Source organism: Pantoea sp. GW821-FHT03E06 (assembly GCF_059420725.1).
The window spans coordinates 461,374-573,973 of the sequence record NZ_JBWKUG010000001.1; the positions used below are offsets into that span (position 1 = coordinate 461,374).

The 112,600-nt window shown below is 54.7% G+C and carries 106 protein-coding genes and 3 tRNA genes (2 of these 109 running past the window's edge); 57 read left to right on the forward strand and 52 right to left on the reverse strand.

Features of this window, described 5'->3' with window-relative positions; genetic code table 11:
- Both AC07WB_RS02070 and nac read right to left on the reverse strand, forming a co-directional pair.
- Nucleotides 1–107 carry the start of an acetyl-CoA carboxylase biotin carboxyl carrier protein gene (locus AC07WB_RS02070; protein WP_494939960.1) on the reverse strand. Its footprint begins 325 nt before the window's first position, so only the first 107 of its 432 coding nucleotides appear in the window; its start codon is at nucleotides 105–107; its stop codon lies beyond the left edge, outside the window.
- Between the two features lie 108 nt (nucleotides 108–215).
- A complete protein-coding gene (gene nac, locus AC07WB_RS02075; RefSeq protein ID WP_097095146.1) occupies nucleotides 216–1,139 on the reverse strand; it encodes a nitrogen assimilation transcriptional regulator NAC in 924 nt (307 codons plus the stop codon).
- A 486-nt stretch (nucleotides 1,140–1,625) separates the two neighbouring features.
- Between nac and AC07WB_RS02080 the strand changes: the two genes are divergently transcribed.
- A complete protein-coding gene (locus AC07WB_RS02080) occupies nucleotides 1,626–2,828 on the forward strand; it encodes a pyridoxal phosphate-dependent aminotransferase (protein ID WP_494939961.1) in 1,203 nt (400 codons plus the stop codon).
- A 113-nt stretch (nucleotides 2,829–2,941) separates the two neighbouring features.
- On the opposite strand, the gene AC07WB_RS02085 is transcribed toward AC07WB_RS02080, so the two are convergent.
- From AC07WB_RS02085 to AC07WB_RS02100, 4 genes are read right to left on the reverse strand one after another with little or no spacing between them, the layout of a single operon-like run.
- Complete coding sequence (locus AC07WB_RS02085; RefSeq protein ID WP_097095144.1) at nucleotides 2,942–3,712, reverse strand: 5-oxoprolinase subunit PxpA; 771 nt, start codon at nucleotides 3,710–3,712, stop codon at nucleotides 2,942–2,944.
- A gap of 21 nt (nucleotides 3,713–3,733) precedes the next feature.
- Nucleotides 3,734–4,720 carry a 5-oxoprolinase subunit C family protein gene (locus tag AC07WB_RS02090; protein ID WP_494939962.1) on the reverse strand — a complete coding sequence of 329 codons (987 nt, stop codon included), beginning with the start codon at nucleotides 4,718–4,720 and terminating at the stop codon, nucleotides 3,734–3,736.
- A complete protein-coding gene (gene pxpB, locus AC07WB_RS02095) occupies nucleotides 4,717–5,427 on the reverse strand; it encodes a 5-oxoprolinase subunit PxpB (RefSeq protein WP_494939963.1) in 711 nt (236 codons plus the stop codon). Before pxpB ends, AC07WB_RS02090 begins: the two co-directional genes overlap by 4 nt.
- Nucleotides 5,428–5,429: 2 nt before the next feature.
- Nucleotides 5,430–6,269 (reverse strand): transporter substrate-binding domain-containing protein, encoded by an 840-nt coding sequence (locus tag AC07WB_RS02100; RefSeq protein ID WP_097095141.1) that lies wholly within the window; start codon nucleotides 6,267–6,269, stop codon nucleotides 5,430–5,432.
- A 268-nt stretch (nucleotides 6,270–6,537) separates the two neighbouring features.
- Between AC07WB_RS02100 and AC07WB_RS02105 the strand changes: the two genes are divergently transcribed.
- Entirely contained in the window at nucleotides 6,538–7,458 is a 921-nt protein-coding gene (locus AC07WB_RS02105; RefSeq protein WP_494939964.1) for a DMT family transporter, read from the forward strand.
- 67 nt (nucleotides 7,459–7,525) lie between these two features.
- Here AC07WB_RS02105 and AC07WB_RS02110 read toward each other — a convergent pair whose 3' ends face one another.
- Nucleotides 7,526–8,221 (reverse strand): RraA family protein, encoded by a 696-nt coding sequence (locus AC07WB_RS02110; RefSeq protein WP_494939965.1) that lies wholly within the window; start codon nucleotides 8,219–8,221, stop codon nucleotides 7,526–7,528.
- A gap of 459 nt (nucleotides 8,222–8,680) precedes the next feature.
- Between AC07WB_RS02110 and AC07WB_RS02115 the strand changes: the two genes are divergently transcribed.
- Both AC07WB_RS02115 and AC07WB_RS02120 read left to right on the forward strand, forming a co-directional pair.
- Nucleotides 8,681–9,046 (forward strand): type II toxin-antitoxin system RelE/ParE family toxin, encoded by a 366-nt coding sequence (locus AC07WB_RS02115; RefSeq protein WP_097095138.1) that lies wholly within the window; start codon nucleotides 8,681–8,683, stop codon nucleotides 9,044–9,046.
- Nucleotides 9,033–9,332, forward strand: coding sequence for a helix-turn-helix domain-containing protein (locus AC07WB_RS02120; protein ID WP_097095137.1), 300 nt, complete (start codon nucleotides 9,033–9,035; stop codon nucleotides 9,330–9,332). Before AC07WB_RS02115 ends, AC07WB_RS02120 begins: the two co-directional genes overlap by 14 nt.
- Nucleotides 9,333–9,420: 88 nt before the next feature.
- Here the strand turns inward: AC07WB_RS02120 and AC07WB_RS02125 are convergent.
- The 5 genes from AC07WB_RS02125 to aspA form a co-directional block, all read right to left on the reverse strand.
- Nucleotides 9,421–9,496, reverse strand: a tRNA-Phe gene (locus AC07WB_RS02125).
- A gap of 108 nt (nucleotides 9,497–9,604) precedes the next feature.
- On the reverse strand, nucleotides 9,605–10,183 hold the full coding sequence (gene dicD, locus AC07WB_RS02130; RefSeq protein WP_097095136.1) for a division control transcriptional repressor DicD: 579 nt from the start codon (nucleotides 10,181–10,183) through the stop codon (nucleotides 9,605–9,607).
- Between the two features lie 66 nt (nucleotides 10,184–10,249).
- Nucleotides 10,250–11,950 (reverse strand): protein-disulfide reductase DsbD, encoded by a 1,701-nt coding sequence (locus AC07WB_RS02135; RefSeq protein ID WP_494939966.1) that lies wholly within the window; start codon nucleotides 11,948–11,950, stop codon nucleotides 10,250–10,252.
- A gap of 83 nt (nucleotides 11,951–12,033) precedes the next feature.
- On the reverse strand, nucleotides 12,034–13,335 hold the full coding sequence (locus AC07WB_RS02140) for an anaerobic C4-dicarboxylate transporter (RefSeq protein WP_345827380.1): 1,302 nt from the start codon (nucleotides 13,333–13,335) through the stop codon (nucleotides 12,034–12,036).
- A gap of 117 nt (nucleotides 13,336–13,452) precedes the next feature.
- On the reverse strand, nucleotides 13,453–14,889 hold the full coding sequence (gene aspA / locus AC07WB_RS02145) for an aspartate ammonia-lyase (protein WP_097095133.1): 1,437 nt from the start codon (nucleotides 14,887–14,889) through the stop codon (nucleotides 13,453–13,455).
- A 375-nt stretch (nucleotides 14,890–15,264) separates the two neighbouring features.
- On the opposite strand from aspA, the gene AC07WB_RS02150 reads away from it, so the two are divergent.
- The 4 genes from AC07WB_RS02150 to AC07WB_RS02165 all read left to right on the forward strand — a co-directional run bounded on the left by AC07WB_RS02150 (nucleotide 15,265) and on the right by AC07WB_RS02165 (nucleotide 18,448).
- The gene (locus tag AC07WB_RS02150) at nucleotides 15,265–15,717 is read left to right on the forward strand and encodes an FxsA family protein (protein ID WP_176519199.1); all 453 of its coding nucleotides are present in this window, start codon (nucleotides 15,265–15,267) and stop codon (nucleotides 15,715–15,717) included.
- Nucleotides 15,718–15,910: 193 nt separating this feature from the next.
- The gene (locus tag AC07WB_RS02155) at nucleotides 15,911–16,204 is read left to right on the forward strand and encodes a co-chaperone GroES (protein WP_008104420.1); all 294 of its coding nucleotides are present in this window, start codon (nucleotides 15,911–15,913) and stop codon (nucleotides 16,202–16,204) included.
- A gap of 46 nt (nucleotides 16,205–16,250) precedes the next feature.
- The gene (gene groL / locus AC07WB_RS02160) at nucleotides 16,251–17,903 is read left to right on the forward strand and encodes a chaperonin GroEL (protein ID WP_097095131.1); all 1,653 of its coding nucleotides are present in this window, start codon (nucleotides 16,251–16,253) and stop codon (nucleotides 17,901–17,903) included.
- Between the two features lie 197 nt (nucleotides 17,904–18,100).
- Complete coding sequence (locus AC07WB_RS02165) at nucleotides 18,101–18,448, forward strand: DUF4156 domain-containing protein (protein ID WP_008104416.1); 348 nt, start codon at nucleotides 18,101–18,103, stop codon at nucleotides 18,446–18,448.
- Between the two features lie 37 nt (nucleotides 18,449–18,485).
- On the opposite strand, the gene epmB is transcribed toward AC07WB_RS02165, so the two are convergent.
- On the reverse strand, nucleotides 18,486–19,514 hold the full coding sequence (gene epmB, locus AC07WB_RS02170) for an EF-P beta-lysylation protein EpmB (RefSeq protein WP_494939967.1): 1,029 nt from the start codon (nucleotides 19,512–19,514) through the stop codon (nucleotides 18,486–18,488).
- A 42-nt stretch (nucleotides 19,515–19,556) separates the two neighbouring features.
- Between epmB and efp the strand changes: the two genes are divergently transcribed.
- Nucleotides 19,557–20,123 carry an elongation factor P gene (gene efp / locus AC07WB_RS02175; protein WP_034826669.1) on the forward strand — a complete coding sequence of 189 codons (567 nt, stop codon included), beginning with the start codon at nucleotides 19,557–19,559 and terminating at the stop codon, nucleotides 20,121–20,123.
- A gap of 146 nt (nucleotides 20,124–20,269) precedes the next feature.
- On the forward strand, nucleotides 20,270–20,404 hold the full coding sequence (locus AC07WB_RS02180) for an entericidin A/B family lipoprotein (RefSeq protein WP_007886592.1): 135 nt from the start codon (nucleotides 20,270–20,272) through the stop codon (nucleotides 20,402–20,404).
- Between the two features lie 37 nt (nucleotides 20,405–20,441).
- Here AC07WB_RS02180 and AC07WB_RS02185 read toward each other — a convergent pair whose 3' ends face one another.
- Nucleotides 20,442–20,966 (reverse strand): lipocalin family protein, encoded by a 525-nt coding sequence (locus tag AC07WB_RS02185; protein ID WP_097095128.1) that lies wholly within the window; start codon nucleotides 20,964–20,966, stop codon nucleotides 20,442–20,444.
- A gap of 147 nt (nucleotides 20,967–21,113) precedes the next feature.
- Here AC07WB_RS02185 and epmA point away from each other — a divergent pair, with 147 nt between their 5' ends.
- Nucleotides 21,114–22,091: an elongation factor P--(R)-beta-lysine ligase gene (gene epmA, locus AC07WB_RS02190; protein WP_097095127.1), complete on the forward strand. Its 978-nt coding sequence runs from the start codon at nucleotides 21,114–21,116 to the stop codon at nucleotides 22,089–22,091.
- A 23-nt stretch (nucleotides 22,092–22,114) separates the two neighbouring features.
- Here the strand turns inward: epmA and degS are convergent, their stop codons facing one another.
- The 3 genes from degS to zapG all read right to left on the reverse strand — a co-directional run bounded on the left by degS (nucleotide 22,115) and on the right by zapG (nucleotide 25,164).
- Nucleotides 22,115–23,191 carry an outer membrane-stress sensor serine endopeptidase DegS gene (degS, locus tag AC07WB_RS02195; protein ID WP_097095126.1) on the reverse strand — a complete coding sequence of 359 codons (1,077 nt, stop codon included), beginning with the start codon at nucleotides 23,189–23,191 and terminating at the stop codon, nucleotides 22,115–22,117.
- A gap of 86 nt (nucleotides 23,192–23,277) precedes the next feature.
- The gene (gene degQ / locus AC07WB_RS02200; RefSeq protein ID WP_097095125.1) at nucleotides 23,278–24,648 is read right to left on the reverse strand and encodes a serine endoprotease DegQ; all 1,371 of its coding nucleotides are present in this window, start codon (nucleotides 24,646–24,648) and stop codon (nucleotides 23,278–23,280) included.
- Between the two features lie 111 nt (nucleotides 24,649–24,759).
- Nucleotides 24,760–25,164: a Z-ring associated protein ZapG gene (zapG, locus tag AC07WB_RS02205; RefSeq protein WP_097095124.1), complete on the reverse strand. Its 405-nt coding sequence runs from the start codon at nucleotides 25,162–25,164 to the stop codon at nucleotides 24,760–24,762.
- Nucleotides 25,165–25,354: 190 nt separating this feature from the next.
- Here zapG and zapE point away from each other — a divergent pair, with 190 nt between their 5' ends.
- The 5 genes from zapE (at nucleotide 25,355) to sspB (ending at nucleotide 29,023) form a co-directional block, all read left to right on the forward strand.
- Nucleotides 25,355–26,482, forward strand: coding sequence for a cell division protein ZapE (gene zapE / locus AC07WB_RS02210; protein ID WP_494939968.1), 1,128 nt, complete (start codon nucleotides 25,355–25,357; stop codon nucleotides 26,480–26,482).
- Nucleotides 26,483–26,720: 238 nt separating this feature from the next.
- Complete coding sequence (rplM, locus tag AC07WB_RS02215) at nucleotides 26,721–27,149, forward strand: 50S ribosomal protein L13 (protein WP_007886599.1); 429 nt, start codon at nucleotides 26,721–26,723, stop codon at nucleotides 27,147–27,149.
- Nucleotides 27,150–27,164: 15 nt separating this feature from the next.
- Nucleotides 27,165–27,557 carry a 30S ribosomal protein S9 gene (gene rpsI / locus AC07WB_RS02220; protein ID WP_007886600.1) on the forward strand — a complete coding sequence of 131 codons (393 nt, stop codon included), beginning with the start codon at nucleotides 27,165–27,167 and terminating at the stop codon, nucleotides 27,555–27,557.
- Nucleotides 27,558–27,885: 328 nt separating this feature from the next.
- Nucleotides 27,886–28,527, forward strand: a complete 642-nt coding sequence (gene sspA / locus AC07WB_RS02225) for a stringent starvation protein SspA (RefSeq protein WP_008104394.1) — start codon at nucleotides 27,886–27,888, stop codon at nucleotides 28,525–28,527.
- Between the two features lie 4 nt (nucleotides 28,528–28,531).
- The gene (gene sspB / locus AC07WB_RS02230) at nucleotides 28,532–29,023 is read left to right on the forward strand and encodes a ClpXP protease specificity-enhancing factor (protein WP_345827378.1); all 492 of its coding nucleotides are present in this window, start codon (nucleotides 28,532–28,534) and stop codon (nucleotides 29,021–29,023) included.
- Between the two features lie 64 nt (nucleotides 29,024–29,087).
- Here the strand turns inward: sspB and AC07WB_RS02235 are convergent, their stop codons facing one another.
- Nucleotides 29,088–30,836, reverse strand: coding sequence for a sulfite reductase subunit alpha (locus AC07WB_RS02235; protein WP_400458118.1), 1,749 nt, complete (start codon nucleotides 30,834–30,836; stop codon nucleotides 29,088–29,090).
- A gap of 69 nt (nucleotides 30,837–30,905) precedes the next feature.
- Nucleotides 30,906–36,437: a glutamate synthase-related protein gene (locus tag AC07WB_RS02240; protein ID WP_345827376.1), complete on the reverse strand. Its 5,532-nt coding sequence runs from the start codon at nucleotides 36,435–36,437 to the stop codon at nucleotides 30,906–30,908.
- A gap of 890 nt (nucleotides 36,438–37,327) precedes the next feature.
- Here AC07WB_RS02240 and arcB point away from each other — a divergent pair.
- Both arcB and mtgA read left to right on the forward strand, forming a co-directional pair.
- Nucleotides 37,328–39,682, forward strand: coding sequence for an aerobic respiration two-component sensor histidine kinase ArcB (arcB, locus tag AC07WB_RS02245; RefSeq protein WP_494939969.1), 2,355 nt, complete (start codon nucleotides 37,328–37,330; stop codon nucleotides 39,680–39,682).
- Nucleotides 39,683–40,560: 878 nt separating this feature from the next.
- Nucleotides 40,561–41,283, forward strand: a complete 723-nt coding sequence (gene mtgA / locus AC07WB_RS02250) for a monofunctional biosynthetic peptidoglycan transglycosylase (RefSeq protein WP_097095119.1) — start codon at nucleotides 40,561–40,563, stop codon at nucleotides 41,281–41,283.
- Between the two features lie 4 nt (nucleotides 41,284–41,287).
- Here the strand turns inward: mtgA and npr are convergent, their stop codons facing one another.
- From npr to AC07WB_RS02305, 11 genes are all read right to left on the reverse strand, one after another.
- A complete protein-coding gene (gene npr / locus AC07WB_RS02255; RefSeq protein WP_008104379.1) occupies nucleotides 41,288–41,560 on the reverse strand; it encodes a PTS phosphocarrier protein NPr in 273 nt (90 codons plus the stop codon).
- Complete coding sequence (gene rapZ, locus AC07WB_RS02260) at nucleotides 41,557–42,411, reverse strand: RNase adapter RapZ (RefSeq protein ID WP_097095118.1); 855 nt, start codon at nucleotides 42,409–42,411, stop codon at nucleotides 41,557–41,559. The genes npr and rapZ overlap by 4 nt, the downstream gene beginning before the upstream one ends.
- A gap of 52 nt (nucleotides 42,412–42,463) precedes the next feature.
- Nucleotides 42,464–42,946: a PTS IIA-like nitrogen regulatory protein PtsN gene (ptsN, locus tag AC07WB_RS02265; RefSeq protein WP_175501705.1), complete on the reverse strand. Its 483-nt coding sequence runs from the start codon at nucleotides 42,944–42,946 to the stop codon at nucleotides 42,464–42,466.
- A 159-nt stretch (nucleotides 42,947–43,105) separates the two neighbouring features.
- Nucleotides 43,106–43,393: a ribosome hibernation promoting factor gene (gene hpf, locus AC07WB_RS02270; RefSeq protein ID WP_097095117.1), complete on the reverse strand. Its 288-nt coding sequence runs from the start codon at nucleotides 43,391–43,393 to the stop codon at nucleotides 43,106–43,108.
- Nucleotides 43,394–43,414: 21 nt separating this feature from the next.
- Nucleotides 43,415–44,854 (reverse strand): RNA polymerase factor sigma-54, encoded by a 1,440-nt coding sequence (gene rpoN, locus AC07WB_RS02275; protein ID WP_494939970.1) that lies wholly within the window; start codon nucleotides 44,852–44,854, stop codon nucleotides 43,415–43,417.
- Between the two features lie 48 nt (nucleotides 44,855–44,902).
- On the reverse strand, nucleotides 44,903–45,628 hold the full coding sequence (lptB, locus tag AC07WB_RS02280; protein WP_007886624.1) for an LPS export ABC transporter ATP-binding protein: 726 nt from the start codon (nucleotides 45,626–45,628) through the stop codon (nucleotides 44,903–44,905).
- A 5-nt stretch (nucleotides 45,629–45,633) separates the two neighbouring features.
- On the reverse strand, nucleotides 45,634–46,188 hold the full coding sequence (gene lptA, locus AC07WB_RS02285; RefSeq protein ID WP_097095115.1) for a lipopolysaccharide ABC transporter substrate-binding protein LptA: 555 nt from the start codon (nucleotides 46,186–46,188) through the stop codon (nucleotides 45,634–45,636).
- Nucleotides 46,157–46,735 carry an LPS export ABC transporter periplasmic protein LptC gene (lptC, locus tag AC07WB_RS02290; RefSeq protein ID WP_097095114.1) on the reverse strand — a complete coding sequence of 193 codons (579 nt, stop codon included), beginning with the start codon at nucleotides 46,733–46,735 and terminating at the stop codon, nucleotides 46,157–46,159. Before lptC ends, lptA begins: the two co-directional genes overlap by 32 nt.
- Nucleotides 46,732–47,298 (reverse strand): 3-deoxy-manno-octulosonate-8-phosphatase KdsC, encoded by a 567-nt coding sequence (gene kdsC / locus AC07WB_RS02295; RefSeq protein ID WP_097095113.1) that lies wholly within the window; start codon nucleotides 47,296–47,298, stop codon nucleotides 46,732–46,734. Before kdsC ends, lptC begins: the two co-directional genes overlap by 4 nt.
- 13 nt (nucleotides 47,299–47,311) lie before the next feature.
- Nucleotides 47,312–48,292 (reverse strand): arabinose-5-phosphate isomerase KdsD, encoded by a 981-nt coding sequence (gene kdsD, locus AC07WB_RS02300; RefSeq protein WP_494939971.1) that lies wholly within the window; start codon nucleotides 48,290–48,292, stop codon nucleotides 47,312–47,314.
- 13 nt (nucleotides 48,293–48,305) lie between these two features.
- Complete coding sequence (locus AC07WB_RS02305) at nucleotides 48,306–49,289, reverse strand: calcium/sodium antiporter (protein WP_097095111.1); 984 nt, start codon at nucleotides 49,287–49,289, stop codon at nucleotides 48,306–48,308.
- A gap of 226 nt (nucleotides 49,290–49,515) precedes the next feature.
- On the opposite strand from AC07WB_RS02305, the gene mlaF reads away from it, so the two are divergent.
- The 7 genes from mlaF (at nucleotide 49,516) to murA (ending at nucleotide 54,292) form a co-directional block, all read left to right on the forward strand.
- Entirely contained in the window at nucleotides 49,516–50,331 is an 816-nt protein-coding gene (mlaF, locus tag AC07WB_RS02310) for a phospholipid ABC transporter ATP-binding protein MlaF (RefSeq protein WP_007886632.1), read from the forward strand.
- Between the two features lie 4 nt (nucleotides 50,332–50,335).
- Nucleotides 50,336–51,118: a lipid asymmetry maintenance ABC transporter permease subunit MlaE gene (gene mlaE / locus AC07WB_RS02315; RefSeq protein ID WP_007886633.1), complete on the forward strand. Its 783-nt coding sequence runs from the start codon at nucleotides 50,336–50,338 to the stop codon at nucleotides 51,116–51,118.
- A gap of 4 nt (nucleotides 51,119–51,122) precedes the next feature.
- Nucleotides 51,123–51,659 (forward strand): outer membrane lipid asymmetry maintenance protein MlaD, encoded by a 537-nt coding sequence (gene mlaD, locus AC07WB_RS02320; protein WP_097095110.1) that lies wholly within the window; start codon nucleotides 51,123–51,125, stop codon nucleotides 51,657–51,659.
- A 17-nt stretch (nucleotides 51,660–51,676) separates the two neighbouring features.
- Nucleotides 51,677–52,309, forward strand: a complete 633-nt coding sequence (gene mlaC, locus AC07WB_RS02325) for a phospholipid-binding protein MlaC (protein WP_494941047.1) — start codon at nucleotides 51,677–51,679, stop codon at nucleotides 52,307–52,309.
- Nucleotides 52,309–52,614: a lipid asymmetry maintenance protein MlaB gene (gene mlaB, locus AC07WB_RS02330; RefSeq protein WP_097095108.1), complete on the forward strand. Its 306-nt coding sequence runs from the start codon at nucleotides 52,309–52,311 to the stop codon at nucleotides 52,612–52,614. The genes mlaC and mlaB overlap by 1 nt, the downstream gene beginning before the upstream one ends.
- A gap of 114 nt (nucleotides 52,615–52,728) precedes the next feature.
- Nucleotides 52,729–52,986 (forward strand): BolA family iron metabolism protein IbaG, encoded by a 258-nt coding sequence (ibaG, locus tag AC07WB_RS02335; RefSeq protein ID WP_008104351.1) that lies wholly within the window; start codon nucleotides 52,729–52,731, stop codon nucleotides 52,984–52,986.
- Between the two features lie 46 nt (nucleotides 52,987–53,032).
- Entirely contained in the window at nucleotides 53,033–54,292 is a 1,260-nt protein-coding gene (gene murA / locus AC07WB_RS02340; RefSeq protein WP_494939972.1) for a UDP-N-acetylglucosamine 1-carboxyvinyltransferase, read from the forward strand.
- Nucleotides 54,293–54,360: 68 nt separating this feature from the next.
- On the opposite strand, the gene AC07WB_RS02345 is transcribed toward murA, so the two are convergent.
- Both AC07WB_RS02345 and ispB read right to left on the reverse strand, forming a co-directional pair.
- Nucleotides 54,361–54,642 (reverse strand): helix-turn-helix domain-containing protein, encoded by a 282-nt coding sequence (locus AC07WB_RS02345; protein WP_097095106.1) that lies wholly within the window; start codon nucleotides 54,640–54,642, stop codon nucleotides 54,361–54,363.
- A gap of 230 nt (nucleotides 54,643–54,872) precedes the next feature.
- Nucleotides 54,873–55,844, reverse strand: a complete 972-nt coding sequence (gene ispB / locus AC07WB_RS02350) for an octaprenyl diphosphate synthase (RefSeq protein ID WP_494939973.1) — start codon at nucleotides 55,842–55,844, stop codon at nucleotides 54,873–54,875.
- A 252-nt stretch (nucleotides 55,845–56,096) separates the two neighbouring features.
- Between ispB and rplU the strand changes: the two genes are divergently transcribed.
- The 3 genes from rplU to cgtA all read left to right on the forward strand — a co-directional run bounded on the left by rplU (nucleotide 56,097) and on the right by cgtA (nucleotide 58,104).
- A complete protein-coding gene (rplU, locus tag AC07WB_RS02355) occupies nucleotides 56,097–56,408 on the forward strand; it encodes a 50S ribosomal protein L21 (RefSeq protein ID WP_007886644.1) in 312 nt (103 codons plus the stop codon).
- A 15-nt stretch (nucleotides 56,409–56,423) separates the two neighbouring features.
- A complete protein-coding gene (rpmA, locus tag AC07WB_RS02360) occupies nucleotides 56,424–56,681 on the forward strand; it encodes a 50S ribosomal protein L27 (protein WP_007886647.1) in 258 nt (85 codons plus the stop codon).
- 247 nt (nucleotides 56,682–56,928) lie between these two features.
- A complete protein-coding gene (gene cgtA / locus AC07WB_RS02365; protein WP_007886648.1) occupies nucleotides 56,929–58,104 on the forward strand; it encodes an Obg family GTPase CgtA in 1,176 nt (391 codons plus the stop codon).
- Nucleotides 58,105–58,278: 174 nt separating this feature from the next.
- Here cgtA and AC07WB_RS02370 read toward each other — a convergent pair whose 3' ends face one another.
- Genes AC07WB_RS02370 through AC07WB_RS02390 form a run of 5 tightly spaced genes read right to left on the reverse strand, consistent with a single transcriptional unit; the run spans nucleotide 58,279 to nucleotide 63,132 of the window.
- The gene (locus AC07WB_RS02370; protein ID WP_345827372.1) at nucleotides 58,279–58,695 is read right to left on the reverse strand and encodes a hotdog fold thioesterase; all 417 of its coding nucleotides are present in this window, start codon (nucleotides 58,693–58,695) and stop codon (nucleotides 58,279–58,281) included.
- Nucleotides 58,696–58,698: 3 nt separating this feature from the next.
- Nucleotides 58,699–59,454, reverse strand: a complete 756-nt coding sequence (gene dhbA / locus AC07WB_RS02375; protein ID WP_494939974.1) for a 2,3-dihydro-2,3-dihydroxybenzoate dehydrogenase — start codon at nucleotides 59,452–59,454, stop codon at nucleotides 58,699–58,701.
- The gene (locus AC07WB_RS02380; RefSeq protein WP_097095102.1) at nucleotides 59,451–60,305 is read right to left on the reverse strand and encodes an isochorismatase family protein; all 855 of its coding nucleotides are present in this window, start codon (nucleotides 60,303–60,305) and stop codon (nucleotides 59,451–59,453) included. Before AC07WB_RS02380 ends, dhbA begins: the two co-directional genes overlap by 4 nt.
- 18 nt (nucleotides 60,306–60,323) lie before the next feature.
- Nucleotides 60,324–61,940 carry a (2,3-dihydroxybenzoyl)adenylate synthase gene (locus AC07WB_RS02385; RefSeq protein ID WP_400458110.1) on the reverse strand — a complete coding sequence of 539 codons (1,617 nt, stop codon included), beginning with the start codon at nucleotides 61,938–61,940 and terminating at the stop codon, nucleotides 60,324–60,326.
- Nucleotides 61,941–61,950: 10 nt separating this feature from the next.
- Nucleotides 61,951–63,132 carry an isochorismate synthase gene (locus tag AC07WB_RS02390; RefSeq protein ID WP_494939975.1) on the reverse strand — a complete coding sequence of 394 codons (1,182 nt, stop codon included), beginning with the start codon at nucleotides 63,130–63,132 and terminating at the stop codon, nucleotides 61,951–61,953.
- A 176-nt stretch (nucleotides 63,133–63,308) separates the two neighbouring features.
- On the opposite strand from AC07WB_RS02390, the gene fepB reads away from it, so the two are divergent.
- Nucleotides 63,309–64,274 carry a Fe2+-enterobactin ABC transporter substrate-binding protein gene (fepB, locus tag AC07WB_RS02395; protein ID WP_494939976.1) on the forward strand — a complete coding sequence of 322 codons (966 nt, stop codon included), beginning with the start codon at nucleotides 63,309–63,311 and terminating at the stop codon, nucleotides 64,272–64,274.
- On the opposite strand, the gene entS is transcribed toward fepB, so the two are convergent.
- Nucleotides 64,269–65,519, reverse strand: coding sequence for an enterobactin transporter EntS (gene entS / locus AC07WB_RS02400; RefSeq protein ID WP_494939977.1), 1,251 nt, complete (start codon nucleotides 65,517–65,519; stop codon nucleotides 64,269–64,271). The two genes, fepB and entS, sit on opposite strands and share 6 nt — an antisense overlap.
- 141 nt (nucleotides 65,520–65,660) lie before the next feature.
- Between entS and fepD the strand changes: the two genes are divergently transcribed.
- From fepD to AC07WB_RS02415, 3 genes are read left to right on the forward strand one after another with little or no spacing between them, the layout of a single operon-like run.
- Entirely contained in the window at nucleotides 65,661–66,650 is a 990-nt protein-coding gene (fepD, locus tag AC07WB_RS02405) for a Fe(3+)-siderophore ABC transporter permease (protein WP_097095097.1), read from the forward strand.
- Nucleotides 66,647–67,630 carry an iron-enterobactin ABC transporter permease gene (gene fepG, locus AC07WB_RS02410; protein ID WP_494939978.1) on the forward strand — a complete coding sequence of 328 codons (984 nt, stop codon included), beginning with the start codon at nucleotides 66,647–66,649 and terminating at the stop codon, nucleotides 67,628–67,630. Before fepD ends, fepG begins: the two co-directional genes overlap by 4 nt.
- Nucleotides 67,627–68,424, forward strand: a complete 798-nt coding sequence (locus AC07WB_RS02415; RefSeq protein WP_345827365.1) for an ATP-binding cassette domain-containing protein — start codon at nucleotides 67,627–67,629, stop codon at nucleotides 68,422–68,424. Before fepG ends, AC07WB_RS02415 begins: the two co-directional genes overlap by 4 nt.
- A gap of 84 nt (nucleotides 68,425–68,508) precedes the next feature.
- Here AC07WB_RS02415 and AC07WB_RS02420 read toward each other — a convergent pair whose 3' ends face one another.
- Together AC07WB_RS02420 and fes are read right to left on the reverse strand one after the other, a co-directional pair.
- Nucleotides 68,509–72,420 (reverse strand): enterobactin synthase subunit F, encoded by a 3,912-nt coding sequence (locus AC07WB_RS02420; RefSeq protein ID WP_494939979.1) that lies wholly within the window; start codon nucleotides 72,418–72,420, stop codon nucleotides 68,509–68,511.
- Nucleotides 72,405–73,634: an enterochelin esterase gene (gene fes, locus AC07WB_RS02425; protein ID WP_494939980.1), complete on the reverse strand. Its 1,230-nt coding sequence runs from the start codon at nucleotides 73,632–73,634 to the stop codon at nucleotides 72,405–72,407. The genes AC07WB_RS02420 and fes overlap by 16 nt, the downstream gene beginning before the upstream one ends.
- A 256-nt stretch (nucleotides 73,635–73,890) precedes the next feature.
- Between fes and AC07WB_RS02430 the strand changes: the two genes are divergently transcribed.
- The gene (locus AC07WB_RS02430) at nucleotides 73,891–76,161 is read left to right on the forward strand and encodes a TonB-dependent siderophore receptor (RefSeq protein WP_097095092.1); all 2,271 of its coding nucleotides are present in this window, start codon (nucleotides 73,891–73,893) and stop codon (nucleotides 76,159–76,161) included.
- 6 nt (nucleotides 76,162–76,167) lie between these two features.
- Here the strand turns inward: AC07WB_RS02430 and pmrB are convergent, their stop codons facing one another.
- Genes pmrB through dacB form a run of 3 tightly spaced genes read right to left on the reverse strand, consistent with a single transcriptional unit; the run spans nucleotide 76,168 to nucleotide 79,321 of the window.
- Nucleotides 76,168–77,229 carry a two-component system sensor histidine kinase PmrB gene (pmrB, locus tag AC07WB_RS02435; protein WP_494939981.1) on the reverse strand — a complete coding sequence of 354 codons (1,062 nt, stop codon included), beginning with the start codon at nucleotides 77,227–77,229 and terminating at the stop codon, nucleotides 76,168–76,170.
- Complete coding sequence (gene pmrA / locus AC07WB_RS02440; RefSeq protein ID WP_400458101.1) at nucleotides 77,226–77,888, reverse strand: two-component system response regulator PmrA; 663 nt, start codon at nucleotides 77,886–77,888, stop codon at nucleotides 77,226–77,228. Before pmrA ends, pmrB begins: the two co-directional genes overlap by 4 nt.
- Complete coding sequence (gene dacB, locus AC07WB_RS02445; protein WP_097097602.1) at nucleotides 77,888–79,321, reverse strand: serine-type D-Ala-D-Ala carboxypeptidase; 1,434 nt, start codon at nucleotides 79,319–79,321, stop codon at nucleotides 77,888–77,890. Before dacB ends, pmrA begins: the two co-directional genes overlap by 1 nt.
- 246 nt (nucleotides 79,322–79,567) lie before the next feature.
- On the opposite strand from dacB, the gene greA reads away from it, so the two are divergent.
- Nucleotides 79,568–80,044 (forward strand): transcription elongation factor GreA, encoded by a 477-nt coding sequence (greA, locus tag AC07WB_RS02450; RefSeq protein ID WP_008104312.1) that lies wholly within the window; start codon nucleotides 79,568–79,570, stop codon nucleotides 80,042–80,044.
- A gap of 126 nt (nucleotides 80,045–80,170) precedes the next feature.
- Here greA and yhbY read toward each other — a convergent pair whose 3' ends face one another.
- Nucleotides 80,171–80,464, reverse strand: a complete 294-nt coding sequence (yhbY, locus tag AC07WB_RS02455) for a ribosome assembly RNA-binding protein YhbY (RefSeq protein ID WP_007886683.1) — start codon at nucleotides 80,462–80,464, stop codon at nucleotides 80,171–80,173.
- Between the two features lie 125 nt (nucleotides 80,465–80,589).
- On the opposite strand from yhbY, the gene rlmE reads away from it, so the two are divergent.
- The 17 genes from rlmE (at nucleotide 80,590) to AC07WB_RS02540 (ending at nucleotide 98,686) form a co-directional block, all read left to right on the forward strand.
- Nucleotides 80,590–81,219: a 23S rRNA (uridine(2552)-2'-O)-methyltransferase RlmE gene (gene rlmE / locus AC07WB_RS02460; RefSeq protein ID WP_007886684.1), complete on the forward strand. Its 630-nt coding sequence runs from the start codon at nucleotides 80,590–80,592 to the stop codon at nucleotides 81,217–81,219.
- Between the two features lie 175 nt (nucleotides 81,220–81,394).
- Nucleotides 81,395–83,302, forward strand: a complete 1,908-nt coding sequence (gene ftsH, locus AC07WB_RS02465) for an ATP-dependent zinc metalloprotease FtsH (protein WP_097095089.1) — start codon at nucleotides 81,395–81,397, stop codon at nucleotides 83,300–83,302.
- Between the two features lie 130 nt (nucleotides 83,303–83,432).
- Nucleotides 83,433–84,266 carry a dihydropteroate synthase gene (folP, locus tag AC07WB_RS02470; RefSeq protein WP_494939982.1) on the forward strand — a complete coding sequence of 278 codons (834 nt, stop codon included), beginning with the start codon at nucleotides 83,433–83,435 and terminating at the stop codon, nucleotides 84,264–84,266.
- A gap of 4 nt (nucleotides 84,267–84,270) precedes the next feature.
- Nucleotides 84,271–85,605 (forward strand): phosphoglucosamine mutase, encoded by a 1,335-nt coding sequence (glmM, locus tag AC07WB_RS02475; protein WP_097095087.1) that lies wholly within the window; start codon nucleotides 84,271–84,273, stop codon nucleotides 85,603–85,605.
- Nucleotides 85,606–85,822: 217 nt separating this feature from the next.
- Entirely contained in the window at nucleotides 85,823–86,158 is a 336-nt protein-coding gene (gene secG, locus AC07WB_RS02480; protein WP_097095086.1) for a preprotein translocase subunit SecG, read from the forward strand.
- A gap of 49 nt (nucleotides 86,159–86,207) precedes the next feature.
- A tRNA-Leu gene (locus AC07WB_RS02485) sits at nucleotides 86,208–86,294 on the forward strand.
- Nucleotides 86,295–86,353: 59 nt separating this feature from the next.
- Nucleotides 86,354–86,430: transfer RNA gene (locus tag AC07WB_RS02490), tRNA-Met, on the forward strand.
- A 212-nt stretch (nucleotides 86,431–86,642) separates the two neighbouring features.
- Nucleotides 86,643–87,095 (forward strand): ribosome maturation factor RimP, encoded by a 453-nt coding sequence (gene rimP / locus AC07WB_RS02495; protein WP_036620302.1) that lies wholly within the window; start codon nucleotides 86,643–86,645, stop codon nucleotides 87,093–87,095.
- 24 nt (nucleotides 87,096–87,119) lie between these two features.
- Nucleotides 87,120–88,607 (forward strand): transcription termination factor NusA, encoded by a 1,488-nt coding sequence (nusA, locus tag AC07WB_RS02500; protein ID WP_345827359.1) that lies wholly within the window; start codon nucleotides 87,120–87,122, stop codon nucleotides 88,605–88,607.
- A 17-nt stretch (nucleotides 88,608–88,624) separates the two neighbouring features.
- A complete protein-coding gene (gene infB, locus AC07WB_RS02505; protein ID WP_097095084.1) occupies nucleotides 88,625–91,315 on the forward strand; it encodes a translation initiation factor IF-2 in 2,691 nt (896 codons plus the stop codon).
- 65 nt (nucleotides 91,316–91,380) lie between these two features.
- Nucleotides 91,381–91,788, forward strand: a complete 408-nt coding sequence (gene rbfA, locus AC07WB_RS02510; protein WP_007886693.1) for a 30S ribosome-binding factor RbfA — start codon at nucleotides 91,381–91,383, stop codon at nucleotides 91,786–91,788.
- The gene (gene truB / locus AC07WB_RS02515; protein ID WP_494939983.1) at nucleotides 91,788–92,732 is read left to right on the forward strand and encodes a tRNA pseudouridine(55) synthase TruB; all 945 of its coding nucleotides are present in this window, start codon (nucleotides 91,788–91,790) and stop codon (nucleotides 92,730–92,732) included. Before rbfA ends, truB begins: the two co-directional genes overlap by 1 nt.
- A 133-nt stretch (nucleotides 92,733–92,865) precedes the next feature.
- A complete protein-coding gene (rpsO, locus tag AC07WB_RS02520; protein ID WP_036620269.1) occupies nucleotides 92,866–93,135 on the forward strand; it encodes a 30S ribosomal protein S15 in 270 nt (89 codons plus the stop codon).
- A gap of 310 nt (nucleotides 93,136–93,445) precedes the next feature.
- Nucleotides 93,446–95,584, forward strand: coding sequence for a polyribonucleotide nucleotidyltransferase (pnp, locus tag AC07WB_RS02525; protein WP_097095082.1), 2,139 nt, complete (start codon nucleotides 93,446–93,448; stop codon nucleotides 95,582–95,584).
- A gap of 129 nt (nucleotides 95,585–95,713) precedes the next feature.
- Nucleotides 95,714–96,598, forward strand: a complete 885-nt coding sequence (nlpI, locus tag AC07WB_RS02530; RefSeq protein ID WP_008104288.1) for a lipoprotein NlpI — start codon at nucleotides 95,714–95,716, stop codon at nucleotides 96,596–96,598.
- Between the two features lie 104 nt (nucleotides 96,599–96,702).
- Nucleotides 96,703–96,759, forward strand: coding sequence for a protein YrbN (yrbN, locus tag AC07WB_RS02535; protein WP_098053093.1), 57 nt, complete (start codon nucleotides 96,703–96,705; stop codon nucleotides 96,757–96,759).
- Between the two features lie 16 nt (nucleotides 96,760–96,775).
- Nucleotides 96,776–98,686 carry a DEAD/DEAH family ATP-dependent RNA helicase gene (locus tag AC07WB_RS02540; protein ID WP_097095081.1) on the forward strand — a complete coding sequence of 637 codons (1,911 nt, stop codon included), beginning with the start codon at nucleotides 96,776–96,778 and terminating at the stop codon, nucleotides 98,684–98,686.
- 68 nt (nucleotides 98,687–98,754) lie between these two features.
- Here the strand turns inward: AC07WB_RS02540 and AC07WB_RS02545 are convergent, their stop codons facing one another.
- Nucleotides 98,755–99,501 carry an SDR family NAD(P)-dependent oxidoreductase gene (locus AC07WB_RS02545; RefSeq protein WP_097095080.1) on the reverse strand — a complete coding sequence of 249 codons (747 nt, stop codon included), beginning with the start codon at nucleotides 99,499–99,501 and terminating at the stop codon, nucleotides 98,755–98,757.
- A 183-nt stretch (nucleotides 99,502–99,684) separates the two neighbouring features.
- On the opposite strand from AC07WB_RS02545, the gene AC07WB_RS02550 reads away from it, so the two are divergent.
- On the forward strand, nucleotides 99,685–100,602 hold the full coding sequence (locus tag AC07WB_RS02550) for an AraC family transcriptional regulator (RefSeq protein WP_097095079.1): 918 nt from the start codon (nucleotides 99,685–99,687) through the stop codon (nucleotides 100,600–100,602).
- Between the two features lie 3 nt (nucleotides 100,603–100,605).
- Here the strand turns inward: AC07WB_RS02550 and AC07WB_RS02555 are convergent, their stop codons facing one another.
- The 3 genes from AC07WB_RS02555 to ubiU all read right to left on the reverse strand — a co-directional run bounded on the left by AC07WB_RS02555 (nucleotide 100,606) and on the right by ubiU (nucleotide 103,623).
- Entirely contained in the window at nucleotides 100,606–101,616 is a 1,011-nt protein-coding gene (locus AC07WB_RS02555) for a luciferase-like monooxygenase (RefSeq protein ID WP_097095078.1), read from the reverse strand.
- A gap of 117 nt (nucleotides 101,617–101,733) precedes the next feature.
- On the reverse strand, nucleotides 101,734–102,618 hold the full coding sequence (locus AC07WB_RS02560) for a U32 family peptidase (RefSeq protein WP_494939984.1): 885 nt from the start codon (nucleotides 102,616–102,618) through the stop codon (nucleotides 101,734–101,736).
- A 9-nt stretch (nucleotides 102,619–102,627) separates the two neighbouring features.
- Complete coding sequence (ubiU, locus tag AC07WB_RS02565; RefSeq protein WP_097095076.1) at nucleotides 102,628–103,623, reverse strand: ubiquinone anaerobic biosynthesis protein UbiU; 996 nt, start codon at nucleotides 103,621–103,623, stop codon at nucleotides 102,628–102,630.
- 203 nt (nucleotides 103,624–103,826) lie between these two features.
- On the opposite strand from ubiU, the gene ubiT reads away from it, so the two are divergent.
- Nucleotides 103,827–104,351, forward strand: a complete 525-nt coding sequence (ubiT, locus tag AC07WB_RS02570; protein WP_097097601.1) for a ubiquinone anaerobic biosynthesis accessory factor UbiT — start codon at nucleotides 103,827–103,829, stop codon at nucleotides 104,349–104,351.
- Nucleotides 104,345–104,851: a GNAT family N-acetyltransferase gene (locus tag AC07WB_RS02575; protein WP_097095075.1), complete on the forward strand. Its 507-nt coding sequence runs from the start codon at nucleotides 104,345–104,347 to the stop codon at nucleotides 104,849–104,851. Before ubiT ends, AC07WB_RS02575 begins: the two co-directional genes overlap by 7 nt.
- Here AC07WB_RS02575 and AC07WB_RS02580 read toward each other — a convergent pair.
- Nucleotides 104,835–105,122: a GIY-YIG nuclease family protein gene (locus AC07WB_RS02580; protein ID WP_097095074.1), complete on the reverse strand. Its 288-nt coding sequence runs from the start codon at nucleotides 105,120–105,122 to the stop codon at nucleotides 104,835–104,837. The two genes, AC07WB_RS02575 and AC07WB_RS02580, sit on opposite strands and share 17 nt — an antisense overlap.
- An 80-nt stretch (nucleotides 105,123–105,202) precedes the next feature.
- Here AC07WB_RS02580 and AC07WB_RS02585 point away from each other — a divergent pair, with 80 nt between their 5' ends.
- Nucleotides 105,203–105,628, forward strand: a complete 426-nt coding sequence (locus AC07WB_RS02585; protein WP_494939985.1) for a YhbP family protein — start codon at nucleotides 105,203–105,205, stop codon at nucleotides 105,626–105,628.
- Between the two features lie 38 nt (nucleotides 105,629–105,666).
- Here AC07WB_RS02585 and AC07WB_RS02590 read toward each other — a convergent pair whose 3' ends face one another.
- The gene (locus tag AC07WB_RS02590; protein WP_345827355.1) at nucleotides 105,667–106,188 is read right to left on the reverse strand and encodes a type 1 glutamine amidotransferase domain-containing protein; all 522 of its coding nucleotides are present in this window, start codon (nucleotides 106,186–106,188) and stop codon (nucleotides 105,667–105,669) included.
- A gap of 236 nt (nucleotides 106,189–106,424) precedes the next feature.
- Between AC07WB_RS02590 and AC07WB_RS02595 the strand changes: the two genes are divergently transcribed.
- Nucleotides 106,425–107,459, forward strand: a complete 1,035-nt coding sequence (locus AC07WB_RS02595; RefSeq protein WP_345827354.1) for a permease — start codon at nucleotides 106,425–106,427, stop codon at nucleotides 107,457–107,459.
- On the opposite strand, the gene nrdG is transcribed toward AC07WB_RS02595, so the two are convergent.
- Both nrdG and nrdD read right to left on the reverse strand, forming a co-directional pair.
- Entirely contained in the window at nucleotides 107,400–107,918 is a 519-nt protein-coding gene (gene nrdG, locus AC07WB_RS02600; RefSeq protein ID WP_494939986.1) for an anaerobic ribonucleoside-triphosphate reductase-activating protein, read from the reverse strand. The genes AC07WB_RS02595 and nrdG overlap by 60 nt on opposite strands.
- On the reverse strand, nucleotides 107,915–110,053 hold the full coding sequence (gene nrdD / locus AC07WB_RS02605) for an anaerobic ribonucleoside-triphosphate reductase (RefSeq protein WP_097095069.1): 2,139 nt from the start codon (nucleotides 110,051–110,053) through the stop codon (nucleotides 107,915–107,917). Before nrdD ends, nrdG begins: the two co-directional genes overlap by 4 nt.
- 267 nt (nucleotides 110,054–110,320) lie before the next feature.
- Between nrdD and AC07WB_RS02610 the strand changes: the two genes are divergently transcribed.
- Nucleotides 110,321–112,600, forward strand: the 5' portion of a protein-coding gene (locus AC07WB_RS02610) for a beta-N-acetylhexosaminidase (protein WP_494939987.1). It continues 105 nt past the right edge of the window; the window shows 2,280 of its 2,385 coding nt (coding positions 1–2,280); its start codon is at nucleotides 110,321–110,323; the stop codon falls past the right edge of the window.

Here is a 112,600-nt window from a genome sequence, read left to right on the forward strand (position 1 = left end):
CGCACCGACCAGTGCTTACCATCGAGCGCCAGGCTGTTCAACCCGGCGGTTTGCATCTTGCGCGCCAGGGCGCGCAGCGTTGGCAGCGGTATTGCGGTTTTATCCATAAACGTCCCGTCAAAGCGAACATGCCCGCCGCTGCGGGCAAAATCGTAATCTAGCGCGTTCGTTCAACGGGCAGTAAGAGGGTTTCGCTTTACGGCAATAAGCGGGTCTTATCCCACCAGCGTCAGCGGATAATTCTCGACGTTGCGGCGTGACATCAGCGACAGCAGGATTGATTTCACCGCTTCAGCCGGCTGCGACAGCGGCAGGTGATCCGACATGCAGAACGACAGCGAAACCTGCACATCCGGATCGACGATCTTCGCCATCCACGCATCGCCGCTTTTCAGCATCGCCCGGGCGGCGGATTCCGGCATGATGGTGGTGCCGAGACCGGCGCTGAGCGCGGCATTCAGCGTCGTTTGTGATTCGATCTCGCATTTCACGCGATACTGCAGATTGTTATGCACAAAGGCATCGTCGAGCACTTTGCGCATGATGTTGTAGACGCGCGGCAGGAACAGATCGTACTGCGCTACCTGCGCCAGCGGGATCTCTTTTACCGGCTGCGCGAGGCTGAACGGACAGACGAAGTAGAGATCCTCTTTCATCAGCGGCATAAAGCGCAGCCCGTGGATGGTGCGATGATCGTAAATCACCGCCATGTCCATGCGGCCGTTCATGATCAGCTCGCTCAGCGTGGTGCCGAAGTTCTCATTGAAATAGAGCACAATGCCGGGATGCTGCTGCTGCACTTCCATCATCAGCGGCAGGGCAAGATTTTGCGCAGCGGTGCCCGGCGCTAAGCCGACCGAAACGCTGCCGCTCAGCGACGCGCCCACCAGCTCAATGGCGCTTTGTGCCTGCTCGCACTGGCGCAAAATGGCCTGCGCGTGGGAATAGAGCGTTTTACCCGCTTCGGTCGGCGTCACGCCGCGCTTGGTACGAATGAGCAGTTGCTGATTCACTTCCCCTTCCAGCGTAGCCAGCTGCTGGCTGAGCGCAGGTTGGGCAATATGCAAAATATCGGCGGCCTGAGTCAGGCTGCCTACATCAACAATTTTAACAAAGTACTTGAGGCGACGAAGATTCATGGACACTTCCTCCAACAGAACGCATATCGGTTATTAAGCAAAGTTGATGCCAAAATAAGCTTTCGCGATAGAACTCAGACAGGAGGGTAGAGCCACAGTGCCTCCTAAGGCTGGTGCTGAGTTGACGAGTCGCCGTGACGGCGCGTGCTGAACAGCCACTTGTGCACTGGTATGGTGCGAGTTACCCATTAGATTTGTCGATGATGGGCGGTATCAACATGCCGGTGCGCACGGTAATCAGCCCCTAAAAGTAACACTCTATTAACATTGCGTCAGGCGCTGGCGCGTGACCTGCCGCCCATTTTCCTATCAGGCGCGCGACCTTTATGGCAAAAGTGTGCGGTCGGTTCAGTCATCGCTTTGTGTTATATCACCACAACAAAGCACTATTAACCGCCGCTTCGGGCAAAAACCTATTCTCTGTTAAACGTCGTGTCTGCGGCTTGCTGCGGACCGTTCATGCTGACACTGAGCCAGGATTAACTCATGCCCGAGATAGCCGATAGATTAAAGAATGTCACCGTTTCTGCCTCCGTTGCCATGACCCAAAAAGCGCGCGATCTCGCCGCGCAGGGGATTGATGTGGTGGCGCTTTCCACTGGCGAACCCGATTTCCCCACGCCGCCGCATGCGATTGAAGCGGCTTACGCCGCTGCGCGCGGCGGCGATACGCGCTATCCGCCCACGGATGGCACTCCTGCGCTGCGCAAGGCGATCCAGCTGAAATTCAAACGTGATAATCAGCTGGATTATGACGTCAGCCAGATCCTCACCGCCGGTGGCGCCAAGCAGATCATCTTTAACGCCATCATGGCGACCATCAATCCGGGCGACGAAGTGGTGATCCCCACGCCGTCATGGATCAGCTATGCCGATATCGTCAAATTCGCTGGTGGCATTCCGGTGGCGCTGCCGTGTGCGCAGGAGAACGGCTTTAAACCGCTGCCTGCCGATCTCGATGCCGCCATCACCGACAAGACCAAATGGCTGCTGCTCAACTATCCGAGTAACCCAACCGGTTCGGTGGCGACCAAAGCGGAGCTGCAAGCGCTGGGCGAGGTGCTGCTGCGCCATCCGCAGGTGTTGATCATGACCGACGATATCTATGAGCACCTGATTTATGACGAGGTGCGCTTCTACACGCTGGCGCAGGTTGAGCCGCGCCTGTTTGACCGCGTGCTGACGGTGAATGGCGTGTCGAAAGCCTATTCGATGACCGGCTGGCGCCTGGGCTTCTGTGGCGGTCCGGCGCCGTTGATTAACGCGATGAGCAACGTTAATACGCAGAACAGCGGCGGCGTCTGTACCTTAACGCAGGCGGCAGCGGTGGCGGTGCTGGCAGGTCCACAGGATCTGTTGCAGGAGCGTGCACATATCTATCGTGAGCGCCGTGACTACGTGCTGGAGCGTCTGACCTCAATTGATGGTCTGCGCTGCCACAAGCCGCAGGGGGCGTTTTATCTGTTCGTCAATATCGCCGGATACCTTGGCAAAACCAGCGCCGGTGGTCGGCTGATCGCGAATGACGCGGATTTTGTGCTGGCGTTAATTGAGGAGCAGCACGTGGTGACAGTGCAGGGCGCGGCGTACGGTATGAGTCCGTTTATTCGGTTGTCGTATGCAACGAGCATGGAACGATTAGAGACGGGATGCGATCGCATAGCGGCGTTTTGCGAAGGTTGCGTTTAATGTCCTGGTCGTCATGTATGACGACACTACCTATCACCTCGTAGGGTCGCCATTCATGGCGACCAGGTGCGCATAAATGCGCACCCTACGAAATACCATGTACAAATTTCGGGTTATTGCGCTAACACTTGCGCGGCCGGGGCGACCTGATGGCCGCTGGCTTCAATTTCGCTGCGCACAATGGTGGCGAGCGTCAGTGAACCGGGCGTGTCGCTGTGAACCAGAATCGAACGCGCGCGTATGGCAATCTCCTCGTTTTCTATCGTCGTGACCGTGCCGTGCTGCAAAAACTGACGCACGCGGGCGCGCAGCGCGGCTTCCTCTTTGATCACCGCACCGGCAATGCCGCGTGGCACCAGAAGACCTTGCGCGTCATAAGCGCGGTCCGCCAGAAATAGTGTGAGCGTTTTCAGGCCTGCGGCCTGCGCGGCGGCTTCGATGAGCGTATCAGGTTGAGCAAAGACGATCAGATCGCTATTGATGCGCGCCACTAATTCCATCACCTGTTGCGCCAGCGCGGCGTCGCGGTTGACGAGGTTGCCCATCGCGGCGTGGAAGCTTAGGTGCGACACGTGCGTGCCTTCCGCGCGGGCAATCGCCGTAAGTGCACCGAGCTGATACGCCACCTGCTGGCAAATCTCTTCGCTGCTAAATGGCAGCTCGCGGCGGCCAAAACCCTGACGATCGGGCAGCCCTGGATGTGCGCCAATGCCGACGCCATGCTGTTTCGCCAGCCGCACCATGTTGGTCATGATCGCCGGATCGCCTGCGTGGAAGCCGCAGGCAATATTGGCCGATGACACCACTTGCATCAGCGCGGCGTCATCGCACAGCTGATAAACGCCGAAGCCTTCACCCATATCGGAATTGACATCAATCTTCATGCTTAGGGTTCCTTGTGCGGATTAAACGGTTAGCGCTCTACGCAGTGGCTGGCAGCTGAGGCGCAGCCGATTCAGCCAGCGTGCCACTTCCTGTTCGATGGCGATCGCTTCGCGCGCATCGCTCTGGATCAGCTGGATCGATTGACCCGGCAGCACCTGGCCCAGTCGCCACAGATCCTGCTCGATCACTCCGGCGATCTTCGGATAACCGCCAGCGGTGTTGGCATCGCTCAGCTGGATAATCGGTTCTCCCCCCGGCGGCACCTGCACAATGCCGGGGATCAGCCCATAGGATCGCATCTCAATGGTTTCAGAGGGGAAAATGGGCGCGCCCGCCAGCCGATAGCCGGTGCGATTGCTTTGATTGGAGACTTGCCACGACTGTTGCCAGAAACGTGCGGCGTCGGCGGCAAACAGCGCATATTCGCCGGACGGAATGGCGCGCAGCTGAATGTCACCGGCGCTGTTACGCGGAAAATGCGCATGCAGCGCGCTGTCCGGCGGCTCAATACCGATGCCGCTTACCGGCAGCGGCGGGACGCGGCTTTCGCCCAGCGCCAGCCGATCGCCACGCTGCAGCGGGCGTCCATCAACACCCCCGAAACCGCCGCGCAGCGCGGTACTGCGCGAGCCGAGCACCAGCGGCACATCAATCCCGCCGGCGACGCACACATAGCCACGCGCGCCGCTGCGTGGATAGCGCAGCTCCAGTATCTGTCCGGCGCGCACGCCACAGCCCCACCATGGCGGTAGCGGCGTACCATCCAGCGTGGCGCGGCAATCGGCACCGGTCACCGCGATGCTGCTGTCCTGCAGAAAACGCATGCGAAAAGGGAACAGCTGCACCTCAAGCGCCGCTGCGTTCTCATCGTTGCCCAGTAACAGATTGCCAGCGCGCAGCGCCAGCGCATCCATGGCGCCGCTCACCGATACGCCCATGTGGCGGAAGTTGAAACGTCCAAGATCCTGGACTGTATTGAGCGCACCGCTCTGTTCGATCTCAATCACAGCTCAATCCTCTGCGGCAGAAAACGGATACGATCGCCCGGCGCCATCAGCGCAGGGGAATCCGCCAGCGGATCAAATACCGTTAACTCGGCAAACCCAATGGCGTTCCAGCCGTTGGGGCCGGTCAACGCCGAGACGCCCGCCTGCGCGCCGCCGATGGTGACGGTGCCTTTTAACATGCTCAGCGACGGTACTTTCTTGCGCGGCGTCGCCAGCTGCGGATCTAAGCCATGCAGATAGCCAAAGCCCGGTGCGCTGCCCAGTGCAAACACCGTATATTCGCTCTGGTGATGCAGGCGCACCACCTCACGGGGGGATAATCCGGTGTGATGACACACGGCTTCGAGATCGGTGGCGTGTTCGCCGCCGTAATGCACGGGAATTTCAATCAGTTTGCCCTGCGGGCTGATCGCCTGCGCCTGATCCCAGGCGGCGTGCAACTGCATGCGCACGGCGGTTTCATCAAGGGGAATATGGCGGAACAGCACCAGCAGATTGGTGACGCCGGGAATCAGCGCTTCAATCGCTTCATCGGCGTGCAGCAGACGCGCCAGTGACCAGATGCGGCGCTGTGCCGGAAGATCGAATCCACCCGGCGCTTCCACCAGCCAGGCGCGTGCGCCAATGGTCGAGAGCTTAATGTCAGAGGAGCAAGCCAACGCAGGGGCGCTGGCGGACGGGACCGCAGAGTGCGACATCACGGGCATGGTTATTCCAGCGGTTCAAATTTCAGACTGGCGAGCGGCTGCACGCGCTCTTCGCGCACCATTTTGTACTCCGTATTCGGACCGATCCAGGTGTCCCAAATCTTGTCGATGGTGCCATCATCGTCCATCGCCTTCAGGCTGCTGTTGACGCTGGCCAGCAACGCCGGTTCGTCACGCTTCATGCCGATACCAATCGGCTCCAGCGCCATCGGTTCCTTGATCATCGCCAGATTGATACCGTCCTTTTTCGCCTGCGCAATGGTTTTGATACCGGTCATGGTGTTGGTGACGAAGCCCACTGATTTATTCTGCTCGAGCGCGAGGAAGGCAGACGCCGAATCCTGGAAGGTGACGGCTTTGCCGCCTTTGATATGGATCGACTGCTCAGAGGTGGTGCCTTTGGTGGCGCTGATACGTTTGCCCTGGAAGTAGCTCAGCGGCTTATCGGCCAAAGGCGCTTTGACCAGCAGCATCTCTTTGGCGACGTAATAGGGATCGCTGAACTGAATCTGGTTGCCGCGCGTTTTGGTGTAGGCAAGGTTGGCGATCAGCACATCGGCGCGGCCAGTGGCGATTACCGCAATGCGCGCTTCAACTGAGGTGGGCACCAGCGTCAGCTTGACGTTCATCTGCTTCGCCAGCGCGTTACACAGATCGATATCCATCCCCGCCAGCTGACGCGTTTTCGGATCCGGAGAAGAGAAGGGCGGGACGTCTGAATAGACGGCGCACTTCAGCTCGCCGCTGGATTTGATGTTCGCCATCATGTCTGCATGCGCAGCCGAAATAGCCAGTAGCGGCAGCAGTGCCAGCCCGATGGTGGTAGGTCTTTTCATGGTCATGTGAACTTCCTCAATGATGAATACCACGGCGTCACCGGGACGGAGCGCCTGCGTTCTCGCTGTTCTGGACTATATCGGCTTTGTTTTCAGACGAAAAAGAGGGAAACCCTGTTATGCGATAGCGAAAAAATATGACCACGGGGACATAAGTTCTTTCTATTCAGGCAGAGCGAAAAAGTGTTATCCAGCGCACACTTTTCTCGCCACGCTGCACACATGTCCTCTCGGCAGTCCCGCCGATTGCACGTGGTAGAGAGAATAGAGAAGCATGAATGCCCGATTAGGCGTGTTACTGAAGATTTTGGCCGCGCTGTGCGCCACATTGATGCTGGCGTGTGTAAAAGGATTGAACGGCGCGATCCCTACCGGTGAAGTAATTTTTTTCCGCAGTTTTATCGCCCTGTTTCCGCTGTTGATATGGCTAAAAGCGCAGGGTAAGGTGCTGGAAAATCTCAAAACGCGTAACCTGTTTGGCCACTTTATTCGCGGTTTCTCCGGCACCGGCGGCATGTATTTTAACTATCTGGCACTGGTGTATATCTCGCTGGCCGATGCGACGGCGCTGAGCTACGCAGCACCGCTGTTTACGGTCATTTTGGCGGCGATGCTGCTTAAAGAGCGGGTGCGGCTTTCACGCTGGGTAGCGGTGGTGGTGGGATTATCAGGCATTGTGATCATGCTCTCATCAAGTTTGAGTGCCAGCGGGGCACTCTTCTCTGGCGGCACCCGCGACGCAACAGCCAGCCTCGGCGTGGCGTTTGCATTGCTTGCGGCCCTCTGTTCGGCCACCTCTAACGTGCAGATCCGTTTTCTCAACGGCATTGAGAAGCCCGGTGCGATTGTGTTCTATTTCTCGCTGATGACCACCCTTATCGGCCTGGCAACGGCGCTGTTCGGCTGGACCACACCCAATGCGTTGCAGCTGTTATTGCTGGTGGGCTGCGGCTTGTTTGGTGGCCTGGCGCAGATCCTGGTCACGCTGAGCCTGCGCTACGCTGATGCCTCGCTGCTGGCGCCGTTCGATTACACCACGCTGGTGTGGTCGATGCTGATTGGCTATCTTTTTCTGCATAGTTTACCGGGCAGCACGACCTTGTTGGGGGCGTCAGTGGTGGCGCTGGCCGGCATTTTCGCGGTGTGGCGTGAGAATCGCCAGCGTAAATTGGCGATGGTGAGCAGTACGCCTTAGCAAGGTGCGTATTGCGGCAGGGTGCGCAGGAATGCGCACCCTACAAGGGGGAAACATTGGCATTGCGTTAACGAAATACATCATCAATGATTTCAACCTGCTTGCTGCGCAGCGTTTCCGCCAGCCAGCTGCGCTCCAGCGCGCCGGTTTTCGCCAGTTCAAAGTTCTGTTCATCAACAATGAGATAAGCCTGCGCGGCTTCGAGAATGCGCGCCGCATCCTGGCGTGGAATGACAATCACGCCGTCTGCGTCGCCCAGCACAATATCGCCTGGGGAGACGTGGATTTTGCCGCAGGCAATTGGCACGTTGATTTCCCCCGGGCCATCCTTGAACGGACCGCCCGGCGTGTGGCCTGCGGCGTAGATCGGGAAATCCATGCGGGATAACCCTTCGATATCGCGTACCGGACCATCCAAGACAATGCCTTCCATGCCGCGCTGTTTGGCGTAGGTCGCCATTACTTCACCCATCAATGACTGGCTGCGATCGCCTTCATTCGACAGGATGATCACATCGTTACGGCCCGCCATGTCTAACGCTTTGTGCAGCATCAGGTTGTCGCCAGAGCGGGCTTTGACCGTAACGGCCAGGCCGCACATCACTGGCTGGCGCGGCGCGGTTTTCAGACTGATCTCGGCCGAGAGTGCGGGTAAGCGGCTCATGCAATCGGCTACCACCGCAGCCGGTAAACAACGGAATGCTTCCAGCAGCGGTTCGGCATCAGCGGGACGACGTAAATAGATTCGGTTTCCTGCGCTCATATTTATTCTCCTGTAGGGGCTAATTTAATTAATAGAATTTTTTAACGGGTAAATAATTAAATGGAAATGTAAGATGCTTAATTATTTAGGCATGGCTTTTCGGCACTTCAATAATGATGAGTGTCGTATAAGGATCTGAATCAACAGGTACTTGCTAGCATGGGATAAGCTTACGGGATGGCGCGGATGTTACCTATGGGATGTTACGGCTAACGGAAACAGGATCACGAATTAATATTTAGAGGGTTTTTAACTCTCTGATAATTAATTTTATTGGATTTTATTATGGAGGGATAAATTAAAAGTATTATCTGCATATTTAATTCTTTTCAGAGGCAGCTCTCAAATCTAAAACGTTCACTGCAACATCAGACAGAAATCTTGATGCAAATCATCTCTTAAAATATAACTTCCAGTTTATATGGCATGAATATAAACTACAGTTTATGAGAGTGCATTTTGAACAGTTGGGAAGTTGAAACGACTTTGCTCTTCGCAGCATGGCTGCAAGAACAAGATGATGAAATGATTGAGGATGTGTTATCGAGCCTTGAAGTGCTGAAGGTGTTCGGCCCAATGTTGGGGAGACCGGATGTCGATACTGTTACCGGCTCTCGTTTTGCCAACATGAAGGAGCTTCGTATTCAAAGCAATGGTAGGCCGATACGCGCATTTTTCGCGTTCGATCCAGTGAGGAAGGCTATCGTGCTTTGTGCGGGTGATAAAACCGGTGTGAATCAGAAGCGCTTCTACCAATCGATGATCAAACTGGCCGATAAAGAGTATCAGCAGCATCTGGAGGAATTAACCCATGCCAAAACTTGAAGAATTGATTGTCCAGCGCTCCCCAGAGTCTCAGGAGCGTATTAAGAATAAGACCGACCAAAAAATCATTGAGATTCGCCTGCGCCAATTGCGTGAGGAACTGGAACTTTCCCAGTTTCAGTTGGCTGAAAAAATGGGTATATCGCAACCTGCTATTGCCGCAATTGAGGCTCGAGGTGATGAGATAAAACTTTCAAGTCTGAAAAAATATGTCGAGGCTTTGGGCGGTAAACTGAGCTTGAACGTAGAACTTCCTACCGGGGATGGCCGGGTATTTCAGATCTGATGTGGATGAAGATGTCAGTGTAAAATCGGCATCATTTTTAGTTCGCAGAAAAGCAAAAACCCAGCCATAAGCTGGGTTTTCTAAATGTTGGTGCCCGGACGCGGAATCGAACCACGGACACGGGGATTTTCAATCCCCTGCTCTACCGACTGAGCTATCCGGGCAACGGGGCGCATTAAACCCTAATGGCTCACAGCCGTCAACGGCTTTCGTCAAAAAAACGTAGCAATCGTGATTGATTGCTGGCTTTTCAGACAAGATGGATAAAAAGGCTACGCCAGTGCGCCATTCTGACGACACAGCGCAATGCCGAGCACATCTTCCGCTAAGCGGCGCGCCGTTTCCACATCCTGTACGTTGCGTTTCACCAGCAGTTTGCTCAGGCAACCTTCCAGAATCAACTCCATCTGATCGGCCACCATGGTGGGATTATCCAGCGCTAAATCGACGAGAATTTCATGGGTAAACTGCCAGGAGCTGCGTTTTTGCTGTTCGGCTAACTGATGGACGGGCTGATCGGGCTGCGGGTAGAAACTACAGGCGGCGATAAACAAACAGCCCGGAAAGCGGCCTTTGCTAACGTATTCGCTTAGCACTTCGTAGCGCGCCAGCAGCTTTTGTTCGGCGCTGAGATGGTCATTGAGTTGAACCTGGCGGCGCCAGCTATCAATTTGCTGGCCGTGATAGCGCAATGCGTCGTAGAGCAGGGCGTCACGATCGGGCCAGAAGCGCGTGAGCTGCTCCGCTTCAAGGCCGCTTTCGCCCGCCAGCTGCGCTAAAGACGTGGTGGCGGCCAGGCCGCTCTGTTCGAGCACATTCAGCGCATGCTCGAGTATTTGTTCACGTTGCAAGTGACTCTCCTCTGGAATGCGGGCCCGCTCGCGGACGAACGGGCAGTGTCCTGCAGACAGTGTCGTTTAACGCGACACATTGTGCAAATGCGCACGGAAATCGGCGGCGTTAAGGAAGCCGGTAACACGCGAATCGGGAATCTCGTTGCCTTGCGCATCGAAGAACAGAATGGTCGGCAAGCCTAACACCTGCAGATGCTGCAGCAGCGCATTATCCTGCGCGTTGTTGGCGGTGACGTTGGCCTGCAGCAGCTGCACCTGGCTCAGCGCGCTGCGCACGCCATCGTCGCTAAAGGTGTATTTCTCGAACTCCTTGCAGGCGACGCACCAGTCGGCATAAAAATCGACCATGGTGATGCGGCCCTGCGCCTGCTGCAGCGCGCTCTCGAGCTGATCGCTGCTGCTGATGGTGTGGAACGGCAGATGCGCCACGGCTTGCGCGCTACTGCTGCTGCCAAATGCCCAATCCTGTAAGGGGCGAGCGCTGACGAGCGCAGCGGCCAGCATGAGGATCTGCAGCACCCGCCATTTGCCGGTCGCCCGCAGGCTGAGGCTGAATGCCCAGGCGAAAAACGCCACGCCGAGCAGGCTCCACAGACGTAAGCCCCACATATCGCCAATGACTCGTTCCAGCAGAAAAACCGGCAGCGCCAGAATCACAAAGCCAAAGCCCTCTTTAACCGTTTGCATCCACGGCCCGCTTTTCGGCAGCAGCTTGTTGCCAAACATCGTCACGGCAATCAGCGGCAGGCCCATGCCGAAGGCGTACAGCCACAGCGTGCCGGCACCGGCCCACAGATTTCCGCTCTGTGCGATATACAGCAGAATGGCGCTAAGCGGCGCGGTGGTGCAGGGCGAACAGATCAAACCTGCCAAAGCACCCATCATAAACACGCCCGGCAGCGACCCGCCTTGCTGACGATTGCTCCACAGGGTGAGGCGGGTTTGCAGGCTGGAAGGCAACTGCAGCGAGAACAAGCCAAACATCGACAGCGCCAGCACGATGAACAGCGCCGATAAGCCAATCAAGACGTAAGGATGCTGTAGCGCCGCCTGGAAGCGTAATCCCGCTGCCGCGACCACCATGCCGAGCACGGTGTACGTCAGCGCCATGCCCTGCACGTAGACCATCGCCAGCGCAAACAGACGTCCCATGGAATAACGGCCCGGGCCACCCAAAATGATGCTGGAGATCAATGGGTACATCGGCAGCACGCACGGCGTGAAGGCCACGCCAATACCAATCAACAGCGCCCACAGCGGGGAGAACGGCAGCGGCGTGCTGTGATTCGTTGGCTGCGCGCGGGCAGCGGGCGCATCCTGATTGGCGGCCACTGCACTGAGCGGCACACTGCGGGTTTCGGGGGGATAACAAAATCCAGCGGCAGCGCAGCCTTGATACGTCACGGTGACGGTCGCACCTGCATCGGCCTGGCGCAGGGTGATCGGCAGCTGCAGATCCTGCGGATAGATTTCACTTTTGCCGTAGAACTCATCTTCGTGCGGCTGGCCCGGCGGCAAGCTAAGGGGAGAAATCTGCGCCTTGTGCGGCGTGACGTGGATTTGCTGGCGATAAAGATAGTAGCCATCCTTCACCTTCCAGCTTAGCGTCAGCTGATTTCCCTGCTGGCTGAAATCAAAGGCAAAGGCCTGATCGACCGGTACAAAGCGGCTGTTGTTGTTGGATGAGAAGAGTGAGGCTTGTGCCGGAAGGCAGAAGACCAGCGCCAGGCAAAAGCCGGCAAGGCGAAAGAGTCGTGCAGCCATAACGAATGAATCAGCTCCGGTGGCGAATAAGCCGCGATGATAGCACGGCCGCCTCGCCACGAGGTTTTCAGGATGTAACGGCGCTACAGGATCAGGCTGCCGAACAGGAAGCCAAACGCCACCGAGAAGGCAATCGCCAACACGCCGGGGATAATAAAGGAGTGATTGAACACAAACTTGCCGATACGGGTTGAGCCGGTGTCATCCATTTCCACCGCCGCCAGCAGCGTCGGGTAGGTTGGCAGCACGAACAGCGCGGATACCGCAGCAAACGAAGCCACCGCCGCCAGCGGCGACACCCCAAGCATCAGCGCGGCGGGCATTAAGGCTTTGGTGGTCGCGGCCTGCGAATAGAGCAGCGTGGCGGCAAAGAACAGCACCAGCGCCAGCATCCACGGATAACTTTGCAACATATCGCCGGCCAGGGTTTGGATATCGGCCAAATGCGCTTTAACAAAGGTATCGCCCAGCCAGGCCACACCCATTACGCAGATACAGGCGCTCATGCCGGATTTAAAGGTGCTGGCGCTGAGAATTTCACCGGTATCGACTTTGCAGGTCAGGCAAATCAGCGTGGCTACGGTGAGCATAAATACCACGATAGCTTCGTTGCGCGGCAGCACGGGATTGCTGATCAGCCCAACGCTGTCGCTGATCGCCGTGGCATACAGTACCACCGCGGCGATACCGATCAGGAACAATAGCACCGCGCGTTTCGCCCCGGGTTTGAGGTGGTAAACCTGCTCACCGCGTAGCTTTACCTCGCCTTTTGCTAAACGCGCCTGATACACCTCATCCTCTTTGAGCTCTTTGCCAAGGAAGCTGGTGATGACGGCAGCACAGAAGATTGCCGCCATGGTTGACGGCAGCGCTACGCCGAGCAGCGCCAGATAACTCACGCCGTGTGGCTCGAGGACGGAAGCGAAAAACACCACCGCAGCCGAAAGCGGCGAGGCGGTGATGGCGATTTGCGAAGCAACGACGGCAATCGATAACGGACGAGAAGGGCGCACGCCTTGCTCTTTTGCTACTTCGGCAATCACCGGCAAGGTGGAGAAAGCGGTGTGGCCGGTGCCAGCCAGCAGCGTCATGACATAGGTCACCAGCGGCGCAAGGAAGGTAACGTAGCGGGGATGGCGACGCAGCAGGCGTTCTGCTAATCCCACCAAATAATCCAGGCCGCCGGCGATCTGCATCGCCGCGATCGCCGCAATGACTGCCATGATTATTTCGATCACATCAAATGGGATGGCACCGGGTTTAAGGCCGCAAAACAGCGTCAGCGCCAGCACACCCAAGCCGCCCGCGAAACCAATGCCGATGCCGCCCAGTCGCGCACCGAGCCAGATCGCCAGCAGCACAATCATCAACTCTACTATTACCATTCGTTCCACTCCCTGAGCCGCGGACACACCGAAGCTCTTAATATTGTTGCCGCCAAAATGAAAAAAGCACGCCGCATTGTATACGGGCGTGCTTTTGGCAACGTGATCTGGAGCGGATTACTGTTCGTTTTCGTCGGTGTAACGTTTCGCTTTATAAACCGGATACATCAGGTTCTGGATAGAGAAAATATCGTCCAGCTCCGCTTCGGTCAGCAGGCCGCGCTCCAGCACCACTTCCCGCACGCTTTTACCGGTTTCGGCACAAATCTTACCCACGATATCGCCGTTATGGTGGCCAATATACGGGTTGAGGTAAGTAACAATACCGATTGAGTTAAACACGTAGGCTTCACATACCGCTTTGTTCGCGGTGATGCCGTTAACGCATTTTTCCAGCAGGTTGAAGCAGGCGTTGGTCAGAATGCTGATCGATTCGAACAAGGCCTGGCCAATGACCGGCTCCATCACGTTCAGCTGCAGCTGACCGGCTTCAGATGCCATGGTGACGGTGATGTCGTTACCAATCACTTTAAAGCACACCTGATTCACTACTTCTGGTACGACCGGGTTCACTTTGGCGGGCATGATGGAAGAACCGGCCTGCAATTCTGGCAGGTTGATTTCATTCAGGCCAGCGCGTGGACCGGAGGAGAGCAGGCGCAGGTCGTTACAGATTTTCGACAGTTTCACCGCCAGACGTTTCAGCGCAGAGTGGACCATCACATAGGCACCGCAGTCGGAGGTGGCTTCAATCAGATCTTCTGCCGGCACCACCGGCAGATTGCTCACTTCCGCCAGACGCTGTACCGCCAGCTGCTGATAGCCATCCGGTGTGTTCAGGCGAGTACCGATTGCCGTTGCGCCAAGGTTCACTTCCAGCAACAGTTCGGCGGTACGCAGAATACTGCGCGTCTCTTCATTCAGCAGCACGTTAAACGCGTGGAACTCCTGGCCCAGCGTCATCGGCACCGCATCCTGCAACTGGGTGCGGCCCATTTTCAGGATATTTTCGAATTCGACGGCCTTCCGCTGGAAGCCTTCGCTCAGCTGGTTGATGCCATCGAGCAGTTTCAGGATCGAAGCATAAACCGCGATGCGGAAACCGGTTGGATAAGCATCATTGGTCGATTGACACTTATTCACGTGATCGTTGGGATTAAGATACTGATATTCGCCCTTCTGGTGGCCCATCAGCTCCAGACCGATGTTGGCCAGCACTTCATTGGTGTTCATGTTAACCGAGGTGCCCGCGCCGCCCTGATAGACGTCAACCGGGAACTGATCCATGCATTTGCCGTTATTCAGCACCTCATCACACGCCTGGATAATGGTGTTTGCGATGTTGCGGGGAATGGTTTGCAGCTCTTTGTTGGCGAGCGCGGCTGCTTTCTTCACCATGACCATACCGCGAACAAATTCCGGTATGTCACTGATTTTATTATTACTAATATAGAAGTTTTCAATCGCACGCAGAGTATGAACACCGTAGTAAGCATCTGCTGGAACTTCGCGCATGCCTAACAGGTCTTCTTCGATACGAATGTTGTTCGCCATGATTACCTTCTTATTATTGCTGCCTTGTTACTACCGGGCGTCCGGTTGGACGGGCGGCAAATAACGTGCAGGTGAAGCGATTATATTGTCGTGGAATGTCAGCGCCGACATATTATCCATCTTCGCGCTGACGGGCACGATCATATTCTGATGTTACAGAATTGTTTGTGCACAGATCACTTTACGGGCATTTGCAGGCCCAGCGGTAATAACGATATGTGATGTACTTCGCAATTTTAAGTCAGTGGGAAAAAAATGGCAGGTTCGGTTGAAATTGCCCGTTCAGATGCCCATCTCTATCCATACGGTCTTGCAGACCAACCCTTTCTGCTGCCTGGCGATTTGCGGGGCAGCTCCAACTCACAGGAGAATTCGGTGCGCTGGTTACCGTTACTAATTTTTTTCGTATTAGCCTGGATTGAAATCTCAATCTTCATTCAGGTCGCGCATGCGCTGGGCGTGCTGCTCACCATGCTGCTGGTGATTTTTACCTCGGCGATTGGCGTTTCGCTGGTGAAGAATCAGGGCATGAAGAACTTCCGGCTGATGCAGGAGAAGCTGGCGCGCAATGAAAGCCCGGCGGCAGAGATGACGAAAAGCGTTTCGTTAATCATCTCCGGCTTCCTGCTGCTGTTGCCTGGTTTCTTCACCGACTTCCTCGGATTATTGCTGCTGCTACCACCGGTGCAGAAGCATCTGACGCTGAAGCTGATGCCGCATCTGCGCGTATGGCGCGGCCCGGGCGCCGGTCCCGATGCGGGATTCACTGTGGACGGTGAATACGAGCGTAAGGATCAAGATCGGATTGGTCACGATAAAGACCAATAAGCAAAAGAAGGCGGCGCAAGCCGCCTTTTTGCTGCATTTTTCGCCATCTGTTGCAGAAACGAAAATATTTATATTTTTTGCCCTTGAAAGCCCACTTATTGCCCCTATCTCTTCCAGCACGAGGCCGGAAGCCAAGCAGTCCGGTTCTAACCCAAAAAATGAATGATTGGACTTCTCAAAGGAGAGCTATCAAATGAAAATTCGTCCATTGCACGATCGCGTCATCGTCAAGCGTAAAGAAGTTGAAGCTAAATCAGCGGGCGGCATCGTGCTGACCGGTTCAGCTGCCGGTAAATCTACCCGCGGTGAAGTCCTGGCTGTTGGCAAAGGCCGCATCCTGGAAAACGGTGAAGTTAAGCCTTTGGACGTGAAAGTGGGTGATCTGGTGATTTTCAGCGAAGGCTACGGTGCTAAGACCGAGAAAATCGACAACGAAGAAGTTCTGATCATCTCCGAAAGCGACATCCTTGCGGTTGTTGAAGCGTAATTTACGCGTAATTCACTGAACGAAACGAATTTAAGGGATATTTGAAATGGCAGCTAAAGACGTAAAATTCGGTAATGACGCACGCGTAAAAATGCTGCGTGGCGTAAACGTACTGGCAGATGCAGTAAAAGTTACCCTGGGCCCGAAAGGCCGTAACGTGGTTCTGGATAAATCTTTTGGTGCACCGACCATCACTAAAGATGGTGTTTCTGTGGCGCGTGAAATCGAGCTGGAAGACAAGTTCGAGAACATGGGCGCGCAGATGGTGAAAGAAGTGGCCTCTAAAGCGAACGACGCAGCAGGCGACGGCACCACCACCGCAACCGTACTGGCTCAGGCGATCATCACTGAAGGCCTGAAAGCCGTGGCTGCGGGCATGAACCCGATGGATCTGAAGCGCGGTATCGATAAAGCGGTTATCGCTGCGGTTGAAGAACTGAAAACCCTGTCTGTGCCTTGCCAGGATTCACGCGCCATTGCTCAGGTAGGTACCATCTCTGCTAACTCCGATGAAACCGTGGGCACGCTGATTGCTGACGCAATGGATAAAGTGGGCAAAGAAGGCGTTATCACCGTTGAAGAAGGTACCGGCCTGCAAGACGAGCTGGACGTGGTTGAAGGTATGCAGTTTGACCGTGGCTACCTGTCGCCGTACTTCATCAACAAGCCAGAAACGGGTGCCGTTGAGCTGGAAAGCCCGTTCATCCTGCTGGCTGATAAGAAAATTTCTAACATCCGCGAAATGCTGCCAGTGCTGGAAGCCGTTGCGAAAGCCGGTAAGCCACTGCTGATCATTGCAGAAGACGTGGAAGGTGAAGCACTGGCAACGCTGGTGGTTAACACCATGCGCGGTATCGTTAAAGTGGCTGCGGTTAAAGCACCTGGCTTCGGCGACCGTCGTAAAGCGATGCTGCAGGATATCGCTATCCTGACCGGCGGTACTGTTATCTCTGAAGAGATCGGTATGGAGCTGGAGAAAGCGACCCTGGAAGATCTGGGTCAGGCAAAACGTGTTGTTATCAACAAAGACACCACCACCATCATCGATGGCGTGGGCGATCAAGGCGCGATCTCTGGCCGCGTAACGCAGATTCGTCAGCAGATCGAAGAAGCGACTTCTGATTACGACAAAGAAAAACTGCAGGAGCGCGTAGCGAAACTGGCAGGCGGCGTTGCCGTGCTGAAAGTGGGCGCAGCGACTGAAGTTGAAATGAAAGAGAAGAAAGCGCGCGTTGAAGATGCCCTGCACGCGACCCGTGCTGCGGTTGAAGAAGGTGTGGTTGCGGGTGGTGGTGTGGCGCTGGTTCGCGTTGCTGCGAAAATCGCCGCATCTGGCCTGAAAGGTGATAACGAAGATCAGAACGTAGGTATTAAAGTTGCGCTGCGCGCAATGGAAGCACCTCTGCGTCAGATCGTCTCTAACGCCGGTGAAGAGCCTTCAGTTGTGGCTAACAACGTGAAAGCAGGCGACGGTAACTACGGTTACAACGCGCAGACTGAAGAGTACGGCAACATGATCGACTTCGGTATCCTGGACCCAACTAAAGTGACCCGTTCTGCGCTGCAGTACGCTTCATCGGTTGCGGGCCTGATGATCACCACCGAAGCGATGGTGACTGACCTGCCGAAAAGCGACGCACCTGATTTAGGTGGCGCTGGCGGTATGGGTGGCATGGGCGGAATGGGCGGCATGATGTAATTGCCCCTGACGGCTTAAGCCATCTGAAAAACCCTCGATCGGAAACGGTCGGGGGTTTTTCTTTTGCGGGCGAACAAGGTATAAGTAAGGGCGCAATACTTCGGCTTTACGGGTTTAGGGCAATGAATGTTCAGAAAAAAAGTGCGCTTTTCTGCTACGCTGCCGCCCGACACTGATGATAATAAATGGGGATTACAATGCGGATTAACCTCTTGCTCGGACTGGCAGTGGGAACTTTACTGCTGGCGGGTTGCAGCAGCTCCAATCAACTGAGTGCCGGCGGCGAACGCGTGACCTTCGTCGACCAACAGCCAGCCAGCCAATGTCAGCTGCTGGGAACGCTCACTGGCTCACAGAGCAACTGGCTGAGCGGTTCTGGCGGGGAAGGCAGTTCACTGCGCGGCGCGGCAAACGACCTGCGCAATCGCGCGGCGGAAATGGGCGGCAACGTGATTTATGGCGCCACCAGCCCGACGCAAAATCTGCTGTCAGCTTTCGCTCCCCTCGACAGCAAAATGACCGGCCAGGTGTATAAGTGTCCGTAATGTGCCGTCGTAAAAAAAGCCGCGAATGCGGCTTTTTTTATTCCTGACGCAGCTGTAAATCCAGCGGCGTTTTGCTTGGCTCGCCACCAATTTCTCGTGCCAGTTTCGGCACCATATAGCCAGAGACTTTCGCCAGCAGCTGGCGTACCAGGATGCGTGCTTCCTCATCAGAAACAAAGAAATGTGCCGCGCCCTGTACCTTATCCAGCACGTGCAGGTAGTAGGGCAGAATGCCGGCGTCAAACAGTGCGTTGCTGAGATTTGCCAGAATCTGGGCGTTGTCATTCACTCCGCGCAGTAGCACGCTCTGATTGAGCAACATAACGCCCGCCCGCTTCAGCATCTGCATGCCGTGACGTAGCTCATCGTCAATCTCCTGCGCATGATTGATATGGCTTACCATCAATACTTGCAGACGCGTTTCCGCCAGAATCTGACACAAACCTTCGGTAATACGTGCGGGGATCACCACCGGCAGGCGGCTGTGAATGCGCAGGCGCTTCAGGTGGGGAATTTTTTCCAGCGCCGTAACCAGCCATGCCAGCTCGTGATCTTTGGCCATCAGCGGATCGCCGCCCGAAAAAATGATCTCGTCCAGCTCGGGATGCGCGGCGATGTAATCAATGGCCGCTTGCCAGTTGCGCTTGTTGCCCTGGTTATCCTGATAGGGGAAATGACGGCGGAAACAGTAGCGACAATTGACCGCACAACCGCCTTTTACCAGCAGTAGCGCACGATTTCGGTATTTATGCAGCAAACCGGGCACAACACTGCTTTGTTCGTCCAGTGGATCGGTGCTATAACCCGGCGCATCAATAAATTCCTGACGGCTGGTCAATACTTGCAGCAGCAGCGGGTCGGTGGCATCGCCTGGTTTCATGCGTGCGATGAAGGCCCGAGGTACGCGTAAGGCGAAAAGCTTGCGCGCATCAGCGCCTGCGGCCAGATTTGCATGCTGATCCAGAGATAAAAGTTGCAGTAATTCAGCAGGTTCGGTGACAACATCAGCGAGTTGCTGTAACCAATCTTCTCTGACAGGGGGATTTAGGGTTACAATGTGTGCCATTTTTTTGGCTATTTACCAGTTCAATATTTACAGAGGGCCTTTATGGCGACTTATCTTAGCAACGATTTCCGTCCCGGTCTTAAAATCATGTTCGAAGGCGAGCCATATGCCATCGAAGCCAGTGAGTTTGTTAAGCCGGGTAAAGGCCAGGCATTCGCACGCGTTAAAATGCGTCGTCTGCTGACCGGTTCTCGCGTTGAGAAGACCTTCAAATCCACTGACTCTGCCGAAGGCGCAGATGTTCGTGATATGACGCTGCAATATTCTTACAACGACGGCGACTTCTACTACTTCATGCACCCGGAATCTTTCGAGCAGTATCAGATCGAATCTAAAGTGCTGGATGACGTGACCAAGTGGTTGCAGGACAATGCGGATTGTATCGTTACCCTGTGGAACGATAAAGCGATCGCTGTTCAGCCACCGAACTTCATCGAAGCGGAAGTGATCGAAACCGATCCAGGCTTGAAAGGTGATACCGCAGGTACCGGCGGCAAGCCAGCAACCCTTTCAACGGGCGCAGTGATCAAAGTGCCACTGTTCGTGCAGATTGGCGAAGTGGTAAAAGTTGATACCCGCTCTGGCGAATACGTTTCTCGCGTAAAATAATCGTCAAATCAGGCGCATCGGTGATGCGCCTTTTTTCTTCGCTGTGCCTCTGCTTCACTCTTTTCCTGCCGTTGAATCCGCATTTTTCCAAATCAAGACTATGCTTTAAGAGCTGTACTTTTACTGCAACCAAAAAGGATATGGCTATGTTAAAGAAAAGTATTGTCGCGATTTTTTCCGTGCTGGTGCTCTCTTCCGTTCTGACCGCCTGTAACACCACGCGTGGTGTCGGCGAAGATGTTTCGGCGGGCGGTAAGGCAATTCAGCGCAGCGCACAGTAAGATACCCCGGTGTGAAAGCTGCTTTCACACCGGATCTCTATTTCTGTTCAACCCAAATCAGCTCATCTACCGGGAATCCGGCACTTCTGGCCTGTTCGACCAGGCGCTTTTTAACACCTTCATCTAATTGTGGCGTGCGTGAGAGAATCCATAAGTAGCTACGATTCGGGCCGCATACCAGCGCATAGCGATAGTCCGGATCCAGCGCTATCACGTTGTAGCCACCATAGAACGGACCAAAGAACGAGACTTTCAGCGCAGCGCGCTGTTTATCGCCGGTGAAATAGGCTTTGCCAACGCTCTCTTGCCAGCGTTGCTTCTGCTGGTTGAAACCACGATTAACCACTTTCAGGCCACCATCATCGCGCGGGCTATAATTGGCCGTGACCTGCTGTAAACCACGTTCAAAGCGGTGATTAAGACGAGCGATTTCATACCATTGGCCGAGATAGCGCTGGCTGTCGAATCCCTCGACCACCGTAACGCCTTTTGGCGGCGTGGTTGAGCATGCAACTGAGAGGAACGCGCTGAGGCTGGCGACGAGAGTTTTCCATGGAGACATTAGGGGATTCCTTCACAATTTTAATGAGTTAAGTATAGCTGCCCGTTACTAAATTGCTGCTGGCATCCGCTGGCGCTGCGGCGTCGTTGTTTGCCATCGCCAATGCGGGTAGACTTCCACCCCATATTTGTATGAGGAGTCATCAACATGAGCGAAACGGCAAGCTGGCAGCCAAGCGCACCCATTGCCAATTTGTTGAAACGCGCCGCCATTATGGCGGAAATTCGTCGTTTCTTTGCCGATCGCGGCGTGCTGGAGGTGGATACTCCGGCGATGAGCCAGGCGACTATCACGGACATTCATTTGGTCCCGTTCCAGACGCGTTTTGTTGGGCCGGGCGCCGCTGAAGGACGCGATCTGTGGCTGATGACCAGTCCGGAATATCATATGAAGCGCCTGCTGGCAGCGGGTAGCGGACCGATTTATCAAATGGGCCGCAGCTTCCGTAACGAGGAAGCGGGACGTCACCATAATCCTGAATTTACCATGCTGGAGTGGTATCGCCCGCACTACGATATGTACCGCCTGATGAATGAGGTGGACGATCTGATGCAGCAGGTGCTGGAGTGCGATAGCGCCGAGTCATTGTCATATCAGCAGGCGTTTATTCGTCATCTGGAGATCGACCCGCTGTCAGCCGATAAAGCGCAGCTGCGCGAAGTGGCGCAGAAGCTGGGCGAGGGCGAACTGGCTAATCGCGAGGAAGACCGCGATACGCTGCTGCAGCTGCTGTTTATGCTGGGCGTTGAGCCGAAGATTGGTAATGATAAGCCCTGCTTTGTTTATCACTTTCCGGCAACGCAGGCGGCATTAGCGGAAATCAGCACCGAAGATCATCGCGTCGCCGAACGCTTTGAGGTCTATTACAAAGGTATTGAGCTGGCGAATGGTTTCCGTGAGCTGACCGATAGCCGTGAACAGCGTCAACGCTTTGAGCAGGACAATCGTCGCCGTGCCGCGCGTGGCCTGCCGCAGCATCCTATCGATACCAACCTGCTGGACGCGTTGGCACACGGCATGCCTGCCTGCTCTGGCGTGGCGCTAGGTGTTGATCGTTTGATTATGCTGGCGCTGAAAGCCAGCGCGTTGAGCGAAGTGATCGCCTTCCCGGTTGACCGCAGCTAATCCATGGGGGCGCGAAAGCGCCCTTATTGGGTGGTGACTGGGGCGGTGACTTCCGGGAATTCCTGAATGGTAACCGGCAGCGTCATCTTCTTTTCATTGCGTAAGATCTGCACGTCAATGACTGAACCCGGGCGAATTTCAGCCACCTGATCCATCGTTTCCTGCGCTGAAATCGCGGTTCTGCCATTCACCTGCAGCAATACATCATTAGCCTGAATACCGGCGCTATCGGCCGGCCCGCCAGGCGTGACGTTACTGACAATAATGCCTTGTACGCGGTCAAGGTTACTGCCCTGACCGTGCAGCGGCGGCAATTCACGCCCGGTAATGCCGATATACCCGCGAATCACCCGGCCATCACGAATCAGCTTATCCATGATTTTGCTCGCCAGCGCAGTTGGAATGGCGAAACCAATCCCTTCCGGCGTTTCGCCATCGCTGCTTTTATCAAAGGTTAGGGTGTTGATGCCCATCAACTCGCCGAGGGAGTTAATCAGCGCGCCGCCTGAATTGCCCTGATTGATCGAAGCATCGGTTTGCAGGAAGTTTTGCCGTCCGGAAGAGCTCAGGCCAACGCGCCCGGTGGCGCTTATAATGCCCTGCGTAACGGTTTGGCCCAGGTTGTAGGGATTACCGATGGCCATCACTACGTCGCCAATGTGCGCTATGCGTCTGGCATTGATGGGAATGACGGGCAGGTTCGCGGCGCTGATTTTCAGTACCGCCAAATCGGTCATCGCATCGGAACCCACCAGGTTAGCTTCGAAGAAGCGTCCATCCTGCAGCGCCACGATGATTTGGTCGGCATTATTGATAACGTGTTTGTTAGTAAGAATGTAACCTTTGCCGTTCATGATGACGCCGGAACCGAGCGTGGTGATGCCGCGATTGTTGTTGCCGTGAGCACTGCGGTTATAGACATTCACGACCGCGGGCACAGCACGGCGCACACCCTGATTGAAACTGACGGGTGCTTCATCATTGCTATTGTCATGATCAAAGGTGATATCGCTGCCGATACGTAGCGCAGGGATCGCGACAAGCAGTAAGCCAGCCACGATCAGGCCCATCACCACAGAACGCAAAAGTTTAAGAAACATGGTGTTATTTCAGGCAAGGGTTAATCGCAGGGCAGAATAGCATGAGAAAGGCGGACAAACACCTGCTTGTCCGCCTGATGCGAGGATTATCGCAGAAGCAGGTAAATACTCTCGTCGCCGCGCACTATGTTCAGTGCCAGCACCGGCGGTTTCCCTTCCAGCACTTTGCGCATTTCGGCCAGCGAGGTGACGTGATTGCGGTTTACGCCGACAATCACATCGTCCTTCTGCAAACCAACCTGCTCGGCCGGCGTTCCTTTTTCAATCGCATCGACTTTCACGCCCTTATCACCGGCTTTGGTCGCACCGTCGCTCAGTGTGGCGCCCTGCAGCGCAGGCGACATGAGCTGTGCGCTGGCGGTGGTTTGCGCGCTCTGCTCCAGCGTGACGTTAACGGTAATCGGTTTGCCTTCACGTAACAGGCCGATTTTCACACTCTGTCCCGGCGGTGTGGTACCCACTTTCACGCGCAGTTCGGCAAAGCTGGTAATGGCTTTGTCATTGATGGAGGTGATGATATCGCCGGCTTTGATGCCCGCTTTCTCGGCGGCCGATTTCGGCAGCACTTCAGAGACAAAGGCTCCACGCTGCGCGTCGACATTAAAAGCTTTAGCAATATCGGCGGTCATCTCAGTGCCTTTAATGCCCAACTGACCGCGCTTCACTTCACCAAACTGAATCAACTGCTGCGCGAGATTCATTGCCATATTGGCGGGGATCGCGAAGCCAATACCGATATTGCCGCCGCTGGATGCCAGAATCGCCGTGTTGATACCGATCAGCTCACCATTCAGATTGACCAGCGCACCGCCGGAGTTGCCGCGGTTAATCGCCGCATCGGTCTGAATAAAGTTTTCCAACCCTTCCAGGTTCAGGCCGCTACGTCCCAGCGCAGAGATGATGCCGGAAGTGGCCGTTTGGCCGAGGCCGAAGGGATTACCGATAGCAACCGCGAAATCACCCACTTTTAGCGAATCGGAATCGGCAATTTTTACCTGGGTGAGGTTTTTCGCGCCCTCAATTTGAATCAACGCGATGTCGGTTTGCTCATCGTGACCAATAAGCTTAGCGTCGTATTCGTTGCCATCACTCAACTGCACGCTGATTTTATCTGCACCGTTCACCACGTGATTGTTGGTCAGGACGTAGCCTTTCGCGGCATCGATGATCACGCCAGAACCCAACCCTTCAAAAGGCTGAGGCTGAGATTGTCCGGGTGCCTGGCCGAAGAAGCGTTTCAGCGGCTCCGGAATATCCTGCGCCTGCTGGCCGGAATCTGTGCCTTCTACATGCACGCTGACTACCGCAGGCAGAACTTTCTCCAGCATCGGTGCCAGGCTTGGCAATGCTTGTCCTTGAATCTGGGCCGGCAGGGTTGCCAACGCGCCAGGGGCGGCGGCCAGACCCATTCCAATGCTCAAGGCTAATGCGCTCAACAGTCGTGCTTGTTTTTTCATTGCTACAACGCTCTCGCTGCGAAAAGAAAAGGGGATGAAAAAGTGTGACAGTTGTTTGGGGCAAGGGTTCGACAAACAAAAAGGGCACAGCCAAGCTGTGCCCCAAAAGGATTATTTACGCGGTGTGCGATCGCTACCCCGTAACAGGCCGGAAGCACCTTCAGAGTAATCGCGCGGCATTTGTACCGGCGCCTGATCGTTATCCGCTTCGGCTTCCGTTAGCTGGTAGGCAAACGGGTTTTTCTCGCCCGGCAGATTTGGCAGCAGATCGTTAGATCCCTTCGCCATGTGCTGATACAGCTGGCGGTAATCATGCGCCATGTTGTCCAGCAGCTCGGCGCTGCGTGCAAAGTGGTTGGTGAGCTCCTCGCGGTAATCCGCCAGCTCAGCCTTCGATTTTTCCAGCTCATACTGCATGCTACGCTGCTCACGCAGCTTCTTGTTGCCAAAACGCATCACTACCGCGCCGACAATAATGCCAATCACTAAACCAATCAGCCCGTATTCCCAGGTCATAATGACTCCCGTGTAATTTCCGTTGTTTCGTAGGGCATTGCTTCTGTTTCAACATCAACTTCAATAGCAGTCACTATACCCAATAATCTCATGGAAGTGGAACTATCGGGCTGCATCGCTTAGTGTAGAGCGGCCTATTTTTCGTCAACCGACCCGTGAATCGGACTTTTTCAGGGATTCTGAGAGAACCATGCAAACCTCATCTCCGCTTGCACGCTATGAGCAAGCGCTGTCGCAGGGCGAGTTTCGCCCGGATGACGTACAACGAGAAGCGATTACCCGCTTAGATGCCATCCAGCAAGGATTGATTGCTCGCCAGCAACATGTTGAACCGGCAGCAAAAGGCCTGTTTGGACGTCTGTCTAAGATGATGAATAAAGAGAAAAGTGCGAGCGATGCTCCGGTGCGCGGCCTCTATATGTGGGGTGGTGTAGGACGCGGTAAAACCTGGGTGATGGATCTGTTTTTTCAGTCAATTCCTGGCGACCGCAAACTGCGTCTGCATTTTCACCGCTTTATGCTGCGCGTCCATCAGGAACTGACGCAGCTGCAGGGCCACAGCGATCCGCTGCTGATTGTCGCTGACCGCTTTAAAGCTGAAACCGACATTCTCTGTTTTGATGAGTTTTTTGTTTCTGATATCACCGATGCCATGCTGCTCGGCACGCTGATGGAGGCACTGTTTGCCCGCGGCATCTCGCTGGTGGCAACCTCAAATATTCCGCCGGATGAACTCTATCGCAATGGCTTGCAGCGGGCGCGCTTCCTGCCCGCCATTGAACAAATCAAGCGTCATTGCGAAGTGATGAACGTTGATGCCGGTATCGATTACCGTTTGCGTACTCTGACTTCAGCGCACTTGTGGAATTTCCCGCTGAGCGATGCCACCCATGCTGAAATGGAGCGCATGTTCCGTGCGCTGTCCGGTAAAACGCGTGAGGATGCGCCGGTGCTGGAGATTAATCATCGTCAGATGCCAACGCTCGGCGTGCATGACGGCGTGCTGGCGATTAATTTCCTGACTCTCTGCGGCGAAGGGCGCAGCCAGCACGACTATATTGAGCTCTCGCGCCGATTTCACAGCGTCTTGCTGTATGATGTGCCGGTGATGATTTATAAGACCGAAGATCAGGCGCGTCGCTTCCTCGCGCTGGTTGATGAATTCTATGAACGCCACGTGAAACTGGTCGTGGCGGCGGAAACGTCACTGTTTGAAATTTATCAGGGCACACGCTTGAAGTTCGAGTATCAACGCTGCTTGTCGCGTTTGCAGGAGATGCAGAGCGAAGAGTATTTGCGTCTGCCGCATCTGCCCTGATGACGTGGCAGAAATCGCAGGATTTAGATGCAAAAAGGTTCGATCTTTGAGTTCGACTTCTCTATAATCTTGCGACCCCACGTTACAGCATCGGTTTTCTTTCCCAAGAACTCGATGTGATCCGGTAACTCACTTGAAGGGGTGGCTTGCTGGGCAAAATGGTCGTGTGAGCCTCAATCGTTTACTTAGCGTTTGGGATTTCACCAACGTGTAACTTTTTATTTGGGTAAGCTTTTCAATGAAAACTTTTACAGCTAAACCAGAAACCGTACAGCGTGACTGGTATGTTGTTGACGCAACGGGCAAAACCTTGGGTCGCCTGGCGACTGAACTGGCGCGCCGTCTGCGTGGTAAGCACAAAGCGGAATACACTCCGCACGTTGATACCGGTGATTACATCATCGTTCTGAACGCAGAAAAAGTTGCTGTAACCGGCAACAAGCGTACTGACAAGATTTACTATCACCACACTGGCCACATCGGTGGTATCAAGCAAGCGACCTTTGCAGAGATGATCGAGCGCCGTCCTGAGCGTGTGATTGAAATCGCGGTTAAAGGCATGCTGCCGAAAGGCCCACTGGGTCGTGCTATGTACCGTAAACTGAAAGTTTACGCAGGCAACGAGCACAACCACGCGGCGCAGCAACCGCAAGTTCTTGACATTTAATCGGGATTATAGGCAATGGCTGAAACTCAAAACTACGGCACTGGTCGCCGCAAAAGCTCTGCCGCTCGCGTCTTCATCAAGCCGGGTAGCGGTAACATCGTAATTAACCAGCGCTCTTTGGAGCAGTATTTCGGTCGCGAGACTGCACGCATGGTCGTGCGTCAGCCGCTGGAACTGGTTGATATGGTTGGTAAATTTGACCTGTACATCACCGTTAAAGGTGGTGGTATTTCTGGTCAGGCTGGTGCGATCCGTCACGGTATCACACGCGCTCTGATGGAGTACGACGAGTCTCTGCGTTCTGAACTGCGTAAAGCGGGCTTCGTTACCCGTGATGCACGTGAAGTTGAACGTAAGAAAGTCGGCCTGCGTAAAGCACGTCGTCGTCCACAGTTCTCCAAGCGTTAATTGTTTGCTGCTTTGGCAGCGACAATTGGCTCAAAAAACCCGCTTCGGCGGGTTTTTTATTGCCCTTTTTACCAATTATTACCACCAAAAACGCGAGCTTTACCCGCATTTTGCCCGCAAATCATTACGCCTGCCCCACAAGCTGCTTAAAATCTGGTAAACTCACTGTCACTTTGCGCCTGCGAGAAGCAGCGTTGTGCTTGTCGTTCCTGTCGGGAAGGCTGGGCGATGCTTCTAACGCTGACGGTAGGCGAATCTGATGAGCCGGTGAGTCGCCGTGTGGTTGGCTATTCGCAGTATCTTTTTGTGAACAAACTTGGAGGTTTTCATGGCTGTCGCTGCCAACAAACGTTCGGTAATGACGCTGTTTTCTGGTCCGACTGACATTTTCAGCCATCAAGTACGCATTGTACTGGCTGAGAAGGGCGTCAGCGTGGAGATCGAGCAGGTTGAAACGGATAACCTGCCGCAGGATCTGATTGACCTCAACCCGTATCGCACAGTACCTACGCTGGTCGACCGTGAACTAACGCTGTACGAATCACGCATCATCATGGAATACCTCGATGAGCGTTTCCCGCATCCACCGCTGATGCCGGTTTATCCGGTTGCGCGTGGTGAAAGTCGTCTGATGATGCACCGCATTGAGCAGGATTGGTATAGCCTGATGCGCACCATCGAAACTGCCAATGGTGCAGAAGCCGATGCAGCGCGTAAGCAACTGCGTGAAGAGCTGCTGGCAATTGCGCCACTGTTTGCACGTACGCCTTTCTTCATGAGTGAAGAGTTCAGCCTGGTGGATTGCTATCTGGCGCCGCTGCTGTGGCGTCTGCCGCAAATGGGTGTGGATCTGTCTGGCGCAGGTTCTAAAGAGCTGAAAGGCTACATGACGCGCGTATTTGAACGTGACTCTTTCCTTGCGTCACTGACAGAAGCAGAACGTGAAATGCGCCTGCAAGCTCGGGGCTAATAGTATGGAAATGTCGCAACTAACGGCGCGTCGTCCCTATCTGCTGCGTGCATTCTATGACTGGTTGCTGGATAACCAGCTGACGCCGCATTTGGTGGTCGACATTAATCTGCCTGGTGTGCAGGTGCCGCTGGAATATGCGCGCGATGGGCAGATTGTTCTGAACATCGCGCCACGTGCGGTAGGCAATCTTGACCTCGCCAATGATGAAGTGCGTTTCAATGCGCGCTTTGGTGGCGTACCGCGTCAGGTCTCTGTGCCGATGGCTGCGGTTCTGGCAATTTACGCCCGTGAAAACGGTGCTGGCACCATGTTCGAACCGGAACCGGCTTATGAGCTGGCGACGGAAGATCAGGATGGTAGTGGTCAGGAAGAGACGATGATGTCTGTGATTGATGGCGATCGTCCCGATGATGCGACTGACGACGATCACTCGCCAGATGATGAGCCGCCGCCGCCGCGTGGCGGACGACCTTCACTCCGCGTAGTGAAATAAAGCGTCTGAGAGTGTGAAATAAAAACGGGCCGATGATTGGCCCGTTTTTTTATGTCTGCGCGTCTTAGTAGACGTCACGCAGGTAGCGTTTATCTTTCTTCAGCTGATCAATGTAGGCTGCCGCACGCTCGCTGGACAAGCCGCCGAACTGACGAACCACTTCATACAGCGCGGCATCCACATCTTTCGCCATACGTGAGGCATCGCCACACACGTAGAAGTAGGCGCCATCCTGCAGCCAGGCGTATAGCTCCGCGCCTTTCTCCAGCATGCGATTCTGCACGTAAATCTTCTCTTCCTGATCGCGTGAGAAGGCGAGATCGAGGTTTGTTAGCAGGCCATTCTCCTGCCACGCACTCAGCTCTTCTTCATAGATGTAATCATGTGCCTGATGCTGGTCGCCGAAGAACAACCAGTTTTTACCTTGCGCGCCGGTTGCCTGACGTTCCTGCAGGAACGCGCGGAACGGGGCGATGCCGGTGCCTGGACCCACCATGATCAGCGGAGCATTGCCATTTGCCGGCACGCGGAACGCTTTGTTGGGCGAAATGAAGATCGCCGGCTTTTCGCCACGACGAACACGTTCAGCCAGGTAGGTTGAGCACACGCCTTTACGCTCACGGCCGCCGCTGTGATAGCGCACGGAAGCGATGGTCAGATGCACCTGATTTGGATGCGCTTTCGAGCTCGACGAGATGGAGTACGCACGGTGCTGCAGTGGGCGCAGCATGGCAACGAATTCCGGCACTGAGAGGCTGCGCGTCAGCTCAAGCTGCAGCAGATCCAGCGTATCTTTGCCCCACAGCCAAACGGCGAGAGTATCTTTGTCGTCGTGCTGCAAAACGTGACGCAATTCCTGGTTGGTGGTGTGCTGTCCAACCCACTCAATCAGTTTGCGTGATGGCTCAGAGATTTCGAACTGGTGCGTCAGCAGATCGCCAAGGTTGCGATCAAAGCCTGGCACCGGCGTTTCGTAATCCGCTTTCAGTTCGGCCAGCAGCAGTGAAACCAACGCCGCGTCGTTCACCGGGATCACGCCCAGCGCATCGCCGGCTTCATATTTCAAACCACTGTCGGTGAGATCGAATTCAAAGTGACGAATATCTTTAGCCGACTCCTCAGCCGACAGGCGCTTATTGGTCGCCAATGCGGCAGCATAAGGGTTCTGCTTATTGCTGCCCGGAATGACCGGTGCTTCAGGTGCGCTCTCAAGTGCAGTTCCGCTGCTGCCTGCGCTGGCGGCAAACTGCGGCATTGCCGTGCCAATCCACTCGCTGGACGGCTCTTCGAAATCAATATCGCAGTCGATACGATCGGCCACGCGTTTCGCACCGAGCTGTTCCAGACGCATATCGATGAATTTACCCGCCTGGCAGAAACCGTCGTAGCCGGTGTCCCCAATCGCCAGTACTGCAAAGTGCATCTGCTCCAGACGCGGTGCGGTGCTGGCTGAAATCGCCTGCCAAAACAGCTGGGCGTTGTCCGGCATTTCGCCTTCGCCATAAGTCGAGGTGACGATCAGCACGTGACGCATAGTGGCGAACACATCCAGATCCACTTCGCCCAGAGCCTGAACCACCGGCACCAAACCTTTGGCACGCGCGGCTTTAGCGGCAGTTTGCGACAGCGCTTCGGCATTACCGGTTTGTGAACCGAACAGGATATGCAGCTGCGTGTTGGCACCGGCAGCCGGTGCGCTCTGCTTGTCTTCTAATACCAGCAGGCGCGAGTGGAGACCGGCGAGAAAACCCGCCAGCCAATATTTCTGCTCACCGTTAAACGGTGCATCTTCAGGAATGTAAGGAATTTTCATCGGTAAGGCGCTCAATCCTGTTCAATCAAAATATAAAGTCTAAATTACACATGTTCCGTAAAGCTATAATCAGGAAAGTTTCCCGACCGCAGCAGCGATTTCTGGCAGTGCAGCACGTGCAAACAGCTCTTCGAAATCAGGCAGATGGCCAAGAACCTCACGGTTGCAGGCATCCTGATAAATGATCCAGCCATACGTCGCCAGGCTGTCCATGGAGCGAATGTTACGTTGCGTCAATGCCGCTTTATAATCCGCCATACGTTTAGCGGCGATCAGGCTTGCCAGCTCGTCATCGCTATAGCTTTCAATCGCAGAGCGCGCATGACGTTGTAGCTTGCTTATCAGCGCGAAATCTTCGGTCATCAGCAGATTACGCACGGCTTTCTCAACGGCCGGATCTTCCACCGCCGTACCTTTTGGCAGTTTGCCCAACGCCAGCTGCTGCGCGAGGCTCAGCACGGTGTAGTTATTCAGCAGCACAAACATCTCAAGCGTATCGGTCGCGCCGTAGGCCGGTACGGCACCGTTGGCGATGGTTTTACCGTCACGCCACGCCGATTTGAATTTAGCGACCTGATGCGCAGCCAGCGACGTCGACAGCTCTTCGAGCAGATCTTTACGCGATTTTGCTTTCAGGATTTCGGTGCCATCCTGATACAGCAGCAGCGAACGTGGCATCACGTAAACAAAGTGGTGGCACTCGGTTTCCCAGTTCTCCAGCAGCCAGGCAGCGCGCGGTGACTGGGTCGCTTCCAGATGCCAGTTCAGCATGGTTAGCACCGCTTGCTTATGCACCTGCGCCATTTCATCTTCATCGGCGATGGAGCCAAACAGGACTGAATCACCGGCTGCATGTGCCGCCAGCGATCCATAAGGATCGTACTGGTAGGCGAAACCGCCGCTCATGCCGTTGCCAAAGCCTTTACCGAAGGTGCCAAGGTTAAGGATGGCGCCGTTGGTCATGTATTCACAGCAGAAGTCGCCGACGCCTTCAACCACGGCGGTGGCACCAGAGTTACGCACCGCGAAGCGGTCACCCGCCTGGCCCTGTACGAACAGACGACCACCGGTGGCACCAAACAGGGCGAAGTTACCGATCAAGACGTTGCCATCGCTATCCTGTGCGCCGCCGCCCGGTGACATCACCACCAGCTCGCCGCCACACTGACCTTTGCCCACGCCATCGTTACAGGTGCCGTAATGTTTCAGCTGCATGCCGTCGTTGCAGAATGCGCCGAACGACTGGCCGGCAGAACCACTGGTGTTAATCAGCACGGTGGCTGGCGCCAGATAGTGACGACCGCGGTCATCTTTCAGCACCGCAGGCAGCGCTGCCAGCTGCTCTTTAGTGAGCTCGTGGTTCAGCATGCGCTCGATATCAATTGCCAGCTGTCCACCCACGCTCTTGTTACGGTTGTTCAGCGTGATGCCCGCGCCCAGCGCGATTTCACGGCTTGCCTCGCCAACCAGCTGGGTTTTCAGCTCATTGACCCAGCCATCATCCAGCTCAAAATCTTTTTCCAGATAGACCGGCTTAGCAATTTTTTGCTCTGGCACCACGGTTAACATGGCGCGCAGATCCAGTTTGCCGACTTCAAGCGGGTGATCCATCAAATGCAGCAGATCAGAACGGCCACGTGCTTCGCGCAGTGAACGCAGACCGAGGCGAGCAAGGAACTCACGCACTTCCTGCGCCACGTTGATGAAGTACTGCGCCAGCTGACGCGGATCGCCATCAAAAGCTTCGGCGTTGGTGGTTAAACCGGCCGGGCATTTAACGTTACAGTTTTTCGCCATCACGCATTTCAGCATCATCAGCGCGGTGGTACCGAACTCGAAGCTGTCGCCGCCGAGCAGGGCAGATTTGATCACATCACTGCCGGTCTGCTGTGCGCCGGAGCAGCGCAGCTGCACTTTGTCGCGCAGGCCATTGGCGCACAGCGCCTGGTGTACTTCAGCGATGCCGATTTCCGCTACGCGACCGGTATATTTCAGGCTGGTGACCGATGCTGCACCGGTACCGCCGGTGTTACCCGCCACGTTAATCACGTCCGCGCCGGCTTTCGCCACGCCCACGGCGATGGTGCCGATGCCTTCGGATGACACCAGTTTCACAATGACGCGCACGCGTGCGGCTTTGCAGTCGTGGATCAGCTGAGCCAAATCCTCGATCGAGTAAGTATCATGGTGCGGCGGTGGTGAAACCAGCTCAACGCCTGGTGTACCGCCACGTGCTGCCGCGATCTCAACGGTCACTTTCGGTGCCGGCAGCTGGCCGCCTTCACCTGGCTTCGCGCCCTGACCGATTTTGATCTCCAGCTCTTCCAGCATTGGGTCGGCCAGATAAGCTGCCCACACGCCGAAACGTCCAGACGCCAGCTGTTTAATGCGTGAGGCGCGGATGGTACCGTGGCGTGAATAGTGTTCGCCACCTTCGCCGCAGTTGCTCATGCCGCCCACCATGTTGGTACCGTGCGCCACCGCTTCGTGCGCAGGCGCTACCAACGCACCGTGGCTCATGGCACCGGAAGCAAAGGTACGGGTAATTTCGTGTGCCGGTTGAATCTCTTCCAGCGGCAGCGAGGGCAGCGCAGTGAAGATCAGCGACAGATAATCCGCTGCTTTGCCGTAAGCGGTGATGTGCAGAACGCCATCCGCCACATTGCTGCTTTCGATATCGTCGCTGAAGCGCGTTTTCAACGCACGCGACAGTGCTTCGAGGCGCTCATTCTCTGGCTTCAGGCCAGCAATCGCATCGATCAGGCGCAGCTCGAACTGATTCAGGCTGCCATTTACCGCTTCACACTTCAGGCCGCGCGTCGCGAAGCCGTTGTTAACCAGCGAGTAGCGGCCCAGCTTGCGGCCGAATTCCGCTTCGCTATCCACGTGCGTCAAATCGCAAGGCAGCGCGAGGATGTCCCGCAGCGCCGCAGGACGACGTTTACGCTCGGCATGCATCAGGCTGGAGAACTGACGGTAATCGGGCGTGATGGCAAAGCTATCGATAACATCATTCGGGATGCGCTCGAAGCTGCTGTCTTTAAAGGCTTCCGCTTTGATATTGAAAGCATTATCCAGTTTAGCCAGCGTCATCAGGCGAATAAAGTTGTCCTCTTCGCGCTCTTTGTTAGCAAAGCGAATCGGCTGCTCCGTCATATCAATGAAGGTACGTACCGCAATGGTGCCGTACGAATGGCCAGCACCTTCAGCACGCTCTTTGAACAGGCCGAGCAAGGGGACTTCCGCTTCGCCCTGAATTTTCAGCGCACTTTGATGCCAGTCGACCGCCATTTGGGCGATAGCCGGGAAGCCGGCGCCGCCAACTGGGGTTTTGATATTCGGGAAATACTTTTTCAATACCGGATCGTCGGTATTCAGGAAGTTAGGCTCGAAGAACTCGCCGCAGCTGTAGCTCTCAACGGTACACAGGCCCACTTTGCCCATGGTTTTCATTAACGCTTTTTCTGCTGCTTTGGCATAGCGTTTAAAGGCTTTGTTACCTTCTTCGCCTTCACCGAATTTCTCTTCCGCACGCATCTGCACGCCGAGTGGGTAAACGGCAGAAGCGCCGAAGCCCAGCGTTGCCGCGATATGGTGCGAAGAGATGCTCTGGCCGCTTTCTACTACCAGCGATACATCCAGACGCAGACCTTCCTGCACCAAACGTTGGTTAATCGCCGATACCATCAGCAGCATCGGGATCGCCGCGTGGGTTGAGGAGATGTGGCGGTCGGTAATTACCGCGATGCCACCTTGCTGGCGTGCGAAATCAACAACCTGCTGCGCTAAGTCATCAATGGCTTTTTCCAACGCGTTGGCATTAGCTGCGCGGCTGACGATATCTTTGCCGACGACTGGCTCGTACAGCATCTCGAAGCGCGCATAAGGCGCGACGGTTTGTTCGCGCAGGCGCAGCATGTCGAGGTGCGTCAAAATTGGTGTTGGTACGATGATTTGCTGGCCCTTGCTGCGACCCAGGTGCGGTTTCGCACCCAGCGCAACGCGCAGCGTCATGCCGTCCGCTTCACGGATGGAGTCAAGCGGCGGGTTAGTGACCTGGGCAAAGCGTTGCGAGAAGTAGTGCGCCATGCCGCCTTCGTGGTCGGACAGGCCGTTGATGGCGTTGCCGTAACCCATCGCTGAGATCTTCTCAGCGCCGGTTTGCAGCATCGGGTCCATCATGAATTTGAAGCTTTCCTGGTTGTAGTAGTAGGCCACAAAACGCTGATAGGTTTGCAGGTCACCACGATAACGCAGCGGAGAGCCGAGCTGCTCAGCCTGAATTTCTGGCAGATCGGCGAGGTCGACACGCGCTTTACTCAGCAGCGACAGGTAATCCTTCTCCGCCGCCAGTTTTTCCAGCGCTTCCACGGTGGTGTAAGAGCGTTTCTCTTTGTGATCGTAATAGAGCATACCGCCCGCTTCGATACGGCCGCGACGCAGCACGCTTTCCGGAGGGAAGGCGATCTGGCCCGCTTCCGACATGGCTCCGATATATTCCGCCGTTTCAACAGAACGCAGCGGACGTAGACCGAGACGGTCAAGACGGGCACCAATCACTTCGCCATTACCAAAGATCAGCGCGGCCGGGCCATCGTTTTTCTCTTCATATAATGAGAAGTACTCAAGCATGGCGCGCACTTCATTTGAGAGCGACGTATCGTTCTCCCAGGCCGGTGGCATCATGGAAACAACAGCGTTGATCAGGTCGAGATTATCTTCCATCAAACGGCTGTGAATGCTCTGGTCCAGACGTGAGCTGTCGGACTGACCTTTAGGGCGCACAATTTTCTTTCCACGCGCCAACATCAGTGCCGCTTCGGCAATACGGTTTTTGCGATCGGTATTCAGTTCGCCGTTGTGCGCCATCAAGCGGAACGGTTGCGCCATGGTGGTATGCGGATCGGTGTTGGTGGAGAAGCGGGTATGGAAGAACAGCCCGCGCACCTGGTGGTCGGCATCGGTTAAATCTTTGAAGTAAGGAATTACTTCGTTGGAGTTCAGGCGGGCTTTAAATACCTGAGTGCGCGAGGAGAGCGACAGCGGATAAAGGCCGCCGAATTCGCTTTCGGTAAAGGCGCGCGCTTCGATATCCAGCAGCGCGCGATAAATCTGGCGCTCGAATTCCAGTTGGTCAGCCACTTCCTGCGGCGCAGCAAAAACCCATTGTACAATCGGCAGCTGGAATTGCAGGGCAGCCGGGCGCGTCACACTGCCGTCCAGCGGCATATCGCGTTTCACTAATACCGGGAAGTTGTGTGCCGCCAGCGTTTCTTCTACCAGACGTTCAGCGTTAGCGCGCAGTTCCGCGTCTTTGGGCACAAAGAAGTTACCCACGCCAAAACGGCCAGCTTCCAGCGCCAGACCTGTGACCTTGCGGAAGAAGTTCAGGGAGAGATCGACGTTAACGCCAGCGCCATCGCCCACGCCTTCGGCGGACATGCCGCCACGGTGCGGTACCGTGCACAGCGCGCTATGGGCCATCTGCAGGATCTCATGGGTCTGCTCGCCGTCCTTACGGGTAATGAAACCTACACCACAGCTATCACTTCCGGCTGATGGATCATACAAACCATAGGGATTCGGTTTTTGCGTGGACATTGAGAGTCTCCTTAAACTTCTTTTGACATTACCTGCATTTTTTCGCGTACCGCAGCGTGACTGAAGCTGCAAAGGCTGCGGTATCAATTCTTGTGCCGCTCCGTAAAGAGCGGGCGTCGCAACACCGAGCAAAGGCTCTTAAGACACTGTTGTCACGTCCTTAATGAGCTGCTCTTTAATCCGGTCTCTTTCGGGAGATAGCTTGCATCTAGAGGGAGTCTTCTTGCTGCATAGATATGCCGAGACACAGCCCCACCAGGAAAGCTCCCAGTGGAATTCCAACTTATCGGGAAAGCGAACTCAGGTCAAATAGCCAGCTTTGTTGAGGGTAATCTGCTTTTTTAACGATTAACGTGATGATTTATAAGTTTTTTACTCGTAAATTTATGTCAATCTTCCCCTTCCCATTCCCCCAGTAACTTTGAGCCGTCTCACTGTGACCTGTGCCTCTAATATCTAAACAATGCTGGCATCGATGCTTATGGCAGCATTAAATTCTGTTGGGTGCGGCTGATGCACAGCATGTATCTGTTTTTCTTATGGCGTCATATTTGAATCAAAATCACGCTGGCATTAGTAAAATTAATCACGCTACACGTGATTAAAAAATCGTTTAAGTTGAATGGGTATGCAATAAAGGCATGCAGCCATGAGACGACATGACTGCCAGGGTGCTGATTAGCACAGGATGTAGAGAAAAGCGCGACAAAAGTGCGGCCTTTCAGATTATTCAGTTGGCAGAATTAGTCAAGCGCTTTACGCATATAGACGGGAACGTCGGCGAAATCCTGCGGTGGTGCACCATTACAGAGCAAAACTCCTGCGGTGAAGCGGCGCGACGTAGCGATATTTACGCTATCATGGGCCAGATTTCGTTCAGGGAGCTTGTAATGAAACAGATTCGCCTTTTAGCGCAGTACTACGTTGATTTGATGGTCAAACTGGGGCTGGTTCGCTTTTCACTGCTATTAGCGTCGGCGCTGGTGGTGCTGGCGATGGTGGTGCAGATGGCGGTCACTATGGTGCTGCGTGGCCACGTTGAGAGCATTGACGTAGTGCGATCGATATTCTTCGGCCTGTTAATTACGCCCTGGGCGGTTTATTTCCTCTCGGTGGTGGTCGATCAACTGGAAGAGTCGCGCCAGCGCCTGACGAAACTAGTGGATAAGCTGGAAGAGATGCGCACACGCGACCTTGAGCTTAACCAGCAGATGAAAGAAACCATCACGCAGCTGAATCAGGAAATTAACGACCGCATCAAAGCCGAACAGGCGCGTGAGCAGGTGATGGACAAGCTGCGCGAAGAGATGGCGCGGCGCGAGCAGGCGCAAATTGAGCTGGAACAGCAATCCTCCTTCCTGCGCTCTTTCCTTGATGCGTCGCCCGATCTGGTGTTCTACCGCAACATTGATAAGCAGTTCTCCGGCTGCAATCGCGCCATGGAACTGTTGACCGGCATGAGCGAAAAACAGCTGATTGGTATGACGCCACGCGATATTTATGATGATGAAGCGGCAACTAAAGTGCTTGAAACCGATGAGAAGGTGTTCCGTCATAATGTATCGCTGACTTACGAGCAGTGGCTGCAATATCCCGATGGCCGCAAAGCCTGCTTTGAGATCCGCAAAGTGCCATATTACGACCGCGTGGGGAAACGCAGTGGTTTGATGGGCTTTGGCCGCGATATTACCGAACGTAAGCGCTACCAGGACGCGTTGGAGAACGCCAGCCGTGAGAAGACGACCTTTATCTCAACTATCAGCCACGAGCTGCGTACGCCGCTTAACGGCATAGTCGGGCTGAGTCGCATTCTGCTTGATACCGATCTGAATCAGGAACAGCTGAAGTACCTTAAAACTATCCACGTTTCCGCCATCACGCTCGGCAACATCTTTAACGATGTTATTGAAGTGGACAAAATCGAACGCCGAAAAGTGCAGCTGGATAATCAGCCGCTGGATTTCACCGGCTTCCTCGCCGATCTGGAAAACCTCTCTGGACTGTTGGCGCAGCCGAAAGGGCTGAAGTTTGTTATGGCGCCAGAGCTGCCGCTGCCGCATAAAATCTCAGCAGATGGTACACGTCTACGTCAGATTCTGTGGAACCTGATTGGTAACGCGGTGAAATTTACTCAGCAGGGCGAAATCGTGGTGCGCGTTGCCTATCTTCAGGATGAAACACTGCGCTTTGAAGTGCAGGATTCAGGTATGGGCATTCCCCAGGAGGAGCAGGACAAGATTTTCGCTATGTATTATCAGGTGAAAGATCAGCATGGCGGAAAGCCAGCAACGGGCACCGGTATTGGCCTGGCAGTATCACGGCGTCTGGCACAAGCGATGGGTGGCGATATCCGCGTCAGCAGCGTCGCGGGGCAGGGTTCTTGCTTTACCGTTGAGATCAACGCGCCACGTGTTGCTGAAGAGGTTGAGGACGACAATCTGGATGACAGCATGCCGTTACCGGCGCTGCACGTCCTGCTGGTGGAAGATATCGAGCTAAACGTGATTGTCGCGCGTTCAGTGCTGGAGAAATTGGGCTGCAGCGTGGAAGTTGCCATGACTGGCACGGACGCGCTGGCGATGTTCGATCCGCAGGAGTTCGATCTGGTGCTGCTTGATATTCAGCTGCCCGATATGACGGGCCTTGATGTATCGCGCGCCATCCATCAGCGCCATGCTGGCACAACGTTGCCGCCGCTGGTGGCCCTGACAGCAAACGTGTTGAAGGACAAAAAAGAGTATCTCGATGCGGGCATGGATGATGTGCTGAGCAAACCGCTGGCCGTACCGGCGCTGACCGCCATGATCAAAAAGTTTTGGGATTACCAGCCGGAGCAGGAAGAGATCGTCAGCGAGTCGTCGGCCGAGCAATCACGCATGTTGTTGGATGTCCCAATGCTGGAACAATACATTGAATTGGTGGGGCCAGGATTGATTACGCAGAGCTTAACGATGTTTGAGCAGATGATGCCCGGATACCTTGATGTGCTGGATTCGAACATGATGGCGCGCGATCAGAAGGGCATCGCCGAAGAAGGCCACAAGATTAAAGGCGCGGCGGGTTCGGTTGGCTTACTGCACTTGCAACAGCTGGCGAAGCAGATTCAATCGCCGGAATTGCCAGCGTGGTGGGACAATGTCCAGGAGTGGATCGACGAATTAAAACAGGAATGGTTGCAGGACGTGAACGTGTTACGTGAATGGGTTGCTGAGCGAGAGAAATTACAGGAAGTCAGAAAAAAATGACCCCAGTCGAAACTGGGGTGCGCGAATACTGCGCCAACACCAGGGAAATGGGTACTGCTGCTATTATGAGAGATCGAATAAAAAAGCAACAGTTTGGTATTGGTTAACGCTTCCAAATCACCTTAACAAATTCGCTAACGCTTGCGATAAGATTCATTAAATTGTGTGATGTTGAGCAGCGATTAAATACAGAAAACATTAATTTGCTGACACAGTCAAGCAAGGAATTAATTTCTTTGCCAAATTGCACTCTTTTTGACCAATTGTTCTGCTTTTTGCCTGGTTTTGCTTCAGCGTTTCGTTAGAAAGCCCTGTAAGGAGCATGGAAAAACTCAAACTGACGATAAATTGCAGTTGAGTAAGGTTAACGCTCTGAAAATTATCAAAAAAAGCTTTTTTTCGGTCAGGTTATCCAAAACGTTTTGGAAACCCTCTGTTGAAAGTTCCAGTTTAAGGTTTAGCGTGCAATGTAAACCATTTGTGCGGTAAATCGCTTTACCTCTTCCACGTGCTAATCGATGGATGACAGGGCGAATTCCGCCATGATTTTAAGAATGGTCTTGGATATCAATGAGCATCTTCGAAGACTACTAAAAGTTATAGTTAAGCATTACGAAAGGTTTTGCGTGATCGACATCACATTCAGTTAAGTATCCAGTGAGACTGCATTGGATCGATTTCTGTTTATGGAACCGATTCCTTTTTTACTGGAAGTGCTTGATGTATTTGGCTCTAATACAGAAGCATTGTGCATGCTGAACGTTAATTAACCTCGTTACTCAACGGGTATAGGGTTAAAATTTAGCGTTGAGACATTGCTGTTTGATATCGTGACTTGAGTGATTAATTAATACAGGGAACAGGTAAGAGAAAATTGCATGAGCAAGAGTAAAGGGAAGCTGGGAAAACGTATTAAGGTACTGATTGCTAAAGTTCTGCTGGCCTGGTTGGGTATGTGGTTAGCGGGCATTCTGCTGTTTGCGTTCTTACCTGTGCCGTTTTCTGCAGTGATGGTAGAGCGACAAATCGGCGCCTGGTTTACCGGGCATTTTGATTATGTGGCGCACTCAGACTGGGTCAGCATGGACGAGATTTCTCCCTGGATGGCCCTGGCGGTGATCGCATCAGAAGATCAAAAATTTCCTGAGCATTGGGGTTTTGATGTGGATGCCATTCAATCAGTACTGGATAACGAGGGTAATGAGCGCATGCGCGGTGCCTCAACCTTATCCCAGCAAACGGCAAAAAATCTCTTCTTATGGGATGGGCGGAGTTGGATGCGCAAAGGGCTGGAAGCAGGGTTGACGGTGGGAATTGAAACCGTGTGGACGAAGCGCCGCATCCTGACGGTATATCTGAATATTGCAGAATTTGGTAACGGGGTATTCGGGGTGGAGGAAGCGTCGCAGCGCTACTTTAATAAGCCCGCTAGTCGCCTCACAATGTCAGAGGCGGCGCTGCTGGCGGCAGTGCTACCTAATCCGATTCGCTTCCGTGCCGATGCGCCTTCTGGCTACACGCGTCAGCGTCAGCAGTGGATTATGCGCCAGATGCGGCAGCTGGGCGGCGAGGGTTTTCTCAATCGCTACAAACTGCACTAAAAGCTTAGTCTTCGTCAAAGCCCGCTTCAAACAGTTCGATAACCGCCGCCAGCGCCTGTTCTTCCTGCGGGCCGCTGGCTTCAATTTCGATATGACCGCCTTTCGCCGAGTCGAGCATGAGCAGCGCAATGACGCTGCTAGCTTCGGCTTCGGTACCTGATTCATTGCGCAACAGCACTTCAGCATCAAAGCTTTGTACCAGCTCAAACAGCTTCATCGCTGGACGCGCATGCATGCCCAGCTTATTTCGAATCTCAACGGTTTGTTTCACGGTCATGATTTGCGTTTTTCCAAAGTGCGATGGCGAGACTGCACATTTTTACCGCGCGATCGGAAATAATCCGCCAGTTGTTCAGCAATATACACTGAACGGTGCTTGCCGCCGGTGCAGCCGATGGCAACAGTAAGATAGCTGCGGTTATTGGTTTCCAGCATCGGCAGCCACAATTCCAGATAGCTACGCGTTTGATAGATAAAGTTATGCACTTCAGTATGACGATCGAGGAATGCCGCTACTGGCCGATCGAGGCCCGTCATCGGACGCAACTTAGGATCCCAATGCGGGTTCGGCAGAAAACGCACATCGAACACATAATCTGCATCGATCGGAATACCGTGTTTGAAGCCAAATGACTCAAACACCATGGTTAATTCACGCTCGCGTTTACCCAGCAGACGGGTACGCAGCATCTCCGCCAGCTCATGAACCGACATCTCAGACGTATCGATAATCAGATCGGCACGTGAACGCAAGGGTTCCAGCAGATCGTTCTCTTCATCGATGGCGCTCTCCAGCGACAAATTTTTGCTGGAAAGCGGATGCAGGCGACGCGTATCGCTATAACGACGGATCAATGTGTTGCGATCGGCATCGAGAAACAGCAACTGCGGCGAGAAAGAGTCGGGCAGATTGTTGAGCGCGGCTTCAAACACTTCCGGCGATTCAGGCATATTACGCACGTCAATGCTGACCGCAGCAGAGATGTTGCGTTCGGTTAAGGTATTCGCCAGCTCCGGCAATAGCACAACCGGAAGGTTATCGACACAGTAAAAGCCCATGTCTTCAAGAGCACGGAGCGCAACCGATTTTCCTGAGCCTGACCGACCGCTAACGATCATCAGCACCATCACATTTCTCCCGTTTTAAACCGGCGAACTGGCCGGTAAAAGTGTTTTACGCTTAAGAGTGTGCTTCCTGAGCTTCTGTGATAATGGCGTAGAGCTCTTCATCGCTCTGTGCTGCACGTAAACGGCGGCAGACCGTTTTGTCCGCCAGGCGTTTAGCAACAAGCGAAAGCGTGTGCAAGTGGGTTTTACACTGGTCCGCGGGTACCAGAAGGGCAAACAGCAGGTCAACCGGCTGGTTATCAACCGCATCGAAAGCGATGGGCTGATCAAGGCTGATAAACACCCCTACGGCGCGCAATGTATCTTCTTCCAACTTGCCGTGTGGGATAGCAATGCCGTTGCCAATGCCGGTACTGCCCATGCGTTCGCGGGTCAGGATTGCTTCGAAAAGCGTCTGGTGCGGCAGATTGAGCTGCTTCGCTGCTAGCTCGCTGATAATTTCCAGCGCGCGTTTTTTACTCTGGCAGTGTACGCCGCTACGGGTACAGTCCAGTGAAAGGACCGAGCTCAATTCCAGTGTCAGATCGTTGTTCATCATCGTTTCACTTGCGAGTTCACATAGCCGCGGGGATCAGGCAATTAACTGCATTGCGGTTCGCCCGTTGGCGCTTGCGCAGATGACAAAACGGGGCGGTTAAACCCGCCCCATTTTGCTCTAAGTGCCGAATCAGTCAGCACTCTGCAAGCGTGAAGGTTAGTGTTTTTTCAGTTTGTCTTTATGTTTGGTCAGCTGACGGGAAAGCTTATCGATTAACCCGTCGATGGCCGCGTACATGTCTTCCGCTTCCGATGTGGCGTGCAGCTCTCCGCCGTTGACGTGCAGTGTTGCGTCCGCAACCTGCGTCACCTTCTCTACTTTTAGAACAATATAAACCTGATTGATATGATCAAAATAGTGTTCCAGTTTGGCAAATTTGGTATTTACAAATTCACGCAGAGGTTCGGTAATCTCAACGTTAAGTCCGGTCAGGTTTAGCTGCATAGGTCTTCCTTCTTCGTTCGGTCAAACCAATTGTTTGCGCTGGTTTGATGGCGGTATAGATAAAGACTCGCGATATTTAGCAACCGTACGTCGCGCTACCATGATGCCCTGTTCAGATAACATGGAGGTCAGTTTGCTGTCGCTCAAGGGTTTTGCGGGATTTTCCGCGGAGATCAATTTTTTCACCAGTGCGCGAATCGCCGTGGAGGAGGCTTCGCCGCCGCCCTCGGTGTTGACGTGGCTGGAGAAAAAATATTTCAACTCAAAGATGCCGCGCGGACTGTGCAAGTATTTCTGCGTGGTCACGCGTGAAATGGTGGACTCGTGCATATCAACGGCCTGGGCGATATCTGCCAGCACCATCGGGCGCATATACTCCTCGCCCTGCTCAAAAAATGCCTGCTGTTGCTCAACGATACAGCGTGTCACTTTGAGCAGCGTATCGTTACGGCTCTCGAGGCTCTTAATCAGCCATTTGGCTTCCTGCAAATTACTGCGGATAAACTGATTATCGCTTTCGTTACGTCCGGCACCGCCCATCGCAGCATACTGCTGGTTGATTTTCAGGCGCGGCATGCTGTCTGAGTTGAGTTCAACTGTCCAGCGCTTGCTGATTTTGCGCACCAGAACATCAGGAATAACATATTCTGGTTCGCTGGTGTTGATCGATTGACCCGGACGCGGATCGAGCGACTGAATCAGCAGCATCGCGTCTTTCAGTATCTCTTCTTTGAGACGCGTCACGCGCATCAGACTGCGGAAATCATGGTTAGCCAACAGATCGAGATGCTCGCTGACAATCAAACGGGCTTCCGCCAGCATAGGTGTTGCGGACGAATATTGAGAGAGCTGTACTAACAGACAATCACGTAAGTCGCGCGCACCTACGCCAACGGGATCGAAACGTTGCACGCGCTTAAGCACGGCTTCGACTTCTTCCAGCGTCAACTCTTCATCACCAATACTGTCATAAATGTCTTGTATAGTGACGGTGAGATAACCGGTATCGTCAATGGCATCGACAATCGAGGTGGCAATCGCGCGGTCCGTATCGCTAAAAGGCGTTAACTCAACCTGCCACATCAGATAATCCTGCAGCGATTGGGTGGTTTCGCCCTGATAGATCGGCAGCTCATCGTCCTGGTAGTCGGTACCTGTGCCTGAAGGGGTTCCCGCGGTGTAGATTTCGTCCCAGGTGGCATCGAGCGGCAACTCTTCGGGCATATCTTTCTGTTCAAGTGCTTCACGCGTATCTAGTGAATCACTTTCCTGATCCTGAAATTCGCGCGCATCGACTTCTTCATGCAGATCGGTTTGTTCAAGCAGCGGATTGCTTTCCAGCGCCAGTTGGAGTTCTTGCTGGAGTTCAAGCGTAGAGAGTTGCAGCAAGCGGATAGCTTGCTGCAACTGTGGTGTCATCGCCAGCTGTTGGCTGAGCCTGAGTTGCAAACCTTGCTTCATAATTCGGTTAGAATTTCCTAAGCAAACGTAGGGTGTTACGACACCTTATCAGAGTCTGAACTCTTCGCCCAAATAAACACGCTTAACCTGCTCATCTACAAGAATTTCATCAGGTGTGCCATGGGCAATCAAATGCCCCTGGCTAACAATATAAGCGCGTTCACACACCGCGAGGGTTTCACGCACGTTGTGGTCGGTAATCAGCACGCCAAGGCCGCTGTCACGCAAATGCTCAATGATTTTCTTGATATCGATAACGGAGATGGGGTCAACGCCGGCAAAAGGCTCATCCAGCAGGATAAACTTCGGATTAGCCGCCAGCGCGCGCGCAATCTCCACACGACGGCGCTCACCGCCCGATAACGCCTGGCCCATGCTGTCACGCAGATGCGCGATGTGGAACTCTTCCATCAGTTCGTTAGCACGATCCTGGCGCTGCTCTTCGGTCAGATCATCGCGAATCTGCAGCACCGCCATCAGATTGTCGTACACGCTCAAGCGGCGGAAAATCGAGGCTTCCTGAGGTAAATAGCCGATGCCGCGGCGTGCGCGTGCATGCAGCGGCAAAATGCTGATGTCTTCATCATCAATCACGATGCGGCCGGCATCGCGCGGCACAATGCCAACCACCATGTAAAACGTGGTGGTTTTACCGGCACCATTTGGGCCCAGCAGGCCGACAATCTCGCCGGATTTTACCTGCAGACTAACATCTTCCACCACGCGGCGGCCTTTGTAGGCTTTCGCCAGGTTTTCAGCGATCAGTGTGGCCATAGCAATCAGTTACTCTTTTTAGGGCTCGCGGACGAGCCGTTTTTATCCTGCAGCTGCGACGGTACCAGAACGGTGGTCACACGCTTACTTTCACCCTGGCTAAATGCCTGCATTTTCTGCTCTTTCACCAGGTAAGTGATACGATCGCCTTTAATATTGCTGTCCTGCTGCTGAATAAAGGCATTGCCCGTCAGCTCAACAAAGTCGTTCGCCAATTCGTAGTGCAGTTTACTGGCATGGCCCTGAACCGGCTTGCCGCTGTCCTGCATTTGGTAAAAGGTGGCAGGATTACCATAGGCATCAACGATGGTTTTCTTGCTGTCGCCGCCAGGACGTGTGACCACGACTTTATCGGCGGTAATCTTGATCGAACCCTGGGTAACAATCACGTTGCCGGTAAAGGTCGCGACGTTGCCTTGCAGGTCCAGCGCCTGATTAACGGAGTCAATATTAACGGGCTTGTCTGAGTCGCCGGTCAGCGCCAGGGCGGGCAAACTCGTTGCCAGCAGGGCACTCACCAGCAATAACTTAAGGCTGTTTTGGTTCATTTTGGATTTCATAGGAAGTTTTGACCTTTTCAAGCAGCTCAGCATTTTTCGTCCGTAAATTGCCGCGCATTTTCATGCCAGTGGAATTAAAACTGCGGCCAAAAAGGGTGACTTTATCGTCAGACGTCACGTCCTGGGTGACCAAATTTACCTGAGCGTTATCGGTAAGAATGCGCTCAAGCTGTGAATCCTGGGTCAACGTATTGACGACGACATTGCCGTAAAGGTAAAGCATACGATCTTTAGTCAGCTTTGCCTTGTCAGCACGCGCTGACCACGTCGGCACTTTGTTTTCGTCATAGGTGGTCATCACCGGATTATCGAACCAACTTACCTCATCGGCTGAAAAGTAGGTCACTTTATCTGACACCAGCTTATAACCCAGTGCGCCTGTGGGGTTATACACCACAGTATTGGATTTTTCGCTGGTATACGTTGGCTCTTGATTGTTCGTCGCCACCGGCGTTTTGTTGTCATCCTGGTTGGTGAGATTCCAGCCGATCAGCACCAACGCGATCAGGGCCAGAATCAGCGTCATCCAACGCCTGCTCTTACTCATATTGATTGCCCTATGGCATCCTCAAATTTGTTCTGCGCAATCAAAATCAGATCGCACAACTCACGTACTGCGCCGCGGCCACCGGCAATGCGGGTAACATAATGCGCGCGCGGCAGCAAAATCGGGTGGGCATCCGCCACGGCAACGCTCAAACCCGCCTGCGCCATTACCGGCCAGTCGATCAGATCGTCACCGATGTACGCCACCTGTTCGGCAGATAACGACAGTTTATCCAGGAGTTCACGCCAGGCCAAAAGCTTATCCGATTGTCCCTGGTAAAGATGCGTAATGCCGAGCGTTTTACAGCGATCTTCCAGCAGTTTTGCTTTGCGGCCGGTAATAATAGCCACTTCGACGCCGGAGGTCAGCAGGCAACGCACGCCATAGCCATCGCGTACGTTAAAAGCTTTTAGCTCTTCACCGCTGTTCCCCATATAAATCACGCCATCGGACATCACGCCGTCGACATCACAAATTAGCAGGCGAATCTGCGCGGCACGTGCCATCACCGCTGCGCTCACTGGACCGTAGCAAGTCTCGACCATCGCCGTTTCAGTACTCATGAGTATTTCCTGTTCAGACTACGCCAGCGCGCAGCATGTCATGCATATGTACCACACCGAGCAGGCGATCGTCATCGGCGACCAGCAGGGCGGTAATGTTTTTGTTTTGCATCAGATTAAGTGCGTCAACCGCCAGCATATTTGGACGCACGCGAATGCCGCCGCTGGTCATCACATCCTGGATGCGGGCCGTCTGGAAATTGATGCCCATATCAAACACGCGACGTAAGTCCCCATCGGTGAAGATGCCTTCAATTTTCATCAGATCATCGACGATGACCGTCAAGCCGAGATTTTTACGCGTAATTTCCAGTAATGCATCACGCATTGACGCGTCACGACTGACGTGCGGGATTTCATCGCCGCTGTGCATGATATCGCTGACGTGCAACAGCAGTTTACGCCCCAACGCGCCGCCGGGATGCGACAGCGCAAAATCTTCCTGCGTAAATCCACGCGCTTCCAGCAGAGCGACGGCAAGCGCATCGCCCATGACTAAGGTGGCGGTGGTGCTGGTGGTCGGTGCTAAGCCCAGCGGACAGGCTTCCTGCGGCACGTTCACACACAGGTGCACATCAGCTGCGCGGCTCATTGCGCTTTCCGGGCGGCCCGTGATACAAATCAGCTGGACTTTTTGGCGCTTTAGCACCGGAATCAGCGCAAGGATTTCACCTGACTCGCCGCTATTGGAAATGGCGATGACCACGTCATTGGTGCTTACCATACCGAGATCACCGTGGCTGGCTTCTCCGGGGTGCACAAAGAATGATGGCGTACCGGTACTGGCAAAGGTCGCGGCCATTTTTTTACCAATGTGTCCCGATTTGCCCATGCCCATCACGACCACTTTGCCGCGACAGGCAAATATCATTGCGCAGGCGCGACTGAAATCGTCATTGATGTATTGATCAAGCTGCTCCAGCCCTTCACGTTCGATGCGCAGCACCGCTTTACCTGCCTGCTGAAAATCGAAATCCGGTTGCTGTTTTGACATGGTCAGTCCGTCCTTAATAGCTTGTGATAACCATGGGGCTGAGCCATAGCCACAGAACCCACGCGATAAATCCACCTAATAATAGAGTGCCTGCAATACGGCCAATCCGCCGCTTACGCAGCAGACAGAGCAGGGCGAACAGCACGCTAACGGCCAGCATTACCCAATAATCACGCGCAAAGGCGTGTGTATCTATACTTCCGGGATGAATCAGTGCGGGCAGGCCGAGCACAATCGCCAGGTTAAAAATATTGGCTCCGATAAGATTGCCAATGGCAATATCATCTTCACCTTTTAGTGCGCCTGCTACCACCGTTGCCAGTTCAGGTAAGCTGGTGCCGACGGCAATCAGCGTCAAACCCATCACCAGTTCGCTCACACCGAAGTAGTCGGCAAAAACCGTCGCGTTGTCGATCACCATACGCGTCGACATCGGTAAAATAATCAGCGCGACGGCCAGCCACAGAAAAGCCACGGTATTACCCGCTTCATCGCGCGGCAGCTCGGCCAGCTGTTCGCGGGTTAGGGTGTCATTATTGTCACGTTCGGCACGGCGGGCAATGCGGATCACCACCAGCAGATAACCCAGCGCGATGAGCAGCAACGCCACACCATCAAGCCTGCTCAAGTAATTATCAAACAGCATGATGCCGCTGAGCAGTGAGACAAGCAGCAGTAATGGCAGTTCGCGCCGAATGAGATTGGAGTGTACTGTCAGGGGGTGGAGTAGCGCTGCGCCGCCAAGAATTAATAGAATATTAGTAATGTTAGAACCGAGAGCGGTTCCCACGGCTAAATCCATCTGTCCATGCTGTGCTGCTGAGAACGAGACAATTAATTCCGGTAAGGATGTACCAATGCTCACCACCGTCATGCCAATGATTAGCGGTGGGATGCCAAAGGATCGACACAGGATCGCGGCGCTAAACACCAGACGGTCGGCACCGTAAACCAGTAAAATCAATCCGATAAACAGCAAGGCAGAGGCTACGAACATTAAAAATCCTTGATGGATGGGGGGCCGGCAAACCTTGTCCGACAGGTAAAAGCATGCTGCACGCGTAAGCAGGCGCTGATTTTGACTGTCTGAGAGGCAAAAGTAAATTTTAAGGCCGTTTTCGCCACACCAAGTGGGTAAGTTTCTGTAAAACTATCGTGCATTAGAGGCTACCAGGCTACCATCGACAGCTTTGATAACGCCCGATCCGCATAAAGAGGTAAAGATGATCCAGCAGCAAACGAATCTGGTTGAGGTTCGTGGCGTCAGTTTCACGCGCGGAGATCGTACGATCTTCGACGATATCTCGTTAACGGTGCCCGCCGGAAAAGTTACCGCAATCATGGGGCCGTCCGGTATTGGTAAAACCACGCTGTTGCGTCTGATTGGCGGGCAGTTACAGCCTGATAAAGGGGAGATTTGGTTCCGCGATCAGAACATCCCGACGCTCTCGCGCACGAAATTATACGAAGCGCGTAAAAAAATGAGCATGCTGTTTCAATCGGGGGCGCTTTTTACCGATCTTAACGTTTATGAAAACGTCGCATGGCCCCTGCGTGAACATACGCGATTACCTCCTGAATTACTGCACAGTACGGTTTTAATGAAGCTGGAAGCCGTTGGCTTACGTGGGGCAGCTAAACTGATGCCAGCCGAGTTGTCTGGTGGCATGGCGCGCCGCGCCGCCCTGGCTCGCGCCATCGCGCTGGAGCCGGAGCTAATCATGTTTGATGAGCCCTTCGTCGGGCAGGACCCCATTACCATGGGTGTGTTAGTGAAATTGATTGATGAGCTTAATCATGCGTTGGGTCTGACCTGCATTGTGGTTTCACACGACGTGCCAGAGGTCTTGAGCATTGCCGATCATGCCTATATTGTTGCCGGACAAAAAATTATTGCTCAGGGTAGTGCGCCGGAGCTGCGGGAAAATCCCGATCCGCGTGTGCGCCAGTTTATTGAGGGTCATGCGGATGGCCCAGTGCCTTTCCGCTTTGCCGCTGGAGATTACCTCAGCGACTTGACTCGCTCAGGGAGAACATAAACTGATGTTGTTACAGGCGCTGGCGTCATTTGGACGTCAGGGAATTAATACCTGTGCCGCTTTTGGCCGTGCAGGCTTAATGTTATTTCATGCGCTGGTGGGTAAACCCGCGTTTCGTCGACACGCGCCGCTGCTGGTTAAGCAGCTGTACAGCGTGGGCGTGTTATCTTTGCTGATCATCGTCGTATCAGGCCTGTTTATTGGCATGGTGTTGGGCCTGCAGGGTTATCTGGTGCTCACCACGTACAATGCAGAAACCAGCCTCGGTATGCTGGTGGCGCTTTCGTTACTGCGCGAGCTGGGGCCGGTGGTGACGGCGTTGCTGTTTGCCGGACGTGCCGGCTCGGCATTGACAGCAGAAATCGGATTGATGAAAGCGACGGAACAGCTCTCCAGTATGGAGATGATGGCCGTCGATCCGCTGCGTCGCGTGGTTTCCCCGCGTTTCTGGGCCGGTTTTATCAGTATGCCGCTGCTGGCGCTGATCTTCACTGCGGTGGGGATTGCTGGTGGTGCGTTGGTTGGCGTGAGCTGGAAAGGTATCGACCCTGGTTTCTTCTGGTCAGCGATGCAAAATGCGGTTGATTTTCGTACGGATGTCGTCAACTGCATGATTAAAAGCGCGGTCTTTGCCGTTACGGTAACCTGGATTGCGTTATTTAATGGCTATGATGCCATTCCGACTTCGGAAGGGATTAGTCGGGCGACGACGCGTACCGTGGTGCATGCTTCACTGGCGGTACTCGGTTTGGATTTTGTGCTGACAGCACTGATGTTTGGGAATTGATGCAATGCAAAGCAAGAAAAACGAAATCTGGGTAGGCGTCTTCATGCTGGCTGCGCTGCTAGCGCTATTATTTCTTGGCCTGCGCGTTGCCGATCTCAAAACAATCGGCTCGGAGCCCACGTGGAAGATGTACGCCACCTTCGATAATATCGGCGGACTAAAAGTCAGTTCACCGGTGAAAATTGGCGGCGTGCTAATAGGCCGCGTGGCCGACATCTCGCTGGATGAGAAAACGCTTTCGCCGCGCATCACCATGGATATCAGCGACAAATATGCGAATAAAATTCCGGATACCAGCTCATTAGCGATTCGCACCCAAGGCCTGCTCGGCGAGCAGTTCCTGGCACTCAATTTAGGCTTTGACGATCCTGAACTGGGCTCGTCAATGCTGAAAGATGGCGGCACCATCCGCGATACCAAGTCGGCACTGGTACTGGAAGATCTTATCGGGCAATTCCTCTATAAGAGTGGCGATAACAAACCTGACGATAAATCCCAGGGTGCCGAGAGCGCACCGGCAGCGCCGGCAACAACGGAATAACCAAGAGGTAAAACATGATGTTTAAACGTTTACTGATGATTGCCATGTTGGCAATCGTACCGCTGGCTGCTACTGCAGCGGACCAAAGCAATCCCTATAAGTTGATGAACGAAGCGGCAGCTAAGACCTTTACGCGCCTGAAGAACGAGCAGCCAAAGATTAAGCAAGATCCGAATTATCTGCGTGAAGTGGTTCGCCAGGAACTGATGCCATACGTTCAGGTGAAATATGCCGGTGCGTTAGTACTGGGACGCTACTACCGCGACGCGACACCTGCACAGCGCGAAGCTTACTTCGCTGCTTTTAGTGATTATCTGGCGCAGGCTTATGGCCAGGCGCTGGCGCTGTATAACGGTCAAACTTACCAAATCCAACCAGAGCAGCCGATTGGCGATGCGAATATCGTCGCGATACGCGTCACGATTATCGATCCGAACGGCCGTCCGCCGGTACGCCTTGATTTCCAATGGCGCAAGAATAGCCAAACCGGTAACTGGCAGGCTTACGACATGATCGCTGAAGGTATCAGCATGATTACCACTAAACAGAATGAGTGGGGCGATCTGCTGCGTACCAAAGGTATTGATGGCCTGACTGCTCAGCTGAAAACCTATGCAGCACAGCCTATCACCCTGGATAAAAAGCAATAATGAGTGAACCGTTACGCTGGCAGCGCACTGCCAGCACCTTGGCCTTAAGCGGCAAATTAGATCGTGATACGTTGCTGACGTTGTGGCAGGAACGTGACACTGCGGTCGCGGATATCACCACCATTGATGTCGCTGGGCTGGAAAGGGTTGACTCAGCTGGCTTGGCGCTGCTGGTGCATCTGCGTGAAATTGTGCGGGCACAGGGCAACGTACCGCTTTTTACCGGGATCTCCGATAAACTCCATTCATTAATTACGCTGTATAACCTGCAGCAGATTATTGTTTCTGCGGAAAAAATCGCCTGATTGCCGGATGTCGATGCTAAGCCCCTGATTTTTTCAGGGGCTTTTGCGTATTTAAGAGTCAGGCGCTTTCCTCTAAGATGTCTGCCTTATTATTATTAAGTGAAGTAACGAGCGATGGAAAATAGTGAAGTTCAGGCCGTGCTGATGCAGGCGCTGGCATTAGAAGAAGTACACGTACTTAGCAACGATGGCAGTCACTTTCAGGTCATCGCGGTGGGCGAAATGTTCGGCGAACTGAGTCGCGTGAAGAAGCAGCAGGCTGTGTACGCGCCGCTGATGGAATATATTGCGGATAACCGCATTCATGCGGTTTCCATCAAAACTTATACCCCCGCCGAGTGGGCTCGCGACCGTAAACTCAACGGTTTTTAAGCATCCCGCCGGTTGTTTTATTGATAGATAATTGAGAGCCGTGTTAATGGACAAATTTCGTGTGCAAGGCCCCACCCGTTTAAGTGGTGAAGTGACCATTTCCGGGGCGAAGAATGCTGCGTTGCCAATTCTGTTTGCTGCTCTGCTGGCGGAAGAGCCGGTAGAGATTCAGAACGTGCCGAAGCTGCGTGATATCGATACCACCATGAAGCTGCTGAATCTGCTGGGAGCGCGCGTTGAGCGTAATGGTTCGGTCCACGTTGATGCTCGCGAAGTTAATGTTTTCAGTGCGCCATACGATTTGGTGAAAACCATGCGTGCCTCTATCTGGGCGCTCGGTCCGCTGGTAGCGCGCTTTGGTCAGGGCCAGGTGTCCCTGCCAGGCGGTTGCGCTATCGGTGCGCGCCCAGTTGATTTGCACATTACTGGTCTTGAACAGCTGGGTGCGGAGATTAAGCTGGAAGAGGGCTACGTTAAAGCTTCTGTTAACGGTCGTCTGAAAGGCGCACACATCGTGATGGATAAAGTGAGCGTAGGCGCAACCGTCACCATTATGAGCGCTGCGACGCTGGCGACCGGCACCACCATCATTGAAAACGCAGCCCGTGAGCCGGAGATTGTCGATACGGCAAACTTCCTCAACACCTTGGGCGCGAAAATTAGCGGTGCGGGCTCCGATAAAATCACCATTGAAGGCGTTGAACGCCTGGGTGGCGGCGTTTATCGTGTGCTTCCCGACCGCATCGAAACCGGCACCTTCCTGGTGGCGGCTGCGATTTCACGCGGTAAGGTGATGTGCCACAATACCAAACCGGACACGCTGGATGCCGTCCTGGCCAAGCTGCGTGATGCCGGTGCCGATATTGAAGTGGGCGAAGATTGGATTAGCCTTGATATGCATGGCAAGCGCCCTAAAGCGGTTAACATCCGCACGGCGCCGCACCCAGGTTTCCCAACCGATATGCAGGCGCAGTTCACGCTGCTCAACCTGGTGGCGGAAGGAACCGGTGTGATTACCGAAACGATCTTCGAAAATCGCTTTATGCATATCCCTGAGCTGATTCGTATGGGTGCGCACGCGGAAATCGAGAGCAATACGGCGATTTGTCACGGTGTTGAAACGCTGTCGGGTGCACAGGTAATGGCCACCGATTTACGAGCCTCGGCCAGTTTAGTGCTGGCGGGTTGTATTGCTGAAGGCACCACTTTCGTTGATCGCATTTATCACATCGATCGTGGTTATGAGCATATCGAAGATAAACTGAAAGCAATGGGTGCCAATATCGAGCGCGTAAGCGGCGAATAATTTTTGCTCATGGCGTTTAAAAAACCAGTCACGATCGCGCGACTGGTTTTTTTTCATCTGCGCCACGGTCAGATCTTTTTACGATCCTTTGGCGATCGGATGCGTTTCTTGCGATCAAGCAGCCGGCAGGTGACAGGATCAAAATAGCGGCTCGGCCAGATCTCTGAGGGATGAACTTTGATCGCGTTGGCAATTAGCCACTCTCCTTTGGGCCAGGGACGCGACAGTGCATTAGCCAGGGTTGATGAGCTTAAACCTGATTCACGTGATAATGCCGCCAGTGAAGTGCCTTTCTTACGCAGTGCAGCGATGATGTCTGCCGGATGCCAATCCTCTTTCCTTGCATACATAACTTTTCTCTCCTTGTCCGTGTTGTGACTTCATCTCTCTGCTGTCCAATGATTCCCCTCATCGCAGAGTTATCTGGAAAAACCAGCGTTTTATAGCAAATGTTTCCTATAAATTTCCAGTAATTGTTTGTCCGACGCGCAGAAACTGCGTTGCTTTACGCAAAAGCAATGCAAAGGATGTAAAAGAGGGGGAAGAAAAGAAGCAGGGCCAGAGCTGGCCCTGTTGAAAATCAGAAGTCGCGCTGCACTGACATGTGCGCCAACGCTTCAAGCGCACTGCGCCACGGGCTTTCTGGTAACACCTGTAGCGCGGCGATAGCTTTATCCGCCTCGTCCTCGGCACGTTTACGCGTCCATTCCAGCGAACCGGTTTGTTGCATTGCCGCCAGTACAGGCTCCAGCAGGTGACGACCGTTGCCCTCTTCAATGGCTTTACGAATCATCTGAGCCTGCTCAGGCGTGCCGTTGTGCATCGCGTGCAGCAGTGGCAGCGTTGGCTTACCTTCGCTGAGATCGTCACCGGTATTTTTACCTAGCGTTTCGCCATCTGCGCTGTAATCCAGCAAATCATCAATTAACTGGAAAGCGGTTCCCAGATAGCGGCCATAATCCTGCAACGCTTTTTCCTGCGCCGGCATGGCGTCGGCCAAAATGGCAGAGGCCTGCGAAGCCGCTTCAAACAGACGTGCGGTTTTACTGTAAATCACCCGCATGTAGCTCTCTTCTGTGATATCCGGGTCGTTGCAGTTCATGAGCTGCAGCACTTCACCTTCGGCGATCACATTCACCGCTTCTGACATCAGCGCGAGGATCTTTAACGATCCCATGCTGGTCATCATCTGGAATGAGCGCGTATAGATAAAATCACCCACTAACACGCTGGCCGCATTACCAAACGCAGCGTTGGCGGTGGCTTTGCCACGGCGCATATCGGATTCATCCACCACATCATCGTGCAGCAGCGTCGCCGTATGGATAAATTCGATCAGCGCCGCATTGGTGATGTGCAACGATCCTTGATAATTCAGCGCGCGTGCTGAAAGCACGGCGATCATCGGACGGATGCGTTTTCCCCCGCCGCTGATGATGTAATAGCCTAACTGGTTAATCAGTGAGACTTCTGAATTCAGCTGCTCGAGGATGGTCTGGTTGACGGCCGCCATGTCCTGCGCGGTTAATTCATTAATCTGTTCTAAGTTCATTCGTCTTTTCAGCTTTACTCGTTTTTTGCATGGTAAGCGCTTTACACAGCGTGAGTTCAGGTAATCTGTTACTGATTGTACTTGAAAAATCGGGTTGCGAAACGTTTGCATTCGCCTTGCGCTTTTTTTCTGCAAGAGAGTGCAAAGTGCTCTTGTCTTCTGCTGGAGTATTGCGTAGAATTCGCGCCCTATTGTGAATATTTATCGCGCCGCCTGATGAATAGAAAGGCACGCGCAGAAGCGGAGTTTTATATGTACGCGGTTTTCCAAAGTGGTGGTAAACAACACCGAGTAAGCGAAGGTCAGACCGTTCGCCTGGAAAAGCTGGACATCGCAACCGGTGAAACCATTGAGTTTGACCAGGTTCTGATGATCGCAAATGGCGAAGACGTGAAAATCGGCGCGCCACTGGTTTCAGGCGGTGTGATCAAGGCAGAAGTTGTTGCTCACGGTCGTGGCGAGAAAATTAAAATCGTTAAGTTTCGTCGTCGTAAACACTACCGTAAGCAGGCTGGTCACCGTCAGTGGTTCACAGATGTGAAAATCACTGTGATCGGCGCGTAAGAGGAGATCTGACAAATGGCACATAAGAAGGCTGGTGGCTCGACCCGTAACGGTCGCGACTCCAACGCAAAACGTCTGGGTGTTAAGCGTTTCGGTGGTGAATCTGTTCTGGCAGGTAGCATCATCGTTCGTCAGCGTGGCACCAAATTCCACGCAGGTAGCAACGTAGGTTGTGGTCGTGACCACACCCTGTTTGCCACCGCAGACGGCAAAGTTAAATTCGAGATTAAAGGCCCGAACAACCGTAAATATATCAGCATCGTTGCTGAGTAAGGTTGTCGTGCTGCAGACGTCTACCGTCTGAATACACGAATGAAAGGCCCCGCAGCTTTGCGGGGCTTTTTACATTCTGCTGAAGCTTGCTGGATAACAGTTACGCTTTAGCACAGTTGTTGTACAATTTATGTACTCTTGGCTTTGCCAATCTTGTATTATCCGCCGTCGGTCAGCGCAGAAGACCCTGGCGGACCCGTTTGCGGCCTGCAAGCTGCCGTAAACGACAGCGTGACGGAGAAATAAAATGAAGTTTGTAGATGAAGCGACGATCCTTGCGGTCGCGGGTGATGGCGGCAACGGTTGCGTAAGCTTCCGCCGTGAAAAATATATTCCAAGAGGCGGCCCGGATGGCGGCGACGGCGGCGACGGCGGCGACGTGTATCTGTTGGCGGATGAAAACCTCAACACCCTGATTGATTATCGCTTTGAAAAGTCTTTCCGTGCCGAACGTGGCCAGAATGGCCAGAGCCGTGATTGCACCGGTAAGCGTGGTAAAGACATCATCGTCAAAGTGCCCGTTGGGACTCGCGTGATTGACCAGGGTACGGGCGAAACGCTGGGCGACATGACGCGCCATGAGCAGAAGCTGATGGTCGCGAAGGGCGGCTGGCATGGTTTGGGCAATACCCGCTTTAAATCATCGGTTAACCGTTCTCCACGTCAGAAAACGATGGGTACGCCGGGCGAGAAGCGTGACCTGCAGCTGGAGCTGATGCTGCTGGCTGATGTCGGTATGCTGGGTCTGCCAAATGCCGGTAAATCGACCTTTATTCGCTCTGTCTCCGCAGCAAAACCCAAAGTGGCGGATTATCCGTTTACCACTCTGGTACCAAGCCTTGGCGTGGTCCGTATGGACAGCGAAAAGAGCTTTGTCGTGGCAGATATTCCTGGCCTGATTGAAGGGGCAGCGGATGGCGCGGGTCTGGGTATTCGCTTCCTGAAACACCTTGAGCGCTGTCGCGTTCTGTTACACCTCATCGACATTGCACCAATCGACGAATCTGATCCGGTCGAAAACGCCCGTATCATTCTTGGCGAACTGGAAAAATACAGCGATAAGCTGTTCCAGAAGCCGCGTTGGTTAGTGTTCAACAAAACTGACCTGCTGAGCCGCGAAGAAGCGGAAAGCCGTGCTAAGGCGATTGCAGAAGCGTTAGGCTGGGAAGATAAGTATTACCTGATCTCTGCCGCAAGCCGCGATGGCGTAACTGATCTGTGCTGGGATGTGATGAGCTTTATCATCGACAATCCTAAAGAAGCCGAGCTGGAAGAGAAGCAGCCGGAGAAAGTGGCCTTCATGTGGGATGATTATCACCGCGAAGCCATGGAGACCGCGCAGGAAGTTGAAGAAGATGATGATTGGGATGACGACTGGGACGAAGAGGACGACGAAGGCGTCGAAATCATTTACCAGCGTTAATCGCACAAGAGAAAGCGGCCAGATGGCCGCTTTTTTTTTGCCCTCACCCTAACCCTCTCCCGCAAGCGGGCGAGGGAATCGATAGAGCAAACTTTGAATCATTACTTACATGACGCAGCGTCTCCCTCTCCCAGTGGGAGAGGGCCGGGGTGAGGGCATCGGGCCGCAGAGGACCTAACCCAGCACCGCTACCGTTAAACGCGACGTGCAGCACAGCTGATCGCGAGCATTGCGGATCTCAATCTGCCAGCTCTGATTGCGCGCACCAAGGTGCAGCGGGCGGCAGATCCCGCGCACTTCACCGCTGCTCACCGCGCGATGGTGGCTGGCACTCACCTCAATCCCCACCACGCTTTTACCTTCTTCGATGCTGAGATAACCGGCGATCGATCCCATCGACTCCGCCAGCACCACCGAGGCGCCGCCGTGCAGCAGGCCAAATGGCTGCTGCGTGCGGACATCCACCGGCATGATGGCTTCCAGATAATCTTCACCAATGACGGTAAACACAATACCGACATGTGCCACCAGCGAGTTTTCACCCAGCTTATTCAGCGTCTCAAGATCAATCGATCGTTTCCACATTGCCATCTGTTAGGATCCCAGCGTTGCGCCACCGTCGACCACAATATCCTGCAGTACCACGTGGCTGGCAAGATCCGAAGCGAGGAACATCACGTTTGCCACGATCTCCTGCGGCTTGGCGATCTTACGCAGCGGGATCCCCAGCTTATACTGATCCGGGAAACCATTGATCATCTCCTGTTCTGCTTCAGGCGTATGCCACAGGCTGCGTTGCATATCGGTATCGGTCGATCCCGGCGAGACGATATTACAGCGCACGCCGAACGGCGCCATCTCTAAACCAACGGTCAGGCACAGGCTGCGTAGCGCCGCCTTGGATGCACCATAAGCGGACATGCCGAGGCGCGGGGCATGTGCGGCATTGGACGCGATGGTGACAATCGCGCCCGTGCGCTGCTGGCGAAACACCGGCAGGGTTTGCTGGAACATATTGAAAGCGCCACCGGCGTTAACCGCCAAACAAGCCTGCCAGTCCTCGAACGACAGTTCATCGGTTGCGCCAATGCGCAAAATTCCGGCACCGTTAACCAACACATCTAAGCGCGGCTGATCCGCCAGTAAACGCTGACAAACCGTTTTCACCTCGGCGGCGCTGGCCACGTCCAATACTTGGGTTGCAAACGGATAGTCGGCCTGATCGAAACGCAGATCGAAGCCGATCACCTGCGCGCCTGCCTGATGGAAGCTGAGCGCCGTGTGATAACCAATCCCTTTTCCCGCGCCGGTGACCCAGACGATTTTTCCACTGAAATCAAAAGCATTCATTTGGCTGGCACCCGTGATAACAGTGCCCACCAGCCATCAATGGTCGGATTTTTTGCCAGGCTGACAAAATCAATATCGCTATGCACCTGACGCCAGCGCGCCGCCAGCGCCATCACGCGCACCGAATCCAGACCGTAATCGATCAGGCTCTCGTCATCTGCTGGCACATCGTCATCTTCCAGCAGCGGCAAAATCAGCGCCCGCAGATCGTCTTTACTCAGCGGTAGCGGCATCAGATCGGCGGTCATCACCACTTTCCCGCTGCGACCAGCGGTGTAAGTCAGCGCCATCATGTGCTCTTCACGTGTGAAGTCAGCCAGCGCATCGGCCACCATAAACGGCTGGATGTTGCGCATAAAGGCGTCTGTCGCGGTTGTCAGGCAGCCAATATGTGCGTAAACGCCGGTGATGATCAGCTGATCGCGGCCCATTTCCTGCAAGGTTGATTCGAGCGGTGAGCGCACAAACGCGCTATAGCGCCATTTGGTCAAAACCTGATCGTCCTGATCCGGCGCCAGTGCAGCAACGATCTTCTGCTGATCCGGATGCTTGTTCAGGCCCGGTCCCCACATGTCGTTAAGCAGCGCGCGATCGGCGTCGCTCTGCGCATTCGGCTGCGCGGTATAGAACACCGGAATGCCCTGCGCCTTGCAGTAGGCGCGCAGGCGCGCGATGTTTTCCACCACCTGATTCACCAGCGGGCTGTCTTCACCCCAGAAATTGAGGAAATACGCCTGCATATCATGAATCAGCAGCGCGGCACGCTGCGGTTCCACGGCCCATTTCACCTTGTTAGTTGGCAGCTCAGTTGCCGCTGGTAATGCGTAAGAATTCAGTTTTGGAATAGCCATTACAATCTCCGGAACAGGTCAGGCTTGCGCTTGTTGATCGGCAAGCTGTTGGCGTAAACGTTTTTTATCTACCTTGCCAACAGGCGTTAGCGGCAGGGCATCTACGCAGGTAATACGGTCAGGTAATTTGAACTCGGCCACGCCCAGCTCACGCAGATGACGGCGCAGCGCCACCGCTTTAATCGGCTGGCTGGCGACGATAAAGGCGCAACTCTTTTCACCCATCAATTCATCGTTCATCGACACCAGCGCGGCGTGGATCACGTCTGGATGGCGCTGCAGCAGATTTTCGATCTCCTCCGCTGCGATCTTCTCGCCACCGCGGTTAATCTGATCTTTTTCACGTCCTTGTACAGTGATGTAACCCTGCGCGTTAATCTCAATCAGATCGCCAGAGCAGTAAAACCCATGGGCGTCGAAGCTGGCGGCGTTATGCTCTGGGCTCTTGTAGTAGCCGCGAAAGGTGTAAGGACCGCGCGTCATCAGGCGACCAATGGTGCCAGTTGGCAGCGCATTGCCGTGCTCATCTGCAACCCACACTTCGTCGTCCTCAGAGATTGGGCGGCCTTGCGTGGTGAGAATGGTGTTCTCATCGTCGCCAAAGCGGGTGTAGTTCACCAAACCTTCGGCCATACCGAACACCTGCTGCAGCTGACAGCCCATTTCGTTCTGAATGCGTGCGGCCAGGGTTTCACCCAATTTGGCGCCGCCCACCTGAATGCGCTTCAGCGAGGCCAGCTGCTTGTTGCTGCCCCATTCCTGAATCGCCTGTAGCCACAAACTCACCGCCGGTGGCACCAAACCAGTATCCGTAACCTGATGCTTTTCAATCAGCGGGAAACACAGCGTCGCGCTGGGATCGGCGGCCAATATCACCTGTCCACCCGCGTAAAATACGCCGAGTGAACCGGGTGAACTCATGGCGAAGTTATGCGGGGCGGGCAGGGCGATGAGATAGCGCGTATCGGCGGTTACCTCACAGATCTCATCACTGGCGCGAATGCTGTAGTAGTAATCGTTGTGGGTGCGCGGAATCAGCTTTGGCGTGCCGGTGCTGCCGCCTGAGAGTTGGAAAAATGCCACTTCATCGGCGGCAGTTGGCGTGGCGACGAAATTACCCGCCGCTTCCGCCATCAGCGCTTCCAGCGTGTTTTCCGGCTGATTGTCATTGCGTAAAATCACCTGCTGCAGCGAAGGCTGCGCGTCGCACAGTGCGCTGATAAAGGTGTCGTCAGCAAACAGCGCATGGGTGCGATCGGCAATCAGCAGCTTGGGCTCAATCTGCGCCGCATAGGCGCTGAGTTCGGTACGCTGATGGCTGAATAGGGCGAAAACTGACGCCACGCCGAGCTTAAACAGTGCGAATACCGTGACATAAAAATCAGCCACGTTGCCGAGCTGCACCAGCGCGGTATCGCCACTCTGCAGGCCGCGACGCTGCAGCGCAGCGGCCAGATTGCTGCTTAGCACATCCATTTCGCGATAGCTGATGTGACGATCGCCATCAATCACCGCAATGGCATCGTTGTGCTGATGACGCGCCAAAATATCGGTCATCGGTACATCCAGCCAGTAGCCTTTTTCGCGGTAGCGCGCGGCCAGATCGTCCGGCCAGCGAGTATAGGGAATGCTCATGCTCTTTCCTTTATTGCAGTCCAAAGGCGCGCAACATGGTATCCAGCTTCACGCCGGTTTCGCGCCATTCTGATTCAGGTTGGGAGTCGGCGACGATGCCCGCGCCGGCAAACAGCCGCACACGCGTGCCGTGCACGGTGCCGCAGCGGATAGTCACTACCCATTCGCCATTGCCTTCGCTATCGCACCAGCCGACGATGCCGCCAAACAGCTGGCGATCAAAGGGTTCCAGCTGCTGGATGAGCTTCTGCGCGCGCTGATGCGGGAAGCCGCTCAGCGCCGGCGTTGGATGCAGCAGGCAGGCCAGCGACAGGGCATTTTCCTGCTCATTCTGGACTTCGCCGTCAATTTGCGTCGCCAGATGCCACAGCGTAGCGGTGGTGATCAGCGAAGGCGTGCTCGGTACTGACAGCAAACGGCTGCGCGGCTGCAGCGTATCGCGCATCGCGTCGGTCACCAGTTTGTGTTCATGGCGATCTTTGCTGGAATTCATCAGCGTGTTACCTGCCGCGCGATCCTGCTGCGCATCGCCATGATTGCGCCGTGCAGATCCGGCGAGCGGACAAGAACTGAAATCGCGACCTTGTTTACGCAGCATCAGTTCCGGGCTGGCACCGATCAGCGCACCGCCTTGCGGCAGCGGCAGATGGAAATGGTAGCTATTCGGATTCTGCGCAATCACGCGCTGCATCAACGTTGCCGTATCCACCGGCTGCTCCGTGACGATATCCATCAGGCGCGACAGCACCACTTTATCCAGCTCGCCGCGCTGCGTGGCTGCTACCGCATCTGCCACCATATTGAGGAAGACATCGTGGTCTGGTACCGGCGTGCGACGGCGCACCTCTGGCAGATCGCTGATGCCTTGCGGCAGTGCGTTTTGCAGGTCGTCTCGATTGAAGGTCTGATGGGCTTCGGGAATAAACAACGCCGCAGGCTGGCTGACATCGAATGGGATCGCCCCGACCAGAATCGGATTGGCGATGCCCTGTTTTTTCGCGGCAGCAAAGTGCTGACGCAGCTGTTGTTGGAAATCACCCTGCAGCGACGCGGCATCATGTACCGGCGCGCTAATGGTGGTATAGCATCCTTGCGTTGCCAAACTGCGCCACGGCGAGGTAAAGAGAAAACCACGGCAAAGCGCGGAATAATCCTTCAGCCAGGCATTTTCAAACGTGGTCGTTTCCACCATAATTTTCACCTATAAATGATAAGATTATTAAGAATGATTATCATTTTTATTATGGGCCTGTAACCTACGTCGATTGGGCAAAAGTGTCAATCCATTCGCGGGATTTCAGCGACCTTTTGACGTAATCAGGCGCTGACGCTGAACAGGGCAATATGCTAAAAAGTGGGCTAAAACTTATGAATAAATGCGGTTTTTGGGCTATTGCAGCCCTATTGAGTGTTTTCCAGATTTTCACCAGCGTCGCGCATGCCGAACAAGGTTGGCCGCGCACCCTTCAAGGGGCTAACGGATCGCTCACCTTAAACAAAGCGCCACAGCGTATTGTTTCCACCAGCGTCACGCTGACCGGTTCGCTGCTGGCGATTGATGCGCCGGTCATCGCCTCGGGTGCGACTGCACCCAATAGCCGTCTGGCCGACGAGCAGGGTTTCTTCCGCCAATGGAGCGAGGTCGCCAAACAGCACCAACTCAAACGTCTGTACATTGGTGAACCGAGTGCCGAAGCGGTAGCAGCCGAAGCGCCGGACCTGATCATCGTCAGCGCCACCGGCAATGACTCCGCCATCAAACTCGTCGATCAGTTCTCTGCCATCGCACCGACGTTAGTGGTCAACTACGACGACAAAAGCTGGCAGGATGTGGTCACACTATTAGGCCAGGCCACCGGCCAGGAGGCTCAGGCGGCACAGCGTGTTAACGCCTTCAACGATCGCGAAGCCGCGCTGAAGAAAGCCATCACGCTGCCGCCGCAGCCGGTTTCCGCCATGGTGTGGAACGGCGGTGGGCGCGCGGTCAACCTGTGGACCGCCGCCTCGGCGCAGGGCAAGCTGCTGGAACAACTCGGTTTCACCCTGGCGGTGCCGTCGGCCAGCGTGGAGCAGAGCCACAGCATGGGACAGCGTAAAGACATCATTCAGCTGTCAGGCGAAAATCTCGCCAGCGGCCTGACGGGTAAAACCTTCCTGCTGTTTGCCGCCGACGATAAAACCACGCAGTCGGTGCTGAGCAATCCGTTCCTGGCGCAGAATGCTGCGGTGCAAAACAAGCAGGTGTACGAATTGGGTGTCGATTCGTTCCGTCTCGATTACTACAGCGCCAGCAATCTGCTCGCGCGTCTGGAAAAACTGTTCGTTAAATCATGATGCCTGTTCCGCCAGCTCTGGCGCTGGCGGGTGGTAACGACGTAAACGCCCCATCACTAACCACATCACCATGCCCAGCAGCGCCGCGGCGAAGCCAAACACCGCAGCGGCCTGCGGTGGCAGCAGCCAGGAACCCATCGCGCCAATCACTGCCGCACCTATCGCGTCGCCGGTGACGTTCTGTGCCGTCCACAACCCATTGATGCGACCAAGCAAATGATCGGGCGTGAGCGCTTGAATCATCGCGTATTGCACCAAGCTATTGATGGCGCTGAAGTAACCGAAGGCGATCAGGCAAGCTAACGCCAGCGGCAGGTTCGGCATCAGGCTAAACAAACCAAGGGCGATAAACGCCGCAATCGCGCTGCCGAGTATTAACTGCCCTGGACGCGCGGCGTGTTTCAGTTTGCCGCTGGTCAACGCGCCCACCGCGGCACCGAGCGGCACCGCGGCGTAAAGCAAACCCAGCTGGTCAGCACTCACTGACCAATGAGGCGCGAGTGCGGGATAGAGCACGCGTACCGCGCTGGCTAAGGTTACCAGCGCACCAATCAACGCCACCATGCCGACAATCGGGCTGGCAAAAAGAAACTGCACGCCAGCGGCCAGGGATTTCAGCGGATGTTCACGCGGCTGCGGCGGAGGCGGCAAGTGCGGTAATTTTAACAGCGTCAACACCGTGAGCAGCGTGCCGAACGCGGCGAGGCCATAGTTCCAGGTTACGCCGCCGTGGGCAATCACCAGACCGGCAATCGCAGGTGACAAAATCGAGCCGAAGCGCACCGTTAACATGGTGATGGCTCCGGCCTGCATAATATTTTCACGCCCCACCAGCGCGGGCGTGGCGGCCAACAGCGCGGTGACGCCAATCGCCCCGAAGAAGCCATCCCAGAAGCCCAGCAGATAAACGGCGATTAACGAGGGTTCCGGCAGCGCGGCGTTGATCGCCAACGCGATAAAGCCTAAGCCGCAGGTGGATCGGGCCAGCAGAATCAGCTTTTTGCGCTCATGGCGATCTGCCAATACGCCGCCGGTCAGCAGACCAATAAACATGCCCGCAGCGGCCAGTGTCACCGCCAATCCCACCAGCAGCGGTGAATTTGTCATGTGCTGGATCTGCACCGGCACCGCGACGGCAAGCATGCCGAGCGCGACAATCGAGATAAAGCGCGCAATAAATACCGCGCGAAAAGCCGGATGGGTTTTCAGCAGTGAAAGATCGATAAAGTGGGAAGATTTGTTCATAGGTTCGCCTTTTTGCACCAATTTTCCTCATCGTCCGCGAGGCGAGTCATGGTAACATAGCTAAACGCGAGTAATAACGATAACCATTATCAAGTTGCATCGCGCATGCGACGACGTTGAACAGTGAAGGTTTAGAACGCTATGCGCCAGATCCGTGCATTGGCAGGCTCAGGGATTCTGCTCTTGCTCCTCATCGCTCTTAGCTTGATGCTAGGGGCCAAATCGATACCGCTTCCCGATGTTTATCATTCGCTTACCTCCAGCTGTAACAGCGCGGAGTGTGTGATTGTGCGTGACGCGCGCCTGCCGCGCACCCTGGCCGGTCTGCTGGCGGGCGTGGCGCTCGGCCTTGCTGGTGCCTTAATGCAGAGCCTGACGCGCAACCCGCTGGCCGATCCCGGTATTCTCGGCGTCAATGCTGGAGCCGGTTTCGCGGTGGTGATTGGCATAGCGCTGTTCGGCGCAGATTCGCCGGTGGATTGGCTTGGCTTCGCTTTTGCCGGTGCACTGCTCTCTTCGTTGCTGGTGGCATTGACCGGTGCGATTGGCGGCGGGCGCGTTAATCCGGTGCGTCTTACGCTGGCGGGCGTCGCGCTTGGCGCGGTGCTGGATGGGCTGACATCCGGCCTGTCGCTGCTCAATCCTGACATCTACGATCACCTGCGCTTCTGGCACAGCGGCTCGCTGGATATCCGCAATTTTACCGTGCTGCGCACGCTGTTTCCGGCGGTGCTGGTGGGCGGCGTGGTAGCGATTCTTCTGTCGCAGGCGCTTAACAGCCTGAGCATGGGTGGCGATATGGCCACCGCGCTCGGTACGCGCGTGGCGCGCACGCAGTTGCTTGGCCTGCTGGCGATTGCGCTGCTGTGCGGTGCAGCGACGGCGGCGGTGGGGCCAATTGCGTTTGTGGGCCTGATGACGCCGCACTTTGCCCGCTGGCTGGTAGGCAACGATCACCGCTGGATGCTGCCCGCAACCGCGCTGATTACACCGATTTTATTACTCGCCGCCGATATTCTTGGCCGCCTGCTGGTTGCGGGCGAGCTGCGGGTTTCCATCGTCACGGCAATGCTTGGTGCACCGATGCTGATTGTGCTGGTACGCCGCAAACTGGGCCGGGGTGGGCTATGACGCATCGTGCCTGGTTACACGCGCTTTGGCTGCTGCTTTGCTGCGGGCTGCTGGCGTATCTGGCGATGACGCGCGGCGCGTTACAGATTAGCGGCGAACAAATCGGGCAGCTGCTGCTCGGGCAGGGGGCCGGCAACGTCAAGCTGATCGTGCTGGAGTGGCGTTTGCCGCGCGTGCTGATGGCGTTGCTGATTGGTGCTGCGTTAGGGATTAGCGGGGCGATTTTCCAGTCGCTGCTGCGCAATCCACTCGGCAGTCCGGACATTCTCGGCTTTAACACCGGCGCTTACAGCGGCGTACTGGTGGCGTTAGTGCTGTTCAATCAAAGCGTCACGGCGATGACCGGCGCGGCGCTGATTGGCGGCATCGCCACGGCGGCGTTGGTGTATCTGTTCGCCTGGCGCAACGGCGTGGAAACCTTCCGCCTGATCATTGTTGGCATCAGCGTGCGCGCGCTGCTGATGGCGCTGAACTCGTGGCTGATTATCAGCGCGTCGCTGGAGTCGGCGCTGAGTGCCGGCTTATGGAGCGCCGGATCGCTCAACGGAATTACCTGGGCGAAAACGCCGCCGGTGATTGTGGTGCTGCTGCTGGCGTTACTGCTGATGGCGTTATTGGCGCGGCGCATGCGCCTGCTGGAGATGGGCGACGATACCGCCTGTGCGCTCGGCGTGCCGGTGGAGCGCAGCCGTATGTGGCTGATGCTGATTGGCGTGGTGTTAACGGCAGCATCAACGGCGCTGGTGGGACCGATTTCGTTTGTCGCGCTGCTGGCACCGCAAATTGCGCGTCGTCTTGGCGGCGGCATGAAAGGTGCATTGCTGCTCTCGGCGCTGTGTGGCGCACTGTTGCTACTTGCCGCTGACTATGCCGCACAGCATCTGTTTCTGCCTTATCAATTACCGGTTGGCGTGATTACCGTCATCCTCGGTGGACTTTATCTGATTGCTTTACTGGTGCGGGAGGCGCGACGCCAATGATCGATATCCCTTCACGTCTGCGCGGCGAAGGTTTGACGCTGGGCTACGATAAAAAAGTGGTGGCAGAGAATTTGTCGGTGGCGATTCCCGAGGGTGAACTGACGGTGATTATCGGCCCCAACGCCTGTGGAAAATCGACGTTACTGCGCACGCTCAGCCGCCTGCATACGCCGCTGAAAGGGGAAGTGCTGCTGGATGGCGAAGCGATTGCGCGCTATCCCACGAAAGAAGTGGCGCGCCGTCTTGGCCTGCTGCCGCAAAGTTCGAACGCACCTGCGGGCATCAGCGTAACAGAGCTGGTGGCGCGCGGACGTTATCCGCATCAGGCGCTGTTTGGTCGCTGGCGTGCGGAAGATGAAGCGGCGGTGCAGCAGGCGATGCAGGCCACCGGCGTGGCCGACCTAGCGCAGCAATCGGTGGATACGCTATCGGGCGGTCAGCGCCAGCGCGTGTGGATTGCGATGGTGCTGGCGCAGGAAACGCCGCTGCTGCTGCTGGATGAACCGACCACCTGGCTGGATATCACGCATCAAATTGAGTTGCTGGAGCTGATGCAGGAGTTGAATCAGCAGCATGGCCGCACGCTGGTGGTGGTGCTGCACGATCTCAACCACGCGTGTCGTTACGCCACGCACTTGATTGCCATGCGTTATGGCAAGATTGTCGCCGAGGGCAAACCGGCGGAGATCGTGACGCCAGCGTTGATCGAGCAGGTGTATGGTCTGCGCTGCGTGATTGTGGAAGATCCGGTGGCGCATACGCCGATGATTGTGCCGCTGGGGTGCGGAAGATAATTGAGGTGGTCGCCATGAATGGCGACCCTACAAAATCACACCGGCACATCGTAGGGTCGCCATTCATGGCGACCTGGTTTGCATCTAACCCAGCAACCGATGCAACAGTGGCCCAATCTGCTCAAACATCTGCGGTGAAATGATCTCGACATGGGCACAATCCATGGGCCATACGTCCAGCTCACTCACATACGGTGCCCAGGCGCGGCGCGCATCCTGCCCTGGCTGCTGGGTTTGTTCGGCGAGGAACAGCGTGGCGCGGCCGTTAAACCGTGCACTGCGCGCGGTGGCCAGCAGGCGCACTGAACTGGCGTAATTGGCTTCGATGGTATCGAACATCGCGCGCATCTCTTCACCGGCCTGATGGCGCTGCGCAGCGATAAACTGCTCGCGCTCGCGATTCACCTCTTCCAATACCGCCGGATCCAGCACGTTCTCGCCGCGCCTCTCATCCCAGTTCTGGGTTTCCGGCGGCCAGGTATCCAGCAAGCCGAGGAAGGCCACTTCTTCGCCCGCCGCTTCCAGCCGTGCGGCAATGCCTTGCGCCAGCGTACCGCCGAGCGAATAGCCGAGGAAATAGTAAGGCCCGTGCGGCTGTACTTCGCGCAGGGTTTGCAGATGTGCGTCGCACACGTCGTCCAGATGTGCGCTTTGGTTCAGCGGGCTATCGATATCCGGCGACTGGATGCCGATCAGCGACCAGCGCGGGTCGAGATAGCGTTGCAGGATGCTGAACTGCCAGGCAAAACCGGAGGCAGGATGGAAACACAACAGCGTAGGTCCGTGACTCTTACGCAGCGGCAGCACCGCTTCGAAACCGGCCTGCTGATGGGATTGCGCATCGCTAAGCAGCGTAGCCAGCTTCTCCACCGTCGAGGCCACCATAATTTGCCCCACCGAGATCGGCAGTTGCAGCTCGCGGCGCAGTCTGGCGGCTAAGCGCATCGCCAACAGCGAATGACCGCCAAGGGCGAAGAAATCATCCTGCGCGCTGATGGCATCGCGTGCCAGCAGCTGGCAGAAGGCATCTGCCAGAGTAGTTTCCAGACCCGCGTGTGGGGCTCGTCCCACGCGGGTCGTGGCGGATTCAGGCAGCGGCAGCGCTTTGCGATCCAGTTTACCGTTGCTGCTGAGCGGGAAGGCATCAAGCTGCACAATGGCTACGGGCACCATATGCGCCGGCAAGCGCTGCGCCAGCGCCTGACGCAGTGCTTCGCCATCCACCGGCTGCGCGGCAATCACGTAACCGACCAGCTGACGTGCATCACCCTGCGCCGCCGCATCGCCCAGCACCACGGCATGCGTTACCGCTTGCTCAATGCCTGGCTGCGCGCTCATCACATGATCAATTTCGTTCAGTTCGATACGTTGACCGCGAATCTTCAGCTGATCGTCGCTGCGGCCAAGATATTCCACCGCGCCGTTATCCAGCCAGCGCGCCACGTCACCGGTGAGGTACATGCGCTCACCGGGGCTGAAGGGATCGGCAATAAAACGGCTGGCGGTGAGATCGGGACGGCCCAAATAGCCGTGCGCCAGCTGCACGCCGGTTAAATAGAGATCGCCTGCCACGCCCGGCGGCACCGGTTGCATGCGGGCATCAAGAATGCGCAGGCCGGTATTCCACACCGGGAAACCAATCGGCACGCTGGCCCCTTCGACGGCGGCCAATGCATCACCAAACGCCGGATACCAGCTGACATCCACCGCAGCTTCGGTTGGACCATACAGATTGTGCAGCGGCACCCGCGTCAGCTTTTCCCATTCGCGTGATAAATCAGTCGGCAGCGCCTCACCGCTGCAGAACACGTTGCGCAGGCTGGCGCAGCAGGTAATTGCCTGTTGATCATCAAGGGCCGCGACAAAGGCCGCCAGCATCGAGGGTACGAAATGCGTAGTGGTGACTTTGTAGCGGGCAAACAGTTGCTGCAGCGCTTCAGGATCGCGATGCGCCTCGGGCGGCGCCATCACTAGCTGCGCGCCGACCAGCAGCGGCCAGAAGAATTCCCACACGGAAACGTCAAAGCTGCTCGGGGTTTTTTGTAAAACTACATCATCTGCTTGCAGCGGATAGCGATCCTGCATCCACAGCAGGCGATTGACGATGGCTTCATGGCCCACCAGCACGCCTTTAGGACGGCCGGTAGAACCCGAGGTGTAAATGATGTAGGCGCCATCCTGCGGCGTCGGTGCGCTGGCCGGTTGCGGCGCAGTTGGCGTGCTATACAGCGCATCAAAATGCAGCTGGTTTACCTGGGCGATAGTGCTAAAGCGCGCACTGAGCGCCGCGCAGGTGATCAGGGTTTTCGGCGCGGCGTCTTCCAGCATCAGCTGCAGGCGCTCGTCCGGATAGCCGGTATCGAGCGGTAAATACGCGGCGCCAAGCGCAACAATCGCCTGCAACGCCAGCGACAGCTGCACCGAGCGCGGCAGCGCTACCGCGACAATATCGCCACGCTGTACGCCTGCGGCGGTCAAATCCGCGGCCAGCGCAAACACCTGCTGCTGCATTTGGCGATAGCTCAGCTGATGCTGCGCATCGGCGAGCGCCGGGGCATCCGGCGTGCGTGCTGCCTGCTGCGCCAACAGCGAGGCCAGCGTTTCTGCCGGCAGCGGATGGGCGGTTTGGTTAATCGCGGCAATCTGCGCGTGCTCTTCGGCGGTGAGCAGATCGAGTTCACCACACGGTCGCTGCGGCTGCTTAGCCAGCTGATCCAGCAGCAGGGCGAAGCGGCTGGCATGGCGCTGCAAGGTCTGCTCGCTGTAGCGCTCGGCGTTAGCCAGCAGTTCAAGGGTTAATTCACCCTGCTCGCTGATATAGATGGCGATCTCCAGATCGCGTACCGGCCCGGATGCCAGCTGATGGGTGATGCCTTCTACGCCAGCGAAATCGAGCTGGTAATCAAACATCTTCAGGTTGATCACCGGACCGTACAGTGGATCGCCATCGCCGAGACGACCCAGATCGCGCTGCACCTGTTCGGCGTCATAGCGCTGATGACGACGCATCTTTTTCACTTCGCCCGCCAGCTGCGCGGCGAGGGTGCTCAGTGGCTGGGTGGGATCGTAATGTACCGCCATCGGCAACACGTTGATCACCGGCCCGGTGGCACACAAGGCGGCAGAACCAATACGACGCATAAAGATGAAGCCGGCGGCAAAGTCGTTTTGGCCGCTGAGACGTGCCAGCCACAGCGCAACGAGGGCAAAAGCCAGATCGGCGGCGCTGGAGTGCGGGTGCTGCTGCACCAGCGTTTGAAAGGTGCTGCGCTCCAGCGTCACGCTGTGGCGCAGTAGATCGGTGCTGGCGGTTTGTCCGGCGAGCGGCAGCGGTGAGAGTGAAGCCGGTGACGGCAGCGCCGCGCCTTTTTCGCGCCAGAACTGGCCGTCACGCGCAAAGGAGGAGGATTCGCGGTAACGCTGATACTCGTCGACCACTTCACTAAACGGGATAAACGGCGTGGGCTCAGCAGGCTGCTGACGCACTGCTGCGCTGTAAAGATTGGCGATGCGGCGGGTCAGCGCGGTGAAGCTGAAGCCATCCACCACCAAATGGTGATAGCGCTGATACCAGAACCAGTGGCGATCGCCAAGTTGGAAAAGAGTGTGATGCCACAGTTTTGCGCCGCTTAACACGCGCAGATCGCCATTCATATCGTCGCGCATCAGCCTGCGTGCTGTGGCGACGGCATCGGCCTCGCCGCGCAGATCGATAATCTGCGGCGGACTAAATTCTTGTGGCTGCAGCCACTGCAACGCTTCGCCTTCCACTTCGCCAAATGCCATGTTTAGCGTATCGGCTTCCTGCATGCCCACGACAATTGACTGGGCCAGTAAGGCGCTATCAATGTCACCGCGCAGCTCAACAAAGTGCGCTACTGCATAAGCGTTGTGGTGTGGTGACAGCTGATCGGCAATCCAGATACCGGGCTGTGCCGCGACTAACGGCAAGGTTTGGTGGTCAATCATAGATTTATTCATCAGAGATTCGGACATGGATGCTCCGGTTGGTTCAACAGGGCTTGTAAGCCACTTAGCAGGCCACCGCGCCAGCAGAGCGCATCGTGGCCGCCTTCCACCGGCTGGTAATGCACCTGATAACCGGCGGCGTGAAGTTGCTGTTGTAGCTGTTGATTAGCTTGCAGAATTAAGCCTTCGCGCTTGCCTGCTTCCAGCCAGAAGCGCAGCGGTTGGCGCGGTGCAAGGCCGCGATCGAGTTCTTGCAGCAACCAGCCGTGGGGGTTGCCGCGCTCTGGCCACCAGAAGGAGCCGGAAAGGCTGAGCGCATTGCCAAAGGTTTCCGGCCAGTGCAGCGCGGCGAATACCGACGCGAGGCCGCCAAAACTTTGTCCGGCCACAATGGTGCTTGCCGCCTGTTGGCGATAAGGCACTGAGTGTGCCACCTGCGGCAACAGTTCTTGCTGGATGGCTTGCCAGAATTGCGGGTTGCACGGCAACTCCCGGCTGCGGTGATCGCGATCGATGATGTCGATAAACAGATACACCGCGGGCGGCAACGCGCCGTTATCGGTGAGCTGCTGTAGCGGCCCGGCAATCGGCATGCTGTGCGCCCAGAACTGGCCATCAAGCAAGATCGCCAGTGGACGCTGCTCAGGAGTCGCATCGCCGGTGGTGTAAATCCACACGGGGCGGCTGTTGCCTAATAGCGCGCTATCCCATTGCAGCTGCTGCAGTTTTAGGGTGGGCGCCGTGCCGTTATCCAGCGCCTGCCACACCTGTTGATCCGGTGCCTGCGGGAGATGCAGCGGTGATACGCCCATGCCGCGTCCGCCCGACCAGCCACGCAAGTTGTTCAGCGGATCGGCCTGCGCCGTGGGAAATTTATCGCGCCACCAGCTGCGCAACGCATGCATGTCGGCCACGCCCGTGAAGTCGGTGGCCTGCTCATCGGGCATCAAACAATAACTACCGCGCCAGTTGGCGGGAAGCTCGGTTTGCCAGTACCACACGTTGGTTCCTGCCACACGCATCAACGATTGCGGTGGGCGACGCTGGTGGTGATCGGTGACACCCGTGATGTTGATCCACACGCGCTGGATGGAGGATTGAGTCTCGTCACCTTGCGGGTCGCGCCAGAAGAAAGTGACCCGACAGTGGCCATCATCGGCTAACTCAATACGGGGAATGCCTTGGGATTGTTGCGCCTGCCACCAGGCTGCGCTGCCGGTTACATCATTTCGCCAGGTCATAGGGCTGCCAGTCGGTGTTTACGCGGAGAGGGAGATAAGTTTGATGAATAATACTATTGATAATAATTTGCATTTGCAATAGGGTGGCTGCGCTCAAAAAAGAGCACGCTCGTTCCGCCTGACTCTTTCCATTTGGCAAGGTGATGCAAAGGAAGGGTTGGAGGGGCTGGATCCGGGCGCGTTAGGAACAGGGATCTTCTCACCGGCTCGCCACGCAAGCCTCAGGGTTTTTGCTGGCAATCCAGGAACGCATAAAATGAAAAATTACTCACGGTTATCATTAGCCATTCTGATTGAACTGGGGCTCAGCGCCTCACTGCTCTCCAGCGGTGCCTGGGCAGCGGACACTTCTTCCAGCAATACCTCTGTAAGCAGTACCGACGCCCAATCCATGGACGGCGGTACCTTAATGGTTACCGCGCAGCAGCAAAACCTGCAGGCGCCGGGGGTTTCAACTATCACCGCCGACGAAATTAAAAAACACCCGCCTGCGCGCGATGTCTCCGAGATCATCCGTACCATGCCGGGCGTGAATCTCACCGGTAACTCCACCAGCGGCCAGCGCGGTAACAATCGCCAGATCGATATTCGCGGCATGGGTCCGGAAAACACCCTGATCATGGTGGATGGCATGCCGATTACCAGCCGTAACTCGGTGCGCCTTGGCTGGCGTGGCGAGCGTGATACGCGCGGTGATACCAATTGGGTGCCACCGGAGATGATCGATCATATCGATGTGATTCGCGGACCGGCAGCAGTGCGTTACGGCAACGGCGCGGCGGGCGGTGTGGTGAATATCATCACCAAAAAACAGACCGATCAGCAGTGGCACGGTTCCTGGAACACCTATTACAACGTGCCAGAACACAAAGCGGAAGGCGCCACCAAACGCACTAACTTCAGTCTGGAAGGGCCGCTGGGTGATGATTTCAACTTCCGCTTGTACGGCGGTTTAGCCAAAACTCAGGCCGATGCCTATGACATCAACGAGGGGCATGCGGCGGCGCGCACCGGTTCATACGCGGGCAGTTATCCGGCCGGGCGTGAAGGCTCGGTGAATAAAGATATTAATGCCTTACTGAGCTGGGCATTTGCGCCAATGCAAACGCTGGAGTGGCAGGCTGGCTACAGCCGCCAGGGCAACCTGTATGCTGGCGACACGCAGAACACCAACACCAGTGCGCTGGTGAAAAGCCTGTACGGTGATGAAACTAACCGCCTGTATCGGCAAAATGTCTCGCTGAAGTGGACGGGCGCATGGGATAACGGCGTCAGCACCAATACCTATGCGCGTTACGAGAAGACCCGCAACTCGCGCATCAATGAAGGTTTAGCGGGCGGCACTGAGGGCATCTTCTCGAATAGCGGTTTTAACACTATTCAGCTGGACGATGTGCTGCTGCATAGCGAAGTGAGTATTCCGTTTGAACTGCTGTTCAATCAAACCGCGACGCTGGGTACTGAATGGAACCAGCAGCGCATGAAAGATGGCTCCTCTAACACCCAGGCAGCGAGCTACGGCGCGGTGCCTGGCATCGATAACACTGGCCGCAGCCCGTATTCACAGGCAGAGATTTTTTCACTGTTTGCTGAAGACAACATGGAGTTGACCGACAGCACCATGCTGACGCCAAGTCTGCGTTTCGACCATCACTCGATAGTTGGCAACAACTGGAGCCCGTCGCTTAACCTGTCGCAAGGTTTAGGGGATGACTTCACCCTGAAGATGGGGATAGGGCGTGCGTATAAAGCGCCGAGCCTGTATCAGACCAACCCTAACTATCTGCTGTACAGCAATGGCCAAGGTTGCGCGGCCAGCACCGGCGCTTGTTATCTGCAGGGGAATAACGACCTGAAAGCGGAAAACAGCATCAACAAAGAGATTGGTCTTGAGTGGAAACATGAAGGATATCAGGCCGGTTTAACCTGGTTCCGCAACGATTACCGCAACAAGATCGAAGCCGGTTACTCGCCAGTGGGCAAAGCCTCTAATGGCACCACCGATATCTATAAGTGGGAAAATGTACCGAAAGCGGTGGTGGAAGGGCTGGAAGGTACTGTCAACGTGCCGTTTTCGGACAGCGTAACGTGGAACAACAACTTCACTTATATGCTGCAAAGTAAGAACAAAGAGACCGGCGATCGCTTATCGGTGATTCCGGAGTACACGCTAAACTCGACGCTGAGCTGGCAGGCAATGCAGGATCTGTCGCTGCAGACCACGCTGACCTGGTACGGTACCCAGACGCCGAAGAAATATGACTACAAAGGCAATACCTCAACCGGTAGCGCCACTGATACGGTGAGCCCTTATTCGATTATCGGCATGAGCGGCACCTACGATATCAATAAGTACGCCAGCGTCACGCTGGGTATCGATAACCTGTTCGATAAGCGTCACTACCGTGAAGGGAATGCGCAAACCACCGGCAATGCCACGACGAACTCGTATCTGTATGGCGCGGGGGCGAATACCTACAATGAATCAGGTCGTACTTATTATGTGAGTCTGAATACTCACTTCTGATGGCGTTCAGCCAATCAGTTGCAATGGCAAATAGCAGCGGGCAATCAGTCCGCTGCTATCCTCACGATTAATCAGTTCCAATCTGCCGCGGTGCATCTGCACGATACGCAGCACAATATTAAGACCAAGCCCGCTACCGCCGTAACGCTGATCGCGACGACGAAACGCCTGCGTCAGCTCTTCTGCGGCCGTCGCATCAATACCCGGCCCCTGATCCCACACTTCGATAATCACCTGCTGCCTGTCCTGCCGCATTTTTACCGTCACTTCGCTACCTTCCGGGCTGTAACGTGAGGCGTTTTCCAGCAAATTACGTAGCATCAGGCGCAGCAGCATCGGTTCCCCTTGCTGCTGTAGATCATCGCTCTGTGGCCAATGCAGGATTTGCTGCCGCTGGTGGTAAAGTTCGGCCATTTCCGGCCGCAGCGGGTGCATGATCTCTTTTTGCCACAGTACCTGCTGATAGTGACCCCCTGCCAATGCCTGTCCGGCGCGTGACAGCATGAGCAGCTGTTCTACGGTGTGCATCAGCTGATCGATACGTTCAATCAGCATCTCGCTTTGCGGCACGTTCTGCTGATGCAGGAGCTCAAGGTGCAGCCGCAATCCTGCCAGCGGCGTACGCAGCTCGTGCGCCGCATCGGCGGTGAATAATCGTTCCTGCTGCAGCGTGTGATCCAGACGCGAAAAGAGTTGGTTAATCGACGACGTTACCGCCACAATCTCATCCATTTCTGAATAGATCGGTAAAGGAGAGAGATTATCCGCCGAGCGATGCGCGAGACTATCTTGTAGCGACTTGAGCGGGCGAATGATCCAGTTAATCGCCCAAAATGACAGCAGCAGAGTAAGGCCTACCATCACTAAAGAGGGCAGTAGCAGCGACGCAATGGCTTCGCGAATCTCATTTTCCACGCGATCGTTACGCGCTTGTGCGGAAAGGGTTTCGTTAACTAAAAAGCTGATTTGTTCGCGGCTTTCATGCCACAGCCAGATGGCGCTCATCACCTGACAGGTGAGGAGGATCAGCGCCAGCATGATTAATAACCGCTGACGCATGCTGTTCATTCGCGGATTTCCAGGCGGTAACCTACGCCGCGCACGGTTTTGATGCGATCTTTCCCGAGCTTGCGACGCAGATTGTGAATGTGAACTTCGAGGGTGTTGGAGCCGGGATCGTCATTCCAGCTGTAGAGATCTTGCTGCAGCGTTTCGCGGTGGACGTTTTGTCCCACTCGCATCAGTAAGCGCGTCAGCAGTGCGAACTCTTTGGGCGTGATCTCCAGCGGAAGATTTTCCAGCAGAACCTGCTGCGAACTGAGATTCAGCGTCAGATCGCCCTGTTGCAGCAGGTTATCGCTGTGGCCCTGATAGCGGCGAATTAATGCCCTTACGCGGGCTTGTAACTCAACCAGCGCAAACGGCTTCACCAGATAATCATCGGCGCCGGCATCCAGGCCATCCACGCGATCCTCCAGCGCATCGCGCGCCGTGAGGATCAGCACGGGTACCGCGATGCCGTCGCGGCGCCACTGGCGTAGCAAGGAAGCGCCATCGCGATCCGGTAAGCCAAGATCGAGCACGATCAGGCTGTACTGACCGCTGCGCAGCAGTGCATTACTTTCGGCAGCTGTACTGGCGCAGTCGATGGCGTAACCTTGCGCGCTGAGCGCTTGCGCCAGGCCCGACTGCAGCAGCGTATCATCTTCGACAATGAGCAGTTTCATCAGTTATTTTTGTTGATATCCGAGTAGAGGCGACTCTCAAAACGTACCAATGGAATACGGCGCGTTTTCTGATCTTCCGGCGGAACCGCATAGCCGGAGAGATACTGGACAAACGCCACGCGCGCACCGCTTGAGGTGGTAATGAATCCAGCCAGATTATAGACGCCCTGCAGTGAACCGGTTTTTGCCGACACTTTACCATCCAGTCCTGCTTCATGCAGACCGCCGCGATATTGCAGGGTGCCGTCATAACCCGCCAGCGGCAGCATCGAAATATAATTCAGCGTCGAATCGTTTTTCGCAATGTATTGCAGCACTTGCATCATGGTATCTGGCGCGATCAGGTCATGACGCGACAGTCCGGAACCATCAACCTGAATGCTGTTGCCGAGATCAACGCCGGCTTTTTCCCGCAGGATTCGGCGTACGGCATCCGAGCCCGCGCGGAATGTACCCGGCACGTTGAAATAGTGATGGCCGATGGTGCGGAATACGGTATCGGCAATCATGTTGTCCGACTTTTTCAGCATGGTGTGCAGCAGTGTATGCAGCGGCGCCGATTGCGTTGACGCCAGCACGCTGCCCGGTGAGGTCACTTGTGATTGACGCACTAAATGGCCGCTGTAATCGATATCGGCAGCGCGCAGCTCAGCTTTGAGGATCTCACCGGCCCACGCGGCGCCATCCTGCACGGCAAACGCCAGCGGCAGCGGTTCAGCACGTTGACGCATGCAGCCGGTTAGGGTGTAGCGATTAAGTTCGCCGGGCACCACATCCAGCTCGCAATATTGTCCGTCACCGCTGTTACGGCCGATGGTGCGCACCTGACTGAACATGTGCGCTGGGTAATACGAAGCGATGCGCACAAAGGCATTCTCGCCCGGCGTAGTGGCGCTATAGAGCGAAACTGAGAAACAGTTTTTATCGACAATGGCAGCACCCGGCGGTGCACTAAAGCACTGCGTCAGATCGTTCCACGGCCAGCCTGGGGCCATATCGTGGCTGGCGAACACCGAGGTGTCGATCACCAGATTGCCCTTGATATGGGTGATGCCCTGCTTTTTTAGCGCAGCAACCATATTGCGCAGATCCTGGCGACTTAACGTCGGATCGCCGCCAAAACGTGCGACTAAATCGCCATTGAGCGTGCCATCGTTAACCGCGCCTTTGGTTTCCATGGTGGTCTGGAAACGGAAGTCAGGACCGAGTTCCAGCAGGGCCGCCAGCGCCGTCACCACCTTCATGGTGCTGGCCGGTAATGCCATCTGTTTGCCGTGATAATCGATTATCGGGGTTGATGCGCCCACTTTTTGTACCATCAGCGCCAGGTTTGCGCCGTCTGGCAAATACTGCATGTATTCTTCAACGGGGGCTGCTTGTGCCTGCAGCATAAACGCACAGGTTAATCCGGTAACAAGTCGTGAAAATCGCATAATCTCGCGGTAACTGACGGGTGAAGGCGTCAATACTACGTCCCCAGACGGTGCAAAGTAAACGATGACCCACAGGGAACTCTGGGGTAAAATACGTATCAAAATGCAAAACCGAACCTGACCCGGAAAGCTTTCCGGGTCAGGCTTCTTTTGCTTGTGAAAAGAGGTAACGCGCCGCAGAAGCTGTTTTCTGCTGTCACCGGTCAGGATGACGCCGTTAACCAGGATAGATGACGAGGAGCCAAAATGAATCAGATTCCGATGACGTTGAAAGGCGCTGAGAAGCTGCGCGAAGAGCTGAACGAACTGAAATCCGTGAAGCGTCCGCGCATTATCGCCTCCATCGCCACAGCCCGTGAGCACGGCGATTTGAAAGAGAATGCCGAATACCATGCGGCTCGCGAAGAACAGGGTTTCTGCGAGGGGCGTATTCAAGAGATTGAAGCCAAACTCTCTAATGCGCAGGTCATTGATGTGACCGCCATGCCAAAAACCGGTCGCGTGATTTTTGGCGCTACCGTAACCATCCTGAATGTGGATACGGATGAAGAGTTCACCTACCGCATTGTGGGTGACGATGAAGCTGATTTTAAACAGAACCTGATCTCAGTGAATTCACCGATGGCGCGTGGGTTGGTGGGTAAATCAGCGGACGACGTAGCGATTGTGAAAACCCCCGGCGGAGATGTGGAATATGAAGTGCTAAAGGTGGAATACCTTTAAGCTATTGCTACGCTTTGCAATATGTCGCTGCATTTTGTAAAGAAAGGAAAAAGGCCGCATTGCGGCCTTTTATCACATGCAGGAGCGTGGCACTTTCTTTGCCCGTCGCCGCCTTTAAGGGCATGATTAACGCGGAAGAGTAATTTTGCGCTCTTTTGCAGGGCGATACAGCACCAGCGTGTTGCCGATGACCTGTACGTTGCCTGCTTTTGTTTCACGCACGATAGCGTCAACGATCAGCTGCTTGGTTTCACGATCTTCCGAGGCAATTTTTACCTTGATCAATTCGTGATGCTCGAGCGCCAGTTCGATTTCGGCGAGCACGCCTTCAGTAAGGCCGTTACCGCCCAGCATGACAACCGGCTTAAGCGGATGGGCAAGGCCTTTCAGGTGCTGTTTTTGTTTGGTACTCAGATTCATCGTATTTTTTGCTTACTCAGGGATTGAAAACGGTTCATTCTACCGCCATCTCGAGTATATCGCCAAATCAACGCGACCATTGCGTGCTGATTTATCGCTACGATGACGATTTAATTGGAAAAATTATGACGGGTAAAAAGCGTTCGGCCAGCTCCAGTCGCTGGCTTCAGGAACACTTTAGCGATAAATATGTGCTGCAGGCACAGAAAAAAGGGTTACGTTCGCGTGCCTGGTTTAAACTTGAGGAAATACAGCAGGGTGACAAGATTTTCAAACCCGGCATGACGGTGGTTGATCTGGGTGCAGCACCCGGCGGTTGGTCGCAATATGTGGTTCAGCTTATCGGATCAAGTGGTCGTATCATCGCCTGCGATCTGTTACCAATGGACCCGATAGTTGGCGTTGATTTTTTGCAGGGCGATTTTCGCGATGAAGCGGTGCTTAACGCTTTGCTGGAGCGCGTAGGCGACCAAAAGGTGCAAGTGGTCATGTCAGACATGGCACCCAATATGAGCGGTACACCTGCGGTTGATATTCCACGTTCGATGTATTTGGTAGAATTGGCGCTGGAAATGTGTCGGGATATTCTGGCGCCGGGCGGCAGTTTTGTAGTGAAAGTGTTTCAGGGAGATGGCTTCGATGAATACCTGCGGGAAATTCGCTCCCTGTTTACGAAAGTGAAAATTCGTAAGCCGGACGCTTCGCGACTTCGTTCGCGCGAAGTGTACATTGTGGCGACGGGGCGCAAACTTTAGCCTGAATTGCCGGAATCAAAGTAAGACGACCAATGCGTTTATTCTGATGTCTAATTCTGAGTTTCAGGGTAAACAAGTAAAATCATCCGCACTGCGATTCCAGGTATGAAGGATCTATAGTACCCTACGCTGTCTGTTAACATCGTTGTAATATGAGGTTAATCCCTTGAGTGACATGGCGAAAAACCTGATTCTCTGGTTAGTCATCGCGGTTGTGCTGATGTCTGTATTCCAGAGCTTTGGGCCCAGCGAGTCGAATGGCCGTAGGGTTGATTATTCAACTTTCCTATCGGAAGTGAACCAAGATCAGGTCCGCGAGGCACGAATTAACGGGCGTGAGATTAACGTTGTCAAAAAAGACAGCAATAAATACACCACCTATATCCCCGTCAACGATCCTAAGTTACTCGATAATCTGTTGACCAAAAACGTCAAAGTGGTTGGCGAGCCGCCAGAAGAACCAAGCCTGCTGGCTTCAATCTTCATTTCCTGGTTCCCAATGCTGCTGTTGATTGGCGTGTGGATCTTCTTTATGCGGCAGATGCAGGGCGGCGGCGGCAAGGGCGCGATGTCCTTCGGCAAGAGCAAAGCCCGCATGTTGACCGAAGATCAGATCAAAACCACGTTCGCTGACGTGGCCGGTTGTGATGAGGCCAAAGAAGAAGTTGGTGAGCTGGTTGAGTATTTGCGTGAGCCGAGCCGTTTCCAGAAACTGGGCGGTAAAATCCCGAAAGGCGTTTTGATGGTCGGTCCTCCGGGTACCGGTAAAACGCTGCTGGCGAAAGCGATTGCTGGCGAAGCGAAAGTCCCATTCTTCACTATCTCCGGTTCTGACTTCGTTGAAATGTTTGTCGGTGTTGGTGCATCTCGTGTGCGTGACATGTTCGAGCAAGCGAAGAAAGCGGCACCGTGCATCATCTTTATCGATGAAATCGATGCGGTTGGCCGTCAACGTGGCGCCGGTTTAGGCGGTGGTCACGATGAACGTGAGCAAACGCTGAACCAGATGCTGGTTGAGATGGATGGCTTTGAAGGTAATGAAGGCATCATTGTGATCGCGGCAACTAACCGTCCAGACGTTCTTGACCCAGCGCTGCTGCGTCCAGGTCGCTTTGACCGTCAGGTTGTGGTTGGCCTGCCAGATGTTCGGGGTCGTGAGCAGATTCTGAAAGTGCATATGCGTCGTGTGCCACTGGCTACCGATATGGATGCATCCGTTATTGCACGTGGTACGCCGGGCTTCTCCGGTGCGGATTTGGCTAACCTGGTCAACGAAGCGGCGCTGTTTGCTGCTCGCGGTAATAAGCGTGTTGTTTCGATGGTTGAGTTTGAAAAAGCCAAAGACAAAATCATGATGGGTGCGGAACGTCGTTCCATGGTGATGACCGAAGAGCAGAAAGAATCGACGGCTTACCATGAAGCGGGTCACGCGATTGTGGGTACTCTGGTTCCGGGTTACGATCCGGTGCACAAAGTGACAATTATTCCGCGTGGTCGTGCGCTCGGCGTTGCCTTCTTCTTACCTGTGGGTGATGAGATCAGCGCTAACCGTCAGAAGCTGGAAAGCCGTATTTCTGTGGCTTACGGTGGACGTCTGGCGGAAGAGATCATTTATGGCCCGGACTATGTTTCGACGGGTGCTTCCTCTGACATTAAAATGGCGACCAGCGTAGCACGCAACATGGTTACGCAGTGGGGCTTCTCCGAGAAGCTGGGTCCGTTGCTCTACGCTGAAGAAGAGGGCGAAGTGTTCCTCGGCCGTTCAGTGGCGAAAGCAAAACACATGTCAGATGAAACGGCGCGTATTATCGATCAGGAAGTTAAACACCTTATCGATACGAACTATCAGCGTGCTCGCCGCATCCTGAACGAAAACATGGACATCCTTCACGCGATGAAAGACGCGCTGATGAAGTATGAGACCATTGATGCACCACAAATCAGCGATCTGATGGCACGCCGTGAAGTGCGTCCACCTGCAGGTTGGGAAGAGGCTAAAGTCGCCGTTGGTAACGGCGACTCAACCCAGGCTCCTCGCCCTGTAGATGACCCGAAAACGCCGGGTTCAGACAAGATTATGTGATAGCAATCTGGCGGGATGTTAACTCTACCGCTGGATTTGCAGCCCGCACTGCTTGTTATAATGCAAACCCCGGCATGTCCGGGGTTTTTTCATTGTGGGATTCAGTGATTTCCCAAAGGAGATTTTCACCATGAAGTTGTTCGCTCGTGATTCCCATCTCGATCTCTCTTTTCCCCATGTGATGGGTATTTTAAATGTCACGCCGGACTCTTTCTCAGATGGTGGCACTCACAACACTTTGGTGGATGCGTTAACGCATACCAATGAGATGGTGAATGCCGGTGCCACCATTATTGACGTTGGTGGTGAATCGACGCGTCCCGGGGCTGATGAAGTTAGCGTGGAAGAAGAGCTGGAACGTGTGATTCCCGTAGTGGAAGCCATCGCTCAGCGCTTTGAGGTGTGGATCTCCGTGGATACTTCAAAGGCTGAAGTCATCCGTGAGGCAGAGCGAGTAGGTGCTCACATCATCAATGATATTCGTTCCTTATCTGAACCGGGCGCATTGGCTGCGGCTGCCGAATCGGCGTTGCCGGTATGTCTGATGCACATGCAAGGTGAGCCACGCACCATGCAGCAAGCACCGGAGTATCAAGATATTGTCAGCGAAGTGGACGCTTACTTCGCTGCGCAGATTGCGCGCTGTGAAGCGGCCGGAATAAAAAAAGAGAATCTGCTGCTCGATCCAGGCTTCGGATTCGGTAAGAATCTCAGCCACAACTATGAACTGCTGGCGCATCTGAGCCATTTCCACCATTACGGTTTACCGCTGTTGGTAGGAATGTCGCGTAAATCGATGGTTGGACAGCTATTAAATGTTGGCCCGGCGCAACGCCTGACCGGCAGCCTAAGCTGTGCGGTGATCGCCGCTATGCAAGGGGCACAAATTATTCGCGTACATGATGTGAAAGAGACGGTCGAAGCGATGCGCGTCGTCGAAGCGACACGAAGAGCAAAAGGATAAAGGCATGAGTAATCGTAAATATTTCGGTACAGATGGTATTCGCGGCAAAGTCGGTGAAGCGCCGATTACCCCTGATTTTGTCCTCAAGCTGGGCTGGGCGGCGGGCAAAGTGCTGGCGCGCCAGGGATCTCGCAAAGTATTGATTGGTAAAGATACGCGTATTTCAGGCTATATGCTGGAATCGGCGCTGGAAGCGGGTCTAGCCGCCGCCGGATTATCTGCGGCCTTTACCGGGCCAATGCCAACGCCGGCCATCGCTTACCTGACGCGTACTTTCCGTGCCGAAGCGGGCATTGTGATTTCAGCGTCGCATAATCCGTTTGATGATAACGGCATTAAATTCTTCTCGGCTGAAGGCACCAAGCTGCCGGATGAAGTTGAAGAAGCCATTGAGCTGGAGATGGAAAAACCCATCACCTGCGTTGAGTCTGCGGAGCTGGGCCGCGCTAGCCGCATTGTGGATGCTGCAGGCCGTTACATCGAGTTCTGTAAAGGTACCTTCCCGAGCGAATTGAGCCTCAACGGACTCAAGATTGTGGTTGATTGCGCGAATGGCGCGACATACCACATCGCTCCAAACGTGCTGCGCGAACTCGGCGCTACCGTGATTGCTATCGGTACGCAGCCGGATGGTATGAACATCAATAAAGATTGCGGCGCCACCGATTTGCGTCTGCTGCAGCATCGCGTATTGGAAGAAAAAGCCGACCTCGGGCTGGCCTACGATGGCGACGGCGATCGCATCATGATGGTTGACCATTTGGGCCATAAGGTCGACGGTGACCAAATTCTTTACATCATCGCGCGTGAAGGATTGCGCCAGGGCCAGCTGCGTGGCGGTGTGGTCGGAACGTTGATGAGTAATATGGGACTGGAACTGGCGCTGAAACAGCTGGGCATTCCTTTCACCCGTGCGAAAGTCGGTGACCGCTATGTGCTGGAAAAAATGCAGGAGAAAGGCTGGCGTTTAGGCGCTGAAAATTCAGGTCACGTTATTCTGCTGGATAAAACCACCACCGGTGACGGCATTGTAGCAAGTTTGCAAGTACTTACTGCTGTTGTGCGCAACCATATGACTCTGCACGATCTATGCAGCGGCATGAAAATGTTACCGCAGATCCTCGTCAACGTGCGTTTTGCAGGTGAAAACGATCCGTTGGAAAGCGACAGTGTGAAAGCCGTAACCGCTGAAGTTGAAAAAACGCTGGCGGGACGTGGTCGGGTGTTGCTGCGTAAGTCCGGCACTGAACCGTTGATTCGCGTGATGGTGGAGGGCGAAGACGAGGCGCAGGTTAGTGCGCTGGCACACAAAATTGCGGATGCAGTAAAAGCCGTATAAGGCTATTCAGGCGGAAAGATTTTACCTTTTCCGCCTGTAAAATCACCGGGATGGTGCTTTTTTCCGCAATCGAGAGCATTGGTGAAAATTGCACTTGCAGAGGTATGTCCCTTTGGTTAGTATTCACACCCGCTTCTGATGGGTGATGACGAGACGCCCCATCAATATTGGTTGAAGCTTTAACTGTGCAGAAAATGCGCAAGGAAACAGGTTGATTATGTACGAAGCTCTGTTAGTTGTTTTCCTTATTGTAGCGATTGGCCTCGTAGGTTTGATCATGCTGCAGCAAGGCAAAGGCGCTGATATGGGAGCATCATTCGGTGCAGGCGCTTCTGGTACGCTGTTCGGTTCAAACGGGTCTGGCAACTTTATGACTCGCATGACTGCGGTACTGGCTACGCTGTTCTTCATTATCAGTCTGGTTCTTGGCAATCTGAACACGAATAAAACAGCCAAAGGAAGTGAGTGGGATAACCTCACTGCGCCAGCTCAGTCTGAACAGCAGACTCAGCCAGCTAAACCGGCTACGCCGGGCAATGATATCCCGCAGTAAGATCGTCAACGCTGTAGTGCAACAATGTAACGTTGCAGTCTAGTGATGTACCGAGGTGGTGAAATTGGTAGACACGCTACCTTGAGGTGGTAGTGCTCGAAAGGGCTTACGGGTTCAAGTCCCGTCCTCGGTACCAAATCTCAGTATAACTTGCGTTTTTTGCAAGGTCGGCGTATTATTCGCCACGTTTTCGGACGCGGGGTGGAGCAGCCTGGTAGCTCGTCGGGCTCATAACCCGAAGGTCGTCGGTTCAAATCCGGCCCCCGCAACCACTTTCCCTTAGAGTTCTTTTTCAAATATACTGTATGCATCGACGGACGCACTCATCAGTGATTTTGAAAAAAATTCTTTTGGATTGTGCTCCGAAGCCGCTATGCGGCGTACAGGGTCCAGTCACAAAAAGCCCCGAATATTCGGGGTTTTTTGTTATCAGGAAATCGACACACTGGGCTATAGGCCCTTTTTTTATGTCTTGGGGGTGGGCTTGTCCACATTAGAGCAAAAATTGACAGAGTTGATCTCTGCTCCAGTAGAAGCGCTTGGCTACGAATTAGTCGGTATCGAGTTTATTCGTGGTCGCACATCAACCTTGCGCATCTATATTGATAGTGAAGAGGGTATCAATGTTGATGATTGCGCCGATGTTAGCCACCAGGTCAGCGCAGTAATGGATGTGGAAGATCCTATTACCGTGGCTTACAACCTTGAAGTTTCCTCGCCGGGTCTCGAACGTCCTCTTTTCACTGCTGAACACTATGCACGTTTTGCCGGTGACGAGGTGAGCCTGGTACTACGCATGGCCGTACAAAACCGCCGTAAATGGCAGGGAATCATCAAGTCTGTTGAAGGCGAGATGATTACGGTAACCGTTGAGGGTAACGATGAAGTGTTCGCGCTGAGCAACATTCAGAAAGCGAACCTGGTCCCCCACTTTTAAAAGTCCGGATTGAGGCTAACCAGGATGAACAAAGAGATCTTAGCTGTAGTAGAAGCCGTTTCTAACGAAAAAGCCCTGCCGCGTGAGAAAATCTTCGAAGCGCTGGAGAGCGCTTTGGCCACTGCGACCAAAAAGAAGTATGAGCAAGAGATCGAAGTGCGTGTCAGCATTGACCGTCGTAGCGGCGATTTCGACACCTTCCGTCGCTGGCAGATTGTTGAAGAAGTTACGCAGCCGACTCGCGAGATCACGCTGGATGCAGCCCGCTATGAAGACGAAGCGTTCAATCTGGGCGAATATGTTGAAGATCAGATTGAGTCTGTCACCTTCGACCGTATCACTACCCAAACCGCTAAGCAGGTTATCGTACAAAAAGTACGTGAAGCTGAGCGCGCGATGGTGGTTGATCAGTTCCGTCAACACGAAGGCGAAATCATCACTGGCGTGGTGAAGAAGGTGAACCGCGACAATATTTCACTGGATCTTGGCAGCAATGCTGAAGCGGTGATTGTGCGCGAAGACATGCTGCCACGTGAGAACTTCCGTCCAGGCGACCGCATCCGCGGTGTGCTGTACGCCGTTCGCCCTGAAGCGCGTGGTGCTCAGCTGTTCGTGACCCGTTCTAAACCCGAAATGTTGATTGAGTTGTTCCGCATTGAGGTGCCAGAAATTGGCGAAGAAGTTATCGAGATCAAAGCGGCAGCGCGCGATCCGGGTTCACGCGCCAAAATCGCAGTGAAAACCAACGATAAACGTATTGATCCAGTGGGCGCTTGCGTCGGTATGCGCGGTGCGCGCGTGCAGGCGGTTTCGAGCGAGCTGGGTGGCGAGCGTATCGATATTGTACTGTGGGACGACAACCCAGCGCAGTTCGTTATCAACGCTATGGCGCCTGCAGATGTGGCGTCAATTGTGGTGGATGAAGATAATCACACCATGGATATCGCTGTTGAAGCTGGCAATCTGGCTCAGGCGATCGGCCGTAACGGCCAAAACGTGCGTCTGGCTTCCCAGCTGAGCGGTTGGGAACTGAACGTGATGACCGTCGATGATCTGCAGGCGAAGCACCAAGCTGAAGCCCATGCAGCGATCGATATGTTCACCAAACATCTCGACATCGACGAAGAGTTCGCCACCATTCTGGTGGAAGAGGGCTTCTCTTCGCTGGAAGAATTGGCTTATGTGCCAATCAACGAGCTGCTGGAAATCGACGGCCTCGATGAAGAGACCATTGAAGCCCTGCGTGAACGAGCAAAAAATGCGTTAACTACCCTGGCATTAGCGAAAGAAGAGAGCCTTGGTAATCAGGAGCCCGCTGAGGACCTTCTGAATCTTGAGGGCTTGGATCGTGCGCTGGCGTATCGCCTGGCGTCGAAAGGCGTTTGCACGCTGGAAGATCTCGCTGAGCAAGGTGTTGACGATCTGACAGATATTGAAGGGCTGGATGACGAGAAAGCCGGTGCGCTGATTATGGCTGCACGTAATATCTGCTGGTTCGGCGATGACGCGTAATAACAGGAAGGAACAGCATGACAGATGTAACCGTAAAATCGCTGGCCGCCGAAATTCAGACCCCGGTCGATCGCCTGGTACAGCAATTTGCTGATGCAGGGATCCGTAAGTCTGAGAACGATGCGGTGTCACAGCAAGAGAAAGAAACCTTACTGTCTCACCTGAATCGTGAGCACGGTCAGACCGGTTCAAGTAAGCTGACTTTGCAGCGCAAGACGCGCAGCACCTTGAATATTCCCGTCACCGGGGGTAAAAGTAAGTCGGTACAAATCGAAGTCCGCAAAAAACGCACATACGTGAAAGGCGACGCAGAGTCTGAGCAAGCTCAGGCAGAAGCGGAAGCCGAGGCGCAGCGTGAAGCGGAAGAGCAGGCGCGTCGCGAGGCGGAAGAACAAGCTCGTCGCGAAGCTGAACAGAAAGCGCAACGTGAAGCCGAAGATAAAGCCAAGCGCGAAGCCGCTGACAAGGCCAAACGTGAAGCAGCGGAAAAAGAGAAAGTGACTAATCAACCTACCGACGTAGCAGCTAAGGCTGCGCAGTCTGATAAAGCCCGTCGTGAAGCTGAAGCTGCCGAACTGAAACGTAAAGCGGAAGAAGAAGCGCGTCGTAAGCTGGAAGAAGACGCCCGCCGCGTGGCAGAAGAAGCCCGCCGCCTGGCAGAAGAAAAATCAGCCGAATGGGAAAAACCTGAGGAAGAGGACAAAGGCGACTATCACGTCACGACCTCAACTCACGCCCGTCAGGCAGAAGATGAGAACGATCGCCAGGTTGAAGCAGGCCGCGCACGTGCTCGCACCACTAAAGCTGCACGTCCGGTGAAGAAAGGCAACAAGCATTCTGAAGCTAAAACCGATCGTGAAGAAGCGCGCGCTCAGGTTCGTGGCGGCAAAGGTGGTAAACACCGCAAGCCAAGCACCCTGCAGCAAGGCTTCAACAAACCCGCTCAGGCTGTTAACCGCGATGTTGTCATCGGTGAAACCATCACCGTTGCTGAACTGGCCAATAAAATGGCGATCAAAGGTTCACTGGTCATCAAAGCTATGATGAAAATGGGCGCAATGGCGACCATTAACCAGGTTATCGATCAGGAAACGGCTCAGTTAGTCGCGGAAGAAATGGGTCACAAAGTGATCCTGCGCCGTGAGAACGAGCTGGAAGAAGCGGTAATGGACGATCGTGATACCGATGCTGCGCAGGAAAGTCGTGCGCCGGTTGTGACCATCATGGGTCACGTTGACCACGGTAAAACCTCGCTGCTTGACTACATTCGTTCTACGAAAGTCGCGTCAGGCGAAGCGGGTGGTATTACCCAGCATATCGGTGCATATCACGTTGAAACCGATAACGGCATGATCACCTTCCTCGACACCCCTGGTCACGCCGCGTTTACCGCAATGCGTGCACGTGGTGCGCAGGCAACGGATATCGTAATCCTCGTGGTTGCGGCTGATGACGGCGTGATGCCACAGACCATCGAAGCGATCCAGCATGCGAAAGCAGCCGGTGTGCCAGTGGTTGTTGCAGTCAACAAAGTTGATAAGCCTGATTCTGATCCAGACCGCGTTAAGAACGAACTGACCCAATACGGTATTATTCCGGAAGAGTGGGGCGGCGAGAACATGTTCGTTAACGTATCAGCGAAAGCCGGTACCGGTATTGACGATCTGTTGAACGCGATTCTACTGCAGGCCGAAGTGCTGGAACTGTCCGCTATCCGTGAAGGTATGGCGAGCGGCGTGGTGATTGAATCGTTCCTCGATAAAGGTCGTGGTCCGGTTGCAACCGTGCTGGTACGTGAAGGTACGCTGAACAAAGGCGATATCGTGCTGTGTGGCTTTGAATACGGCCGTGTACGTGCGATGCGTGATGAACTGGGTCGTGAAGTCCTGGAAGCGGGTCCATCCATTCCAGTTGAAATCCTCGGTCTGTCCGGTGTGCCGGCAGCGGGTGATGAAGCGACCGTAGTTCGTGATGAGAAGAAAGCGCGTGAAGTTGCACTGTATCGTCAGGGCAAATTCCGTGAAGTTAAGCTGGCGCGTCAGCAGAAGTCTAAGTTGGAGAACATGTTCGCCAACATGACCGAAGGCGAAGTGTCCGAGCTGAACATCGTGCTGAAATCTGACGTACAAGGTTCTGTGGAAGCGATCTCCGATTCCCTGCTGAAACTCTCTACCGACGAAGTGAAGGTGCGGATTATCGGTTCGGGTGTAGGTGGTATCACCGAAACCGACGCGACGCTGGCTGCAGCATCCAACGCGATAATCCTTGGCTTCAACGTACGTGCTGATGCTTCTGCTCGCCGCGTAATTGAAGCTGAGAGCGTCGATCTGCGTTACTACTCCGTGATCTATAATCTGATCGACGAAGTGAAAGCAGCGATGAGCGGTATGTTGGCACCAGAGTACAAACAGCAGATTATCGGTCTGGCTGCTGTACGTGACGTGTTCAAATCACCGAAATTTGGCGCTATCGCGGGCTGTATGGTCACCGAAGGCAACATCAAGCGTCACAACCCAATCCGTGTACTGCGTGACAACGTGGTTATCTATGAAGGCGAACTGGAATCACTGCGTCGCTTCAAAGATGACGTCAACGAAGTTCGTAACGGCATGGAATGTGGTATCGGTGTGAAGAACTACAACGACGTTCGCGTTGGCGATATGATCGAAGTCTTCGAAGTGATTGAAATTAAACGCACCATCGATTGATCATCATTTGATGTGTTGCAATTTGGGAGGCCTCTGGCCTCCCGAATTATTTGGGAGAAAGAATAATGGCAAAAGAATTTGGCCGCCCACAGCGCGTTTCTCAGGAGTTGCAGAAAGAGATTGCAATCATCCTGCAGCGCGAAATTAAAGATCCGCGTCTTGGAATGATGGTGACAGTTTCGGGTGTTGAAGTCTCCCGCGATCTGGCTTATGCCAAGGTGTTTGTGACCTTTTTAAATGACAAAGACGAAGAAGCGGTGCAAAACGGGCTGAAGGCGCTGAAAGAAGCCTCTGGTTATATTCGCACGCTGGTAGGCAAAGCGATGCGTTTACGTATCGTGCCGGAACTGACCTTCTTCTACGACAATTCGCTGATTGAAGGTATGCGCATGTCGAACCTGGTCAGCAATGTTATCAAGAGTGATGTTGAGCGTCGTGGCGATAGCCCGGCGGAAGATGACAAGGAGGACTAATGAGTCGTCCTCGTCGTCGCGGTCGCGACGTCCACGGTGTGTTTCTGCTGGATAAGCATCAAGGCGCATCCTCCAATGATGTACTGCAGAAAGTAAAACGCCTGTTTAATGCGAATAAAGCGGGCCACACCGGCGCGCTTGATCCGCTGGCAACCGGCATGTTGCCGGTATGCCTCGGTGAAGCCACCAAGTTTTCGCAGTATCTGCTCGATTCTGACAAGCGCTATCGTGTCATCGCTCGTCTTGGTGAACGTACCGATACGTCAGATGCCGACGGTAATATTGTTGAAACGCGTGCAATTACGTTCAATCAGACTGAGCTAGATGCTGCGCTGGAGTATTTTCGCGGCGACACCCTGCAGGTGCCGACCATGTTTTCCGCGCTGAAGTATCAGGGACGTAAGTTGTATGAGTACGCGCGCGAAGGCATTACCGTGCCGCGTGAAGCACGTCCGATCAAAGTGTTCGAACTGCAGTTTATTCGCTGGGAAGGGGATGAGCTGGAGCTAGAGATTCATGTCTCTAAAGGCACTTACATCCGTACCATCATTGACGATCTCGGTGAGAAGCTTGGTTGTGGTGCGCATGTGATCATGCTGCGTCGTTTGCAGGTGGCACGTTATCCCATTGAAAGAATGGTGACGCTGGAGCAGCTGCAGGAAGTGGCCGCCACCGTCAACATGGCGGTACCGCCGGATTACAGCGCGCTTGACGCGTTATTGCTACCAATGGATAGCCCGGCTGAAGAGTTCCCAATTGTGAATCTCTTGCCTGCTGTGGCGGCCTATTTCAAGCAAGGAATGCCGGTTCAGGTGGCAGATGCGCCGGAACAAGGCTTGGTGCGCGTGACCGAAGGTGATGAGCACAAATTCATTGGTATGGCCGAAATTGCTGATGACGGGCGCGTGGCGCCGCGTCGTCTGGTGGTAGAATTTCCTGCATAATCAAGCGACTCAAATCTGACGTAACGGCGCATTTGCGTTGCTATCAGGCGAAGAGTAGAATGGCGCGGCTTTAAAAGCGGGCTGCTGAATTAGAGATCGGCACCCATACATTCATTTATTACTGGAGTTTATTATGTCTCTAAGCGTAGAAGCTAAAGCAGAGATCGTTGCTAAATACGGTCGTGGTACCAACGACAGCGGTTCAACTGAAGTTCAGGTTGCTCTGCTGACTGCTCAGATCAATCACCTGCAGGGTCACTTCTCTGAGCACAAGAAAGATCACCACAGCCGTCGCGGTCTGCTGCGCATGGTATCTCAGCGTCGTAAGCTGCTGGACTACCTGAAGCGTAAAGACGTTGCACGTTACACCGGTCTGATCGAAAGCCTGGGTCTGCGTCGCTAAGTCTGAAGAATCTGATCAAGGGTGTAGCGCATCCAGTATGCAAAAAAACGCATCTGACGATCAGATTTGTGCGAGTTTCGCGAAAAGGGGGCCTTGATGGCCCCTTTTTTCGAGCAATCCGCAGCAATCCGGACCAAACTCATGTATTGTTGCAGAGAGCGATCTTTGCTTGCAGAGGTTCGCGCGGCTAATGAGAGGCTTTACCGCAAGGGCGGTTAAGGTTGTCATTAGTCGCGAGGATGCAACTAAAGATCGGTAATCCCCGGCGCGCCATAATAGGCTGCGCCCCCCGAATTTAAGGACTTAAATTTTGCTGAACCCGATCGTACGCAAATTCCAATATGGTCAGCATACCGTCACGCTGGAAACCGGCATGATGGCGCGCCAGGCTACCGCAGCAGTAATGGTGAGCATGGATGACACGGCTGTATTTGTTACCGTTGTTGGCCAGAAAAAAACGAAACCAGGTCAGGATTTCTTCCCGCTGACGGTTAACTATCAGGAGCGTACTTACGCTGCTGGTCGTATCCCGGGTAGTTTCTTCCGTCGTGAAGGCCGTCCAAGCGAAGGCGAAACCCTGATCTCACGTCTGATTGACCGCCCAGTTCGTCCGCTCTTCCCGGAAGGCTTCATCAACGAAGTGCAGGTCATTGCGACCGTTGTTTCTGTAAATCCACAAGTTAACCCGGACATCGTGGCGATGATCGGTGCTTCTGCAGCGTTAGCGCTGTCTGGGCTGCCGTTCAATGGTCCAATCGGTGCTGCTCGCGTGGGTTATATCAACGATCAGTACGTTCTGAACCCAACTGCCGATGAGATCAACGAATCTCGTTTGAACCTGGTGGTTGCCGGTACGCAGAATGCGGTGCTGATGGTTGAATCTGAAGCAGACATCCTGACTGAAGAGCAGATGCTGGGTGCCGTGGTCTATGGCCACGATCAGCAGCAGATCGTAATCGAAAACATCAATGCGCTGGTTGCTGAAGCCGGTAAGCCACGTTGGGATTGGCAGCCATTGCCAACTAACGATGCGTTGATCGCACGCGTTACTGCATTGGCAGAAGCAGGCATCAGCGATGCTTACCGCATCACCGACAAGCAAGAGCGTTACACGCAGGTTGGCGCAGTTAAAGACGCGACCATCGCCGCTCTGCAGGCTGAAGACGAAACCCTGGATGCAGGCGACATCGCTGACATCGTGCATGACCTCGAGAAAAGCGTTGTGCGTAGCCGTATTATCCGTGGCGAACCGCGCATCGATGGTCGTGAAAAAGATATGATTCGCGGCCTCGACGTGCGTACTGGCGTACTGCCGCGCACGCACGGTTCTTCACTGTTCACCCGTGGTGAAACGCAGGCGCTGGTTACCGCAACGCTGGGTACCGCGCGTGACGCGCAGAATCTGGATGAGTTGATGGGCGAGCGTACTGATAGCTTCCTGTTCCACTACAACTTCCCTCCGTACTGCGTGGGTGAAACCGGTATGGTTGGCTCACCGAAGCGTCGTGAGATTGGTCACGGCCGTCTGGCGAAGCGTGGCGTGCTGGCAGTGATGCCTAAGCAAGCTGATTTCCCATACACCGTACGTGTTGTGTCTGAAATCACCGAATCAAACGGTTCCTCTTCAATGGCTTCTGTGTGTGGTGCTTCTTTGGCACTGATGGACGCAGGTGTACCGATCAAAGCAGCCGTAGCCGGTATTGCTATGGGTCTGGTTAAAGAAGCTGACAACTTTGTGGTTCTGTCTGACATCCTGGGTGACGAAGATCACCTCGGCGACATGGACTTCAAAGTTGCGGGTAGCCGCGAGGGTATCACCGCGCTGCAGATGGATATCAAAATCGAAGGTATCACCCGCGAAATCATGCAGGTTGCTCTGAACCAGGCGAAGGGTGCACGTCTGCATATCCTGAGCGTGATGGAACAGGCAATCAGCACGCCGCGTCAGGAAATCTCTGAGTTCGCGCCGCGCATTTACACCATCAAAATCAGTTCAGACAAGATCAAAGATGTTATCGGTAAAGGCGGCTCGGTTATCCGTGCGCTGACCGAAGAAACCGGTACTACCATCGAAATCGAAGATGATGGCACCGTGAAGATCGCTGCAACTGATAGCCTGAAAGCCAAAGAAGCCATTCGTCGCATCGAAGAGATCACTGCTGAGATCGAAGTTGGCCGCGTTTACTCTGGCAAAGTGACACGTATCGTTGATTTCGGTGCCTTCGTGGCCATTGGCGGCGGTAAAGAAGGTTTGGTTCATATTTCTCAGATCGCCGATAAGCGCGTTGAAAAAGTGACCGACTACCTGCAGATGGGCCAGGAAGTTCCAGTGAAAGTCATGGAAGTGGACCGTCAGGGCCGTGTACGCCTGAGCATCAAAGAAGCGACAGAGCAGAAACCAGCGGAAGAAGTTGCTACCGCTGCCACTGATGCATCTGACGCCGAGTAAGCGTTTACCGATTGGCCTCTCCCTGCTCTGCGGGGAGAGGTATTTAGATCATCGCGAGGGCGGGAATCCTTGTGCACAGCAGGAGGATGACAGGATGGTTGTCCCAATGTTTGTATTCGGGAGTGGGAAATGAAGCCTTTTTTGCGCTGGTGTTTTGTTGCGACAGCTATCACGCTGGCAGGATGCAGCAACTCCAATTGGCGTAAGAACGAAGTTCTGGCAGTACCTTTGCAGCCCACACTGCAGCAAGAAGTCATTCTTGCGCGCATGGAACAAATTCTTGCCAGTCGTGCCCTTACCGATGATGAACGCGCACAGCTGTTATATGAGCGCGGAGTGTTGTATGATAGTTTGGGTCTGAGGGCATTAGCGCGGAACGATTTTTCGCAAGCGCTGTCTATAAGACCAGATATGCCTGAGGTATTTAACTATCTCGGTATATACTTAACGCAGGCAGGCAATTTTGATGCTGCCTATGAAGCGTTTGATTCTGTACTTGAGCTTGATCCAACTTACAACTATGCGCATTTAAACCGTGGTATCGCCCTCTATTACGGCGGTCGATACAAGTTAGCGCAAGATGATCTGCTGGCGTTTTATCAAGACGATCCTAACGATCCTTTCCGCAGCCTTTGGCTCTATCTCGTTGAAAGCGATATGGATGCCGACAAGGCGAAAGTTACGCTGAGACAGCGTCATGACAAAGCGGTCCGGGACCAATGGGGATGGAATATTGTCGAGTTCTACCTTGGCGACATCAGTGAAAAAACATTGATGGAACGTCTCAAGGCGGACGCAACGGATAACACCTCGCTCGCTGAACATCTCAGTGAAACCAACTTCTATTTAGGTAAGTACTACCTAAGTCTGGGGGAGAAGGACGACGCGAAAGCGTTGTTCAAACTGGCGGTGGCCAACAACGTAAACAACTTTGTTGAACACCGATACGCATTGTTGGAACTGGCGCAACTCGGCCAGACACAAGACGATTTATCAGAATCTGACCAGCAATAGCTGACGAACTTTTATTGCCTGAATACCTGTAAAGTCATCATCTTCAGAGATGAGGGCTTTTCTGTTCGTCAAAACTTCTAATTTGAGCCGGTTCACACTTTTTGATGAAAATGACTGAAAGTTTTCACGACGAGTTATGTAGACTGGCCGCCGCAATCTAAGAGGCACGTGTACTACATGACTGATATTCAAACCACTTTTGCTGACCTTGGCCTGAACGCCGACATCCTCGAATCACTGAACGGTATGGGCTACGTTAAGCCTTCTCCAATCCAGGCTGAGTGTATTCCTCACCTGCTGGCTGGCCGTGATGTGTTGGGTATGGCGCAGACCGGTAGTGGTAAAACCGCGGCATTCTCATTGCCGCTGCTAAACAACATTGATCCTACTGTTAAAGCACCGCAAATTTTGGTGCTGGCACCGACCCGCGAATTAGCGGTACAGGTTGCTGAAGCCGTCACAGAATTCTCTAAACACATGCGTGGCATTAACGTTGTAGCCCTGTACGGCGGCCAACGTTATGACGTGCAGCTGCGCGCCCTGCGTCAGGGACCACAAGTGGTAGTGGGTACCCCTGGTCGTTTGCTGGATCACCTGAAACGTGGCACGTTAGATCTGTCTAACCTGCGCGGTCTGGTACTGGACGAAGCTGATGAAATGCTGCGTATGGGCTTCATCGAAGACGTTGAAACTATCATGGCGCAGATTCCAGACGGTCATCAGACCGCGCTGTTCTCAGCAACCATGCCAGAAGCGATTCGTCGTATCACCAAACGCTTCATGAAAGATCCGCAGGAAGTGCGTATCCAGTCAAGCCTGACAACGCGCCCAGACATTTCTCAGTCTTACTGGACCGCATATGGCCGTAAAACCGACGCGCTGGTTCGCTTCCTGGAAGCTGAAGATTTCGATGCAGCCATCATCTTCGTACGTACTAAAAATGCCACGCTGGAAGTGGCCGAAGCGCTTGAGCGCAGCGGTTATAACAGCGCAGCACTGAACGGTGACATGAACCAGGCACTGCGTGAGCAGACGCTGGAGCGTCTGAAAGATGGTCGTCTCGACATTCTGATCGCGACCGACGTAGCCGCACGTGGTCTGGACGTGGAACGCATCAGCCTGGTGGTAAACTTTGACATCCCAATGGATGCTGAATCTTACGTTCACCGTATTGGTCGTACTGGCCGTGCTGGTCGTGCTGGTCGCGCACTGCTGTTCGTTGAGAACCGCGAGCGTCGTCTGCTGCGCAACATTGAACGCACCATGAAGCTGACCATTCCAGAAGTTGAGCTGCCTAACGCAGAGCTGCTGGGTGAGCGTCGTCTGGCTAAGTTCGCGGCTAAAGTACAGCAGCAGCTGGAAAGCAGCGATCTGGACATGTATCGCGCACTGCTGAGCAAAATGCAGCCGGGTGAAGATCTGGATATCGAAACACTGGCCGCAGCACTGCTGAAAATGGCTCAGGGCGAACGTCCACTGATTCTGCCACCAGAAGCACCGCGTCCAGCACGTCGTGAATTTAGCGATCGTCCTGACCGTGGTGATCGCCGTGATTCACGTGATTCTCGTGGTCCACGCGAAAGCCGTGACAGCCGCGATGGTGACCGTCCTCGTCGTGAACGTCGTGACGTTGGCGAAATGCAGCTGTACCGCATTGAAGTGGGCCGTGATGATGGTGTTGAAGTGCGTCACATTGTTGGCGCGATCGCTAACGAAGGCGACATTAGCAGCCGTTACATCGGCAACATCAAGTTGTTCGGTACCCATTCAACCATCGAGCTGCCGAAAGGTATGCCGGGCGAAGTGCTGCAGCACTTCACTCGTACGCGTATTCTGAATAAACCGATGAATATGCAGTTGATGGGTGATGCACCGGTGCATGAGCGTAGCGAACGTCGTCCTGCCGGCGGCGAACGTCGCGGTAACGGTGCTCCGCGTGATGGCGCACCACGTGGCGAAGGCGCTCCACGTCGCTTCTCCGATCGTCGTGAAGGCGGCCGCGAAGGCGGACGCTTCAGCCGTGAAGGTGGTCGTGGCCCACGTCGTGAAGAGGGTGCAGCCGCTGCACCACGTCGTCGTGACGCATAAGCGATAAACGCTTAAAGTAAAAAGGGACGCGAATGCGTCCCTTTTTTTATGCATGTGGAAAGTAAGTTTTACACGCCGCCAGCAATCAGCACGCGTTCACCACTCACGTAAGCTGACTCTTCTGAAGCCAGAAATAGCGCCACCTGTGCCACATCTTCTGGTAAACCAAAGCGCCCAAGCGGTGTGGCGGCAATTAACTGCGCCTTCAACTCCGGGTGCATCTTTTTAGCGGCCAGCAAACCTTCGGTCAAAATGATGCCGGGCGCTAACGCATTGACGCGGATATTGCGCGGCCCCAGTTCTCGAGCCAGGCCTTGTGTCAGCGTGTCAATCGCACCTTTCGTTGCCGCCCACAGCACCGAGCCGGGCGTGCTGCGCTGGCTGTTGAGCGCGCTAAGGTTGATGATGGATCCGCCGCGCGCCGGAAAGTGATGTGCCGCCTGTTGGCATACCAGCAGAGTGCCAAGCAAATTCACATTGAGCTGCTGCTGCATCTCTCCAACGCTGAGATCGGCAAAATCACCATGGTGGAAAATACCGGCATTGTTCACCACAATATCTGGCGCGCCAAACTGCTCAATGCTGCTAGCGAACAAGCGCTGCACATCGGCCTGGCGTGAGATATCAGCCTGAACGGCGATGGCATCGCTTCCCAGCGCCTGGATGTCTGTCACCACATCCGCCGCGCCAACTTCGTCCTGAAGATAATTCACTACTACCCGAGCACCGGCCGCCGCGAAAGTCATGGCGATGGCGGCACCAATGCCTTTCGAAGCGCCCGTCACCAGCGCAATTTTGCCTTCAAGTGTTTTCATCGTGTCTCTCCACCTGAGATTTCGGGGAAGATAAAGCATGCGCTTTCCTTACAATCTGGCGGTAGCGCAATCCTGCAAGCTTTTTGCACGATCCTGCAAATCTACTGCTCAAGGACTAGGCGAAGCTGATGCAAAAAGCGAGAATACTCGCTCAGTGAATTCTCATGGTGGAGCGCGCATCGCATGATTCATCAGGAACAGTGGCAGCAGCTGGTAGCGAAAATTGCTCACCACGCGCCGGAAGATGGTCGACATAATAGCCCGATCGATTTTCTCTCGTTTGGCCGCAGTTCAAAACCCACCAGTTTGGCGCACATCGCCACCTGGGCAAGTTTTGCGCTGGTAGCGCAAGGGCAAAAAGCGCTGCGCATGGGCGACGATGTCATGCATTACGGACCGGGCGATTTATTACTGGTGACGCTCGATATGCCGGTGCAATCCTGCGTGGTGATGGCAACGCCAGAAAAACCCAATCTGGGCGTTGGCATTACCATCAACGAAGCGCGTCTGATGCGTTATCTGGAGCACTTTCCACACCATCATGTTGGCACCAATTCAATAAGCGAGCGCGGTATTACCGTGCATAAAGTCGCGCCGCCGTTGGTGGATGCGGTAATGCGTTTGATTGAGTTATTGGATCAGCCGCAGGACATCACCGCGCTGGCGCCATTAATTGAGCAGGAGATTTTTTATCGTCTGCTTACCGGGCCAGAAGGCCCGCGCATTCTCAATATGGCGTTGACGGAGCGACCCGGCAACAAAGTGGCCCGCGCCGCGCGCTGGCTGCGCGAGAACTTTCATCAGCCGCTGAAAATGGACCAGCTGGCAAGCAGCGTAGGGATGAGTATCTCTTCGCTGCATCATCACTTTAAGGCGGTGACGGCGATGACGCCGATGCAGTATCAAAAGCAGCTGCGTCTGAACGAGGCACGTCGCTTGATGCTGATTGAGAAGCTGGATGCCGGAACGGCGGGCTATCGGGTAGGTTATCAGAGCGCATCGCAGTTCAGTCGCGAGTACAGCCGCTTTCACGGCCAGTCGCCAGCGCGAGATGTGCGCATGATTGCGGTGGGGCCAGAAGGTTTTTACCCACCGCAATAACAGTTACAGCGTGCGTGCAGCTTCCATCGCCAGTGCGAATGAACGCAGACGCGCCTGCGTATCGAAAATCTGGCCATTGACCATGATCTCATCCGCCTGAGTTTCGCGCATCAGCGCCGCGAGGCCATTTCGTACTTTATCGCTGTCACCGACAATCGACATACTCAACGCTTGCTGCACGCCATATTGTTCAGAGGGCGACCACAGATTATCCATGTTCTCCACGGGAGCCGGTAGCGGACCCGGTTTTCCACGGCGTAAATTAATAAACTGCTGCTGCATTGACGTGAAGAGGAAGCGCGCATCACGCTCGCTATCGGCGGCGACCACGTTGACGCACACCATGGCATACGGCTTAGCTAAACGCGCGGAAGGTTTAAATTTCTCGCGATAAAGATGCAATGCCTGGAACAACAGGTCCGGCGCAAAGTGTGAAGCAAAGGCGAAAGGCAGGCCGAGCTGTGCGGCTAACTGTGCGCTGTACAAGCTAGAACCGAGCAGCCATACGGGAATTTTTAGCCCTAATCCTGGCACCGGTTGTACCGGCGGATGTTCGCCTTCTTCGGCGTCAAACCAGCGAATCAGCTCTGATACATCTTCCGGGAAACTATCGGCTTGTGCGCTGGAGAGATGGCGACGCAATGCCAACATGGTGCGCTGGTCCGATCCGGGGGCGCGGCCCAATCCGAGATCGATACGGCCAGGATAGAGAGATTCAAGGGTACCAAACTGTTCGGCAATCACCAGCGGCGCATGGTTTGGCAGCATAATACCGCCTGAGCCAAGACGAAGCGTGTTGGTATTTGCGGCTAAATAACCAATTAATACGGAGGTTGCAGCGCTGGCAATCCCGGTCATGTTGTGATGTTCAGCCAGCCAGTAGCGGTGAAAACCAAGGGCTTCAGATTGGCGAGCCAGCGCCAGTGAATTGTGGAACGCGTCGCGCGCTGCGGAACCTTGCGGAATCGGAGCCAAATCCAATACGGACAGGCGAACAGTTTTTTTCTCAGACATGGGTACTCCAGATAAGGATGGCGCAGGTGTTTAATCTTACCTGCACCAGTGAGTATTACTCATCGATACCCATATTAAAACTGCTAATAACAGCACGAATATAGCCGGAATGTGCCTTTACCTGCCGCCTTCCAGTTCCATACCGGCCAGACGACGCCAATAACCGTTACTGTCACTGCCTCGCGCCATCATCAGCGGTGCCTGTCCGGCTTCATTCGCACGGAAGCGATCCACTTCACCTAGCGTACTTTCGCCCTGTGGCGACAGACGTACGATATCGACCCAGTTATGCATGCCCGTTAAATCATTGCCGAGGTTGTAGCAGTAACCGCTCATCGTCTGAATGCCGTTCAGCACAAACACCTGCTGGCCTTCCTGCGACAGTACGCGGCGGCCGGTGGGATGGTTAATACAGCAGGTTTGGCAATCATCTTTAGCGCGATTCTCGGCGCGCGCGGTGAAGCAGCGTGCCGACAGCGCCAGCGGCAAATGGCCGTAGCCGAGGACTTCCACCTCAAACTTATCGCGTACGCCAGCAGCGTCGCACTGTTGCAGCAGCTGAATTAGCCAGTCGCGTGACATTTCCACAGGAATACACCAGCGCGTCATCCCTTCTTTCAGTAACAGCTGCAGCGTTTGCGCGTTGTACACATTGAGCGTGGGACCGGCGACAAACGGTAATTGGCGTTCCGCCGCCATGTTCACGGTTCCCATGTCATTGGCTTCAAGCAGGAACTCACCGTTTTCGACATAGCGCCGCAGCTCTTTCACCTCTGAAGGCGACTGCAGCAGGGCCAGCGTGCTCAACACCACCTGCTTGCCGTGCTGCGCCAGCATGCGCGCCATCTCCATCCATTGGTTGAATGAGGTAGCGCGCCGCTTGCTGCAAACGGCTTCACCGAGATAAACGATTTCGGCGCTGCTTGCGGCGGCACGTTGATAAAAGGTATCCAGGGTTGCGGTTGGCCAGTACCACAGCACCGGCCCGATAGCGTATTTCATGCGATCTCCTTATTGCCAGTCGCGGTGATAAGCACCCAGCGTGGTTTGGCTACCTTCGGACAATTCGCCGAGTGCCTGCATCCACGGCTCCTGCACCACATAGTGCTCCGGCGATGCCATACAGCGATCGATGGCCTGGCGCCACACTTTAGCCACCTGCGCCACATACGCCGGGCTGCGCTGACGGCCTTCAATTTTCACCGAGGCAATGTTGGCGCGCAGCAGTTCAGGCAGCAGCGATAGCGTGTTCAGGCTGGTAGGCTCTTCCAGCACGTGATAGCGCTGGTTATCCACTTCGTAACGGCCTTTACACAGCGTGGGATATCCCGCGCTTTCGTTGGGCGCGTAACGATCAATCAACACTTCATTAAGGCGTGATTCCATCCCCTTCGGCGTTTGCTGCCAGCGTACAAATTTCGCCGGAGAGCAGGCTCCAGCGCTATTCGGCGACTCACCGGTCAGCCAGGATGAGAGGTAGCAGCGGCCTTCAGCCATGATGCACAGGCTGCCAAAGGCGAACACTTCGAGCGGTACCGGCGTCTCGCGCGCCAGCTGTTTCACCTGATGCATCGACAGCACGCGCGGCAGCACCACGCGGCTAAGCTGAAAATGGCGATGATAAAAATGAATGGCTTGCAGATTGGTGGCGGAGGCCTGCACGGAAAGATGGCGTTCGACCTGCGGATAATGTTTTGCTGCATATTCAAGCGTAGCGATATCGGCCAAAATCAGCGCGTCTGCTCCGTTCTGGGCGGCAACGTCAATCGCCGTCTGCCAGCGATTCATGCCATCGGGATGCGCAAACGTGTTGATCGCCACGTGCAGTTTTCGGCGATGCTGGTGCAGATAGCGTGCAGCCTCGGCCAGTTTCTTATCGGTAAAATTGAGGCCAGCAAAGTGGCGGGCATTGGTATCGTCTTTCAGGCCGACATACACCGCGTCAGCACCATGCTCCACCGCCGATTTCAGCGCAGGCAAATTCCCCGCTGGACACAGCAGTTCCATACATTTTCCTCCCCGGATTCTTAAGCCGAAGAGTGTAGATAACTGCCTTCACGATAATGTTGATTTAAGGCAGTGAAAGCGCCATTGATGATCGGGAGTGAAGCATTTTCGACCAGTTGTGAAACGATTTACTTGATCTCAGTGGAGGCGAAGCCTGGCGATTGTGGCAAAATAGATGAAATTTTCTGAAGGGAATGTCGATGATGTTTGCGCGCTTACGTGGTTTGATTGTTGAAAAAGGACCAGAATTCCTAGCCTTACCGGTTTCTATCACTCCGTTCCCGTTGAAAAAAGCCATTCTGCAACAACTCTTAAACTGGCAATTTCGTCATGCTTTGTCCGAAGGTGAGTTAGACTTTCTGGAAGGGCGCTTTCTGGGAATCGAGATTGCCGATGTCAATCTACGCTGGATCACCACCCTGCAAGCAGGGCGCCTGACCGTTTCGCGCGACACCGAAGCTGATGTCTGGTTTCGCGGCGAAGCCAACGATCTGTTGCTGGTAGCAGCACGCAAAGCGGATCCCGATATGTTGTTCTTTCAACGCCGGTTGGTGATTGAAGGTGACACGGAGCTGGGTCTGGAGGTGAAGAACCTAATGGATGCCATTGAACTGGATGCCATGCCCACGCCTTTACGCACGGGGTTGCAGCAGCTGGCTGCTTTTATTGAAGCAGGAATGAAACAGGACGCGAAGGCCGCTGAGGCGCGCGCGGGGATCTCATGTTAATTCGTACTGAAATTGGCGTTGATGCCGCAGGCATCGATAGCCTGTTAAGGCGCAGTTTTGCTACCGCGGCCGAAGCGGAATTAATTCAACAACTGCGCGAAGATGGCTTGCTTACTCTCGGCGTTGTCGCCACGGATGATGAAGGTCAGGTGCTGGGTTATGCCGCTTTTAGCCCGGTGACCTTGCAAGGTGAAGACCGTAACTGGGTCGCTTTGGCCCCGCTCGCCGTGGATGAATCGGTGCGTGGGCAAGGGCTGGCTAAAAAACTGGTGTACGAAGGATTGGATTCACTCAACGAGTTCAGCTATAGCGCTGTGGTGGTGCTGGGCGATCCTGAGTTCTACAATCCGCTCGGTTTTGAGCCCGCTGCGCGTCATGGTTTGCACTGTCGTTGGTTAGGCAGCGAAGCCGCCTTTCAGGTGTACAAACTGGCAGATGACGCGTTTGTCGGCGTGGAAGGGTTGATCGAATTCGCGCTGCCGTTTAATCGTCTCGACTAAACCAGGTCATCAGGCAGGGCGGCTGCTGCGCAACCAGCTGCAGTTTCTGTGCGCGGCTTAGCTGCTTAACCTGATATTCCAGGCGCGAAGCCGCAGCCCTGTCACCCGCATCACAGTGAAAAACCAGCGTCAGCGGACCTTTGCCACGCAGCGAGCGTGCTCCGCGCCCCTGCTGATGTTGCTGCAAACGGCGATTAACGTCAGTGGTAATGCCGGTATAAAGCATGCCAGCGGCAGTTTGTAGCAGATAAAGCTGCCAGCGCTGTTCCATAATACTCATCTCAAAAAATAGCTGGCAGGCAGTGTAGCGCGCTTCAGTCCTCACTGCTATTTGCCATACGGAGTCGCACTTTGTCTGACCTTTCCCATCTGATTCGCTATCTGAAGAAGCAGCACGTGCTCTCGCTTTGTGCGACTTGCGGCGACGAGAGTTGGTGTGCTAACTGTTTTTACGTGTTTGATGAAACGAGCATGGCATTCTGGCTGATGACTGAGCTGGAAACCCGTCATGGCCAGTTAATGCAGATGAATCCACGTATTGCGGGCACCATTAATGGCCAGCCGAAAAGTGTGCTGTTGATTAAAGGCGTGCAGTATCGTGGTCAGATTACGCAGCTGAGTGGAGAACGGGAGGCGATAGGGCGCCGTGCCTATCAAAAGCGTTTTCCGGTGGCGAAAAAAGTCACTGCACCGCTGTGGGAGATCACGCTCGACGAAGTGAAGATGACCGACAATGCGCTGGGATTCGGTAAGAAGATAATATGGACAAGGTCATAGGGGCGCCATTTATGGCGACCCCAATGCGAAAGAAGAGTTTAAGCAGCGTTCAAAATGCGCAGCGATTCGCGATTAAACGCGGGCAGATCCTCTGGCGTGCGGCTGGTCACGAGCTTGTCGTCATCCACCACCACTTCTTTATCATAAAAATCCGCACCGGCATTGCGCAGATCAATGGCGATAGCTTTTACACAGGTCATTTTGCGGCCACGTACGCCGTTGGCACTGATCAGCAGCTGCGGGCCATGACAAATGGCAAAGATCGGTTTGCCGCTGGCCACAAACTCTTTGGTGAAGTTGACAAAACGATCGTCGCCGCGCAGGGCGTCGGGCGAGTGTCCACCTGGCAGCAGCAGTGCATCGAATTCTGCCGCGCTGACATCATCGATGTCTTTATCGATTTTGACCTCGGCTTTGCCCTGTTTACCTTTGACGATTTTACCGGCTTGCATCTCAATGGTGACCACTTCGTGGCCGGCCTTGGTGTAAGCCTCCGCCGGTGAGGTAAACTCTGAGTCTTCAAATTCATCGGTAATCAGTACCGCTATTTTCTTGCTCATCTTTTTCCTCCTTGCTGATTCCGAACGGGTGTTCGTTACATAACTCACCCACAAGCCTGGTCGCCATGGCGAAAAATGCAAGCCAGCCGGCTGAACGCAACCGAGGTAAATTTCCGAGATGGATCAAGTTTGCACCGTTTGAATATGGCAGATTCGAAAGACCTGCATAACAATGCGGTCTCTTCAGCGCGTCTCCCGGCGCGGTAATCGTTATTCAGTTGAATACGGAATCTGTTATGACTCAATGTATCCCCTCAGCATCGGCAGCACGCTTTGCCTGGTGGAAACCGCTGCTGTTTCTGGCCGTGGTGGTCATCGGCCTATGGTATGTCAAATGGCAGCCCTATTACGGTAAAGCTTTTACTGCCGCTGAAACCCACTCGATCGGTAAATCGATCCTGGCCAATGCGGCTGACTCGCCGTGGCGCGCGGCGCTCGATTACGCCATGGTCTATTTTCTTGCGGTATGGAAAGCGGCAGTGCTGGGTGTGATTCTGGGTTCGCTGGTGCAGGTGCTGGTTCCGCGCAGCTGGCTGATGCGTTTGATGGGCGACTCGCGCTTCGGCTCTACGCTGGTCGGCACCGGTCTGGGCTTGCCGGGGATGATGTGCAGCTGCTGTGCGGCACCGGTGACCGCTGGCTTGCGTCAGTCGCAGGTTTCGAGCGGCGCGGCGATGGCGTTTTGGCTGGCGAATCCGTTACTCAACCCGGCAACGCTGATTTTTATGGGCTTTGTGCTCGGCTGGAACGTTGCGGCCATTCGGCTGGTGGCTGGTCTGATCATGGTGTTGGGTATCGCCTGGCTGGTGCAACGCAGCGTGCCCGATCACGCCGTTGCTGCGCCCGTCACGGTTACTCACGATGAACAACCGTTTCTGACACGCTGGCTGCGGGTGATGTGGCGATTGTTCTGCAACACCATTCCGCTGTATATCGTCGCGGTATTGTTGCTTGGAGCTGCACGAGTTTGGCTGTTTCCGCATGCTAATGGTGCGGTGGGCAATACGCTGATCTGGGTGATGTTAATGGCGATTGCGGGCTGCCTGTTTGTGATTCCCACCGCCGCAGAAATCCCGATTGTGCAGACTATGATGTTGGCGGGCATGGGAATTGCGCCTGCGCTGGCGTTGCTAGTGACGCTGCCCGCCGTCAGTGTGCCGTCTTTATTGATGTTGCATCGGGCATTTCCCGCCCGTGCGTTGTGGATCGCGCTAATCGGCGTGGCCTGCAGCGGGATGCTGCTCGGCGTGCTCGGCTTGTGGCTGGCGTAGCCACCACATTTTCTGATTGCGGCTGCCGCGCCACAGCAGCCGCGCATCTTTCTCTGCCTCAATAAAACGTCCGTCGATCAGCACGTCAATCTCATCCAGCACTTCGCGCTGCGCATCGCTAAGCTCTGCCATTTCGTAACCGGTCCACAGCCAGATATCCTTATCCGGACATTCACGCCGCACGCGCTTCACCAGGCGGCGAATATGCGGCACGTTATGCGGATGCAGCGGATCGCCACCGCTCAGTGACAATCCCTGGCGTGGAATCCGCCGATCGTTAAGATCGGCAATCAGCTGCTCTTCCATCTCCAGCGTAAAGGGCACGCCAGAATCCACTCGCCACGTGCTCTGGTTATAGCAGCCGCGACACTGATGCTCGCAGCCCGCTACAAACAGCGTGCAGCGGGTGCCGGGTCCATTAACAATATCGACGGGATAGTAGCGGTGGATATGCATCATCCTAGTTGTCCTGTCTCCAGATGTTTGACGCGGCGCTGTACCTCTTCCTGCTTACCGGCATTAAACGGACGCGCGTCCGGACTGCCGAGATAGCCGCACACGCGACGCGTCACCGAAACGCGCGCCGGGTCGTGATTACCGCAGCACGGACAAGTAAAACCTTTACTGGTACAGCTGAACTCGCCGCTAAAGCCACATTCGTAGCACTCATCAATCGGCGTGTTGGTGCCGTAATAGGGCACGCGGTGATAGCTGTAATCCCACACGTCTTCCAGCGCTTTGAGATTGTGCTGGATGTTGGGATATTCGCCGTAACAGATGAAACCGCCGTTGGCGATGGCCGGATAGGGTGCTTCAAAGTCGATCTTGTCGTAAGGATTGACCTTTTTCTCGACGTCGAGATGGAAGCTATTGGTGTAATACCCTTTATCGGTCACGCCGGCGACTACGCCAAACTCAGCGGCATCGAGACGGCAGAAGCGATCGCACAAATTCTCGCTCGGCGTGCTGTACAAACTGAAGCCGTAACCAGTTTCGGCTTTCCATGCATCCACCGCGTTGCGCAGATGCGTCACAATCGCCACGCCTTTTTCACGCAGATAATCCGCATCATAAGGATGGACTTCGTTGCCGCTCAGCGCGTTCAGCGTTTCGTGCAGGCCAATATAGCCAAGGGAAATGGATGCGCGACCGTTGCGGAAAATGGCGCCGACTTCGTCATCGGCTTTCAGTCGCACGCCGCAGGCACCTTCCATATAGAGAATGGGCGCTACGCGCGCTTTGGTTTTTTCCAGCCGGGCAATGCGCGTCATTAATGCACGTTTCGCTAGCGCCAAGCGTTCATCCAGCAGTAGCCAGAACTGCGCATCATTACCTTTCGCTTCCAGCGCGATACGTGGCAGGTTCAGGCTGATCACCCCAATATTGTTGCGGCCTTCATGAATTTGTTCGCCGTTCTCCTCGTAAACGCCCAGGAAGCTACGGCAGCCCATCGGCGTTTTAAATGAGCCGGTGACCTCCACCACTTTCTCGTAGTTAAGGATGTCGGGGTACATGCGCTTGCTGGCGCACTCCAGCGCCAGTTGCTTGATATCATAATTAAAATCCCCCTTGCTGCGATTAACGCCTTCGCGAATAGCAAACACCAGTTTCGGGAAGACGGCGGTTTTGTGATTTTTGCCCAGCCCGGCGATGCGGTTACGCAGGATCGACTGTTGAATCAGGCGTGCTGCCCAATCTGTGCCGAGACCGAAGCCGAAGGTGACAAAGGGCGTCTGGCCGTTGGCGGTGTGCAGCGTATTCACTTCGTATTCCAGCGACTGAAACGCGTCATAGCACTCTTTCTCGGTACGAGCCCGAGCGTAGGCTTCGGCATCAGCAATTTGCCACTCCTGCGCGACCGCGCGGTGTTTTTCCAGACTGAGAGTGACGAACGGTGCCAGCACTTCATCAATGCGGTTGATGGTGGTACCGCCATAAATATGGCTGGCAACCTGGGCAATAATCTGCGCGGTGACCGCCGTGGCGGTAGCGATCGATTTGGGCGGCTCGATTTCGGCATTACCCATTTTGAAACCGTTGGTCAGCATGCCGTGCAGATCGATCAGCATGCAGTTAAACATCGGGAAGAAGGGGGAGTAGTCGAGATCGTGATAGTGAATTTCCCCGCGCTCGTGCGCCAATACCACATCGCGCGGCAGTAGTTGCTGCTGCGCATAGTGTTTAGCAACGATCCCTGCCAGCAGATCGCGCTGCGTTGGGATCACTTTGCTGTCTTTGTTAGCATTTTCATTGAGCAAAGCGGCGTTAGTTTGTTCAACCAGCCCACGGATAGCGTGATGCAGTTTGCCACGCTGCTCGCGTGCCAGGTCACGATCGTGACGGTATTCGATATAAGCGCGCGCCAATTGCGGCCAGCGGCCACTCATCAACGTCTCTTCTACTGCGCACTGAATATCGCGTATATCCACTTCCGCGTGCGCAGCAAGCTGCTGGCTCACCTGTTTAGCAACCTGTTCGCACCATGCCGTATCGTCGATCTGTGCTGCACGCGCGGCAGCCTGCACTGCCGCTTCAATTCGCTGCGCATCAAACGGCACTCTGCAACCGTCACGCTTAATCACCACCGTCGCCATCTTCTCTCCGTAGAACTACATATTGATGTTTTAAGGAGTTTAACCGCTATATGTGGTGCTTAAGGGAGAATTAATCACCTACTGTTTGACCTACAGCAAAGAAGCCACAACGAAGATTGAAAGCCGCGCAATCGTTAACCCCGCTAAAATGAAAAAGTTTTAACCCGTCCAGATTTCAGCCTGCTATCACTTGCTTTGCAACGCGAAACAGGTTTAATGAGCCTTTTGCCCAATTTGGTCCGTCGTTTCATTTACAAGGATGCCTACATGCTGTTGCAAAGAACGTTGCTTGCCTGTTGTTTATCCATGACTTTTTCAACTTTCGCCGCACCCGCAGGCGATCTCCCCTTAATGCCATGGCCGCAGAGCGTTGAGCAGCCCAGCACTGGCGGCGCCTATGCGTTGACACCGCAATTTACGCTACATATTACGGGCGATCATCTGGAGGGAACCGAAGCGCGCTGGCGCGCGCGCATTGCACGGCAAACTGGCTGGCCGCTGTTGCCAGACAGCGCCTCCAGCGATCACCCCAGCATCCAGGTGCAAATTGCCCAGGCGGTTGATCCCCTTCCGCAGCCGGACAGCGACGAAAGCTATCATCTCGTGGTCAACAGCGCAGGCGTATTATTAAAAGCCAATACGCGGTTTGGTGCGATGCGCGGCATGGAAACGGTGCTGCAGCTGATCGAAAACACCGAAAGCGGGACGCAAATTCCTTACGTTACCATTGACGACAAACCGCGTTTTCCATGGCGCGGTGTACTGATTGATTCGGCGCGTCACTTCCTGCCGATTGAAACCGTGAAGCGGCAAATCGATGGCATCGCGGCCGCGCGCATGAATGTGTTTCACTGGCACTTAACCGACGATCAAGGTTGGCGCTTTGCCTCCAGCCACTATCCACAGCTGCAGGAGAAAGCCAGCGACGGCTTGTACTATACGCAGCAGCAGATGCGCGATGTGGTGCGCTATGCCACGCAGCGCGGCGTGCGCGTGGTGCCGGAAATCGATCTGCCCGGCCATGCGTCGGCGATTGCCGTTGCGATGCCTGAACTGATGAGCGCGCCGGGGCCGTATCAAATGGAGCGTGGTTGGGGCGTGTTTAAGCCGCTGCTCGATCCCAGCAACGAAGCGGTGTTCCGCTTTATCGACACCTTGATGGGCGAAGTGACGGCGATCTTCCCGGATCCCTATGTGCACATTGGCGGCGATGAGGTTGATCCCACGCAGTGGAATGATTCGACGCGCATTCAGCAATTTATGCGCGATCGCGGCCTGAAGGATACGCATGCGCTGCAGGCCTGGTTTAACCAGCGCGTCGAGAAAATCCTCGAAGCGCACCAGCGCCGCATGATTGGGTGGGATGAGGTTTACCATCCGGATCTGCCGAAAAGCATTCTGATTCAATCGTGGCAAGGCCAGGACGCACTTGGCACCGTGGCGCAAAATGATTTCCGCGGCATTCTTTCCACCGGGTTTTATCTCGATCAGCCGCAGACCGCCGCTTATCACTACCGTAATGAACCCTGGCCGCAGGGCCTTAACGGTGCGGATCAGCTGCGATCCGGCGAGCAGGCTCAGAGCTGGCAGTTCACCATGCCACGCCTGAAAGGCAGTGTGCTAAAAGGCAGTTTTACCCTGATTGAAAGTAAAAACGGCTGGCGCGGCTTTATTGATTTCAGCGGCAAAGCGCGTCGTATGGTCAGCGATATCCGCTGGCTCTCACCAACGCAGCTGACGTTCAGTGTTGATACGTGGATGGGACCTTTCCAGCCGATGGTGACGCTGACGCAAGACAAGCTGACCGGCTATATGCTGGTGGGCAACGTACGTTACCCAGCAGAAGGCAGCAAGTTGACGCAGCTACCAAAAGGTATTGCGCCATCGCTGCCTACGCCTGAACAGATGCAAAATAATCTGATTGGCGGTGAAGCGGCGCTGTGGGCGGAGAACGTCAATAGCCGGGTGATCGATACGCGCCTGTGGCCGCGCGCCTTTGTGGTGGCCGAGCGATTGTGGTCTGCAAAAGATGTCACCGACAGCGATAACATGTATCGGCGTTTGAGCGCCGTGGATCGCTGGGGCACGATTTCGGTGGGCTTGCAGCAGCATCAGCAAGCGGAAGTGCAGATGATGCGGCTGGCAAACAGCAGCGACATCACGCCGCTGCGCGTGCTGGCCGAAGTGCTTGAACCGGCGCAATACTACACGCGGCAACATCTGAAATTCCAGGCGGGGCATTACGACTACTTTGAACCCTTGAACCGGTTGGCAGATGTGCTGCCCGCCGAGAGCAACGCGGTGCGCTTGCTGGATAAACAGGTCGACCGCCTGATTGCTAACCGCACGGATCACGCGGCGGCACATGCGATCCGCCAGCAACTGCAGCGCTGGCAGAACAACAGTGATGCGGTGATGCCGTTGGTTTTGGGCAATTATCAACTCAAGCCGCTACAGCAGCAGGTGCAGCAGGTTGCTCAGCTGAGCCGAATGGGGCTGGATTTGGTGAACGCGCTGGAGCGTAATCAGGCGTACGGTGCGGGTGAG

What these genes read in the sequence shown, in the direction of transcription:
- nac (WP_097095146.1), bottom strand. Translation starts at nt 1,139, where the DNA reads ATGAATCTTCGTCGCCTCAAGTACTTTGTTAAAATTGTTGATGTAGGC.
- AC07WB_RS02080 (WP_494939961.1), top strand. Translation starts at nt 1,626, where the DNA reads ATGCCCGAGATAGCCGATAGATTAAAGAATGTCACCGTTTCTGCCTCC.
- AC07WB_RS02085 (WP_097095144.1), bottom strand. Translation starts at nt 3,712, where the DNA reads ATGAAGATTGATGTCAATTCCGATATGGGTGAAGGCTTCGGCGTTTAT.
- pxpB (WP_494939963.1), bottom strand. Translation starts at nt 5,427, where the DNA reads ATGCCCGTGATGTCGCACTCTGCGGTCCCGTCCGCCAGCGCCCCTGCG.
- AC07WB_RS02100 (WP_097095141.1), bottom strand. Translation starts at nt 6,269, where the DNA reads ATGACCATGAAAAGACCTACCACCATCGGGCTGGCACTGCTGCCGCTA.
- AC07WB_RS02105 (WP_494939964.1), top strand. Translation starts at nt 6,538, where the DNA reads ATGAATGCCCGATTAGGCGTGTTACTGAAGATTTTGGCCGCGCTGTGC.
- AC07WB_RS02110 (WP_494939965.1), bottom strand. Translation starts at nt 8,221, where the DNA reads ATGAGCGCAGGAAACCGAATCTATTTACGTCGTCCCGCTGATGCCGAA.
- AC07WB_RS02120 (WP_097095137.1), top strand. Translation starts at nt 9,033, where the DNA reads ATGCCAAAACTTGAAGAATTGATTGTCCAGCGCTCCCCAGAGTCTCAG.
- AC07WB_RS02135 (WP_494939966.1), bottom strand. Translation starts at nt 11,950, where the DNA reads ATGGCTGCACGACTCTTTCGCCTTGCCGGCTTTTGCCTGGCGCTGGTC.
- AC07WB_RS02140 (WP_345827380.1), bottom strand. Translation starts at nt 13,335, where the DNA reads ATGGTAATAGTAGAGTTGATGATTGTGCTGCTGGCGATCTGGCTCGGT.
- aspA (WP_097095133.1), bottom strand. Translation starts at nt 14,889, where the DNA reads ATGGCGAACAACATTCGTATCGAAGAAGACCTGTTAGGCATGCGCGAA.
- AC07WB_RS02155 (WP_008104420.1), top strand. Translation starts at nt 15,911, where the DNA reads ATGAAAATTCGTCCATTGCACGATCGCGTCATCGTCAAGCGTAAAGAA.
- groL (WP_097095131.1), top strand. Translation starts at nt 16,251, where the DNA reads ATGGCAGCTAAAGACGTAAAATTCGGTAATGACGCACGCGTAAAAATG.
- AC07WB_RS02165 (WP_008104416.1), top strand. Translation starts at nt 18,101, where the DNA reads ATGCGGATTAACCTCTTGCTCGGACTGGCAGTGGGAACTTTACTGCTG.
- epmB (WP_494939967.1), bottom strand. Translation starts at nt 19,514, where the DNA reads ATGGCACACATTGTAACCCTAAATCCCCCTGTCAGAGAAGATTGGTTA.
- efp (WP_034826669.1), top strand. Translation starts at nt 19,557, where the DNA reads ATGGCGACTTATCTTAGCAACGATTTCCGTCCCGGTCTTAAAATCATG.
- AC07WB_RS02180 (WP_007886592.1), top strand. Translation starts at nt 20,270, where the DNA reads ATGTTAAAGAAAAGTATTGTCGCGATTTTTTCCGTGCTGGTGCTCTCT.
- AC07WB_RS02185 (WP_097095128.1), bottom strand. Translation starts at nt 20,966, where the DNA reads ATGTCTCCATGGAAAACTCTCGTCGCCAGCCTCAGCGCGTTCCTCTCA.
- epmA (WP_097095127.1), top strand. Translation starts at nt 21,114, where the DNA reads ATGAGCGAAACGGCAAGCTGGCAGCCAAGCGCACCCATTGCCAATTTG.
- degS (WP_097095126.1), bottom strand. Translation starts at nt 23,191, where the DNA reads ATGTTTCTTAAACTTTTGCGTTCTGTGGTGATGGGCCTGATCGTGGCT.
- degQ (WP_097095125.1), bottom strand. Translation starts at nt 24,648, where the DNA reads ATGAAAAAACAAGCACGACTGTTGAGCGCATTAGCCTTGAGCATTGGA.
- zapG (WP_097095124.1), bottom strand. Translation starts at nt 25,164, where the DNA reads ATGACCTGGGAATACGGGCTGATTGGTTTAGTGATTGGCATTATTGTC.
- zapE (WP_494939968.1), top strand. Translation starts at nt 25,355, where the DNA reads ATGCAAACCTCATCTCCGCTTGCACGCTATGAGCAAGCGCTGTCGCAG.
- rplM (WP_007886599.1), top strand. Translation starts at nt 26,721, where the DNA reads ATGAAAACTTTTACAGCTAAACCAGAAACCGTACAGCGTGACTGGTAT.
- rpsI (WP_007886600.1), top strand. Translation starts at nt 27,165, where the DNA reads ATGGCTGAAACTCAAAACTACGGCACTGGTCGCCGCAAAAGCTCTGCC.
- sspA (WP_008104394.1), top strand. Translation starts at nt 27,886, where the DNA reads ATGGCTGTCGCTGCCAACAAACGTTCGGTAATGACGCTGTTTTCTGGT.
- sspB (WP_345827378.1), top strand. Translation starts at nt 28,532, where the DNA reads ATGGAAATGTCGCAACTAACGGCGCGTCGTCCCTATCTGCTGCGTGCA.
- AC07WB_RS02235 (WP_400458118.1), bottom strand. Translation starts at nt 30,836, where the DNA reads ATGAAAATTCCTTACATTCCTGAAGATGCACCGTTTAACGGTGAGCAG.
- AC07WB_RS02240 (WP_345827376.1), bottom strand. Translation starts at nt 36,437, where the DNA reads ATGTCCACGCAAAAACCGAATCCCTATGGTTTGTATGATCCATCAGCC.
- arcB (WP_494939969.1), top strand. Translation starts at nt 37,328, where the DNA reads ATGAAACAGATTCGCCTTTTAGCGCAGTACTACGTTGATTTGATGGTC.
- mtgA (WP_097095119.1), top strand. Translation starts at nt 40,561, where the DNA reads ATGAGCAAGAGTAAAGGGAAGCTGGGAAAACGTATTAAGGTACTGATT.
- npr (WP_008104379.1), bottom strand. Translation starts at nt 41,560, where the DNA reads ATGACCGTGAAACAAACCGTTGAGATTCGAAATAAGCTGGGCATGCAT.
- rapZ (WP_097095118.1), bottom strand. Translation starts at nt 42,411, where the DNA reads ATGGTGCTGATGATCGTTAGCGGTCGGTCAGGCTCAGGAAAATCGGTT.
- ptsN (WP_175501705.1), bottom strand. Translation starts at nt 42,946, where the DNA reads ATGAACAACGATCTGACACTGGAATTGAGCTCGGTCCTTTCACTGGAC.
- hpf (WP_097095117.1), bottom strand. Translation starts at nt 43,393, where the DNA reads ATGCAGCTAAACCTGACCGGACTTAACGTTGAGATTACCGAACCTCTG.
- rpoN (WP_494939970.1), bottom strand. Translation starts at nt 44,854, where the DNA reads ATGAAGCAAGGTTTGCAACTCAGGCTCAGCCAACAGCTGGCGATGACA.
- lptB (WP_007886624.1), bottom strand. Translation starts at nt 45,628, where the DNA reads ATGGCCACACTGATCGCTGAAAACCTGGCGAAAGCCTACAAAGGCCGC.
- lptA (WP_097095115.1), bottom strand. Translation starts at nt 46,188, where the DNA reads ATGAAATCCAAAATGAACCAAAACAGCCTTAAGTTATTGCTGGTGAGT.
- lptC (WP_097095114.1), bottom strand. Translation starts at nt 46,735, where the DNA reads ATGAGTAAGAGCAGGCGTTGGATGACGCTGATTCTGGCCCTGATCGCG.
- kdsC (WP_097095113.1), bottom strand. Translation starts at nt 47,298, where the DNA reads ATGAGTACTGAAACGGCGATGGTCGAGACTTGCTACGGTCCAGTGAGC.
- kdsD (WP_494939971.1), bottom strand. Translation starts at nt 48,292, where the DNA reads ATGTCAAAACAGCAACCGGATTTCGATTTTCAGCAGGCAGGTAAAGCG.
- AC07WB_RS02305 (WP_097095111.1), bottom strand. Translation starts at nt 49,289, where the DNA reads ATGTTCGTAGCCTCTGCCTTGCTGTTTATCGGATTGATTTTACTGGTT.
- mlaF (WP_007886632.1), top strand. Translation starts at nt 49,516, where the DNA reads ATGATCCAGCAGCAAACGAATCTGGTTGAGGTTCGTGGCGTCAGTTTC.
- mlaE (WP_007886633.1), top strand. Translation starts at nt 50,336, where the DNA reads ATGTTGTTACAGGCGCTGGCGTCATTTGGACGTCAGGGAATTAATACC.
- mlaD (WP_097095110.1), top strand. Translation starts at nt 51,123, where the DNA reads ATGCAAAGCAAGAAAAACGAAATCTGGGTAGGCGTCTTCATGCTGGCT.
- mlaC (WP_494941047.1), top strand. Translation starts at nt 51,677, where the DNA reads ATGTTTAAACGTTTACTGATGATTGCCATGTTGGCAATCGTACCGCTG.
- mlaB (WP_097095108.1), top strand. Translation starts at nt 52,309, where the DNA reads ATGAGTGAACCGTTACGCTGGCAGCGCACTGCCAGCACCTTGGCCTTA.
- ibaG (WP_008104351.1), top strand. Translation starts at nt 52,729, where the DNA reads ATGGAAAATAGTGAAGTTCAGGCCGTGCTGATGCAGGCGCTGGCATTA.
- murA (WP_494939972.1), top strand. Translation starts at nt 53,033, where the DNA reads ATGGACAAATTTCGTGTGCAAGGCCCCACCCGTTTAAGTGGTGAAGTG.
- AC07WB_RS02345 (WP_097095106.1), bottom strand. Translation starts at nt 54,642, where the DNA reads ATGTATGCAAGGAAAGAGGATTGGCATCCGGCAGACATCATCGCTGCA.
- ispB (WP_494939973.1), bottom strand. Translation starts at nt 55,844, where the DNA reads ATGAACTTAGAACAGATTAATGAATTAACCGCGCAGGACATGGCGGCC.
- rplU (WP_007886644.1), top strand. Translation starts at nt 56,097, where the DNA reads ATGTACGCGGTTTTCCAAAGTGGTGGTAAACAACACCGAGTAAGCGAA.
- rpmA (WP_007886647.1), top strand. Translation starts at nt 56,424, where the DNA reads ATGGCACATAAGAAGGCTGGTGGCTCGACCCGTAACGGTCGCGACTCC.
- cgtA (WP_007886648.1), top strand. Translation starts at nt 56,929, where the DNA reads ATGAAGTTTGTAGATGAAGCGACGATCCTTGCGGTCGCGGGTGATGGC.
- AC07WB_RS02370 (WP_345827372.1), bottom strand. Translation starts at nt 58,695, where the DNA reads ATGGCAATGTGGAAACGATCGATTGATCTTGAGACGCTGAATAAGCTG.
- dhbA (WP_494939974.1), bottom strand. Translation starts at nt 59,454, where the DNA reads ATGAATGCTTTTGATTTCAGTGGAAAAATCGTCTGGGTCACCGGCGCG.
- AC07WB_RS02380 (WP_097095102.1), bottom strand. Translation starts at nt 60,305, where the DNA reads ATGGCTATTCCAAAACTGAATTCTTACGCATTACCAGCGGCAACTGAG.
- AC07WB_RS02385 (WP_400458110.1), bottom strand. Translation starts at nt 61,940, where the DNA reads ATGAGCATTCCCTATACTCGCTGGCCGGACGATCTGGCCGCGCGCTAC.
- AC07WB_RS02390 (WP_494939975.1), bottom strand. Translation starts at nt 63,132, where the DNA reads ATGGTGGAAACGACCACGTTTGAAAATGCCTGGCTGAAGGATTATTCC.
- fepB (WP_494939976.1), top strand. Translation starts at nt 63,309, where the DNA reads ATGAATAAATGCGGTTTTTGGGCTATTGCAGCCCTATTGAGTGTTTTC.
- entS (WP_494939977.1), bottom strand. Translation starts at nt 65,519, where the DNA reads ATGAACAAATCTTCCCACTTTATCGATCTTTCACTGCTGAAAACCCAT.
- fepD (WP_097095097.1), top strand. Translation starts at nt 65,661, where the DNA reads ATGCGCCAGATCCGTGCATTGGCAGGCTCAGGGATTCTGCTCTTGCTC.
- fepG (WP_494939978.1), top strand. Translation starts at nt 66,647, where the DNA reads ATGACGCATCGTGCCTGGTTACACGCGCTTTGGCTGCTGCTTTGCTGC.
- AC07WB_RS02415 (WP_345827365.1), top strand. Translation starts at nt 67,627, where the DNA reads ATGATCGATATCCCTTCACGTCTGCGCGGCGAAGGTTTGACGCTGGGC.
- AC07WB_RS02420 (WP_494939979.1), bottom strand. Translation starts at nt 72,420, where the DNA reads ATGTCCGAATCTCTGATGAATAAATCTATGATTGACCACCAAACCTTG.
- fes (WP_494939980.1), bottom strand. Translation starts at nt 73,634, where the DNA reads ATGACCTGGCGAAATGATGTAACCGGCAGCGCAGCCTGGTGGCAGGCG.
- AC07WB_RS02430 (WP_097095092.1), top strand. Translation starts at nt 73,891, where the DNA reads ATGAAAAATTACTCACGGTTATCATTAGCCATTCTGATTGAACTGGGG.
- pmrB (WP_494939981.1), bottom strand. Translation starts at nt 77,229, where the DNA reads ATGAACAGCATGCGTCAGCGGTTATTAATCATGCTGGCGCTGATCCTC.
- pmrA (WP_400458101.1), bottom strand. Translation starts at nt 77,888, where the DNA reads ATGAAACTGCTCATTGTCGAAGATGATACGCTGCTGCAGTCGGGCCTG.
- dacB (WP_097097602.1), bottom strand. Translation starts at nt 79,321, where the DNA reads ATGCGATTTTCACGACTTGTTACCGGATTAACCTGTGCGTTTATGCTG.
- greA (WP_008104312.1), top strand. Translation starts at nt 79,568, where the DNA reads ATGAATCAGATTCCGATGACGTTGAAAGGCGCTGAGAAGCTGCGCGAA.
- yhbY (WP_007886683.1), bottom strand. Translation starts at nt 80,464, where the DNA reads ATGAATCTGAGTACCAAACAAAAACAGCACCTGAAAGGCCTTGCCCAT.
- rlmE (WP_007886684.1), top strand. Translation starts at nt 80,590, where the DNA reads ATGACGGGTAAAAAGCGTTCGGCCAGCTCCAGTCGCTGGCTTCAGGAA.
- ftsH (WP_097095089.1), top strand. Translation starts at nt 81,395, where the DNA reads ATGGCGAAAAACCTGATTCTCTGGTTAGTCATCGCGGTTGTGCTGATG.
- folP (WP_494939982.1), top strand. Translation starts at nt 83,433, where the DNA reads ATGAAGTTGTTCGCTCGTGATTCCCATCTCGATCTCTCTTTTCCCCAT.
- glmM (WP_097095087.1), top strand. Translation starts at nt 84,271, where the DNA reads ATGAGTAATCGTAAATATTTCGGTACAGATGGTATTCGCGGCAAAGTC.
- secG (WP_097095086.1), top strand. Translation starts at nt 85,823, where the DNA reads ATGTACGAAGCTCTGTTAGTTGTTTTCCTTATTGTAGCGATTGGCCTC.
- nusA (WP_345827359.1), top strand. Translation starts at nt 87,120, where the DNA reads ATGAACAAAGAGATCTTAGCTGTAGTAGAAGCCGTTTCTAACGAAAAA.
- infB (WP_097095084.1), top strand. Translation starts at nt 88,625, where the DNA reads ATGACAGATGTAACCGTAAAATCGCTGGCCGCCGAAATTCAGACCCCG.
- rbfA (WP_007886693.1), top strand. Translation starts at nt 91,381, where the DNA reads ATGGCAAAAGAATTTGGCCGCCCACAGCGCGTTTCTCAGGAGTTGCAG.
- truB (WP_494939983.1), top strand. Translation starts at nt 91,788, where the DNA reads ATGAGTCGTCCTCGTCGTCGCGGTCGCGACGTCCACGGTGTGTTTCTG.
- rpsO (WP_036620269.1), top strand. Translation starts at nt 92,866, where the DNA reads ATGTCTCTAAGCGTAGAAGCTAAAGCAGAGATCGTTGCTAAATACGGT.
- nlpI (WP_008104288.1), top strand. Translation starts at nt 95,714, where the DNA reads ATGAAGCCTTTTTTGCGCTGGTGTTTTGTTGCGACAGCTATCACGCTG.
- AC07WB_RS02540 (WP_097095081.1), top strand. Translation starts at nt 96,776, where the DNA reads ATGACTGATATTCAAACCACTTTTGCTGACCTTGGCCTGAACGCCGAC.
- AC07WB_RS02545 (WP_097095080.1), bottom strand. Translation starts at nt 99,501, where the DNA reads ATGAAAACACTTGAAGGCAAAATTGCGCTGGTGACGGGCGCTTCGAAA.
- AC07WB_RS02550 (WP_097095079.1), top strand. Translation starts at nt 99,685, where the DNA reads ATGATTCATCAGGAACAGTGGCAGCAGCTGGTAGCGAAAATTGCTCAC.
- AC07WB_RS02555 (WP_097095078.1), bottom strand. Translation starts at nt 101,616, where the DNA reads ATGTCTGAGAAAAAAACTGTTCGCCTGTCCGTATTGGATTTGGCTCCG.
- AC07WB_RS02560 (WP_494939984.1), bottom strand. Translation starts at nt 102,618, where the DNA reads ATGAAATACGCTATCGGGCCGGTGCTGTGGTACTGGCCAACCGCAACC.
- ubiU (WP_097095076.1), bottom strand. Translation starts at nt 103,623, where the DNA reads ATGGAACTGCTGTGTCCAGCGGGGAATTTGCCTGCGCTGAAATCGGCG.
- ubiT (WP_097097601.1), top strand. Translation starts at nt 103,827, where the DNA reads ATGTTTGCGCGCTTACGTGGTTTGATTGTTGAAAAAGGACCAGAATTC.
- AC07WB_RS02575 (WP_097095075.1), top strand. Translation starts at nt 104,345, where the DNA reads ATGTTAATTCGTACTGAAATTGGCGTTGATGCCGCAGGCATCGATAGC.
- AC07WB_RS02580 (WP_097095074.1), bottom strand. Translation starts at nt 105,122, where the DNA reads ATGGAACAGCGCTGGCAGCTTTATCTGCTACAAACTGCCGCTGGCATG.
- AC07WB_RS02590 (WP_345827355.1), bottom strand. Translation starts at nt 106,188, where the DNA reads ATGAGCAAGAAAATAGCGGTACTGATTACCGATGAATTTGAAGACTCA.
- AC07WB_RS02595 (WP_345827354.1), top strand. Translation starts at nt 106,425, where the DNA reads ATGACTCAATGTATCCCCTCAGCATCGGCAGCACGCTTTGCCTGGTGG.
- nrdG (WP_494939986.1), bottom strand. Translation starts at nt 107,918, where the DNA reads ATGATGCATATCCACCGCTACTATCCCGTCGATATTGTTAATGGACCC.
- nrdD (WP_097095069.1), bottom strand. Translation starts at nt 110,053, where the DNA reads ATGGCGACGGTGGTGATTAAGCGTGACGGTTGCAGAGTGCCGTTTGAT.